94 protein-coding genes and 12 pseudogenes (1 of these 106 only partly in view) are annotated in these 114,606 nt (G+C 72.0%); 42 read left to right on the top strand and 64 right to left on the bottom strand.

Annotation, left to right across the window (positions count from 1 at the left end; translation table 11 throughout):
* On the top strand, positions 1 to 1,076 hold the 3' portion of the coding sequence (locus KWI83_RS06495; RefSeq protein ID WP_218513321.1) for an acyl-CoA dehydrogenase family protein. Its footprint begins 139 nt before the window's first position; only the last 1,076 of its 1,215 coding nucleotides appear in the window; the start codon falls outside the window, past its left edge; it ends in the stop codon at positions 1,074 to 1,076.
* 6 nt (positions 1,077 to 1,082) lie between these two features.
* Here KWI83_RS06495 and KWI83_RS06490 read toward each other — a convergent pair whose 3' ends face one another.
* The 3 genes from KWI83_RS06490 to KWI83_RS06480 are packed head-to-tail and all read right to left on the bottom strand — an operon-like array spanning position 1,083 to position 4,131.
* Positions 1,083 to 1,676, bottom strand: coding sequence for a TetR/AcrR family transcriptional regulator (locus tag KWI83_RS06490; protein WP_218513320.1), 594 nt, complete (start codon positions 1,674 to 1,676; stop codon positions 1,083 to 1,085).
* Positions 1,677 to 1,702: 26 nt separating this feature from the next.
* On the bottom strand, positions 1,703 to 3,370 hold the full coding sequence (locus KWI83_RS06485) for a class I adenylate-forming enzyme family protein (protein ID WP_218513319.1): 1,668 nt from the start codon (positions 3,368 to 3,370) through the stop codon (positions 1,703 to 1,705).
* Positions 3,367 to 4,131, bottom strand: coding sequence for an SDR family oxidoreductase (locus KWI83_RS06480; protein ID WP_218513318.1), 765 nt, complete (start codon positions 4,129 to 4,131; stop codon positions 3,367 to 3,369). The genes KWI83_RS06485 and KWI83_RS06480 overlap by 4 nt, the downstream gene beginning before the upstream one ends.
* Before the next feature lie 204 nt (positions 4,132 to 4,335).
* Here KWI83_RS06480 and KWI83_RS06475 point away from each other — a divergent pair, with 204 nt between their 5' ends.
* Positions 4,336 to 5,568, top strand: coding sequence for an exo-beta-N-acetylmuramidase NamZ domain-containing protein (locus KWI83_RS06475; protein ID WP_218513317.1), 1,233 nt, complete (start codon positions 4,336 to 4,338; stop codon positions 5,566 to 5,568).
* Positions 5,569 to 5,625: 57 nt separating this feature from the next.
* Here KWI83_RS06475 and KWI83_RS06470 read toward each other — a convergent pair whose 3' ends face one another.
* On the bottom strand, positions 5,626 to 8,424 hold the full coding sequence (locus KWI83_RS06470; protein WP_218513316.1) for a penicillin acylase family protein: 2,799 nt from the start codon (positions 8,422 to 8,424) through the stop codon (positions 5,626 to 5,628).
* A 210-nt stretch (positions 8,425 to 8,634) separates the two neighbouring features.
* Here KWI83_RS06470 and KWI83_RS06465 point away from each other — a divergent pair, with 210 nt between their 5' ends.
* The gene (locus KWI83_RS06465) at positions 8,635 to 9,237 is read left to right on the top strand and encodes a hypothetical protein (RefSeq protein ID WP_218513315.1); all 603 of its coding nucleotides are present in this window, start codon (positions 8,635 to 8,637) and stop codon (positions 9,235 to 9,237) included.
* A 295-nt stretch (positions 9,238 to 9,532) separates the two neighbouring features.
* Here the strand turns inward: KWI83_RS06465 and soxR are convergent, their stop codons facing one another.
* Entirely contained in the window at positions 9,533 to 10,000 is a 468-nt protein-coding gene (gene soxR, locus KWI83_RS06460) for a redox-sensitive transcriptional activator SoxR (RefSeq protein WP_218513314.1), read from the bottom strand.
* Positions 10,001 to 10,119: 119 nt separating this feature from the next.
* Here soxR and KWI83_RS06455 point away from each other — a divergent pair, with 119 nt between their 5' ends.
* The gene (locus KWI83_RS06455) at positions 10,120 to 10,581 is read left to right on the top strand and encodes a MaoC family dehydratase (RefSeq protein ID WP_218513313.1); all 462 of its coding nucleotides are present in this window, start codon (positions 10,120 to 10,122) and stop codon (positions 10,579 to 10,581) included.
* Between the two features lie 37 nt (positions 10,582 to 10,618).
* On the opposite strand, the gene KWI83_RS06450 is transcribed toward KWI83_RS06455, so the two are convergent.
* The 3 genes from KWI83_RS06450 to KWI83_RS06440 all read right to left on the bottom strand — a co-directional run bounded on the left by KWI83_RS06450 (position 10,619) and on the right by KWI83_RS06440 (position 12,829).
* Complete coding sequence (locus KWI83_RS06450; protein ID WP_218513312.1) at positions 10,619 to 11,263, bottom strand: TetR/AcrR family transcriptional regulator; 645 nt, start codon at positions 11,261 to 11,263, stop codon at positions 10,619 to 10,621.
* 73 nt (positions 11,264 to 11,336) lie between these two features.
* On the bottom strand, positions 11,337 to 11,624 hold the full coding sequence (locus tag KWI83_RS06445; protein ID WP_218513311.1) for a YiaA/YiaB family inner membrane protein: 288 nt from the start codon (positions 11,622 to 11,624) through the stop codon (positions 11,337 to 11,339).
* Between the two features lie 53 nt (positions 11,625 to 11,677).
* A complete protein-coding gene (locus KWI83_RS06440) occupies positions 11,678 to 12,829 on the bottom strand; it encodes an acyl-CoA dehydrogenase family protein (protein ID WP_218513310.1) in 1,152 nt (383 codons plus the stop codon).
* A gap of 89 nt (positions 12,830 to 12,918) precedes the next feature.
* On the opposite strand from KWI83_RS06440, the gene KWI83_RS06435 reads away from it, so the two are divergent.
* From KWI83_RS06435 to KWI83_RS06425, 3 genes are all read left to right on the top strand, one after another.
* Entirely contained in the window at positions 12,919 to 13,560 is a 642-nt protein-coding gene (locus KWI83_RS06435) for a TetR/AcrR family transcriptional regulator (RefSeq protein WP_218513309.1), read from the top strand.
* A 47-nt stretch (positions 13,561 to 13,607) separates the two neighbouring features.
* The gene (locus tag KWI83_RS06430) at positions 13,608 to 14,318 is read left to right on the top strand and encodes a helix-turn-helix transcriptional regulator (RefSeq protein ID WP_218513308.1); all 711 of its coding nucleotides are present in this window, start codon (positions 13,608 to 13,610) and stop codon (positions 14,316 to 14,318) included.
* 177 nt (positions 14,319 to 14,495) lie between these two features.
* Entirely contained in the window at positions 14,496 to 15,437 is a 942-nt protein-coding gene (locus tag KWI83_RS06425; RefSeq protein WP_374106278.1) for a DMT family transporter, read from the top strand.
* On the opposite strand, the gene KWI83_RS06420 is transcribed toward KWI83_RS06425, so the two are convergent.
* The 10 genes and pseudogenes from KWI83_RS06420 to KWI83_RS06375 all read right to left on the bottom strand — a co-directional run bounded on the left by KWI83_RS06420 (position 15,429) and on the right by KWI83_RS06375 (position 26,566).
* Complete coding sequence (locus KWI83_RS06420; protein WP_218513307.1) at positions 15,429 to 16,748, bottom strand: MFS transporter; 1,320 nt, start codon at positions 16,746 to 16,748, stop codon at positions 15,429 to 15,431. The two genes, KWI83_RS06425 and KWI83_RS06420, sit on opposite strands and share 9 nt — an antisense overlap.
* A gap of 203 nt (positions 16,749 to 16,951) precedes the next feature.
* The gene (locus KWI83_RS06415) at positions 16,952 to 18,037 is read right to left on the bottom strand and encodes a Zn-dependent alcohol dehydrogenase (RefSeq protein WP_218513306.1); all 1,086 of its coding nucleotides are present in this window, start codon (positions 18,035 to 18,037) and stop codon (positions 16,952 to 16,954) included.
* A 14-nt stretch (positions 18,038 to 18,051) separates the two neighbouring features.
* The gene (locus tag KWI83_RS06410) at positions 18,052 to 19,440 is read right to left on the bottom strand and encodes an aldehyde dehydrogenase family protein (protein ID WP_218513305.1); all 1,389 of its coding nucleotides are present in this window, start codon (positions 19,438 to 19,440) and stop codon (positions 18,052 to 18,054) included.
* Positions 19,441 to 19,550: 110 nt separating this feature from the next.
* On the bottom strand, positions 19,551 to 20,009 hold the full coding sequence (locus tag KWI83_RS06405) for a DUF3574 domain-containing protein (protein WP_218513304.1): 459 nt from the start codon (positions 20,007 to 20,009) through the stop codon (positions 19,551 to 19,553).
* Positions 20,010 to 20,370: 361 nt separating this feature from the next.
* Positions 20,371 to 20,621 (bottom strand): annotated as a pseudogene (locus KWI83_RS06400) (carboxymuconolactone decarboxylase family protein); the annotation flags it as partial.
* Positions 20,620 to 21,316, bottom strand: a pseudogene (locus KWI83_RS06395) (MFS transporter); the annotation flags it as partial. The pseudogenes KWI83_RS06395 and KWI83_RS06400, both read right to left, overlap by 2 nt.
* 37 nt (positions 21,317 to 21,353) lie before the next feature.
* On the bottom strand, positions 21,354 to 22,754 hold the full coding sequence (locus KWI83_RS06390; protein WP_218513303.1) for a CitMHS family transporter: 1,401 nt from the start codon (positions 22,752 to 22,754) through the stop codon (positions 21,354 to 21,356).
* A gap of 121 nt (positions 22,755 to 22,875) precedes the next feature.
* On the bottom strand, positions 22,876 to 25,140 hold the full coding sequence (locus KWI83_RS06385) for a molybdopterin oxidoreductase family protein (protein WP_218513302.1): 2,265 nt from the start codon (positions 25,138 to 25,140) through the stop codon (positions 22,876 to 22,878).
* Positions 25,141 to 25,356: 216 nt separating this feature from the next.
* Positions 25,357 to 25,974, bottom strand: a complete 618-nt coding sequence (locus KWI83_RS06380; protein WP_218513301.1) for a TetR/AcrR family transcriptional regulator — start codon at positions 25,972 to 25,974, stop codon at positions 25,357 to 25,359.
* Positions 25,971 to 26,566: pseudogene (locus KWI83_RS06375) on the bottom strand (hypothetical protein). The gene KWI83_RS06380 and the pseudogene KWI83_RS06375 overlap by 4 nt, the downstream one beginning before the upstream one ends.
* A 176-nt stretch (positions 26,567 to 26,742) precedes the next feature.
* Between KWI83_RS06375 and hmgA the strand changes: the two are divergent.
* The 3 genes from hmgA to KWI83_RS06360 are packed head-to-tail and all read left to right on the top strand — an operon-like array spanning position 26,743 to position 30,098.
* Positions 26,743 to 28,116, top strand: coding sequence for a homogentisate 1,2-dioxygenase (hmgA, locus tag KWI83_RS06370; RefSeq protein ID WP_218513300.1), 1,374 nt, complete (start codon positions 26,743 to 26,745; stop codon positions 28,114 to 28,116).
* Positions 28,117 to 28,176: 60 nt separating this feature from the next.
* A complete protein-coding gene (locus KWI83_RS06365; RefSeq protein ID WP_218513299.1) occupies positions 28,177 to 28,926 on the top strand; it encodes a GntR family transcriptional regulator in 750 nt (249 codons plus the stop codon).
* A 26-nt stretch (positions 28,927 to 28,952) separates the two neighbouring features.
* A complete protein-coding gene (locus KWI83_RS06360; RefSeq protein WP_218513298.1) occupies positions 28,953 to 30,098 on the top strand; it encodes a type ISP restriction/modification enzyme in 1,146 nt (381 codons plus the stop codon).
* Here KWI83_RS06360 and KWI83_RS38180 read toward each other — a convergent pair.
* Positions 30,091 to 30,309 (bottom strand): annotated as a pseudogene (locus tag KWI83_RS38180) (TetR/AcrR family transcriptional regulator); the annotation flags it as partial. The gene KWI83_RS06360 and the pseudogene KWI83_RS38180 overlap by 8 nt on opposite strands.
* 2 nt (positions 30,310 to 30,311) lie before the next feature.
* On the opposite strand from KWI83_RS38180, the pseudogene KWI83_RS38175 reads away from it, so the two are divergent.
* A pseudogene (locus tag KWI83_RS38175) lies at positions 30,312 to 30,395 on the top strand (ABC transporter permease); the annotation flags it as partial.
* 182 nt (positions 30,396 to 30,577) lie between these two features.
* Positions 30,578 to 31,774, top strand: a complete 1,197-nt coding sequence (locus tag KWI83_RS06355; protein WP_256361891.1) for a CaiB/BaiF CoA-transferase family protein — start codon at positions 30,578 to 30,580, stop codon at positions 31,772 to 31,774.
* A gap of 42 nt (positions 31,775 to 31,816) precedes the next feature.
* Here KWI83_RS06355 and KWI83_RS06350 read toward each other — a convergent pair whose 3' ends face one another.
* The 3 genes from KWI83_RS06350 to KWI83_RS06340 all read right to left on the bottom strand — a co-directional run bounded on the left by KWI83_RS06350 (position 31,817) and on the right by KWI83_RS06340 (position 33,605).
* Positions 31,817 to 32,086, bottom strand: coding sequence for a hypothetical protein (locus KWI83_RS06350; RefSeq protein ID WP_218513296.1), 270 nt, complete (start codon positions 32,084 to 32,086; stop codon positions 31,817 to 31,819).
* A gap of 126 nt (positions 32,087 to 32,212) precedes the next feature.
* The gene (locus KWI83_RS06345) at positions 32,213 to 33,019 is read right to left on the bottom strand and encodes an anti-sigma factor domain-containing protein (RefSeq protein ID WP_218513295.1); all 807 of its coding nucleotides are present in this window, start codon (positions 33,017 to 33,019) and stop codon (positions 32,213 to 32,215) included.
* Between the two features lie 43 nt (positions 33,020 to 33,062).
* Positions 33,063 to 33,605: a sigma-70 family RNA polymerase sigma factor gene (locus KWI83_RS06340; protein WP_218513294.1), complete on the bottom strand. Its 543-nt coding sequence runs from the start codon at positions 33,603 to 33,605 to the stop codon at positions 33,063 to 33,065.
* 318 nt (positions 33,606 to 33,923) lie between these two features.
* Between KWI83_RS06340 and KWI83_RS06335 the strand changes: the two genes are divergently transcribed.
* The 4 genes from KWI83_RS06335 to KWI83_RS06320 all read left to right on the top strand — a co-directional run bounded on the left by KWI83_RS06335 (position 33,924) and on the right by KWI83_RS06320 (position 40,839).
* Positions 33,924 to 35,447, top strand: coding sequence for a DUF4331 domain-containing protein (locus KWI83_RS06335; protein WP_218513293.1), 1,524 nt, complete (start codon positions 33,924 to 33,926; stop codon positions 35,445 to 35,447).
* Between the two features lie 100 nt (positions 35,448 to 35,547).
* Positions 35,548 to 37,302, top strand: a complete 1,755-nt coding sequence (locus KWI83_RS06330; protein WP_218513292.1) for a tetratricopeptide repeat protein — start codon at positions 35,548 to 35,550, stop codon at positions 37,300 to 37,302.
* Positions 37,299 to 39,188, top strand: a complete 1,890-nt coding sequence (locus KWI83_RS06325) for a nickel transporter (RefSeq protein ID WP_308121994.1) — start codon at positions 37,299 to 37,301, stop codon at positions 39,186 to 39,188. Before KWI83_RS06330 ends, KWI83_RS06325 begins: the two co-directional genes overlap by 4 nt.
* Before the next feature lie 58 nt (positions 39,189 to 39,246).
* Positions 39,247 to 40,839 (top strand): serine/threonine-protein kinase, encoded by a 1,593-nt coding sequence (locus KWI83_RS06320; RefSeq protein ID WP_374106277.1) that lies wholly within the window; start codon positions 39,247 to 39,249, stop codon positions 40,837 to 40,839.
* A gap of 3 nt (positions 40,840 to 40,842) precedes the next feature.
* On the opposite strand, the gene KWI83_RS06315 is transcribed toward KWI83_RS06320, so the two are convergent.
* Complete coding sequence (locus KWI83_RS06315; protein WP_218513290.1) at positions 40,843 to 41,643, bottom strand: SGNH/GDSL hydrolase family protein; 801 nt, start codon at positions 41,641 to 41,643, stop codon at positions 40,843 to 40,845.
* A 175-nt stretch (positions 41,644 to 41,818) separates the two neighbouring features.
* Between KWI83_RS06315 and KWI83_RS06310 the strand changes: the two genes are divergently transcribed.
* The 6 genes from KWI83_RS06310 (at position 41,819) to KWI83_RS06285 (ending at position 49,899) form a co-directional block, all read left to right on the top strand.
* Positions 41,819 to 42,253, top strand: a complete 435-nt coding sequence (locus KWI83_RS06310; protein ID WP_256361889.1) for a hypothetical protein — start codon at positions 41,819 to 41,821, stop codon at positions 42,251 to 42,253.
* A gap of 1 nt (position 42,254) precedes the next feature.
* On the top strand, positions 42,255 to 43,352 hold the full coding sequence (locus tag KWI83_RS06305) for a GNAT family N-acetyltransferase (protein WP_218513289.1): 1,098 nt from the start codon (positions 42,255 to 42,257) through the stop codon (positions 43,350 to 43,352).
* A gap of 333 nt (positions 43,353 to 43,685) precedes the next feature.
* Positions 43,686 to 44,522, top strand: coding sequence for a glycosyltransferase family 2 protein (locus KWI83_RS06300; RefSeq protein WP_256361888.1), 837 nt, complete (start codon positions 43,686 to 43,688; stop codon positions 44,520 to 44,522).
* On the top strand, positions 44,519 to 45,532 hold the full coding sequence (locus KWI83_RS06295) for a glycosyltransferase family 2 protein (protein WP_218513288.1): 1,014 nt from the start codon (positions 44,519 to 44,521) through the stop codon (positions 45,530 to 45,532). Before KWI83_RS06300 ends, KWI83_RS06295 begins: the two co-directional genes overlap by 4 nt.
* The gene (locus tag KWI83_RS06290; RefSeq protein ID WP_308121993.1) at positions 45,525 to 46,325 is read left to right on the top strand and encodes a polysaccharide deacetylase family protein; all 801 of its coding nucleotides are present in this window, start codon (positions 45,525 to 45,527) and stop codon (positions 46,323 to 46,325) included. Before KWI83_RS06295 ends, KWI83_RS06290 begins: the two co-directional genes overlap by 8 nt.
* Positions 46,318 to 49,899: a lipopolysaccharide biosynthesis protein gene (locus KWI83_RS06285; RefSeq protein ID WP_218513287.1), complete on the top strand. Its 3,582-nt coding sequence runs from the start codon at positions 46,318 to 46,320 to the stop codon at positions 49,897 to 49,899. The genes KWI83_RS06290 and KWI83_RS06285 overlap by 8 nt, the downstream gene beginning before the upstream one ends.
* A gap of 43 nt (positions 49,900 to 49,942) precedes the next feature.
* On the opposite strand, the gene KWI83_RS06280 is transcribed toward KWI83_RS06285, so the two are convergent.
* The gene (locus KWI83_RS06280; protein WP_218513286.1) at positions 49,943 to 51,355 is read right to left on the bottom strand and encodes a xylan 1,4-beta-xylosidase; all 1,413 of its coding nucleotides are present in this window, start codon (positions 51,353 to 51,355) and stop codon (positions 49,943 to 49,945) included.
* 166 nt (positions 51,356 to 51,521) lie between these two features.
* Between KWI83_RS06280 and KWI83_RS06275 the strand changes: the two genes are divergently transcribed.
* Entirely contained in the window at positions 51,522 to 52,616 is a 1,095-nt protein-coding gene (locus KWI83_RS06275) for a DUF5925 domain-containing protein (RefSeq protein ID WP_218513285.1), read from the top strand.
* Positions 52,617 to 52,653: 37 nt separating this feature from the next.
* The gene (locus KWI83_RS06270; protein WP_218513284.1) at positions 52,654 to 53,427 is read left to right on the top strand and encodes a DUF72 domain-containing protein; all 774 of its coding nucleotides are present in this window, start codon (positions 52,654 to 52,656) and stop codon (positions 53,425 to 53,427) included.
* Between the two features lie 100 nt (positions 53,428 to 53,527).
* On the opposite strand, the gene KWI83_RS06265 is transcribed toward KWI83_RS06270, so the two are convergent.
* A complete protein-coding gene (locus KWI83_RS06265; RefSeq protein ID WP_218513283.1) occupies positions 53,528 to 53,902 on the bottom strand; it encodes a GntR family transcriptional regulator in 375 nt (124 codons plus the stop codon).
* A gap of 71 nt (positions 53,903 to 53,973) precedes the next feature.
* Between KWI83_RS06265 and KWI83_RS06260 the strand changes: the two genes are divergently transcribed.
* Both KWI83_RS06260 and KWI83_RS06255 read left to right on the top strand, forming a co-directional pair.
* On the top strand, positions 53,974 to 54,903 hold the full coding sequence (locus KWI83_RS06260; protein WP_218513282.1) for a GNAT family N-acetyltransferase: 930 nt from the start codon (positions 53,974 to 53,976) through the stop codon (positions 54,901 to 54,903).
* Positions 54,884 to 55,387, top strand: a complete 504-nt coding sequence (locus KWI83_RS06255; protein WP_218513281.1) for a DUF402 domain-containing protein — start codon at positions 54,884 to 54,886, stop codon at positions 55,385 to 55,387. Before KWI83_RS06260 ends, KWI83_RS06255 begins: the two co-directional genes overlap by 20 nt.
* A 2-nt stretch (positions 55,388 to 55,389) precedes the next feature.
* Here KWI83_RS06255 and KWI83_RS06250 read toward each other — a convergent pair whose 3' ends face one another.
* A complete protein-coding gene (locus KWI83_RS06250) occupies positions 55,390 to 56,007 on the bottom strand; it encodes a bifunctional 2-polyprenyl-6-hydroxyphenol methylase/3-demethylubiquinol 3-O-methyltransferase UbiG (protein WP_218513280.1) in 618 nt (205 codons plus the stop codon).
* Between the two features lie 139 nt (positions 56,008 to 56,146).
* On the opposite strand from KWI83_RS06250, the gene KWI83_RS06245 reads away from it, so the two are divergent.
* Positions 56,147 to 56,284: a hypothetical protein gene (locus KWI83_RS06245; protein WP_218513279.1), complete on the top strand. Its 138-nt coding sequence runs from the start codon at positions 56,147 to 56,149 to the stop codon at positions 56,282 to 56,284.
* Positions 56,285 to 56,464: 180 nt separating this feature from the next.
* A complete protein-coding gene (locus KWI83_RS06240) occupies positions 56,465 to 57,475 on the top strand; it encodes a lytic polysaccharide monooxygenase (protein ID WP_218513278.1) in 1,011 nt (336 codons plus the stop codon).
* 55 nt (positions 57,476 to 57,530) lie between these two features.
* Here the strand turns inward: KWI83_RS06240 and KWI83_RS06235 are convergent, their stop codons facing one another.
* The gene (locus KWI83_RS06235; protein WP_218513277.1) at positions 57,531 to 58,397 is read right to left on the bottom strand and encodes a triacylglycerol lipase; all 867 of its coding nucleotides are present in this window, start codon (positions 58,395 to 58,397) and stop codon (positions 57,531 to 57,533) included.
* Between the two features lie 156 nt (positions 58,398 to 58,553).
* Positions 58,554 to 58,754: pseudogene (locus tag KWI83_RS06230) on the bottom strand (MarR family transcriptional regulator); the annotation flags it as partial.
* Positions 58,755 to 59,014: 260 nt separating this feature from the next.
* On the opposite strand from KWI83_RS06230, the gene KWI83_RS06225 reads away from it, so the two are divergent.
* Positions 59,015 to 59,335, top strand: a complete 321-nt coding sequence (locus tag KWI83_RS06225; protein ID WP_218513276.1) for a cupin domain-containing protein — start codon at positions 59,015 to 59,017, stop codon at positions 59,333 to 59,335.
* Between the two features lie 16 nt (positions 59,336 to 59,351).
* Here the strand turns inward: KWI83_RS06225 and KWI83_RS06220 are convergent, their stop codons facing one another.
* From KWI83_RS06220 to KWI83_RS06205, 4 genes and pseudogenes are all read right to left on the bottom strand, one after another.
* Positions 59,352 to 60,326, bottom strand: a complete 975-nt coding sequence (locus KWI83_RS06220; RefSeq protein ID WP_218513275.1) for a hypothetical protein — start codon at positions 60,324 to 60,326, stop codon at positions 59,352 to 59,354.
* Positions 60,323 to 63,859: a DNA polymerase III subunit alpha gene (locus KWI83_RS06215; RefSeq protein ID WP_218513274.1), complete on the bottom strand. Its 3,537-nt coding sequence runs from the start codon at positions 63,857 to 63,859 to the stop codon at positions 60,323 to 60,325. Before KWI83_RS06215 ends, KWI83_RS06220 begins: the two co-directional genes overlap by 4 nt.
* 347 nt (positions 63,860 to 64,206) lie before the next feature.
* Positions 64,207 to 65,109: a S1 family peptidase gene (locus KWI83_RS06210; RefSeq protein ID WP_218513273.1), complete on the bottom strand. Its 903-nt coding sequence runs from the start codon at positions 65,107 to 65,109 to the stop codon at positions 64,207 to 64,209.
* A gap of 416 nt (positions 65,110 to 65,525) precedes the next feature.
* Positions 65,526 to 65,840 (bottom strand): annotated as a pseudogene (locus tag KWI83_RS06205) (hypothetical protein); the annotation flags it as partial.
* Positions 65,841 to 66,179: 339 nt separating this feature from the next.
* On the opposite strand from KWI83_RS06205, the gene KWI83_RS06200 reads away from it, so the two are divergent.
* The gene (locus KWI83_RS06200; RefSeq protein WP_218513271.1) at positions 66,180 to 66,617 is read left to right on the top strand and encodes a cell division protein SepF; all 438 of its coding nucleotides are present in this window, start codon (positions 66,180 to 66,182) and stop codon (positions 66,615 to 66,617) included.
* Between the two features lie 38 nt (positions 66,618 to 66,655).
* On the opposite strand, the gene KWI83_RS06195 is transcribed toward KWI83_RS06200, so the two are convergent.
* Together KWI83_RS06195 and KWI83_RS06190 are read right to left on the bottom strand one after the other, a co-directional pair.
* Complete coding sequence (locus KWI83_RS06195) at positions 66,656 to 67,846, bottom strand: acyl-CoA dehydrogenase family protein (protein ID WP_218513270.1); 1,191 nt, start codon at positions 67,844 to 67,846, stop codon at positions 66,656 to 66,658.
* 99 nt (positions 67,847 to 67,945) lie between these two features.
* On the bottom strand, positions 67,946 to 69,595 hold the full coding sequence (locus tag KWI83_RS06190; RefSeq protein WP_218513269.1) for an MFS transporter: 1,650 nt from the start codon (positions 69,593 to 69,595) through the stop codon (positions 67,946 to 67,948).
* 272 nt (positions 69,596 to 69,867) lie between these two features.
* Between KWI83_RS06190 and KWI83_RS06185 the strand changes: the two genes are divergently transcribed.
* Both KWI83_RS06185 and KWI83_RS06180 read left to right on the top strand, forming a co-directional pair.
* Positions 69,868 to 71,007: a mannosyltransferase family protein gene (locus tag KWI83_RS06185; protein ID WP_218513268.1), complete on the top strand. Its 1,140-nt coding sequence runs from the start codon at positions 69,868 to 69,870 to the stop codon at positions 71,005 to 71,007.
* A gap of 239 nt (positions 71,008 to 71,246) precedes the next feature.
* Positions 71,247 to 72,281 (top strand): phosphatase PAP2 family protein, encoded by a 1,035-nt coding sequence (locus tag KWI83_RS06180; RefSeq protein WP_218513267.1) that lies wholly within the window; start codon positions 71,247 to 71,249, stop codon positions 72,279 to 72,281.
* A 70-nt stretch (positions 72,282 to 72,351) separates the two neighbouring features.
* On the opposite strand, the gene KWI83_RS06175 is transcribed toward KWI83_RS06180, so the two are convergent.
* A complete protein-coding gene (locus KWI83_RS06175) occupies positions 72,352 to 72,561 on the bottom strand; it encodes an I78 family peptidase inhibitor (protein ID WP_218513266.1) in 210 nt (69 codons plus the stop codon).
* A gap of 429 nt (positions 72,562 to 72,990) precedes the next feature.
* Between KWI83_RS06175 and ctaD the strand changes: the two genes are divergently transcribed.
* Positions 72,991 to 74,691 (top strand): cytochrome c oxidase subunit I, encoded by a 1,701-nt coding sequence (gene ctaD / locus KWI83_RS06170; protein WP_256361885.1) that lies wholly within the window; start codon positions 72,991 to 72,993, stop codon positions 74,689 to 74,691.
* Between the two features lie 49 nt (positions 74,692 to 74,740).
* Here ctaD and KWI83_RS06165 read toward each other — a convergent pair whose 3' ends face one another.
* A complete protein-coding gene (locus KWI83_RS06165; protein WP_218513265.1) occupies positions 74,741 to 76,915 on the bottom strand; it encodes an acyltransferase family protein in 2,175 nt (724 codons plus the stop codon).
* A gap of 219 nt (positions 76,916 to 77,134) precedes the next feature.
* A pseudogene (locus KWI83_RS38170) lies at positions 77,135 to 77,336 on the bottom strand (hypothetical protein); the annotation flags it as partial.
* Positions 77,337 to 77,339: 3 nt separating this feature from the next.
* Here KWI83_RS38170 and KWI83_RS38165 point away from each other — a divergent pair.
* Both KWI83_RS38165 and KWI83_RS06160 read left to right on the top strand, forming a co-directional pair.
* Positions 77,340 to 77,929 (top strand): annotated as a pseudogene (locus tag KWI83_RS38165) (ABC transporter permease); the annotation flags it as partial.
* Positions 77,851 to 78,615: pseudogene (locus tag KWI83_RS06160) on the top strand (ATP-binding cassette domain-containing protein); the annotation flags it as partial. The pseudogenes KWI83_RS38165 and KWI83_RS06160, both read left to right, overlap by 79 nt.
* Here the strand turns inward: KWI83_RS06160 and KWI83_RS06155 are convergent.
* Positions 78,506 to 78,991, bottom strand: coding sequence for a transglycosylase family protein (locus tag KWI83_RS06155; RefSeq protein ID WP_218513264.1), 486 nt, complete (start codon positions 78,989 to 78,991; stop codon positions 78,506 to 78,508). The pseudogene KWI83_RS06160 and the gene KWI83_RS06155 overlap by 110 nt on opposite strands.
* A 116-nt stretch (positions 78,992 to 79,107) precedes the next feature.
* Positions 79,108 to 79,773 (bottom strand): transglycosylase family protein, encoded by a 666-nt coding sequence (locus tag KWI83_RS06150; protein WP_218513263.1) that lies wholly within the window; start codon positions 79,771 to 79,773, stop codon positions 79,108 to 79,110.
* 535 nt (positions 79,774 to 80,308) lie between these two features.
* Here KWI83_RS06150 and KWI83_RS06145 point away from each other — a divergent pair.
* Both KWI83_RS06145 and KWI83_RS06140 read left to right on the top strand, forming a co-directional pair.
* Entirely contained in the window at positions 80,309 to 81,091 is a 783-nt protein-coding gene (locus KWI83_RS06145; protein ID WP_218513262.1) for a hypothetical protein, read from the top strand.
* Positions 81,092 to 81,250: 159 nt separating this feature from the next.
* The gene (locus tag KWI83_RS06140; RefSeq protein ID WP_218513261.1) at positions 81,251 to 81,625 is read left to right on the top strand and encodes a hypothetical protein; all 375 of its coding nucleotides are present in this window, start codon (positions 81,251 to 81,253) and stop codon (positions 81,623 to 81,625) included.
* Between the two features lie 32 nt (positions 81,626 to 81,657).
* Here KWI83_RS06140 and der read toward each other — a convergent pair whose 3' ends face one another.
* The 16 genes from der to KWI83_RS06060 all read right to left on the bottom strand — a co-directional run bounded on the left by der (position 81,658) and on the right by KWI83_RS06060 (position 98,805).
* Positions 81,658 to 83,142, bottom strand: coding sequence for a ribosome biogenesis GTPase Der (gene der, locus KWI83_RS06135; protein ID WP_218513260.1), 1,485 nt, complete (start codon positions 83,140 to 83,142; stop codon positions 81,658 to 81,660).
* Between the two features lie 19 nt (positions 83,143 to 83,161).
* Positions 83,162 to 83,806 carry a lysophospholipid acyltransferase family protein gene (locus KWI83_RS06130; RefSeq protein WP_218513584.1) on the bottom strand — a complete coding sequence of 215 codons (645 nt, stop codon included), beginning with the start codon at positions 83,804 to 83,806 and terminating at the stop codon, positions 83,162 to 83,164.
* Between the two features lie 56 nt (positions 83,807 to 83,862).
* A complete protein-coding gene (gene cmk, locus KWI83_RS06125; protein WP_218513259.1) occupies positions 83,863 to 84,543 on the bottom strand; it encodes a (d)CMP kinase in 681 nt (226 codons plus the stop codon).
* Between the two features lie 103 nt (positions 84,544 to 84,646).
* A complete protein-coding gene (locus tag KWI83_RS06120; protein ID WP_218513258.1) occupies positions 84,647 to 85,732 on the bottom strand; it encodes a prephenate dehydrogenase in 1,086 nt (361 codons plus the stop codon).
* On the bottom strand, positions 85,729 to 86,091 hold the full coding sequence (aroH, locus tag KWI83_RS06115) for a chorismate mutase (protein ID WP_218513257.1): 363 nt from the start codon (positions 86,089 to 86,091) through the stop codon (positions 85,729 to 85,731). The genes KWI83_RS06120 and aroH overlap by 4 nt, the downstream gene beginning before the upstream one ends.
* A 129-nt stretch (positions 86,092 to 86,220) precedes the next feature.
* Positions 86,221 to 87,243, bottom strand: coding sequence for an ADP-ribosylglycohydrolase family protein (locus KWI83_RS06110; RefSeq protein WP_218513256.1), 1,023 nt, complete (start codon positions 87,241 to 87,243; stop codon positions 86,221 to 86,223).
* A complete protein-coding gene (locus KWI83_RS06105; RefSeq protein WP_218513255.1) occupies positions 87,240 to 87,959 on the bottom strand; it encodes an NUDIX domain-containing protein in 720 nt (239 codons plus the stop codon). Before KWI83_RS06105 ends, KWI83_RS06110 begins: the two co-directional genes overlap by 4 nt.
* A gap of 78 nt (positions 87,960 to 88,037) precedes the next feature.
* Positions 88,038 to 89,108, bottom strand: coding sequence for a pseudouridine synthase (locus KWI83_RS06100; RefSeq protein WP_218513254.1), 1,071 nt, complete (start codon positions 89,106 to 89,108; stop codon positions 88,038 to 88,040).
* Positions 89,108 to 89,764, bottom strand: coding sequence for an SMC-Scp complex subunit ScpB (gene scpB / locus KWI83_RS06095; RefSeq protein ID WP_218513253.1), 657 nt, complete (start codon positions 89,762 to 89,764; stop codon positions 89,108 to 89,110). Before scpB ends, KWI83_RS06100 begins: the two co-directional genes overlap by 1 nt.
* On the bottom strand, positions 89,761 to 90,843 hold the full coding sequence (locus KWI83_RS06090) for a ScpA family protein (RefSeq protein WP_218513252.1): 1,083 nt from the start codon (positions 90,841 to 90,843) through the stop codon (positions 89,761 to 89,763). Before KWI83_RS06090 ends, scpB begins: the two co-directional genes overlap by 4 nt.
* An 18-nt stretch (positions 90,844 to 90,861) precedes the next feature.
* Entirely contained in the window at positions 90,862 to 91,431 is a 570-nt protein-coding gene (locus KWI83_RS06085; protein ID WP_218513251.1) for a hypothetical protein, read from the bottom strand.
* Positions 91,416 to 92,594 (bottom strand): ParA family protein, encoded by a 1,179-nt coding sequence (locus KWI83_RS06080; protein WP_218513250.1) that lies wholly within the window; start codon positions 92,592 to 92,594, stop codon positions 91,416 to 91,418. Before KWI83_RS06080 ends, KWI83_RS06085 begins: the two co-directional genes overlap by 16 nt.
* Before the next feature lie 345 nt (positions 92,595 to 92,939).
* Complete coding sequence (gene ald, locus KWI83_RS06075; RefSeq protein ID WP_171111956.1) at positions 92,940 to 94,064, bottom strand: alanine dehydrogenase; 1,125 nt, start codon at positions 94,062 to 94,064, stop codon at positions 92,940 to 92,942.
* Between the two features lie 131 nt (positions 94,065 to 94,195).
* Positions 94,196 to 96,259: a tetratricopeptide repeat protein gene (locus KWI83_RS06070; protein ID WP_218513249.1), complete on the bottom strand. Its 2,064-nt coding sequence runs from the start codon at positions 96,257 to 96,259 to the stop codon at positions 94,196 to 94,198.
* 174 nt (positions 96,260 to 96,433) lie between these two features.
* Positions 96,434 to 97,060: an NUDIX hydrolase gene (locus KWI83_RS06065; protein ID WP_218513248.1), complete on the bottom strand. Its 627-nt coding sequence runs from the start codon at positions 97,058 to 97,060 to the stop codon at positions 96,434 to 96,436.
* A gap of 95 nt (positions 97,061 to 97,155) precedes the next feature.
* Entirely contained in the window at positions 97,156 to 98,805 is a 1,650-nt protein-coding gene (locus tag KWI83_RS06060; RefSeq protein WP_218513247.1) for a CTP synthase, read from the bottom strand.
* A 502-nt stretch (positions 98,806 to 99,307) separates the two neighbouring features.
* Here KWI83_RS06060 and KWI83_RS06055 point away from each other — a divergent pair.
* The 3 genes from KWI83_RS06055 to KWI83_RS06045 all read left to right on the top strand — a co-directional run bounded on the left by KWI83_RS06055 (position 99,308) and on the right by KWI83_RS06045 (position 104,288).
* Complete coding sequence (locus tag KWI83_RS06055) at positions 99,308 to 101,110, top strand: glycoside hydrolase family 15 protein (RefSeq protein WP_218513246.1); 1,803 nt, start codon at positions 99,308 to 99,310, stop codon at positions 101,108 to 101,110.
* Positions 101,111 to 101,197: 87 nt separating this feature from the next.
* Entirely contained in the window at positions 101,198 to 102,574 is a 1,377-nt protein-coding gene (locus KWI83_RS06050) for an FAD-binding oxidoreductase (protein ID WP_218513245.1), read from the top strand.
* 67 nt (positions 102,575 to 102,641) lie between these two features.
* Positions 102,642 to 104,288 (top strand): PucR family transcriptional regulator, encoded by a 1,647-nt coding sequence (locus KWI83_RS06045; RefSeq protein ID WP_218513244.1) that lies wholly within the window; start codon positions 102,642 to 102,644, stop codon positions 104,286 to 104,288.
* 81 nt (positions 104,289 to 104,369) lie between these two features.
* Here KWI83_RS06045 and KWI83_RS06040 read toward each other — a convergent pair whose 3' ends face one another.
* The 6 genes and pseudogenes from KWI83_RS06040 to KWI83_RS06015 form a co-directional block, all read right to left on the bottom strand.
* The gene (locus tag KWI83_RS06040; RefSeq protein WP_218513243.1) at positions 104,370 to 105,506 is read right to left on the bottom strand and encodes a glycosyltransferase family 4 protein; all 1,137 of its coding nucleotides are present in this window, start codon (positions 105,504 to 105,506) and stop codon (positions 104,370 to 104,372) included.
* A gap of 196 nt (positions 105,507 to 105,702) precedes the next feature.
* Positions 105,703 to 106,469 (bottom strand): annotated as a pseudogene (locus KWI83_RS06035) (hypothetical protein).
* A 19-nt stretch (positions 106,470 to 106,488) separates the two neighbouring features.
* Positions 106,489 to 108,231, bottom strand: a complete 1,743-nt coding sequence (gene recN, locus KWI83_RS06030) for a DNA repair protein RecN (RefSeq protein ID WP_218513242.1) — start codon at positions 108,229 to 108,231, stop codon at positions 106,489 to 106,491.
* Between the two features lie 150 nt (positions 108,232 to 108,381).
* A complete protein-coding gene (locus KWI83_RS06025; protein WP_218513241.1) occupies positions 108,382 to 109,287 on the bottom strand; it encodes an NAD kinase in 906 nt (301 codons plus the stop codon).
* Positions 109,284 to 110,099, bottom strand: coding sequence for a TlyA family RNA methyltransferase (locus KWI83_RS06020; protein WP_218513240.1), 816 nt, complete (start codon positions 110,097 to 110,099; stop codon positions 109,284 to 109,286). The genes KWI83_RS06025 and KWI83_RS06020 overlap by 4 nt, the downstream gene beginning before the upstream one ends.
* Before the next feature lie 7 nt (positions 110,100 to 110,106).
* Entirely contained in the window at positions 110,107 to 110,412 is a 306-nt protein-coding gene (locus KWI83_RS06015; RefSeq protein ID WP_218513239.1) for a hypothetical protein, read from the bottom strand.
* A gap of 43 nt (positions 110,413 to 110,455) precedes the next feature.
* Between KWI83_RS06015 and KWI83_RS06010 the strand changes: the two genes are divergently transcribed.
* Positions 110,456 to 110,803: a sterol-binding protein gene (locus KWI83_RS06010; protein ID WP_218513238.1), complete on the top strand. Its 348-nt coding sequence runs from the start codon at positions 110,456 to 110,458 to the stop codon at positions 110,801 to 110,803.
* A 42-nt stretch (positions 110,804 to 110,845) separates the two neighbouring features.
* On the opposite strand, the gene KWI83_RS06005 is transcribed toward KWI83_RS06010, so the two are convergent.
* The gene (locus KWI83_RS06005) at positions 110,846 to 111,874 is read right to left on the bottom strand and encodes an HAD hydrolase-like protein (protein ID WP_218513237.1); all 1,029 of its coding nucleotides are present in this window, start codon (positions 111,872 to 111,874) and stop codon (positions 110,846 to 110,848) included.
* 82 nt (positions 111,875 to 111,956) lie between these two features.
* Here KWI83_RS06005 and KWI83_RS06000 point away from each other — a divergent pair, with 82 nt between their 5' ends.
* Positions 111,957 to 113,267 (top strand): DUF1015 domain-containing protein, encoded by a 1,311-nt coding sequence (locus tag KWI83_RS06000; RefSeq protein ID WP_218513236.1) that lies wholly within the window; start codon positions 111,957 to 111,959, stop codon positions 113,265 to 113,267.
* 83 nt (positions 113,268 to 113,350) lie between these two features.
* Here KWI83_RS06000 and KWI83_RS05995 read toward each other — a convergent pair whose 3' ends face one another.
* A complete protein-coding gene (locus tag KWI83_RS05995) occupies positions 113,351 to 114,106 on the bottom strand; it encodes a tetratricopeptide repeat protein (protein WP_218513583.1) in 756 nt (251 codons plus the stop codon).
* Positions 114,085 to 114,606 (bottom strand): annotated as a pseudogene (locus tag KWI83_RS05990) (hypothetical protein); the annotation flags it as partial. The pseudogene KWI83_RS05990 and the gene KWI83_RS05995, both read right to left, overlap by 22 nt.

The raw sequence follows: 114,606 nt of genomic DNA, 5'->3' as shown, positions 1-114,606 counted from the left end.
TCGTCGAGGAGCTGAAGGCCGAGGCGCGCAGGCAGGGCCTGTGGAACCTCTTCCTGCCCGACGCCGAGTACGGCGCGGGCCTCACCAACCTCCAGTACGCCCCGCTCGCCGAGATCACCGGCCGCTCCCCGCAGCTGGCGCCCACGGCGACGAACTGCGCCGCGCCGGACACCGGGAACATGGAGGTGCTCGCGCAGTTCGGCGACGAGGCGCAGAGGAAGCAGTGGCTGGAGCCGTTGCTGGCCGGTGAGATCCGGTCGGCGTTCGCGATGACCGAGCCGGAGGTGGCCTCCTCGGACGCCACGAACATCACCACGTACGTGGAGCGGGACGGCGACGAGTACGTCATCACCGGCCGCAAGTGGTACATCTCGGGGGCGATGAACCCGGACTGCAAGATCTTCATCGTGATGGGCAAGACCGACCCGGACGGGCCGGACATCCGCCGCCAGCAGTCCATGGTCCTGGTCCCCCGCGACACCCCGGGCGTGACGGTCGAACGGGCGATGCAGGTCTTCGGCTACGAGGACCACTACCACGGCGGCCACGCCGAGGTGATCTTCGACCACGCGCGCGTGCCGGTGTCCAACCTGATCGGCGAGGAGGGCGGCGGCTTCGCCATCGCCCAGGCCCGGCTCGGCCCCGGCCGGATCCACCACTGCATGCGGCTGATCGGCATGGCGGAGCGGGCGATCGAGCTGATGTGCAGGCGGGCGGTGTCCCGTACGGCCTTCGGCAAGGCGCTGGCCCAGCAGGGCGTGGTGCACAACTGGATCGCCGACGCGCGGGTGACGGTGGAGCAGCTGCGGCTGCTGGTGCTGAAGACGGCCTGGCTGATGGACACCGTCGGCAACAGGGGGGCCCACACGGAGATCCAGGCCATCAAGATCGCTACGCCGCGTGCGGTCGTCGGCATCCTCGACAAGGCGATCCAGCTGCACGGCGCGGGCGGGGTGAGCCAGGACTTCCCGCTGGCCGAGCTGTACGCGGGCGCGCGCACCCTGATGATCGCCGACGGCCCCGACGAGGTGCACCAGCGGTCGCTGGCGCGGCGGGAGCTGAAGAAGTACCTGTAAGAGTCCCTACGGCCGCAGGGCCCGCAGCAGCAGGTCGGCCAGGTGGTCGGCGACCTGCTGCGGGCTCAGCGGCCCGTCGGGGCGGTACCAGGTCGACAGGTGGTGGACGGAGCCGAAGTGGTAGTCCACCACCAGGTCGGCCGGGGTCGCCGTGGAGAACACGCCCTCGCGCTGGCCCTCCTCGATGAGGGCGCGGAAGCGCTCGTGGTAGCGGCGGCGCTCGGCACGCACCTGCTTGTTCTTCTCCGGGCTCAGATGGTGCATGGAACGGAAGAAGATCATCGCGTCGTCGAGGTTCTCGATGGTCGTCACCACGACGTCGGCGGCCGCGTCCCGCACCCGCTTCTCGATCGGCTCGTCGGCGTCCGCGAACGCGTCCAGGCGTTCCTGCTGGACGCGCAGCACGCGCGCGTACACCTCGTGCAGCAGGTCGTCCTTGGAGCCGAAGTAGTGGTACAGAGCTCCCTTGGTGACACCGGCGGCCTCGACGATCTCCTGCACCGAGGTGCGGTCGTAGCCCTGCTCGGCGAAGAGCCGGGTGGCGGCGGCCAGCAGCCGCTGCGGCACAGGCGTCCCGTCCGTGTCCGTCGTTCTGGGCACTGCCGCCACCTGCCTTCCGTGATGTCCTACTGACTTTCGTGAGAACGGGAACGCAACTCCCGACGGAGGATCTTCCCACTCGCCGTCTTCGGCAAGTCGGGCAGGATCTCCACCTGCCTCGGGTACTTGTAGGCGGCCAGTCTCTCCTTGCAGTACGCCGCGAGCTCCTCGGGGTCCGACGCGGCCCCCGGACGGAGGCTGATGTAGGCCTTGACGGTCTCTCCCCGGTACCCGTCGGGCACCCCGACGACCGCCGCCTCGCGCACCGCCGGATGGGTGTAGAGCACGTCCTCCACCTCGCGCGGCCAGACCTTGAAGCCGGACGCGTTGATCATGTCCTTCTTGCGGTCGACGACGTACAGCCAGCCGTCGGCGTCCATGAACCCGATGTCACCGGTGCGCAGCTCACCGCCGGGGAAGGTCTCGGCGGTGGCGTCGGGCCGCCGCCAGTAGCCGGGCACGACCTGCGGCCCGCGGACGACGATCTCGCCCTGCTCGCCGAAGGGCACCTCCGCGCCCTTGTCGTCGACGATCCGCACGACGGTGTCGGGCCCGGGCACGCCCACGGCCAGCGTGCCGGAGGCGGGGTCGACGGGCGCCTCACGGCCGGGCGGGACGAAGGCGCAGGGCGCGGTGCACTCGGTGAGCCCGTAGCCGTTGCGGATGTACGGCCCGAATCCGGCCCGGAACTTCTCCACCAGCGCGGGCGGCAGCGGCGCGCCGCCGGAGGAGATGATCCGGAACGAGGAGAAGTGGTCGCGGGTGACCGACGGGTGGGCGGCCAGCGCCATGAAGGCGGTCGACGGCCCGACCGCGTAGTGCGGCCGGTGCTCGGCGAACGCGTCCAGGACGACCCCCGCCTCGAAGCGGTACGCCAGCACCAGCGTGCCCGCGCTGTTCAGACACGCCCCGAACTGGCAGACCATGCCGGTGATGTGGAACAGCGGCGCCATCGCGAAGTACACCGGCGCCTCGGGCAGCCCCAGCCCGGTCCGCTGCCGCTCGGCGTTGTACATGATGTTGCCGTGGGTGTTGGTGGCCCCCTTGGGGGTGCCGCTGGTGCCGGACGTGTAGCTGATCAGCGCGATGTCGTCCGGGCCGGGCGCGCGGCCCTCCGGCGCCTTGTCACCCGCCCGCGCGACGGCGGTCAGGTCGTCGGCGTCCTGGGCCTGCGCCGACCGCTCGAAGGTCAGCACGCGCGCGTCCCCCCGGGTTTGGAAGTCCAACTCACACGCGGTGAGCACGATCCGCACCGGCGAGTCGGCCGCCGTCTCGCGCAGATACGACTCCCAGGCGCGGTCGGAGCAGATCAGCGCGGCCACCTCGCCGTCCCGCAGCACATGGCGGACCTCCCCCGACTTGTACATCGGGTTGACCGGCAGGACCACCGCGCCCGCCTTCCAGGCGCCCAGCACGGCGAGCACGAAGTGCGGCGAGTTCTGCAGCAGCACGGCGACCCGGTCACCCCGCGCCACGCCCCGCGCGGCGAGGTGCCCGGCGACGGAGTCGCTCAGCTCGTCGACCTCGCGATAGCTCAGCCGCCCGTCGAAGTAGGCGAGGAACGTCCGCTCCGGTGCCTCGGCGGTGACCCGGCGCAGGGCGTGCACCAGGGAGGCGTCGGGACTGACGGGGGCCCGCTGGGCCTCGTCGAGCAGCGCCAGCCAGGGCTTGGCCGCGTATCGGGAGCCGGTCACTGGGCCGCCTCCCACTTCTGCTGGAGGTGGTTCATGTTGGTCAGCCAGCGGTCCGGATCGGCGGCCCTGGCCTGGTAGTACCCGGCGACCTCGGGGTGCGGCAGGATCAGGAACCGGTCCTCCTCGATCCCCTTGAACAGCGCGTCCGCCACGTCCTCGGGCTCGACCGCCGTCGGCACCAGCACCAGGTCGCCCGCGCTGCCGGTGGCGGCGAGCATGTCGGTGCGCACGCCCTGGGGGCAGATGGCGTGCACCTTCACACCCCGGTGGCGGTACGTCAGGGACAGCCACTCGGCGAAGGCGTAGGCGCCGTGCTTGGTGACGCTGTAGGGCGCGGCACCGATCATGGTGAGCAGTCCGGCGGCCGACACGGTGGACACGAAGCGCCCGCTGCCGCGCTCCAGCCACTCGGGGAGCAGCGCCTGGGCGGCACGCACGTGTGCCATCACATTGACGTCCCAGGCCAGCGCCCAGACCTCCTCGGCGGCCGCCTCGGAACCGCCGGAGCCGACTCCGGCGTTGGCGCAGTAGACGTCCACCACCCCGCCGAGCGCGTCCTTGGCCTCGGCGACGATCGCGGAGGCGTCGCCGGGGACGGCGATGCCGCCGATCTCGTCGGCGACGGCCTTGGCCTTGTCCGCGTCCAGGTCGTTGACCACGACCCGGCCGCCCGCGGCGGCGAACCGGCGGGCCAGCGCGGCCCCGATCCCGCCCCCTGCCCCGGTGACGACCACTCCGGCACCCTGCACGGCTCCCACCATCGGCCTCCTTCGACACGAAACGGCTCTGCCCCGAGCGGCCAGACTAACCGGTCGGTATGTAGCAAGGGAAGGGTGGGCAAACGCCCTCAGGGGCGCGGGGCTGTATCGATGTGCGGCTCCGCCGCGTGGGCGCGACCGGCCCCCACCGGCCCGCAGCCTGCAACACTCCTGCGGGAGCGCTCCTCACACACCGGAGGTCACCGCATGAAGCTGCCCAGACGCACCCTCCTCGCGGGCACCGCAGCCCTCACGGCAACCGCGACTCCCGCCGCCGCGGTCCCCCCACACCGCTCCCTCCGCACGGGCTTCGAACGCCTCACCGCCGAAGGCTACGCCCTCCTGGACGGCGACCGCGTAGGAATCGTCACCAACCCCACCGGCGTCACCAGGGACGTACGCCACATCGTCGACGTGATGCACGCCGACGACCGCGTGAACCTCACCGCCGTCTTCGGCCCCGAGCACGGCTTCCGCGGCACCGCGCAGGCGGGCGGCTCCGAAGGCCGCTACGACGACCCGGCGACCGGCCTGCCGGTCTACGACACGTACGGCAAGAGCGGTCAGCCGCTGGCCGACGTCTTCACGGCGTCCGGCGTGGACACGATCGTCTTCGACATCCAGGACGTGGGCGCGCGCTTCTACACGTACATCTGGACCCTGTACGACTGCATGGAGGCGGCCCGGCTCGCGGGCAAGCGCGTCGTCGTGCTGGACCGGCCGAACCCGGTGACCGGCAGATCGGCCGAAGGGCCCGTGCTGCACAAGGAGTTCGCCACGTTCGTCGGCCGGCAGCCGATCTCGCAGGCGCACGGCATGACGGTCGCGGAGCTGGCGCTGCTGTTCAACGAGGAGTTCCTGACCTCGCCGGTGCGCCTGGACACCGTCCGCATGACCGGGTGGCGGCGGTCGGACTTCTACGACGCCTCCGGGCTGCCGTGGGTGCCGCCGAGCCCCAACATGCCCACGCCGGACACCGCTGTGGTGTACCCGGGCACGTGTCTCTTCGAGGGCACCAACCTCTCCGAGGGCCGCGGCACCACCCGCCCCTTCGAACTGCTCGGCGCGGAGGGCGTCGACCGCCGGTGGGCGGCGGCCGCGGGCGAACTCGGCCTGCCGGGCGTGCGCTTCAGGGAGGCGTACTTCGCGCCCACCTTCTCCAAGTTCCAGGGGAAGACCATCGGCGGCGTACAGCTCCATGTGCACGACCGGGCGGCGTTCGACCCGGTCCGCACCGGGATCGGCCTCCTGATCACCGCCAAGCAGTCCTGGAGCGGCTTCGCCTGGCGCTCCGACAACTGGATCGACAAGCTCACCGGCTCCTCCCTCGTCCGCACGATGATCGACGCCGGGGCGTCCACCGACGACGTGGTGGCGGGCTGGCAGCAGGAGCTGGCGGCGTTCCGGAAGATGCGGAAGCGGTACCTCCAGTACCGCTGAGCCACGCCATGACCTGGCGGCGGGCCTGATCGGCAGGCCCGCCGCCGCATACACGGATCACCTGTGGGACGTGAACTCCACGACCTGCTGGTACGTCGGCCGGTTCTGCCAGCTGATCTTTCCGTGGCCGATCCCGCCCAGGGGGCGGTGGATGACCGAGTCGGCGCACCACTGGTCGCCCGCTGCGCACTGCTCGTCACCGGGGTAGACCTGGGCAGCCGTCCGCCCGGCGGCCTCCTTCAGGGTGCTGATCAGCGTGTCCCGGCAGGCGCTGAGGCTGCCGTCGCCGCAGTAGGTGCGGGCGAGCGGCCCCCGGACCTGTTCCCCGAGCACCGTACGGATGTCCTTGTCGACATAGCTCCACCACCCGTACTGGAAGGCGCTTCCGGCGTGCGCGCCGGTCGGGCCGTGGGCGGCGGACGGGGACTCGTCGACAGGCAGGTTGGCGGTGATCGCGGAGAAGAGGTCGCTGCCCAGGCCGGGTTCGAACTCGGCCTTCACCAGCAGCGGCCACCAGGCGTCCAGGATGCGGATCGCGTCGGCGTGGGCGTACTTCTTCGCACCCGCCGAGGTCTCCGTCCGCAGGGATCCCGCCGACACCCAGGCGGACAACGTGCTCACCGCCGCCGCGGCCGTCGTATCCGTCACCGGCGCGCTGTTGATCACCTTGAGCAGCTTCGGCAGGACGTCCTCCGCCCGCAGGTCGGCGAGCCCCGCCTCGGCCATGGCCTTCACCAGCGAGGCCCGTGTCACGCCACCGGCCCCGACGAGTTTCCGCACCCGGTCGTCGAGCAGATTGCCGCGGTGCACCGACCCGTTGCCCCAGGGCGCGGCCGTGTAGTCCTCGGCCTGCTTGTTGTTCCAGGAGATGTAGTAGTCCTGGTCGATGGAGTTCGGGTGCTGGGACGGCGCGGTGTAGGAGGCGGTGTTGGTGTCGGGGTTCCAGTTCCGCCACTCGTACGCCGGCCGCGCCCACACCGGGAACTCCGCGTCGACGCCGCTCGCGCGGACCGGGTTGTCGCCGCTGTTGTAGTACGCGGTGTGCTCGGAGTCGGCGTAGAACCAGTTGAAGGTGTAGTTGATGTGCTGCACCGCCCTCTGGAAGCTCTCGGGGCCGGTCACGTAGTCGGGGTCGTTCAGCATCTGGAAGCCGATGATCGAGTCGGCCTCGTGCAGGAAGGACGAGCGCAGGGTGGTGTAGGCGACCTTCTTGCCGTCGACGGTGGCGCGATGGGTGACGGGGCCGTACTTCGTCCGCCACACCCGCATCGTGTACGAACCGGCCGCCGTGCCGTCGGCCACGGTCGGCTTCCAGGCGTTCTTCTGCTCGACCTTCTCCATCGGCGTGCAGGTGCCGCGGTAGAGGTAGTGGTAGTCGTCCTGGCAGAGCTCGACGGCGTAGGTGTCGATGATGTCCTGGCCGGAGGTGGTCGCGCTCCAGGCGTAGTCCTGGCCGCGGCCCAGTTCGACGTAGAAGCTCAGGCCCGCGAAGGAGGCGCCGCGGGCACTGATGCCGGGGCCCTGGATCTCCTGGAGCATCAGCAGCTGCGGGGCGAAGTAGCCGGTCTGCGGGCCGAAGACGGCGATCGGGTGGCCGCTCTCGGTGTGTTCGCCGCTCACCACCAGGGCGTTGGACATCCCGCGCCGGGCGGAGGTGACGGCGTTCGCGGCGGCGTCCGCCGAGGCCTCGGCGGCACTTGAGCCGGCCGCGCTGCCCGTACGGTCGTGGACCAGTTGCTCCGGGGTCACCGATCCGGCGTCGGGCAGGGCCGCGCCCTGCGGGTCGGCGGGCTTCTGGCCGTACGGATAGCTGCCGTCGTGGAGGGTGAGGACGGCCTCGGGGTCGTTGCGCATCCGGAAGGACTCCCACACCCTGGTGCCCTCCGCCACGCCGTACTTGGACTGCGCGGCGAGCAGCGACAGGGCGTTGTTGACCTCGCCTCCGCCGCCCGCGCCGAACAGCGCGCCGACCACGGAGGCCAGGGCGACCAGGTCGGTGGGCTTGAACTTCTCGATGGTGCCGGCGTTGGTGATGGAGTCCTTGTGGCCGGTCAGGACGTACTCGCCGGGGAAGTAGCGGCCGTTGTCGGAGGCGGCGATGTAGGCGTTGATGCCGTCGACGTAGGCGTTGACGTCGGCCAGAGCCTGCCGCCCGCGCTCGCCGTGCGCGGCGACGGCATTGTCTATCTGCGCCTGGAGGTCGGCCTCGGTGTAGGGCGCGTGGCGCCAGAACTGCTGTTCCAGGCCCTGGTTGGCGGGCGCGCCGCCCGCGAAGGAGGTCAGCTGTCCGCGTCCGACGTGGCGGAAGACGTCCATCAGCCACAGCCGGTCCTCGGCGGCCGCATAGCCGGCGCCGAACTCGGTGCCGTATCGGGTGGTACCGGTGATGTGCGGTATGCCCGTCTTCTTGTCGCGGACGATCGTCACGTCGCTGCGGCCGGCCGGCCTGACGGAGGAGGCGACTTGATCGGCGGGCACCCCGAAGGACGCGTCGTTGAAGAAGGTGCTGATCGTGGCGTCGGTGAGGGTGGAGTAGCCGGTGGCCAGGTTCGCGTAGGGGCCGAGCTGGTCGCCGGCGTGCGCGGGTTGGGCGCCGAAGGCCTGGTGGAGCAGGATCTGGGCGAGGGTGGCGTTGCCGTTCTGGCCGGGCGGCAATATGTCCGAGCACTGATTGCCGCAGTGGTCGGTGACCGCCGCTGTTTCGGCGGCCGGGGCCTCGGGGGCCGCCGCCGCTGTGGAAAGCGGGGACAAAAGACTGGCAATCAGGACGCATACGGAAGCGGTCTTCAGGAACCCGAGGGATCTGTGGGGAGTTCTCAGTCTGTCGAGGGCGTTACGTGGGGTGCGCCGTGGCATGGCAGCTCCTCCCGACACGGGGTGGGCCGGACGTTACCGCCGGTTATCCCCGGCTTTGAAGATGAACATGCGTCATTTTCACGAGTGGCAGGGACCGGCAGGACGTCGGATGGAGCCGAATCGCTGGTCGATACGTCTATTCGGCGACGTCCGTAGGACGACGCCGAAGTGACCGAAGTACAGGTGCAGTTGTGACGGAGGTGCAAGGCGATGGCCGGTTTCCGGAGTCTGGCGAGACAGGTACGCGACCCCCGGTGCGATCTGGCGCTACGGCGCTATTCGCTGCGCAAGTGCCTTGAGCGGTTCGCTCCCTACGGGCACAGGGCGACGTGGGACCACCTGTGCACCCGGGCCGGGTTCGGCCCGGAGGACCGTTCTCCCGATCCGGCGCGGCTCGTGGCCGCGTTGGAGGAGCTGGAGGAGGCGCGGGCGGTGTGGCTGGCGTATGAGGTCGAGTTCGCCGAGCGCCGCAAGAAGGAGAAGCACGACGGGCTGCGCCGGCCGGGCACGGTGGACGACTGGCACCGGCTGACCTGGGGCGGGTTCGGGGTCGCCTGGTGCGACGACCCCCAGGTGCACCCGGACGAGCCGCTGGCGGAGGTGCTGCGGCGGCTGATCGCCGCGCTGGAGCGCGAGCCGGGATCGGCGTGCCCCGTGTGTGGCGGGGAGCGCCTGGTGTGGAAGTACGGCCTGGACCACGAGCCCTCGTCGGGTCCGGTCTGCACGGACTGCGGAATCCTCGTCCCGCGTCCCGTGCTCACACCCGAGGCCCTGGCGTACGCCAGGCGCGAACGGCTGCTGATGTCCGCCTAGTTCATGAGGGGGCGGTGCGAAGGGGATGCCGCACCGTTCCCGACCGGCACGAAGCCGGGCGCCCAGTGGACCGTAGCAACCGGTAAACCGGTCGCACCACCCCTTTCGCATACGGACAGTTGGAGGCGATGAAACCCAGCTGAGCGCGGAAGGGCGGGACCGAGTACGAGTGACCGCCGGGGCGGCGGTCCCCCCGGTGAGGCGCTTGATGCGCACCCCCGCGCTGCGGTCACCGCCTGCGGCCAGCGCCGGGTCGGGTGCGGCAGCGCGCGTCGCCGGGCAACCGCCCCTCGCCCTATCCGGCGTTCGGGCGTTCCACCAGCAGGCGCGAGCCCGCCAGGCGTTCCCCGAAGACGTCGTCGGGGTTGGACAGGACGCAGGTCTCCAGGGAGAGGCAGCCGCAGCCGATGCAGTCCGTGAGGTGGTCGCGCAGCCGGTTGAGCTGCCTGATCCGCTGGTCCAGCTCAGAGCGCCAGGCCTCGGACAGGCGGGCCCAGTCCTCCTGGGTGGGCGTGCGCTCCTCGGGCAGCTCGGCGAGCGCCTCGCGGATCGTGGCCAGCGGGATGCCGACCCGCTGGGCGGCCCGGATGAAGGCGACGCGGCGCAGCGTGTCCCGGGTGTAGCGGCGCTGGTTGCCCGCGGTGCGGCGGCTGCTGATCAGGCCCTTGGCCTCGTAGAAGTGCAGGGCGGAGACGGCGGTGCCGCTGCGCGCCGCGAGCTGGCCGACCGTGAGTTCGTGGATCTTCTCGGGAATCTGGGGCACCTCTCGAAGCCTACCGAGTCCATGACGGGTCCGGTCCGTTGACAGGGGCCCACGCCACGACCATGCTAAGCAGTTGCTTAGACATGAGCATCTGACGTCGCTACGCGAGAGGCCGGGACATGGCAGAGCCGAGGATCTTCACGTCCGTCGACGAGCTCAGGGCGGCGGTGGGCGAGCAGCTGGGGTACACCGACTGGCTGGAGATCGACCAGAAGCGGATCGACCTGTTCGCCGAGGCCACCGGCGACCACCAGTGGATCCACGTCGACCCGGAGAAGGCCGCCACGGGCCCCTTCGGTACGACGATCGCGCACGGCTACCTCACGCTCTCCCTGCTGCCGCTCTTCGGACCACAGCTGATCGGCGTCGAGGGCGTGCAGATGGGCGTCAACTACGGCACCAACAAGGTCCGCTTCCCCGCCCCCGTCCCGGTCGGCTCCCGGCTGCGCGCCACCGCGAGGATCACCGGCGTCGAGGACGTGACCGGCGGCGTGCAGGTGACCGTCGCCTTCACCGTGGAGCGCGACGGCGGCGACAAGCCGGTGTGCGTGGCGGAGTCGGTGTCGCGGTACTACCTCTGAGCGGCCACTGACTCCGAGCGGCACACACCCTGAGCGGCTACTCCCGCCCCGCCGGGGCCTTCCGTACCCCCACCATCCGCAGCACGAGGTCGGCGTACAGCGCGCCGACCTCGTCAGGCGTCCAGGGCCCCTGGATGTTGAACCAGCGCGCCACGTCGATGCACAGCGACAGCACGGCGAGCGTCGTGCCCCGCACGTCGAGCACGTCGAACTCGCCCGCCGTGACACCGTCCTCGATGATGCCGCGCACCTCGTCGTCGCACTTCCGGCGCAGCGCGACGATCTCCGCGCGCGCCTCGGGGCCGAGCGAGTCCAGCTCGTACTGCACCACACGCGCGGTGGTACGCCCCCCGGCGTGCCAGCGGACGAAGGAGCTGACCGCGTCGGCGAGCCGCTCGGTCGCGGTGCCCTCGCGCCGGGACGCCGTGCGCAGGATGTCGAGGGCCCGCTCGTGGCCGATCCTGCTGATGCGGTGCAGCAGCTCTTCCTTGGTCTTGTAGTGGATGTAGAGCGCGGCCGGGCTCATCCCGGCGCGGCCCGCGATGTCACGGGTCGTGGTGGCGTGGTAGCCGCGCTCGGCGAAGGCCTCCACGGCGGCGACCAGCAGTCGCCGGGCCGCCTCAGGGGTGACCTCGGCCCACGGCTGCATCTCGCCGCCGACCGTCTCCTCCGCCGTGCTCATCACTCGCTCGCCCCTCTCGCCACCGGAGGCACCACCATACCGCCGAAGGTGAGCGGGCGCTTAGCGAGGCCGCTCAGAGCTTCTCGAAGGGATCGTGCTCGGCGAGCAGCTTCTCCAGCCTGGCCTGATCCACCCGGCTCACCAGCTGCCCCGCCTCCTGCCGGTCCCGGATGACCTTGGCGAGGGTGAAGGCGGACGTGACGAGGTAGAGGACGGCGATACCGAGGAAGGCGCGCACCCAGGGGTCGGCCTCCAGCTGGAAGATGCCGATGGCGGTGGCGGCCAGGGCGACGGCGAACGACGCGACGGCCTGGCCGTAGAAGGCGGCCGTGCTCTGCTGTTTGACCGGTGTGTCACTCATGGGCCCCAGCATGTGCGCGGGTGGCCCGCGCCACATCCGCTCTGCTACTCAGATCAGAACGCCGAAACCCCCGTCAGCGCCCGCCCGATGAGCAGCTTCTGGATCTGGCTCGTGCCCTCGTAGAGGGTCATCACGCGGGCGTCGCGCAGCAGTTTGCCCGCCGGGTACTCGTCGATGTAGCCGTAGCCGCCGAAGACCTGCAGCGCGTTGTTGGCCGCGCGCACGGCCGCCTCCGAGGCGAAGAGCTTGGCCTTGGAGGCCTCGGTGGCGAACGGCAGGCCGCGGTCGATCAGGTCGGCGACCCGCCAGGTCAGCAGCCGGGCCGCGTCGACGTCCACGGCGATGTCGCTGATCAGCTCCTGGACGAGCTGGTGGTGGGCGATGGACTTGCCGAACTGCTCGCGCTCGCCCGCGTGGCGGACCGCCGCGTCGAGCGCGGCCTGGGCGATGCCGACGCATCCGGCCGCGACCGACATCCGCCCCTTGGCGAGGGCGGACAGGGCGACGGAGAACCCCTTGCCCTCCGGTCCGAGCAATGCGGCGGCGGGCACCCGGACGTCCTGAAGGACCAGTTCGGCGGTGGCCTGGCCGCGCAGGCCGAGCTTGCCGTGGACTGTGCGGCGGGTCAGTCCGGGGGTGTCGGCCGGCACGAGGAAGGCGGAGACGCCCTTGTGGCCGGGCGCGTCGGTGGACCGGGCGAAGAGCAGGACGACGTCGGCCCAGGTGCCGTTGGTGATGAACATCTTGCTGCCGTTGATGACGTAGTCGCCGCCGTCGCGGACCGCGCGGGTGGTGAGGTTCCCGGCGTCGGAGCCGGTGCCCGGCTCGGTCAGGCCGAAGCAGCCGACGTACTCCCCGGAGGTCAGGCCCGGCAGCCAGCGCCGCTTCTGCTCCTCACCGCCCCAGGCGGCGACGGTCTTGGCGACCAGGCCGAGGGAGACGGAGACGATGCCGCGCACGGAGGAGTCACCGCGGCCGAGTTCCTCCGTGACCAGGCAGTAGGCGAGATGGTCGCCGCCGCTGCCGCCGTACTCCTCATCGATGGTCAGGCCGAGGAAGCCGACCTCGCCGAGCTTCTTGACGATCCCCCGGTCGACTTCCTCCGCGCGGTCCCAGGTGATGACGTTGGGGGCGATCTCACGGTCCACGAAGTCCCGGGCGAGCCGCCGTACGGCGGTCTGCTCCTCGCTGAGCTCCAGGTTCATGACACGTCACCCCACAGGAAGGCACACCTTGAAAGGCGTACATTTAAATTAGCAGTGCTAGTTTCCGGCTCAGCCCTACTATGTGCGCCATGGCCCGACCGCGCAAGCCCCTGCTCAGCACCGACCGGATCGTCGAGACGGCCCGGGCGCTGGTGGACACGGAGGGCCTCGCCGCCGTCTCCACCCGGCGGCTCGCGGCGGAGCTCGGTGTGAGCGGGCCCTCCCTCTACAACCACTTCAGCACCAAGGACGAGATCCTGGAGGCGGTCGCCGACTCGGTCAGCGCGCAGGTCGACCTGTCGATGTTCGAGGACGGGCGGGACTGGCGGACGGCCCTGCACGACTGGGCGGTCTCCTACCGGGCCGCCCTGCGCGACCACCCGAACATCGTCCCGGTCCTGGCCCGCGGCCCCGGTCGCCGCCCGGCCGCGCTGCGGCTCGCGGACGCGGTCTACGGCGCGATGGTCGACGCGGGCTGGCCACCGGCGCAGGCCACCTCCATCGGCGCGCTGATGCGGTACTTCATCATGGGCTCCGCGCTCGGCTCGTTCGCCGGGGGCTTCGTGACCGACGAGAGCGCGTACGACCCCGCCGACTATCCCCACCTCGGGCAGGCGCACCTCCTCGCCGAGCGGCAGGAGAAGATCGACGAGCGGGCCTTCGAGACGGGGCTCACGGCGCTGCTGGACGGGTTGGCGCGGCAGTACGCGCAGGTCGGGCGGGCCACCTAGCCATCCTTCGGCAGCCGCCGAAGTGTCCGTGCCGCATCCTGGGACGCATGGCCACCCCAGCCCCCGAGGCACCGCAGCTGGCCCGGCTCGCCGCCCTCATCGCCGACGAGACCCGGGCCGCCTGTCTGCTGGCGCTGCTCGACGGACGGGCGTGGACCGCCGGTGAGTTGGCGCGGCATGCCGGGGTCGCCGCGTCGACGCTCAGCGAGCATCTGAGCAAGCTCGTCGCGGGCGGGCTGCTCGCCGAGGAGCGGCAGGGGCGGCATCGGTACGTACGGCTGGCCGACGCGCGGGTCGCCCAGCTCGTGGAGGACCTCGCCGCGCAGGTCTCGCCCAGTGCCGTCGTACGGCCCCGGAACCTGCGGGAGTCCAGCGCGGGATCCGCCATGGCGCGGGGCCGCACCTGCTACGACCACCTGGCCGGGCGGCTCGGCATCGCGGTCACCGACGCGCTGACCGCACGCGGGCTGCTACGGCAGGACACCGGGTTCGCGCTGACGGACGCCGGGCTCGGGTGGTTCGACAGCGCCGGCATCCGCCTCGACCGTACCGGCCGCCGCCCGCTGGCCCGTGCCTGCCTCGACTGGACCGAACGCCGCCCTCATCTCGCGGGCGCCGCGGGCGCGGCGCTGTGCCGGCATGCGCTGGACGCGGGGTGGTGCGTACGGATCGGGTCGGAGCGGGCGGTGAAGGTGACTCCGTCGGGGGAGCGGGCGCTGCAGGAGCTGCTCGGTGTCGAAGCGGCGGTACTGCGCTGACCGGCTACTGGGCTGGGGGCTTCTCCGATGTGCCGAGTGCGGGAGCATCGTGGCTGGTCGTGCCCACGCGGCGGAGCCGCACATCGATACAGCCCCGCGCCCCTTGAGGGGCGCTGCCGACGACCCCGTCCGACATCCGCGAGCCTCCCCCATCCACCACCTCCTAGCCTCTGGAGCATGATGAACGCCTCCCCTGCCCGCCGTACGGAACTGCTCGCCGCCGGAGCCGCCACCGTCACCGTCGTCCTGTGGGCCTCCGCCTTCGTCTCCATCCGCAGCGCGGGGGCGGAGTACTCGCCGGGCGCGCTCGCGCTGGGGCGGCTGCTCGTCGGCTCCCTGGTGCTGGGGGTCATCTGCCTCATACGGCGGGAGGGCTTGCCCCCTCGGCCGGCCTGGCCCGGGATCGCGGTATCGGGCCTGCTGTGGTTCGGCTTCTACAGCGTCGTGCTGAACTGGGGCGAGCAGCAGGTGGACGCCGGTACGGCAGCGCTCGTCGTGAACATCGGGCCCATCCTCATCGCACTGCTGAGCGCCCGGCTGCTCGGTGATCCGATGCCGCCGCGGCTGCTGGCCGGGATGGCGGTGTCGTTCGCCGGTGCGGTGACCGTGGGACTGTCGATGTCGGGCAGGGGTGGTTCCTCGGCGCTCGGAGTGGTGCTGTGCCTGCTCGCGGCCGTCGGGTACGCGGGCGGTGTCGTGGCGCAGAAGCCGGCGCTCGGCCATGCGAGCGCGCTTCAGGTGACGACGTACGGGTGTCTGGTCGGCGCGGCCCTCTGTCTGCCCTTCACCAGGCAGCTGATCAGCGAGGCGGCCCACGCCCCCATCTCCGCCACGCTCAACGTGGTCTACCTGGGCGTCTTTTCGCTGGCGCTCGCCTTTACGACGTGGGCGTACGCCCTGTCCCGTACGACCGCCAGCCGCATGGGCGCGACGACGTACGCCGTCCCCGCCCTGGTCGTGCTGATGTCGTGGCTGGCGCTCGACGAGGTGCCGGGGCTGCTCACGCTGGCGGGCGGGGCGCTGTGTCTGGTGGGGGTCGCCGTGTCGCGGTCCCGGAAGCGGTCTGCTCGGGTCGTGGCGGCCGCGCCACAACCCGAGCAGACCCGGGAATCAGCGTGAACGCGCCCTGCCCGCCAGGACCTTGATGGACAGCAGCGCGATCACGGCGAGGCCGATGATGTAGCCGGACACCGCCATCGACGTGCCGGTCGCCTCCAGGAGCAGCACCATGATGAACGGGGCCAGTCCGCCGCCGAACACGGCCGCGATCTGGTAGCCGAGCGAGGCGCCCGTGTAGCGCATCTCGGGCGTGAACAGCTCGGCGAACAGGGCGGCCTGGGGGCCGTACATGATGCTGAGGAAGCAGCTGGCGACGAAGGTGCCGACCGCCAGCCACAGCAGCGAACCGGTGTCGATCAGCAGGAACAGCGGTACGGCCCACAGCGTGATGCCCACCGCGCCGAGCGCGTAGATCCTGATCCGGCCGACACGGTCGGAGAGCGCGGCGGAGACGGGGATCAGGACGAGCTGGGTGAGGCTGACGCAGAGGGAGACGGTGAGGACCGCGCCGCGGTTCATGCCGAGTTCGCGGGTGGTGTAGTCGAGGACGCCGGTGATGAGGATGTAGAACGTCGCGGTGTTCACGGCGAACGAGCCGCCGGCGAGCAGGACCGTGCCGAGGTGGTGGCGCAGGATCGTGCGCAGCGGGCTGCTCTGCTCCGACTTCTCCTGCTCGGCCAGCGCCTTCTCCGCCTCCCGGAACTCGGGGGTCTCCTCGACGCGGGTGTGGATGTACCAGGCGAGCCCGAGCACGAGGACGCCGACCAGGAAGGGCACCCGCCAGCCCCAGGCCGCGAACGCGGACTCCGAGGTGAGCGCGCCGGCCAGCAGGAAGACCGTGTTCGCGGTCACCACGCCGATGGGGACGCCGAGTTGGACGACGCTGCCGTAGACGCCGCGCTTGCCCTCGGGGGCGTACTCGGTGGCCAGCAGCATCGCGCCGCCCCACTGGGCGCCGACGGCGACGCCCTGCGCGACACGGAAGGCGACGAGCAGGATCGGCGCGGCGACGCCGATCGTCTCGTACGTGGGGAGGAGACCGATGCCGGTGGTGGCGACGCCCATGAGCGTGAGCGCGAGGACCAGCATCGGCTTGCGGCCGCGCTTGTCGCCGAGGTGACCGGCGACGATGCCGCCGAGAGGGCGGGCGAGGAAGCCGACGGCGAAGGTGGCGAAGGCGGCGAGTACGCCGGCGGTGGGGCTGCCGGCGGGGAAGTACAGGTCGCCGAGGATCAGGGCGGCGGCGATGCCGAAGACGAAGTAGTCGTACCACTCGACGGCCGACGCGAGGGCGGCGGCGGTGGCGACCCGGCGGCGGTGCGGGGCGGCCGGGGTGGTGGTGAGCGGCTGGGCGGAAGGTGCCGTGTCCATGCGTGCACACTCCGGTGGGTGCGGGGACGGGACGGGGGGGCGGCTGGGATTTCCGGGAACGTACTGACCGGACGGTATGGACGTCAACGGGTCGTGCGGCAGGACTTTTGCCTGTACATGGCACGGAGAGCCGTTCGCGGCGTGCCGAAGCCCCGGCCGTCCGAAGAGGGCCGGGGCGCGCGCCGACGGGTGCGGGGTGGGGGCTAGAAGACCACCAGTGCCCGTCCCCCCTTGCCCGCCAGCATGTTCTCGAACGCCGCCGGGATGCCGTCCAGGGCGATCCGTTCCGTCACCAGCGCCGAGAGGTCGAGGCGGCCCGCGCGGATGTGGTCGGCCAGGACCGGCAGGTCCTGCTCGGGGTGGGAGTTGCCGTAGACGCAGCCCGAGAGGGTGCGGCCCCAGTGGAAGATCTCCAGGGCGTTGAAGGTGACCTGCTGGTCCTTGCCGCCGATGCCGACCACCGTCGTACGGCCGCCGCGGCGGGTGGAGTCCCAGGCCGTGCGGATGGTGACCGCCCGGCCCACGCACTCCACCGCCACGTCGACGCCCTGCTTGCCGGTCAGGGCGCGGATCTCGCGGGCGGTGGCGTCGGAGGCGACGACGTAGTCGGTGGCGCCGGCCGCGCGGGCCAGTTCCTCCTTCTCCGGGGAGACGTCCACCGCGATGATCCGCGACGCGCCCGCGATGCGCGCCGACTGGAGCGCCGCGAGGCCCACGCCGCCGACGCCGAACACCGCGACCGTCTCGCCCGGCCGCACCTTCGCCGAGTGGTGGACGGCGCCGTAGCCCGTGAGGACCGCGCAGCCCAGGAGCGCCGCGTCGGTCAGGGGCACGTCCGGCGGGGCGGGCAGCGCGCAGGAGGTCGGCACGACCGTCTCCTCGGCGAACGCCGCCACGTTCAGCCCGGGGTGCAGCTCGGCGCCGTCGGACGTGCGGTGGGCGTGGACGCCGGCGGAGCCGTTCAGGGCGTTGGCGCACAGCCACACCTCGCCGCGGGCGCAGGCGGGGCAGTCGCCGCAGGACGGGGCCCAGTTGAGGACGACGCCGTCGCCGGGCGCGAGGTGCGTGACCCCTTCGCCGACGGCGACGACCGTGCCCGCGCCCTCGTGGCCGAGGACGGCCGGGACCGGGACGCGCATGGTGCCGTTGGACAGGGAGAGGTCGGAGTGGCACACCCCGGCCGCGGCGAGGCGGACCCGGACCTGGCCGGGGCCGGGCTCGGGAAGGTCGATCTCCGTGACCTCCAGCGGGGCACCGACAGCCGGAAGGACGGCGGCACGCACAGCCATGGCAGTGAACTCCCTTAGAACTGGAGGGACTTGGTCTGGAGGTACTCGGCCAGGCCGTGCACGCCGAGTTCCCGGCCCACGCCCGACTGCTTGTACCCGCCGAAGGGCGCGAGCGGGTTGAAGCGGCCGCCGTTGATGTCGACCTGGCCGGTCTCCATCCGGCGCGCGAAGGCCACCGCCTCGGCCTCGTCGCCCGCCCAGACCGCGCCGGCGAGCCCGTACGCGGTGCCGTTTGCGATCCGCAGGGCGTCGTCCTCGTCCTCGTACCGCAGGATCGACAGGACCGGCCCGAAGATCTCCTCCTGGGCGATGGTCATCTCCGGCGTGACGTCCGCGAAGACGGTGGGGCTGACGAAGTAGCCACGCTCACGCGGGGATTCCACGCCGCCCGCGACCAGCCGGGCGCCCTCGGCCACGCCCTTCTCGACGTAGCCGCGCACCCGGTCCCGCTGCCGGGCGTTCACGAGGGGCCCGATGCGGTCGCCGTACTTGGCGGCCGCGGCGACGGCCAGCTCGACGGCGGCGGTGTACTGCGCGGAGTGCACCAGCATCCGGGTCCACGCGCTGCACGTCTGCCCGGAGTTGGCCATCACGTTGGCGACGCCGACGCCCACCGCCCTGGCCAGGTCGGCGCTGGGCAGGATGACGTTGGCGGACTTGCCGCCCAGTTCCAGGGCGACCTTCTTCACCGCGGCTCCGGCGGTGGCGGCGATCTGCCCGCCGACCGCCGTGGAGCCGGTGAAGGACACCATGTCGACCCCGGGATGCTCGGCGAGCGCCTGCCCGGCCACCGGGCCGAGGCCGGTGACCAGGTTGAAGACACCGGCCGGGAAGCCCGCCTCGTGCACGGCCTCCGCGAAGGCCTGCGCGGTCAGCGGGGTGTCCTCGGCGGGCTTCAGGACGACCGTGCAGCCCGCGGCGAGGGCCGGGGCGGCCTTGGCGACGATCTGGTGCAGGGGGTAGTTCCACGGCGTGATCGCGCCGACCACGCCGACCGGCTCCTGGTAGACGGTCGAGTTGCCGATCTTCTCCTCGAACGCGTACGTCGCGGCCAGCTCGGCGTACGAGCCCGCGACCACGATCGGCGCGCCCATGTGCACCGCCTGCGAGAAGGGCAACGGCGAACCCAGCTCGGCGGTGATCGTCCCGGCGATCTCGTCCTTGCGGGCGGCCAGCACGTCCCGCAGGGCGGCCAGGCGCGCGGCCCGCTCGGCGGGCGGTGTCGCGGACCAGGCCGGAAGGGCGGCGCGGGCGGCCCGCACGGCCCGGTCCACGTCCTCGGCGGTGCCCGCGGGAACCCGGCCGATGACCTCCTCGTCGGCCGGGTTCACGACCTCGATCCCGTCCTGGCCTGCGGCGGGGCGCCAGGCACCGTCGATGTACATCCCGTCCCGGGCCTTCATGGCCCACCTCCCGAACTGCGGCGTCGTCCATACGTCGGCACCCAAACTAGCGGCGATAGTTTTTGCGCGCCAGGGTCCGCCGAGAGGGTACGGCAACGCCGCCGACCGGCTCAGAAGTCGACCCGCACTTGATCGTCCACGCGCCCGACCGACTCCTGTCCGAAGGCCTTCTCGTAGTCCCGGCGGATCTCCTCGATCTTCCGGTCCCTGGCCGCCGCCTCGCCCACCGGATAGAGCAGGATCAGCTCGTACGACCGCTCCTTCTCGATCGTGCCGCTCGCGTCCCGCCACTGCCCGCGCCCGCTCTGCACGGTCAGCCCGTCCGGGAAGTCCGGCGTCACCTCCTTGTCGACGAAGGCCATGAACTGCCGGTCCGTGACCGCCGGTCCGCCATCGGGCCGCGCGGTGCCGAAGAGAAGCCGGGTCTCGGCGTACGGCTCGCCGCGCACTGGCGTGGGAGCGGCGGTGGTCTCCGCCCCGAGGGTGGCGTACGCGGTGGGCGCCCCGACGGCGAGCAGAGCGGTGGCGGTCGCCAAGGCGACGCGGGTGCGGGTGAGTCGAAGAGTCATGCCCCATCCCTTACCGGGCCCGGGGCCAGGGGATGCGGCGGCCGCGCCGAAGGACCGGAATCCGTCGGCCGTACGGGAGCGCAGGGGGCGCATTCGGGGTGGGCGGAGGCGTGCGGTGGGGCCGGGCGGTCGCTCCGGCCTGCGAACGGGGCGGCACGAAGGGCCGCGCCCCGCCCGGGGTCGCCCATCACAGAGCGCAGCTCCCGGCCGCAAGCCCAACCGCCACGAGGCGCCGCCTCACCCTGCGAGCCGGAACCCTGCGAAACGCCGCTGCCGGTCCGGACAGACCTGTTTCTCCGGGCACCGCTTCTTCCTGGACGTTAGGAATGCGCGGCCTCCGGGGGATGACGCCCCGCCCGGCTTACCAGGTCTTGCCGGCCTGCTCCCGGACCATGCGGTTGATCCGGTTGAAGAAGTTGGTCATCGCGATCTCCAGGATGATCGCGCCCAGCTGCTCCTCGCTGAAGTGGTCGGCGGCGGCGTCCCAGATCCCGTCGGTCACGCCCGGTGCGCCGTCCTGGAGCCGGGTGCGGCCTCGGTCAGGGCGAGGGCAGCCCGCTCCTCATCGGTGCAGAAGGGCGTCTCGCGCCACGCGACCACGTTGTGCAGCCGCGGTGAGGACATCCGTCGCGGACAGCACGGAGAGGCTGACGAGGATGCCGCCGGGCACTCCCCGGGCTCGCAGGATGCCCCACACGGGGACGCGGTCGCCTTGCGGCGTCGCGGACTTGGGCGTCGTACGGCGATCCTCTATGCGCCACAGCGACGTGAACGCGACCGCGGCGCCCCCGCCCGCGACGAGCAGGGCGAGTGCGCTGCCGCCCGCCATGTCGTGGCCGCCGATCAGCGCACCGGCCGCGATCGGGCCGACCAGCTGGCCGAGCGAGGCGCCGATGGTGAAGTGGCCGAAGTTGCGGTCCTGTTCGTGCGGGGCGGACTGGCGGGCGACCAGGGACTGGGCGCCGATGACGAAGCTGAGGTGGCCGAGGCCCATCACGCCGCTCCAGATCGCCATCGCCTACAGGGAGTCGACGAGGCCGCTGAGCGCGCAGCCGCCGGATATGAGGACGACATCGGCGGGCAGCAGGGTGCGCAGCGGCCGTGGCCGGTACGGCGGCCCAGGGGGACGGCGGCGAACAGCGGGAGCAGGGCGTACACCCCCGCGATCACACCGACCGCCCGTTCGTCCGCGCCCAGCGCGGGGCCCGGTAGGAGACGGCGGGCCGGGCCATCGACACCGCCCCCTGCGCGAAGCTGAAGGCGATGACGAGGCGGAGCAGCCAGCCGCGGTTCCCACCCGGCCCCATGGTCGTGTACCCCCTGAAGGAATCGTCGCCGGATACGTCAGATGATGCCGAACAGGATTCCGGCGCCGAGAATCACCAGGCAGGTCATGGCCGCGTACTTCACCACGAACCGCGTGTGGTCGCCGAACTCGACCTTCGCCATACCGACCAGCACGTACACGGCCGGGACCAGCGGGCTGGACATGTGCAGCGGCTGGCCGACCAGCGAGGCGCGGGCCATCTCCAGCGGTGTGACGCCGTGCGCCGCGCCGGCCTCGGCGAGGACCGGCAGGATGCCGAAGTAGAAGCCGTCGTTGGACATGAAGTAGGTGAGCGGGAGGCTCAGTACGCCGGTGACCAGGGCCATGTGCGGGCCCATGCTGCCGGGGATGATGTCGACCAGCCACTTGGCCATGCTGTCGACCATGCCGGTGCCCTGCAGGACGCCGGTGAAGACGGCGGCGGCGAAGACCATGCCGGAGACGTTGAGGACGTTGTCGGCGTGCGCGGCGAGGCGGGCCTTCTGGTCCGGGATGTTGGGGAAGTTGACGGTGAGCGCGAGGGCGGCGCCGAGCAGGAACAGCACCGGGATCGGCAGCAGTTCCATGATCATGGCGGTGAGCAGGCCGACCGTGAGCAGCGCGTTGAACCAGTACAGCTTGGGGCGCAGGGTGGGCCGGTCGGGGTCGAGGCCTTGGAAGTCGTCGTCGTCCTCAGGGGCGTCGGCGCCGGTGCCGGTGCCCGCACCGCCGGTGGTCGCGGCGCCCTTGCCGGTGCCGGAGCCGCTCGCGACCAGGACCGTCTCCTTCTCCTTCTCCTCCACCAGCACCTCGTCCAGCGTCAGCACGCCGAGCCGCTTGCGCTCGCGCAGACCGAGGACGTACGAGAGGACGATCACGAAGAGCAGACCGACGGCCAGGGCCGGGATCATCGGCACGAAGACGTCGCCGGCGTCCAGCTTCAGGGCGGTGGCGGCGCGGGCGGTCGGGCCGCCCCACGGCAGGGTGTTCATCACGCCGTTCGCCATGGCCGCGACGCCGGTCAGGATGACCAGGCTCATCTTCAGGCGCTTGTACAGCGGGTACATCGCCGAGACCGTGATCATGAAGGTGGTCGAGCCGTCGCCGTCCAGCGAGACGATCCCGGCGAGCAGGGCCGTACCGACGACGATCCGCATCGGGTCGGCCTTGCAGAACTTCAGGATGCCCCGGACGATCGGATCGAACAGACCGACGTCGATCATCACACCGAAGTAGACGATCGCGAACATGAGCATCGCCGCGGTGGGGGCGAGGCTGGAGACTCCGTCGATGACGTAGTCGCCGAGGTGCGCGCCCTTGCCGACGAAGACACAGAACAGTGCGGGGATGAGCACGAGCGCCGCTATCGGCGACATCTTCTTCATCATGATCAGGACCAGGAAGGTCGTGATCATGGCGAAGCCGAGGATGGTCAGCATGTGTGGATACCTAACGTTCGCCCTTGAACTCCCACCTGGGCCGGCGGTGCGACGACGTTAGGTCCCGTCAAGCGGCGTTAACAAGACGTTGACGTGCGAGCAATAAGCGCAAAACTGCTGGTCACAGCTTTGCTGAGGTCAGCGCGGTGAGCTTTTCGGTCACGGCGGAGATCTCCACGGGAACGCCGTTGAGGACCGCGTTGCCGGAGAGCGGGTCGAGCAGGCTGCCGTCGAGGAGCTGGTTGACGTTGACGCCGGGGTCGGTGGCCGCGTGCCTGAGGCGGGTGCCGGGGCGGTCGTGGCCCCAGCCGTGCGGCAGGCTGACGACGCCGGGCCGCACACCGTCGGTGACCTCGGCCGGGGCCGTCACCTCTCCCCCGGCGCCCTTCACGCGTACCGGCGCCCCGTCGCGTACGCCGAGCCGTTCGGCGTCGTCGGGGTGGATGTGCAGGGTGCAGCGGTTGGTGCCGCCGGTCAGGGCGGGCACGTTGTGCATCCAGCTGTTGTTCGATCGCAGATGGCGGCGGCCGACGAGCACGAGGCCGTCGGCGCGCTCGCTCATGGCCTGCCTCAGTCGCGGCAGATCGTCGGCGATCGGGCGGGGCAGCAACTCGACCTTCCCGCTCACCGTCTTCAGCGGCTGCGGCAGCCGCGGCCGCAGCGGGCCGAGGTCGACGCCGTGCGGATGCGCGAGGAGCTTCTCCAGGTTCAGCCCGTCCGGTCGTACGCCGAAACCGTCGCCGTACGGGCCGAGGCGCAGCATCATGTCGAGCCGCCGCTCGGGGCCGTTGTCGCCGGTCAGCCGGTCGGCGAGGTCCCTCGGGTCCCGGCCGTGCACGGGTGAGTGGGCCTCCTTGACCGCCTTGCCGAGGGTCTGGTCGATGACCATCGCGTCGACGGCGGCCGGGTCGGCGCCGTGCATGCCGGAGACGGCCAGGATCAGCCGGGCGAGGATCTCGGTCTCGGCCATCCGGCCCGGCTCCAGCGGGACGGCGGGGCGGGTGTAGCGGACCTGGTTGCGCACGGCGAGGGTGTTGAAGGCGAAGTCGTGGTGGGCGCTCTGGGACGGCGGGGGCGGCGGCAGGACGACGTGGGCGTGGCGGGAGGTCTCGTTGAGGTAGGGGTCGACGCTGACCATGAAGTCGAGCGAGTCGAGGGCCTTGTCGAGCCGGTCGCCGTCGGGTGCGGACAGCACCGGGTTGGCGGCGATGGCGATCAGTGCCCGGATCGGCTCGCCCTCCTCGGTGGCGGTGTCGATCTCCTCGGCGAGCGCGGAGAGCGGCACCTCGCCCTTCGCCTCCGGGTGTTTGCTCACCCGGGAGCGCCAGCGCCCGAGCGCGAAGCCGCGGCCGGGTCCGGCGGGGCGGGGCGTCTTGTCGGTGGCGGCCTGGGGGAAGAGGGCGCCGCCGGGCCGGTCGAGGTTGCCGGTGAGGATGTTGAGGACGTCGACGAGCCAGCTGGCGAGTGTGCCGTGCGGGACCGTGCAGCTGCCGATGCGGCCGTAGACGGCGGCGGTGGGGGCGGCGGCCAGTTCCCCTGCGAGGGCGCGTGTCACGGCGGGGTCGACGTCACAGGCGTCGGCTACGGCTTCGGGAGTGAAGTCCCGTAGCGCTTCCCGGAGTTCGGTCACCCCCTCGACGTGTGGCGTGAGGTCGCCGAGCGCGACCAGGTCCTCCTCGAAGAGGACGTGCGCCATCGCCGCCAGCAGCAGGGCGTCCGTGCCGGGCCGGATGGCGATGTGGCGGTCGGCGAGTTTCGCGGTGCGGGTGCGGCGCGGGTCGATCACGGTGAGCGTGCCGCCGCGGGCCTTGAGGGCCTTCAGCTTGCCGGGGAAGTCGGGGGCGGTGCACAGACTGCCGTTGGACTCCAGCGGGTTGGCGCCGATGAGCAGCAGATGGTCCGTGTGATCGAGGTCGGGCACCGGAATGGCGTTGGCATCGCCGTACAGCAGCCCGCTGGAGACGTGCTTGGGCATCTGGTCGACCGTGGACGCGGTGAACACGCTGCGGGTGCCGAGGGCGCCGAGCAGGACGGGCGGATACAGCGCGCCGGCCATGGTGTGCACGTTGGGGTTGCCGAGGACGACGCCGACGGAGTGGGCCCCGTACCGCTCGACGACCGGCCGTATCCCGGCCGCCACGGCGTCGAACGCCTCCTCCCAACTGGCCTCCCGCAACTCCCCGTCCTCGCGCACGAGCGGTCCGCGCAGCCGGTCGGGGTCGCCGTCGACGGCCCCGAAGGAGGCGCCCTTGGGGCAGATGAATCCCCGACTGAACACGTCGTCACGGTCACCGCGGGCCCCCGTGACCCGGGTCCCCTCGATGGTGAGCGTCAGCCCGCAGGTGGCCTCGCACAGGGGGCAGATTCGCAGGGCGGTGCGGGACACGGGTCCTCCTGGGGTCTGGCGACGGCGATGACGCGCGGACGGGTCGAGCATACCGACCGGTATGCATGGAGGGGAGTCCCTTGCAGGAATGCGCCCCTCCCTTGGGAGCCACACACCCCGGGCCAGGCCCCTTGAACACCAGCACACACGGCCCCGCGAACACCCGCACGCACCACAGTCAGCGAGGCCCCAGAAGGAGCATGCCGAGCGGAGGGGTCAGTCCAGCACCCGTCCCAGATACGCCCGCAACATCTCCCGCATCTCCGCGATGATCTCCGCGTCCCCCTCCGGGTCCACCCGGAACGCCAGCTGCACCAGCGCGTCCGCGGTCTCCACGGCGATCAGGAAGGTGCGGCGCAGTTCGGTGTCGGGTTCGCGGGTGAGGTAGTCCGCGAGGAGGTCGGTGAGCCGGTCGGCGACCCGGTGGTTGGGTTCGGCCTGGTGGCTGCCGACGGGGATCTGGTTGCCGAAGTCGACGAGGGAGAAGCCGGGCGCGGTGCGCTTCATGGCGAGGTACTCGTCCAGCACGGCGTCCATGGCGGCCCGCCAGTCGCCGCGCCGCGCGCCCTGCAGACGCTCGGTGACGCGCTCGGCGTAGCGCTCCAGGTTGCGCTGGGCGAGCGCGTCGGCCATCTGCCGCTTGTTGCCGAAGAAGCGGTACACCGAGCCGATGGGCACACCGGCGCGCTCGGCCACCGCGCGGGTGCTCAGGGCGTCGTAGCCGACCTCGTCGAGGAGGTCGGCGCAGGCATCGAGGATGCGGGTCAGGCGTTCGGCACTGCGCCGCTGGACGGGCGCGCGGCGGAGCATGGAGGGATGGGGCACGGGCTTCATGATGCCTTTCCGCCGGGATCGGGTGAACCTCCACCCCCAGTACGCACCTCCGTGCCCGGTGCACTCATCGTGGCCGTCGGCACGCTCGGCTCGCTCCCCGACGCGGTGATGTCGGCCGTGGACTCGACGGGCTCGCCGTCGACCGCCCAGACGGTGCCGTCGTCGGCGTACAGCCGCACGGTGAGCTGGTGGGTGCCGCGCTTGACCAGTCCGGCGTCCAGGTGGTGCTGGGGGTGCGCAGTTCGGCGATGGGTCGGCCGTCCAGGAAGAGCCGGGCGACGCCCCGGCCGGGCGACGCCTTCGGTGCCGTACCGGCCGGTGAGAGGTGGAAGTCGCGCAGGGTCAGCCGTACGCCCCACCCCGTGCCGGAGGCGTCGGGCTGCACCTCGATTGCGACCTCGGGCGCGTCCTCGCCGCCCACCTCGCGGTAGGGCCGCCCGGCCTCGTCGGTGGCGTCGAGCAACCGGCCCACCGCCGGCGGCGACTCCCCGTTCCTCCGCTCTCCCGCATCACCGGTGCCGCAGCCCGCGGCACCGGCCAGCACCAGGACACAGACCGCGAGCGCGGCACGAGATCGACTCGTCCACGACATGCCCAGGAGCGTAGAACACGGGTACGACACCTCGAATCCCCCTGGAGTCTGGTTCTCGTCCGCCCTCCGTCGTCCGCCGAGAGGAGGCCGGGACGAGGCCGAGCATTCCCCTTGCGCCGAGGCAACCGCAATCCTACGGTGAACCATAGGAATCAACGTGCAAGGGAGCAGCGATCATGAGCGATGGGGGTACCTCCCGCGCGAGCGTGTTCGAGCGTGGGGGAGCGCGGAAGACCGCCGAAGGGCTGGCCCATCTCTCCGGATTCGGCAACGAGCACAGCTCGGAGGCCGTCCCGGGCGCACTGCCCGAGGGCCGCAACTCACCCCAACGCGCACCTCTCGGCCTGTACGCGGAGCAGCTCAGCGGTACGGCCTTCACCGAGCCCCGCGCCCACAACCGCCGTTCCTGGCTCTACCGCATCCGCCCCTCGGCCGCCCACCCCGCGTTCACCCGCACCGACAACGGCGGCCTGCGCACGGCCCCCTTCACCGAGACCGTGCCCGACCCGAACCGCCTGCGCTGGAACCCGCTGCCCGAGCCGCCGCCCGGCACCGACTTCCTGGCCGGCCTGTGGACCCTGGGCGGCAACGGCGACGCCACCCAGCGCACCGGCATGGCCGTGCACCTCTACCACGCGAACGCCGACATGGACCGCGTCTTCAGCGACGCGGACGGCGAGCTGCTGATCGTGCCGGAGCGGGGCGGGCTGCTGCTGCGCACGGAGTTCGGGCTGCTGGCGGTGGAACCCGGCCATGTCGCGCTCGTCCCGCGCGGGGTCCGCTTCCGCGTCGAGCTGCTCGACACCGCGTCCGACGGCAGGCAGAGCACGACCGCCCGAGGTTACGTCTGCGAGAACTACGGCGCCCCCTTCCGCCTCCCCGACCTCGGCCCGATCGGCGCCAACGGCCTCGCCAACCCCCGGGACTTCCGGGCGCCGGTCGCCGCGTACGAGGACGTGGAGGGCCCGGTGGAGGTGGTCAACAAGTTCTGCGGCAACCTCTGGACGGCGACGTACGACCACTCACCGCTCGACGTCGTCGCCTGGCACGGCAACCATGTGCCGTACGCCTACGATCTGCGTCGTTTCAATGTGCTCGGCACCATCTCGTACGACCACCCGGACCCGTCGATCTTCACGGTCCTCACCTCCCCGTCCGACACTCCCGGCCTCGCGGGCGTCGACTTCGTGGTGTTCGCGCCGCGCTGGCTGGTGGGCGAGGACACGTTCCGGCCGCCGTACTTCCACCGGAACGTGATGAGCGAGTACATGGGCCTGATCGAGGGCGCGTATGACGCCAAGGCCGAAGGGTTCGTGCCGGGCGGCGGCTCGCTGCACAACATGATGTCGGCGCACGGCCCGGACCGGGAGACGTTCGACCGGGCGAGCGCCGCCGAGCTGCGGCCGCAGAAGGTGGACGACGGGCTGGCGTTCATGTTCGAGACGCGCTGGCCGGTGACCCTGACACCGCAGGCGGCGCGGGCGGAGCATCTGCAACAGCGCTACGACGACGTGTGGCAGGGCCTTCAGCGGCACTTCCGCGCGTTGTGACGGTCGCTCGCCACAGGGCGCCCCTTGCACTGACCGTTTCCTGCCGGTACGGATGGCCCCGTGACCTCCTTCGCCCCGGACTCGATCGTCCTGAACCGCAAGCTGCCGCTCTGGTACCAGGTGTCGCAGTCGCTGCGCGCCTCGATACTCGGCCGCTCGCCCCGGGAGCCGCTGCGGCTGCCGACCGAGGAACAGCTGGCGGGGCACTACGGGGTGAGCGTGCTGACCATGCGGCAGGCGCTGAAGGAGCTGGAGGACGAGGGACTCATCACGCGGCACCGCAGGCGCGGCACGTTCATCGAGCCCAGCGCGAGGAGGGGTGCCCCGGTGCGGCTGCTGGGCTCGGTGGACGCGATCGTGGCCCAGCAGTCCGGCATGACCACCGAACTGCTGGACCACGGACACGCGCCCGTGCCCGCGGAACTCGCCGAGTACTTCCCGGACCTCGGCGAGGTGGCGACGTACCACCGGCTGCGCAGCGACGAGAAGACGGGCGAGCCGACCAACCACGCCCACAACTACGTCCGTCCCGAACTGGCCGGGCGAATCGACCTGGACGATCTGATCCGCTGGCCGATGACCAAGGTGCTGCGGGATGTCGTCGGGGCGGACATCAGCCGCATCACGGACACGGTGGAGGCGCGGCTCGCGGACCCGGAGACGGCGCGGCTGCTCAACGTGCCGCTGCTGAGCCCGATCCTGCACTACACGGGCGTGACCTACGACATGGCCGGGCGGGTGCTGGACGTGGCCGTCATCCACTACCGGGGCGACCGCTTCTCCTTCACGGTGACGCTGGACGCCACTTGAGGCACATGCCGGAACCCCGTCGTACGATGCCCGGCGTGACGCACGACGACGCTCCGCTGCTCGCGGACCTCATGCCGTGGTCCGTCGCACCGCCGCGAATCGGCCGGGGGTGGCCGACGGCCCCCGACCCGTCCTCCCTCAAGGCCCGCTGGGACGCCTTGATGAAGGCGGAGGGCGCGGACCGGGAGGCCCTGTTCGAGCCCACGCGGTCGCGCACCCTGCACTCGGCGGTCGGGCAGCTGCCGGGCCGGTCCACCGGCACGGAGAAGCTGCTGCGCGCGCAGGGCCCCTGCCCGGAACCGGTCCGCGTGCTGCTGTCCCCCTTCGACGAGCAGTGGCTGATTCCGGACCACCGTCTCATCGACGCGGCGCGACCGGAGTTGTGGCGGGTGGCCGACGAACGGCAGGTGTTCGTGGTGGAGACCCCGGAGGGCGGCGGGCCCCATCTGCTGGCCACCTCCCTGCTCCCGCTGCTCCGCCCCGGCCGGGTCCGCCCCCTGTACCGCCGCCCCGGCGGCGCCGAACCGAACCTGACACCAGGCCTGCTGGACCACTTGGCCACCCGCCTCGGGCAGGACCTCGCCCCGGTCGACGTCCTCGCCTGGATCCTGACCGCGGTCCGGGCGGACCTCACCGTTCCGCTCACCACGGACCCCGGCCTCTGGTCGCACGGCGTCGACACGGGCCGCCGCATGCTCTGGCTGCTGCGCCGCGACGGCGACCGCCCCAAACTGCCCGGCGGCCGCCGCCCCTACGTCCGCGCCCCGCTCCCCGCACGCCCCCACACGCTCCACTACGACCGCGACGAGGAGACCCTGCATCTCGACGAGGGCCGTATCTCCCCCGTCCCGTCCCAGGCCTGGGACTTCGAGGCGGGCGGGATCCGCGTCCTGGAGCAGTGGTTCGCGGCGCGCACGACCGAGGACGAGCCCGGCACGCTCCTCGCGATCCGCCCGGCGACCTGGCCCCAGACGTGGACGTCGGAACTGCTGGAGCTGATCACGGTCCTCACGCTCCTGGCCGACCTCCCGCCGGTCCAGGCGGAGTCCACCCTCACCGCGACCGACCTGCGCACCGCCGGCGTCCTGCCGGTCCCCGCCTCCGCCCGCCGCCCCGCGTCGGTCCTGGACACCCACGAGGAGGGCCCGGAGGGGCAGTTGGCGCTCCTCTAGGCGCCCCCTGGAACCCGTCCAGCACCCGCAGCAACACCCGCTCGAACACCGCCTCCAGATCCACCGGCCCGGGATCCTCCGCGAGGGCGGCCGCCAGCCGCGGATACTCGCCCGTCGCGATCCGGCCGCCCAGATAGGCGGCCCGCACCGCGTTCTCCTGCTCCGGCGACCAGGGCAGCGAGCGGGTGCGCTCGGCGGTGGCGAGCTCGTTTCGCCGGGTCGCTGGCGTGGTGCGCCGTGCTGCTGGCGGTGTGCGTCCCGCTCGCCGTGCGCCGCTACGCGCACGGCGAGCGCTGAACCAACCCGCCTTGACGGCCTTCCGCCGCTCCGGCTGTGCGGGCTGGTGCCGATGGGGGCGAGGGCGGCACCCCGGGCAGCGCGTCGTACTCGCCGCACGCGGGCGCCTTGGCGGGGCTGTCCTGGGCGAGGCTGGTGGGCGTGCATGACAAAGCTGTGACGCGCGGGCCATGATCCCTGGCATGGAACAGCAGCCCCTGCCCCTGGCGGGCATCACCGTCGTCGCCGTCGAGCAGGCCGTCGCCGCCCCCTTCGCCACCCGGCAGCTCGCCGACCTCGGGGCGCGGGTGATCAAGGTCGAGCGGGTGGACGGCGGCGACTTCGCGCGCGGTTACGACACCGCCGCCCGCGGCCTCGCCTCGCACTTCGTGTGGTGCAACGGCGGCAAGGAGTCCATCGCGCTGGACCTGAAGGACCCGCGCGGGCTGGACGTCGTACGGCGGCTGGTGGCGGACGCGGACGTGTTCGTGCAGAACCTCGCGCAGGGGGCGGCGGCGCGGCTCGGGCTCGACGCGGCCACGCTGTGCGCCGCGCACCCGCGGCTGATCGCCGTGGACATCTCCGGATACGGGTCCTCGGGACCGTACGCGGACAAGCGGGCGTACGACATGCTCGTGCAGTGCGAGGCCGGGCTGGTGTCGGTGACGGGGACGCCGGAGCAGCCGGTGAAGGCGGGGATCCCGGCGGCGGACATCGCGGCCGCCATGTACGCCTTCTCGGGCGTGCTGGCGGCACTGGTGCGGCGCGGCACCACCGGGCGCGGCGGGCCGGTGGAGGTGTCGATGCTGGAGGCGCTCGCGGAGTGGATGGGGCATCCGCTGCACCATGTGATGCACGACGGCACTCCCCCGGCGCGCACGGGCCTCGCGCACGCCGTCATCGCGCCCTACGACGCCTACGCCACGGCGGACGGCGGGCGGGTGCTGCTGTCGGTGCAGAACGACCGGGAGTGGCGGCGGCTCGCCGAACGGGTCATGGGGCGGCCGGAGTTGGGGACCGATCCGGCGTTCGCGACGAACGCGGCGCGGGTGGCGAACCGGGAGCGGACGGACGCGGAGGTGGCGCGGGCGCTGGGGACGCTGGGCGCCGACGAGGCGCTGGCCCGGCTGGAGGGTGCGGGGATCGCGTGCGCCCGGCTGCGGGACGTCCGGGAGGTGGCGGAGCATCCACAGTTGGCGGCCCGGGAGCGGTGGCGGGAGGTGGGCTCGCCGGTGGGGCCGCTGAGGGCGCTGCTGCCGCCGATCACCTGGCCGGGTGGGGAGCCGGCGCGGAGCGGAGACGTACCCGCGCTCGGGCAGCACACCGAAGCGTTGCTGCGTGCCGTGGGGATGACGGACGACGAGATCGCAGCGCTGCGCCGGGACGGTGTGGCTGCCTGAGCGCGGGCCCTCGAAGGGTCGCGTCAGGGACGCCTGTGCGGGTCAGTGCCCGCCGAACAGCGAACGGCGCAGTCGGCGCAGCGGTGCGAAGAGCGAGACCCTGCTCACCCGCGTGCCCCGGTCGCTGCGCTCGTGCGCGGTGTCACGTGCGGTTATCTCGCGCATCAGCGAGGTCGCCTCGGCCGCCTCCCGCTGCGGGACGGCAGGGCCCGCCAGCACCGAGAGATGGCGGTCGAGGCGCGAGCTGGTCGCGCTGCTCCCGCAGGTGATCGCAGGGACCCTTGCCCTGCTGCGCACTGTTATCTGTTCCATGTCACTCCCCACCCGTACGAGTCCACCCGGCCCGGGCAGGGTAACCCTATCTCCCCCTTGGGGCACGCGTGTATCGCGGTCACAGGATTCACCTTCCCTGTAAGGCCGTTGACCACGCCTCGTCGATCACCCTCCGAATCCGACCGATTCCAGGGCGAGTTGGACAACCGGCTGGGTGGTCGGCTGAGGTGACCCCCCGTCGGGCTCGACGGTCACTGCGAGTGACGTCGCCGCCCTGTCCAGGCCGTTCGCCACGAAGGGCGTGTCGTCGTCGAGGAGGCCCAGGGAGCGCGGTTGTGCCTGGGGGCGCATGAGCCAGAGTTGGTGCACACGGTCGCTCGGCAGCTCGTCGTATCCGTTCAGCGTGACGACCGCACGCCCCTCCGAAGCGGAGGCGATCACTCCGATCGTCCGCCCCTCGGCATCCCGTCCGGTGGCCGCGCGGGCGTCCGGGGCGGCGAGGACGTGGGCGATCTCACGCGCCCGGTTCCGCTCGGCGGCCAGTTGCTCCCGGGTCTGGTTGGCCTGGACGGCGAAGAGGGAGGCGACGACGAGGGCCGCGGCGGCGGTCGCGGTGGCGAACGGGACGAACAGGGGGCGCGGCCGGGGGGTACGGGTGCGCGCCGGGGGTGGCTGCGTGCCCCACACATGCGCGGGCAGCCGGTGCTCCCGCACGCGTGCGGGCTCCTGCGGGGTCGTGCGTACGGCGGCCAGCACCCGGTCGCGCAGGGCGGCCGGCGCGGGGGCGGCCGTGGACCAGGCGAGGCGCACGGCGTCCTCGGCGAGCGCCCGTACCTCCTGCGCGCAGCGCTCGCAGCGCGCCAGATGCTTCTCGAAGCGGGCGCGTTCGTCGCCCTCCAGGGCGTCGAGCGCGTAGGGCGCGGCGAGGCTGTGCAGGTCGGCGCTGCCGCGCAGCCGGTCGAGCAGGCTCATGCCGTACCCCCTCGGCCCTCGGTGTGCGGGCGGTCCAGGAAGCTCACGCGACTCCTCCGAGGCACTCGCGCAGCCGGGTCAGTCCGTCGCGCATCCGGGTCTTGACCGTGCCGAGCGGCAGCGAGAGCCGTTCGGCCACTTCACGGTAGGTGTAGCCGTCGTAGTAGGCGAGGGTGACGGACTCCCGCTGGAGGGCGGTGAGCCGGTTCAGGCACCGGCGCACCCACTCGCGTTCGAGTCCGGCCTCCACCTCCTCGGCGACCTGGTCGAAGGCGGGCGTCCCGGCGCGCAGAGCCTCGCGCTGCTCCCGCTCACCGGCCGCGCGGGCGCTGCGCACCCGGTCGACGGCGCGGCGGTGGGCGAGGGTGAGGATCCAGGACAGGGCGCTGCCGCGGCCGGGGTCGAAGCGGGCGGCGGACCGCCACAGTTCGAGCAGCACCTCCTGGGCCACCTCCTCGGACTGCGCCGGATCCCGCACCACGCGCTTGACGAGCCCGAACACCGGTCCGGACACCAGTGCGTAGAGCTCCTCGAACGCCATCTGGTCCCCGCCCGCGACGCGGATCAGCAGTCTGTCCGCCTCCACGCGCTCCCCCTCTCCCCGGCCGCACCCGGGCCGTCCCGTCACACCAGACATTCGCAACGAACGCACCTCCGGATGGGGGTACGGATGAGCGTGCCGAAAACGCGGGTCGGGGACCGGGAAATTCACGGCCGAAGGCCGGGGACACCACGGGGTCACCGTCCGGCAGGCCGCAGCCCGCAGGCCCAGAAACGCCGCGAGGCACACCCCACACCCGGGCCAACACCCGCCCGCCGTACAAGTTTTCCGCCTCGACCAATCCGGTCCGCGCACCGCTCCGAATCCCCGGTGTCAGGCAAGTTGGCACTGAGGACGGACGGCATGACAGCTATCTCCAAGCGCGGCGCGGGACTCAGGAGCGTCGCCACCCTCGTCTGTGGTGCGCTGGCCGCCGGAGGGCTCGCGGCCGCCGGCGTGACCGCGCTGCAACCCGGGGCGGCCGCCGCCTCCAGTCACCGGGAGGCCCCGCTGATCTCGGGCACCCCGCAGTACGACAACACCGACGTGTACGCGTTCGTCAGCCCGGACAAGCCGGACACGACGACGATCATCGCCAACTGGATCCCGTTCGAGGAGCCGGCCGGCGGACCGAACTTCTTCACGTTCGCCGAGGACGCCCAGTACGACCTCCACATCGACAACAACGGCGACGCGCAGGGCGAACTGTTGTTCCGCTACACGTTCAAGACGCACATCAAGAACAAGAAGACGTTCCTCTACAACACCGGCCCCGTCGAGAGCCTGGACGACCCGGACCTCAACGTCACGCAGACCTACGACATCGATCTGCTGCGGCTGAAGAACCAGCACCTGGTGTCCCGTACGAAGATCGCGGACGATGTGCCGGTCGCGCCCTCGAACGTGGGCAAGGCGTCCATGCCGGACTACGCCAAGCTGCGCGAGCAGGCGATCCACGAACTGGCGGGCGGCGCCACGACGTTCGCCGGGCAGGCCGACGACCCGTTCTTCCTGGACCTGCGCGTCTTCGACCTCCTGTACGGCGGGAACCTCTCCGAGGTCGGCAACGACACGCTCAAGGGCTACAACGTCAACTCCATCGCCCTGCAGGTGCCCAACCACCTGATCCAGGAGTCCGCCGACCAGCCGATCGTCGGCATCTGGTCGACGACCCAGCGCAAGAACGCCCAGGGCCACTTCCGCCAGGTCTCGCGGCTCGGCAACCCGCTGGTCAACGAGGTCGTCAACCCGATCGAGGACAAGGACACCTTCAACGCGTCCGGGCCGTGGGACGACGCCCAGTTCCTGGACAACGTCACCAACCCCGAGCTGCCGAAGCTCATCGAGGCGATCTACAAGATCCCGGCGCCCAAGGAGCCCCGCAACGACCTGGTGGACGTCTTCCTGAATGGCGTTCAGGGCCTCAACCAGCCGCCGCACGTGACCCCGTCCGAGATGCTGCGCCTGAACACGTCCATCAAACCGGCCGCCGAACCGAAGCGGCTCGGCGTCCTGGACGGCGACAACGCGGGCTTCCCCAACGGCCGCCGTCTCACCGACGACGTGATCGACGCCTCCCTCCAGGTCGTCGAGGGTGAACTGCTCGGCGCCAAGAACGACCTGGGCGACGCGGTGGACCAGAACGACAAGGAGTTCGAGAAGGCCTTCCCGTACCTCGCCCTGCCGACGGAGGGCTCGCGCGGCCCGCTGGCCAAGGGCACCTCGGGCGGCAACGACGTCCGCAGCCAGATCGGCGACGCCCTCCAGCCCGCGGGCTCGGACGACACGACCCTGATCGCCGCCTCCGCGGGCGCGGGTGCGGGCGGAATCCTGCTGATCGGCGTCGCCCTGATGTGGTGGCGCCGCATGCGGGGCCGCGCGTACTGACGCCCCCACCGACCGGCGCGGCCCGCCCCTCCCCCATCCCCCCGGCGCGGGCCGCGCCTCCTGACGAACATCCCCATCCGCTGGTGCACCAAGGAGAGGCATGGTCCCGCGTACGAACGACGACGACCCGGAGCGCGAGAACGGCCGGAGGCCGGACGGCGGGGTGGTGAAGGGCGAGAACGGCCCGGGCATGGAGGGCGGGAGCAGTCCGGGTACGGCCGACGCCACGGTGGAGGGCGGGAGCAGTCCGGGTACGGCCGACGCCACGGTGGAGAGCGAGAACGGCGCGGGTACGGCCGACGCCACGGTGGAGAGCGAGAACGGCGCGGGTACGGCCGACGCCACGGTGGAGAGCGAGAACGGCGCGGGTACGGCCGACGCCACGGTGGAGAGCGGAAGCCGCCCCGCCACAGCCGACGCCACGGTGGAGAGCGAGAACGGCGCGGGTGCGACCGACGCCACTGCCTCCGAGGCGACGGGCCCCGACCAGCGTGTCGCCGCGCTGCGGCGGGTCTCCGCGGCCGGGCGGCGCTGGCGCCGGGCCCAACTCGCGGGGTGTGTCGTGCTGTTGGCCGTGGCGCTCACCGGAGGGTCGATCGCGCTCGGGAACACGCGGGACGACGGCGGTCGTGCCGTGGCGGAGGCGGGTGGCGGCATGTCGCCCGCCGCGCTGCTCGGCGGCGGCGACCTCGACGCGAGCGTCACCGGACTGCAGGCCCATCTCCGCGCCCAGCCACGGGACTTCGGTGCCTGGGCCACCCTGGGCCTCGCTTACGTCGAACAGGCCAGGGTCGACGGCGACCCCTCCCGCTACCCGCAGGCCGAGAAGGCGCTGGACCGCTCGCTCGATCTCAGGCCCGGCAACGACCAGGCCCTGGCCGGCCGGGCCGCCCTCGCCGCCGCCCGCCACGACTTCACCGGCGCCCTGAAGTTCGCCGACCAGGCCCTGCAGCGGAACCCCTACAACGAACGCGCCCTGTGCAGCCGTATCGACACCCTGCTCGAACTCGGCCGATACGACGAAGCAGCGCAGGCCGCCGACACCGCCGACTCCCGGCGGCCGGGCATCCCCGTCTTCACGCGGTACGCGTACGTGCGTGAGCTGCGCGGTGACGTCCGCACCGCCCGCCGGGTCCTGGAGCAGGCCCTCGACGCCGCCGCCACGCCCGCCGACACGGCGTACGTCGCCACCGCGCTCGGCCACCTCGCGTGGAACCAGGGCGACCACGAGACCGCGCTGCTGCACTACGCCCGCGCCCTCGCCGCCGACGACGGCTACCTCCCCGCGCTGGAGGGACGCGCCCGCGCGCAGGCGGCCAGCGGTGACCGTGCCGAGGCCGTGCGCGGCATGGAGGCGGTCGTCGCCCGCGCCCCGCTGCCGGGCCCGCTGGTGGCGCTCGGGGAGCTGTACGAGGAGGGCGGTGACCAGACCCGGGCCCGCGAGCAGTACGCCCTCGTCGACGCCTGGACCGCCCTCGCGCGCGCGGGGGGTGTCAACGTCGACCTCGACACCGCCCTCGCCGCCGCCGACCACGGCGACGCGAAGCTCGCGCTGCGCGCCGCCCGCGCCGAGTGGGACCGCCGGAAGACCGTGCACACCGCGGACGCCCTCGCCTGGGCCCTGCATGTGAACGGCCGCGACGAGGAGGCCCTGCCGTACGCCCGCCGGGCCACCGCCACCGGCTACCGCAACGCCGCGTTCCTGTACCACCGCGGCGTGATCGAGCTCGCCACGGGCCGCACGAAGGAGGCCCGCGCCTCCCTGACCGCGGCTGTGCAGCTGAACCCCGGCTTCTCCCCGCTCGGCGCCCGCGAGGCCCGTGCGGCAGTGAAGTCCCTGGAGGCGGACCGGTGAAGCTCCCCCGTCTCCTCGCCGTCCTGGCCGCCACCGGCGTCCTCGTCCTCGTCCCCGTCGGCACCGCGTCCGCGCACCCGCTCGGCAACTTCACGGTCAACCACTACGACGGGTTGGTCACCGCCCCCGGCGAACTCCGCGTCGACCACGTCGAGGACCTCGCCGAGATCCCGGCGACCCAGGCCGGACCCGATGTCGAACGGCTCGGGCTGAGCGGCTGGGCCGAGCAGCGGTGCGCGGCCGCCGCCCGGGACAGCGAGGTCACCGTCGACGGACGTACGGTCCCCCTCCGTGTCGCCGGCAGCCACGCGCGCGTGCGGCCCGGTCAGGCGGGGCTCGACACCCTGCGGGTGGAGTGCCGACTGACCGCTCCCCTTCCCGAGGGCGACTCGGTGACCGTCGGGTTCCGCAGCGCGGGCGCCGACTCCGGCCCCGGCTGGCGGGAGATCACCGCGCGCGGGGACCGTACGACGCTCACCGCGTCGGACGTGCCGGAGGAGTCGGCGTCGCGTGAACTGACCGCCTATCCGGAGGAGTTGCTGTCGTCCCCGGCCGACACCACCACCGCGGCCCTGCGGGTGCGTCCCGGCGGCCCCGCGCTGGCCGGGGAGCGGGGCGACGCGCCCGCCGCGTCCGTCCTGCCGCGCGGCGCCGACCGCTTCACCCGCGCCCTGGACTCCCTGGTCGCCCGGCACGACCTCACCGTCGGCTTCGCCGCCCTCGCCCTGCTCGTCGCCATCGGCCTGGGCGCGATGCACGCCCTCGCACCCGGCCACGGCAAGACGTTGATGGCGGCCACCGCGGCGGCGCACGGCGGCCAGGCCCGCATGAAGGACGTCCTGCCCCTGGCCGCCTCCGTCACGGTCACCCACACCCTCGGTGTCGTCGCCCTCGGCCTCCTGGTCACGGCGGGGTCCGCGGCGGCCCCCTCGGTGGTCGCCTGGCTGGGCATCGCGAGCGGCGTGCTGGTGACGGTGGCGGGGGCGGGACTGGTCCGGCGGGCGGTCCGCGGTCGGGGACGCGTCCAGGCACACGTACACGCGCGCGACCATGACCACCACCAAGGCCACGGCCATGAGCACGCGCATGCGCACGACCATCGCGATCACGACCACCCGCACGCACACCCACACGGCGACCACGACCACCCGCACGCACACCCACACGCACACGGCGACCACGACCACCCGCACCCGCACCGGCACCCGCACGCACACCCGCACCCGCACCCGCACGCACACGCACACGGACACGGACACGGCGACCACGCTCACGCGCACAACCACGGCGACCACCCTCACGCGCACAACCACGGCGACCACCCTCACGCGCACAACCACGGCGACCACCCTCACGCGCACAACCACGGCGACCACCCTGACGCGCACGACCACGGCGACCACCCTGACGCGCACGACCACGGCGACCACCCTGACGCACACGACCACGGGGGTCACACCCCTCCGCACCCGCACTCCCATCAGCACACCCACGCCCACACCCACACCCACGGCGGCCGCACCCACACCCACCCCATCGCCCCCACCCTCCGCGGCACGATCCTCATGGGCTTCGCCGGTGGCATGGTGCCCAGCCCCTCCGCGGTCGTCGTCCTGGTGGGCGCCGCCGCCCTCGGGCACGCCTGGTTCGGGCTGCTGCTCGTCGTCGCGTACGGCGTCGGCCTGGCGCTCACCCTCACCGCCGCCGGTTTCGCCGTCGTGAAGTTCGGCGTCGGCGTGAGCCGTGCCCTGGTCCGGCGGCCGCGCTGGACCGCCAATCCGCTGGCCGCGCTGGTCCGCCGTACCGCGCCGGTGGGTTCCGCGTTCGTCGTCGTGGCCCTGGGTGCCGGATTGGTGCTCAGGGGGGCGGCATCGGCATTCGGGTGAGCTACTTTTGGGGAGAAATCAGACGACACATCACTCGCGGCTGCGAATGGGGGCGCCCGTGTCCGTGCATCCGGGCAGTGAACGCGTGATCGCCGGCCGTTACCGCCTGCTGTCCCCGCTCGGCGAGGGCGGGATGGGCACGGTGTGGCGCGCCCGCGACGAGGTGCTCCACCGCGAGGTCGCCGTCAAGGAGGTGCGCGCCCCGGCCGGGCTGCCCACCGCCGACGTCGAGCGGATGTACGCCCGCCTGGAGCGCGAGGCCTGGGCGGCGGCGCGGGTCGCGAACCGCAATGTCGTGACGGTGTACGACGTGGCCACGGACGAGGGCCGACCCTGGATCGTGATGGAGTTGGTCCGCGGTATCTCCCTCGCGGAGCTGCTGGACGCCGAGGGGCCGCTGGCGCCGCAGCGCGCGGCGCACATCGGCGCGGAGGTGCTGTCCGCGCTGCGCGCCGCGCACGAGGCCGGGGTGCTGCACCGGGACGTGAAACCGGCCAACGTCCTGCTGTCGAACGACGGCCGGGTCGTCCTCACCGACTTCGGCATCGCGATGGTCGAGGGCAGTTCGGCGCTGACGATGACCGGCGAGGTCGTCGGCTCGCCCGAGTTCCTCGCGCCGGAGCGGGCGCTCGGCCGGACGCCGGGCCCGGAGTCCGACCTGTGGTCGCTGGGCGTGCTGTTGTACGCGGCGGTCGAGGGGCACTCCCCCTTCCGGCACGACACCCCGTTGAGCACCCTGCGCGCGATCGTCGACGACGAGCTGCCGCCGCCGCGCCGGGCCGGTCCGCTCACCCCCGTCATCGAGGGTCTGCTGCGCAAGGACCCGGCCGAGCGCCTGTCACCCGAACGGGCCGAGCAGGACCTGCGGTTGATCGGCGCCGGGGGCACCCCCCGCGCGGACACGGCGCCGACGACGCCGTACACCCCGTACCCGTACTCCCCCACGGTCGCCGACCGGCAACCGCCGTCCCCCACCCCACCGCAACCCGTCCCGGCCGCGACCACCACGACCACCGAACCCCGCCACGACCGCCGCACCGTCACCGTCCTGGTCGCGGGCGTCGCGGCGCTGGCGCTGGCCATCGGCGGGCTGACGTACGCGCTCCTCAACAACAACGACGGCGGCAACGGCGGCAGTACGGCGCAGACCACCGACCCGCCCGCCACAGGGACAACGGAGACGACCCCGGAAGAGGAGACCACCGACCCCGGCGGCGGGCCCGGGGCCACCACCCCGACCCCGAGCGAGACCCCCACGTCCACTCCGCCGCCCCAGACGGTGACCGTCAGCCTCTCCGGCGAGCGCACCGACTACTCCGGTCCCTGCCCGCCGCCGGGCGACCAGGCCCCCACGTTCACGGCGACGTTCACGGTGGGCCGGCTCCCGGCGCAGGTCGACTACCGGTGGGTGACCAGGGACGGCGAGGTCGAGAGCTGGAAGACGCTGTCGTTCCCGGAGGGCGGGGAGCGGACCAGGCAGGACCGGGTGATCGTGACGACGTACGAGGAGAGCGGGACGCTGGAGAACGAACTCAGGGTCGAGGTCCGCGACCCGGTGCACACCACGTCCAACGCGGTGCCGTTCTCGGTGACCTGTGTGACGGAGACCCCGACGGGCGGGGCCTCCCCTTCACTGTCGCCCACTCCCTGAGGGTCAGGCGGCGTTGAGCACCGGCAGATAGCCGCCGGACTGTCCGTTCGCGGTGGGGTGGTACGACTCGCCGATGTTGAACCAGTTGACGCTGTGCAGCCAGGAGGCGCCGGAGCAGATCTCGTGGCCGGTGAAGGTGGTGCGGACGTCACCGAAGGTGAAGCCGTGGTTCCGGGCGCGCTTCTCGATGGCGGTGTTCAGGTGGTCGGAGGCGTCGTTGATGGCCTTGCGCTTGGTCTCGGACAGGCCGAGGCAGGCCTGGCCGAGCTTGTAGAAGCGGGGGTAGCCGAGGACGACGACGTGTGCCGAGGGGGCCTTGCTGCGGATCGCCGCGTACACGTTGTCGAGCTTGCCGGGGAGCGTGCTGTCGACGTACGCCCGCGCGGTGTTGATGCGGGAGACGCAGGCGCTGTCGGACTGCAGTACGCACGTCGTCATGACGTCCGCGAAGCCGGCGTCGTTGCCGCCGACGGTGATCGAGACCAGGCCGGTGCTCGCGTTGAGGGGCGCCAGCTGACTGGCGACAACTTCATCCGTTCGGGCGCCCGAGCAGGCCGTGAAGTTGAAGGACGAGGGTGAGTTGGCGGCGGCCCAGAGGTAGGGGTACGCGCGCGTGCTGCGCTTGCAGTCGCCGCTGGAGCTGAGGTAGCTGCCCGCGCCGACACCGGAGGAGTAGGAGTCGCCGAGCGCCACATAGCCGGTGGCGGCGGCTTCCGACGCCTGCGCCGCGGCGGCTCCGGTGAGGGAGGCCGTGGCGGCGAGGAGGAGGGAGCCGAGGTATACGGCAAGTCGGGAACGTCTCATGGAACCTCCCTTTAGCAGGATCTCTGCCTCAACCGTCGTACCAACTACGCGTGTTGAATGGAAGTGTCCATGCCAAAACTTTTGACAGGCGTTCAAATTCCGCGTCTTGACGGCTCCCCGGGGGCTGAGCGACATTGAAGCCCGGCATCCGGCGCTTCGGGGGGCAAAGTCGCCAATGCAGACCATCCGTGCGAACACAGATGCATCAGACGCACCAGACGGCGCCGAGCGGACGCGGCCCGGTTCGGGGAGGGACCTGAGGCTGGCGCTCGCGGGCGCCGCGACCGCCGTCGGGGGGATCGGCGCGCTGCTCGCGCTCATCGAGTCCGACTCGCCGCTGCGCGGTCCGTTCACGCTGTTCTTCCTGCTGGCGGCACCGGCCGTGGCCATCGCCGCCGCACTCGACGGGCTGGATCCGCTCGGCCGCGCCATCGTGGCGCTGGCGGGCGCGATCGTGGTCGACATGCTGGTGGCCCAGGGCCTGCTGGCCCTGCACCTGTGGTCGGTACGCGGCGGCATCGCGGCCGTGACCGTCCTCAGCGCCCTCACTCTCCTGCTGGTTCTGGTACGGCGCTCCGGTGGCCGTACGGCGAGAAGAGGGGGTTTGTGACGTGGACATCCGTGTGTACCGCCCCGGCGAGCTGACCGGCGCCGACCGGGCGGCCTGGACGCAGATGCAGGCCAAGTCCCATCTGCACGGTTCGCCGGAGCTGGCGAACCCGTTCCTGTCGCCGGAGTTCGCGCTGGCCGTGGGCCGGTGCCGACGCGGCGTCCGGATCGCGGTGGTCCGCGAGGACGGCCAGCCCGCCGCGTTCTTCCCGTTCCAGAGATCCGCCGCCGGTGTCGGCCGGGCCGTCGGGCTCGGCGTCTCCGACGCGCAGGGCGTTGTGCACCGCCCCGGATTCACCTGGGACGCCCGTGAGCTGCTGCGGGCCTGCGGGCTCGCGGTATGGGAGTTCGACCACCTGGTGGAAGCCCAGCGGCCGTTCGAGGCGCACGCCTCCGGCACCTACCCGTCCCCGGTCATCGACGTCGACCAGGGATTCGACACGTATCTGGCCCGGCTGCGCGACCGGTCACCGAAGTTCACCAAGTCCACTCTCGCCAAGGACCGCAGACTCGGCCGCGACGTGGGCGAGGTCGTGTACGTCCACGACGAGCGGGACCCCGCCGCCCTGCGCACGCTGATGGACTGGAAGTCCGCGCAGTACCGCAGGACCGGGCGCAGCGACCGCTTCGCGCACGAGTGGATCACCCGGCTGGTGGAGCGGCTGTTCCACACCCGCTCCGAGCCGTTCGCCGGGATCCTGTCGGTGCTGTACGCGGGCGGCCGGCCGATCGCCGCGCACTTCGGGCTGCGCACCGAACGCGTGCTGGCCTGCTGGTTCCCCGCGTACGACCCGGCGTTCTCGAAGTACTCACCGGGGCTGGTGCTGCATCTGCGGATGGCCGAGTCGGCCGCCGCCGACGGAATCGCCCATCTGGATCTCGGGCGGGGCCAGAAGGAATACAAGGACTCCCTGAAGACGCGGGAAATGCAGGTGTCCGAAGGGTGGGTGACCCGTCGTCACCCGGTCGCTTTCGGGCATCGCGCCCGGCGTGCGCCGGTGCGTGCTCTGCGCAATGTGGTGGTGTCGCGGCCGGAGCTGTTCGAGCCTGCGGACAAACTGCTGAAGCAAATGGGAAAGATTCGGTCAGGTCGCAGGTAACGGCTAATCCAACTAAAAGGTAAGGCTATGCTCAGGTCTTGCCATAAGGGGTGATGCGTCAATACCGTCGTACATCTCATCCGCATCGGACCGTCACCACAGCGGACCAGGGGAGGGCTCAGGGCCGCGGTGATGTGCCGGAGCGGGGCGCGCGGTGGGGGGTGCCGTGCTCGGTGACGCGTGATGCCTCATGCGTGATCGAGCCGTTCCGCGCAACCGGCTGCCTTTTTCGGGGCCGGTGAGCTTTGCCAGTGACAAACCCCCCTTTCGAACCGGACAAAAAGCCGGGCCGCCCGGGGGTGGGCGGTCCACCGGACGAGAGGGACCAGACTCATGAGCTCCGTTCTGGGCTCGACGACCACCGACTCGACGACCACCGACCAGATTCCGACGACGGCCGGCGCCTACCGGCCGATCTCCACGCACCTGGCCATTACGCCGCCGGTGAGCGTGGTGATTCCCGCCATGAACGAGGCGGAGAATCTCCCGTACGTCTTCAAGACCCTTCCGGACTGGATCCACGAAGTGGTGTTGGTGGACGGCAATTCCACCGACGACACCGTCGCGGTCGCCCGTGGGCTGTGGCCGGACGTGAAGGTCGTCGAACAGCGCGGAAAGGGCAAGGGGGACGCGCTGATCACCGGGTTCGAGGCGTGCACCGGCGACATCATCGTGATGGTCGACGCGGACGGCTCGGCCGACGGCAACGAGATCGTGTCGTACGTCTCCGCCCTGGTCTCCGGGGCGGACTTCGCCAAAGGGTCCCGGTTCGCCAACGGCGGCGGCACCGACGACATGACCTTCATCCGCAAGATGGGCAACCGCGCGCTGTGCGCGGTCGTCAACCGCAAGTTCGGCGCCCGCTACACCGACCTGTGCTACGGCTACAACGCCTTCTGGCGGCACTGCCTGGACAAGATCGACCTGGACTGCACCGGCTTCGAGGTCGAGACCCTGATGAACATCCGGGTGGTCAAGGCCGGGCTGAAGGTGCAGGAGATACCCAGCCACGAGTACCTCCGCATCCACGGCACCAGCAACCTGAGCGCCGTGCGCGACGGCCTGCGGGTGCTGAGGGTGATCCTGCGGGAGCGCTCCAACCGGCGTGCGCTGCGCCGCCGCACCCACCCCTCGCCGATGCTCGACACGGCCCGGGGAGAGGTGTCTTGAGCGGTCCCGACATCTCCGTCGTGATCTGCGTCTACACCGAGGACCGCTGGGAGGACATCCTCGCGGCGGTCGCCTCGGTGCGGGCGCAGTCCCGGCAGGCCCTGGAGACGCTCCTGGTCGTGGACCACAACCAGGCCCTCCTGCACCGCCTGACCCGGGAGTTCAAGGAAACCAGCGGTGTGCGGGTGCTCGCCAACGCGGGTCCTCGCGGCCTGTCCGCGGGCCGCAACACCGGCATCGCCGCCGCCCACGGTGACGTGATCGCCTTCCTCGACGACGACGCCGTCGCCGAACGGGACTGGCTCAGGCACTTCGCCTCGGCGTACGCCGACCCGCGGGTGATGGCGGTCGGCGGCCGTACGGTGCCCATCTGGGCGTCGGGGCGCCGGCCGGTGTGGTTCCCGGAGGAGTTCGACTGGGTGGTCGGCTGCACCTATCGGGGCCTGCCGCCCGGCCTGGTCCGGGTGCGCAACGTCCTGGGCGGCAACGCCTCCTTCCGCCGCAGCGCGTTCGACGCGGCGGGCGGCTTCGCCACCGGCATCGGACGGGACGGCGACAAGCGCCCGCTGGGCTGCGAGGAGACGGAGCTGTGCATCCGCCTCACCCGCGCCCTGCCCGAGGCGATCCTGCTGATCGACGACCGCGCGGTGATCCACCACCGGGTGCCGTCGGGCCGCGAGCGGTTCGGCTACTTCCGTACGCGCGCGTACGCCGAGGGCCTGTCGAAGGCGCTGGTGGCCCGGAGCGTGGGCGCGGCCAAGGGCCTGGAGTCGGAACGCCGGTACACCACCCGAGTCCTGCCGGGCGGGGTGGCGCGCGGCCTGCGCGACGCGCTGCTGGCCCGGCCGGGCGGGGCGGGCAGGGCGGGGGCGATCGTCGCGGGGGTGTGCGCGGCGGCCGGTGGGTACGTCGTGGGCAGCGTGCGGGCGCGCAGGAGCGGTACGACGTTCTCCGTGGCGCCGGTCGGGGGGGCGGCGGACCTGATCGTGGGGGGCGGCAGACGTGACTGACACGCGCGTGCCGATCCTGATGTACCACGCGGTCGCGACCGACCCGAACGACACCACCCGCGCCCTGTCGGTCACGCCCGAGGCCTTCGTCCGGCAGATGGAGGTCATCGGCGACCTGGGCCTCACCCCCCTCACCACGGCCGACCTCGCGGGCCGCTGGCGCTCCGGGCGTCTGCTGCCGCCGCGCCCGGTCCTGGTCACCTTCGACGACGGCTACGAGGGCGTGCACCGGCACGCCCTGCCCGTGCTCAGGAAGCACGGCTTCCCGGCCACGCTGTTCGTCTCCACCGGCTGGATCAGGGGCGTCCACGCCACCGGAGGCGCCCTGGACCGCATGCTCGACTGGGTCCAGGTGCGCGAACTGGCCGAGTCCGGCGTCGAGATAGGCGGCCACAGCCACAGCCATCCGCAGCTCGACCAGCTCGACGACGACGCCCTGCGCTTCGAGCTGACCCGCTGCCGGGACATCGTCGCGGACGAACTGGGCGCGCTGCCGGTGTCGTTCGCCTACCCCTACGGCTACTCCAGCCGCCGGGTCCGCCAGGAGGTCCGTACGACGGGGTACGCCCAGGCCCTCGCCGTCGGCAACGAACTCGCCCGGCGAAGACAGGGGCCGTACGCCCTGCGCCGTGTCACCGTGCGCCGCAGCACCGGGATCGAGGAGTTCGAGCGGCTCGTCGAGGGCCGCGCGATCACCCGAGCCTTCACCAGGGACCGCGCCCTCACCAAGGGGTACGCGCTGGTCCGCCGAGCACGTCAGGTCTGCCGGAAGGCCACCCGTACCCGTGTCTGACACGACGACCACAGCACAGGCCGAACCGACCGACGAACAGGCCCCGGAGCAGCCCCGGCGCCGACGCGGGCTGCCCGGGGTCGGCCGGTCGCCGGGCGGCGGTCAGCTGCTGCGCAACGCGTACGCGCTGATGCTGAACACCGGAATCTCCGCGGTACTCGGCCTGGGCTACTGGCTGCTCGCCGCCCGCTACTACTCCGAGGCGGCGGTCGGCCAGGGCTCCGCCGCGATCGCCGCGATGAAGCTCCTCGCGGGGCTCACCGCGGTGACGCTCACCGGTGCCCTCGCCCGGTTCATCCCGGTCGCGGGCCGTGCCACCGGGCGCCTCGTCTTCCGTACCTACGCGGGCAGTTCGCTCGTGGTGGCGCTGGCGGCGGGCGTGTTCCTGCTGACGCTGGACGTGTGGGGACCGTCGTACCGCTTCCTGCACTCGTCGCCGGCCGCCGCCGGTTTCGTGGTGGCCGTCGTCGCCTGGAACCTGCTCACGCTCCAGGACGGTGTGCTCACCGGGCTGCGCAGCGCGCTGTGGGTGCCGGTCGGGAACACCGTGTTCTCGGCGGTGAAGCTGGGGCTGCTGATCGCGTTCGCGGTGGCGATCCCCATGGCCGGGGTCTTCGTGTCCTGGGTCGCGGCGATCGCCACGTCCGTGCTGCCGCTGGGCTGGCTGGTGTTCCGGCGGCTGGTGCCCCGGCATGTGGCGGCGACCGAGGAGCACGCGCGGCCCCCGACACTGAGGGAGGTCGGGCGGTTCCTGGCGGGCGACTACACCGGGTCGCTGTTCTCGCTCGCCGTGGTCTATCTCGTCCCGGTGATCGTGGCCGCGCAGGTCAGCGCCGAGGACAACGCGTACTTCTACATCACCGCCACCATCGGCGGCACGGTCAACCTGCTCGCCATCAACATGGGCGCCTCACTGACCGTCGAGGGCTCGCACGATCCGGGCCGACTCGCCGCCAACACCCGGGCCGCGCTGAGGCGGATGGCCCGGATCATGGTGCCGGTGGCCGCCGTGCTGTTCTTCGGCGCGCCCTGGATCCTCGGTGTGTTCGGCGCCGGGTACGCGGACGCGGCCACGCCGCTGCTGCGCTGGTTCGCGGTCGGCGCGGTGCTGCGGGTCGTGATGGAGACCTACTTCGCGGTGCTGCGCGCGCAGAGCCGTACCGCCGGACTGGCCTGGCTGCAGGGCCTGTTGTGCGCGCTGGTGCTCGGCCTGACGCTGGTGCTGCTCCCGAGGATGGGCCTGACCGGCGCGGGCGTCGCCGAGATCGTCAGCCTCGCGGTGATCGTGGCGATCGCCGCGCCCAGGCTGTACCGCACCGTCCGGGGCGCCTCGTCCGCCGACGTCCCGGCGGGCGCGGCACCGGACGGTGACCTCGCCGACCTGGGGGCACGCGACAGCGACACCCTGGTGCTGGGCATCCCGGCCGACCTCGACCATCAGGAACGGCGGCCGGACGTCCGGCCGGGGCCGGGGACGCCGCCCACGGGGGTGCCGTCGGAGCCTGCCGGGGCAGCGGAAACGAAGGTTCCCCATGCGGCGGCACCTTGGCGGCAGCGCCTGATGCCCACCCGCCTCGGTGTGGTCCTCGGCTGTCTCCTGGTCGCCGCGCTCCTGCTCTACTGGGTGCCGGCGTCCCGCCTCGGCGAGGCCGACCTGGACCGCATGGGCGGGCTGGGCCTGATCTCCGTCCTGCCCATCCCCACCCTGGCCGGGGCCGCGCTGCTGGTCGTGGTGTTCGCCTCGCTGCTCTGGCCGAGCCGTGAGCACCGGACGTTGCTGCTGGTCACCCTGCTGGCGACGGTCGTATCACTGCACGCGCTGCCCACCGTGATCGAGACCGAGCCACGGTTCGCCACGGCCTGGCAGCACCTCGGCTTCCTCGACCACATCGACCGCACCGGCACGGCCGTACCGGACCTGGACGCGCGCTGGAGCTGGCCCGGCTTCTTCGCCGTGGCCGCCTTCGTCGCCCAGGCCTGCGGGGTCACCGACCTCACCGAGGTGATCCGCTGGTGGCCGCTGACTGTCCAACTGCTGTATCTCGCCCCGCTGTTCCTGCTCACGCGGGCGCTCCGGGCGAGCTGGCGCGCCAAATGGACCGGCGTCTGGATCTTCGTGCTGAGCGGCTGGGTCGGCCAGGACTACTTCTCCCCGCAGGGCTTCACCTACCTGCTGTACCTCGTCCTCGTCGCGATCGTGCTGGTCTGGTTCCGCGCGCCGCGCGTGATCTGGACGAGGCTCCGCCCCGGTGAGGCGGAAGTCGAGCCGACGAACCGGCGGCAGCGGGTGGTGCTGCTGCTCGTGGTGATCGGCCTGTTCGCGGCGACCGTCCCGGCCCACCAGCTGACCCCGTTCGTGATGCTGGGCGTGCTCACGGTCCTCGTCCTGGTCGGCAGGTCCGAACTGCGGGGCCTGCCGGTGCTGTTCGGGGTGATGGTCGCGGCCTGGATCGGCTTCATGGCCGAGCCGTACTGGTCCGGCCACTTCGACGAGCTGTTCGGCGGGATCGGCGGCGTCGGCGGCAATGTGTCGTCGTCGGTGTCCGGGCGGATCGAGGGCGGCAGTTCCACCCACCAGCTCGTGCTGTACGCGCGCGTGGCGTTGGCGGGCGGGGTGCTGGCGTTCGCCTGCTGGGGCTGGTGGCGGCGGCGCGCGCACAAGTACCGCGAGCGGTCGCTGCTGGTCCTGACCTTCGTGCCGTTCCTGGGCTTCGGCATGCAGTCGTACGGCGGCGAGATGGCGCTGCGCGTCTTCCTGTTCGCGCTGCCCGGCGCCGCCCTGCTGGCGGGGCTCGCGCTCTTCCCGCGCACCGGCGTCACCGCCGAGGAACGGGACAAGGACCGGGTGAGCCTCGCCCCGCTGGCCGCGCTGATGGCGGGGCTGGTGCTGATGGGCGGGTTCCTGGTGGCGCGGTGGGGCAACGAGCCGTTCGAACGGGTGCGGCCCGGCGAGGTCGCCGCCATGGAGTTCGTGTACGCGCACGACGATCCCAGCGTGCGGCTGCTGTGGCTCAGCGACGACCCGCTGCAGACCGTGACGCCCGCGATGCCGTGGGGCGCCCGGGACATGGAGAAGGTGGAGTATCTGCCGACGCAGGCGCCGTCCGACCCGGTGCTGGTGGCGGGGCTGGTCAAGGCGTTGCAGGACGCCGGGCCGAACTCGTATCTGATGATCAACCGTGCTCAGGTCACCTACCTGCGCATGGATGTGGGCTACCCGGCGACCTGGGAGCCCCGGCTGATCCAGAACCTGGACCGGCGGCCCGAGCTGCGCAGGGTGTTCGTCAACGCCGACGTGACGATCTACGCCCTGGCCACGCGGCCCCCCGGCCCCGTCCCCGAGGCCGATCCCGGCCCGCCGGGACCGCTGGTGACCTGGACGCCCTGGTCGGTGGTCGGCGCCCTCGCGGCCGTCGCGCTGATCGTGCTGCTGTCGGCACGGGAAGTGCTCCGGGTGGGGATGCGGCCGAGCGTGCGGCAACTGCGGTGGCTGCAGAGCAGCTTCTGGTTCTCGCTGCCGCTGCTGGCGGTGCTGCTCGCGGCGCTGGTGCAGCGGTTCCTGACCCTGAAGTAGGACCCTGAAGGAGGGCCTTGAAGGAAGGCCTTGAAGGAGCGCCTTACCGCTTGAGCCACTTCACGTCGTACGCCCCCAGGTCCAACCGCTTGCCGTCGACGTTCGCGCTGACCGTCCGGTCGCGGGTGTTGACGACCAGGAGCGTCCGGTCGGTGGCGAGGACGCGTACGTCCGCCGGGGCGGCGACGGTCCGGTACGTCGTCCCCGGCGGGAACTCGGCGTGGAAGCGGGCCACCAGGTCGTACATGGGCAGCTTCGCGCCCCCGCCCTCGCTGTCGGTCGGCGTCCAGAGGCAGCCGGGGCAGTCGGGGCCGGTCTCCTCCTGCGGGTTCCAGTAGAAGCCGGAGGAGGCGCCGCCCCCGACCATGGCGATCATGGCGGCGGCCTGGACGGCGCGGCGGTGCGGCTCGGACCAGCCGTGCCGGTCGTCGTTGCCGTCGGCGGGCTCGACGTAGTACTCGGCCCACCACAGCGGCAGATCCTCGCCGGTCTGCCGCCGCACCCACTCGCCGACGGCCGTGAACTTGTCGGTGGCGGCGAACTCGTCCGGCAGCAGCTCGTCGTCCTTGGTGTAGCTGGAGCCGTCCACGACGACGAAGTCGGCGCCCGCCTTGTGCTCGTTCCAGTAGGAGAAGGCGTCGAGAACCCGCTGGTCCAGGGCGCCCCAGGGGCCCTTGAGCGAGGTGGAGGCGATGTCCGTCCGACGCGGGTCGACGCTGTCCATCACCAGATAGGGCCCGCCGACCATGATGTCCTGGTTCACCTTCTTCAGCGCCTGGTGGACGAGGTTGTACAGCTTCGTGTAGCCCTCGTGGTCCCAGCGCTGTTCGGCGTCGTTCCAGAACCCCTTGAACTCGTTCCAGACGATGAAGTGGCGTACGTCGGGATAGCGCTTGGCGACGGTCGCGGCGAGGGCGGCGAAGTCGGCGTAGTGCTCGGGCCGCGGGGCGGTCTCCAGGGCGGCCTGGCTCCAGTCGGTGTTCTCGGCGCCTGCCTCGCCGCCCTTCATCCAGTCCGGGGCGCAGCACAGGGTGATGACCGGGGTGCCGCCGGAGGCGCGGACGAAGTCGACGCGGCGGTCGAGGGCGGCGAAGTCGTAACGGCCCTTCACCGGCTCGGGGTTGTCGGCGCCCCAGCCCATGATGTGCTGGTTCTGCGGCAGCGCCGACTGCCTGAGGCTCGCCCTGACCCGCCCGACGGCCGCGGCGGGGCCCTCGTCGGCGCTGAACTGGGTGTGGGTGAACCCCCAGCCGACGTCCGGTCGCGGCTCCCCGGGCGGGACTGCGGGCGTGCCGTGCACCTTGTCGCCGTCCGGCGAGGTACCGGCGGTGCTCGTGCCGTCGCCGGGAAGTGTGCTGACCAGGGTCACCACCAGGGCCACGAGGGCCGCCGCCACCCCGAGCAGCGCGGTGAGCCGCCACCGCCGTGCCCCCGTACTCCACCCATGACGTCCCATCGAGGCAACAGTAATGGGGGGACGGGCGTTGGGGCAGATGTCGTACATGTACGGCCCGGAAGGAGGATGTAAGGGGGCACAGCGGGAGCAGAGGTGTGCAGCCGACACTCCGCGCGCACCTCGGAAACCGGGTGCACGCGGCGCCCGTGTGCCCGATCATGGCGGCATGTCTGCGAACCCACACGACGCTCTGCCGATCCGGCTCCACGTCGACGACAGCGACTCGCCGTCCGACGTCGTGGACGCGCTGTTCCTCGGCCGCTTCGCGACGGGCGAGCAGCCGTACTCGCACGCGGCGAACATCGACCGCGTCCGCTCCGGGGCGACGCTGCTGCCGCCCGAGGCCCGGGTGCTGCGGGTGGCCCGCGACGACGACCGCAGCGCCACGCTCGCGGAGGGCGACGGCTGGACGCTGCTGGTCTCCCGCTGGAACCGGGGCGCGGACGTCACGGTGACCGCGACCAGCGCCGACCTGGCGAAGAAGGTCCTCGACCAGGCGACGGACGGCGCGGCGGACGAGCCCGAGCCGCAGCCGGAGAACGTGACGATGGGCTTCTGGTACGTCTCCCCCAGGCGCGGCCCGCACCGTACGACGCGGCAGATCTCGGCGGGTACGTGGGACGAGGTGCGGGCCAACTACACAGCGCCGGTCGCGGACGCGATGGACCGCCTGATGAAGACGACCCCGGAGGACATCGCGGGCCGCCTGCTCCTGCTGCACGGCCCGCCGGGCACGGGCAAGACGTCGGCGCTGCGCTCGCTGGCCCGCTCCTGGCGGGACTGGTGCCAGGTGGACTGCGTCCTGGACCCGGAGCGGCTGTTCAGTGACGTCGGCTATCTCATGGACATCGCGATCGGCGAGGACGACACGACCGGCAAGGGCCGCTGGCGGCTGCTGTTGCTGGAGGACTGCGACGAGCTGATCCGCGGCGAGGCCAAGCACACGGCGGGGCAGGCGCTGTCACGGTTGCTGAACCTGACGGACGGGCTGCTGGGCCAGGGGCGCAACGTGCTGGTCGGCGTCACGACCAACGAGGACCTCGAACGCCTCCACCCCGCCGTCGTCCGCCCGGGCCGCTGCCTGGCCCGCATCGAGGTGGGGCCGCTGACCCGGCGGGAGGCGGTCAACTGGCTGGGCGCCGAGGAGGGCGTCGGGCGGGACGGGGCGACGCTGGCGGAGCTGTACGCACTGCGCCGGGGCACGTCTCCGACGGCACTGCCGGAGCCGCGGGGCGGGTCGGAGGCGGGGCTGTACCTGTAGGGGGCCCTGTGGTTTCGGCCGGTGCTTTCATGGACGTATGACCCTGTTCGTCGGCACGTCGGGGTGGCAGTACAAGGACTGGCGGGGGCTGCTGTACACGGACGGCTGCCCCACCCGGCTGTGGCTGGAGCAGTACGCCGAGCGGTTCGCCACGGTCGAGATCAACAACGCGTTCTACCGGCTGCCGACGCGGGACACCTTCGAGGCGTGGCGGGAGCGGGTGCCGTCGGACTTCGTGGTGGCGGTCAAGGCCAGCCGGTACCTGACGCACATCAAGCGCCTGAAGGACCCCGAGGAACCGGTGCACCGCCTGATGACCCACGCGTCGGGCCTCGCCGACCGTCTCGGCCCGGTGCTCCTCCAGCTCCCGCCGACGCTGCGCGCGGATCCCGGGCTGCTGGACGCCTGCCTCGCCTGTTTCCCCGTCGGCACGAGGATCGCGGTGGAACCACGCCACGACTCCTGGTGGACGCCGGAGGTGGAGCAGGTCCTGCGCTCGCGGGGAGCGGCCCTGTGCTGGGCCGACGTGCTGGCCCGCCCGGTGACGCCGCTGTGGCGCACGACCGACTGGGGTTACGTCCGCTTCCACCAGGGCCGCGCCCGGCCGTGGCCGCACTACGGCCGCCAGTCGCTGCAGACGTGGGTCCACCGCATCACGGCTGTCTTCCCCCGCGACCACGACGTGTACGTGTACTTCAACAACGACCCGGGTGGGGCGGCGGTGGGGGACGCGGTGACGTTCGCGGACCTGGCGAGGCGAACGGGGCAGAGGGTCACGCGGACGCCGAGGGAGCTTGCCGCCCGGCGCTGAGGCCGACGTCGCGGTTCCTCTCCGCCGCAACGGCGCTCCGCCACGACGGCGCGTCTGGGGAAGGTGCCGAACCCCCGCCGGCCCTGGCGCCGACAAACCCCTACCTCCCATACGCCGCCCGCAGGGCGTCCCGCACGGCATCCAGCGCCACCTCCTCACCGAGCCCGAGCCTGCGCGCCCTCTCGGCGTAAGCCTGCGCCGCCTGCGCCGCCTCCCGCTGCGCCGCCGGCCCGGCCGCGGCGACGAACGTCCCGTGGCGTCCCCGCGTCTCGATCACGCCGTCCGTCTCCAGCGCGCGGTACGCCTTCGCCACCGTGTTCGCGGCCAGCCCCAGCGACTCGGCCAGCCCCCGAACCGTCGGCAGCCGATACCCCACCGGCAGCGCCCCCGACCGCGCCTGCGCGGAAATCTGCGCCCGCACCTGCTCGAACGGCGGCGCCGCCACACCCTCATCGATGTCGATCTTCAAGGTCACGCGCCCGATTCTCCCGTACCGGCCGCAAAATGAGAGGCATCCCGGCGCCTGCCCGCGTAACGTCCGACCCCATGACCGTGATCGTGCGTGACGTGCGCCCCGAGGCCGGAGCCGACGTCGAGGCCTTCGCCCGGGTACGGCACCTCGCCCTGCCCTACATGGTGTCCACCCCGGACTCCGTCGCCCACGCCCTCGCCCACGCCCACCCCGACGCCCACTACCGCCCCCTCGTGGCCGAGCTGGACGGCGAGATCATCGGCACGGCCCAGGTCGGCGTCGCCCACGACAGCCCGGAACCGGGCCAGGGCTACCTCAACGTCTATGTGCACCCGCAGCACACCCGCCACGGCGCCGGATCCCTGCTGGTCCGGATCGCCGAGGAGCACCTGGCCGCGCAGGGGGCGACGAAACTCTTCACCTGGGTCCTGGACGAGCCCGCCAACCGCGCCTTCGCCGAACACCACGGCTACCGCCCCAGCCGCTCCTCACACTTCCTCCGCCTGGACCTCGCGAACAGCACCCTGCCGCCTCTGCAGACCCCACCCCCCGGCGTCGAACTGCGCACGGCCGCCGACTACGCGGACGACCCGCGCCCGATGTTCCTCCTGGACGCGGAGACGACAGCGGACGAACCGGGCGACATCGCGGCCGAGTTCACGGACTACGAGACCTGGTTCGCGGAAACCTGGACGCACCCGCACCTCGACCTCGAACTGACCTCCGTGGTGCTCGTCGACGACCGGCCCGCCGCCTTCAGCGCGGCGTACACGGACGGCGCCACCCGGTACGCCTCCGCCATGACGGGCACCGCCCGCGCCTACCGCGGCCGGGGCCTGGCCAAGCTCGCCAAGAACGCCTCCCTGCGCCGCGCCCGCGCCGCCGGGTACACGGAGGCGTTCACGGGCAACGACGCGGGCAATGGCCCGATGCTCGCGATCAACAAGTGGTTCGGGTACGAGATCTGCGCGACGGAGGTGCGCTATGCCCGCCGACTCGGCTGAGCCGCCCACCATGGTGGACGTCGTCCTGGTCAAGGCCGGCCGGACGAAGATCCGTTACCCGGCCGAGCTGCTCCGGGACGACGGCACCCGGATCGTGGTCCGCGCCCCCTTCGCGGGCACCGCCGTGCGCGACTTCGGCTTCGTGCGCTTCGAGCCCGGGGACATCTTCACCGAGTACTACTGGCGGGACCGCTGGTACGCGGTGATGGAGGTCCGCGACCCGTCCGGCGTCCTCAAGGGCTGGTACTGCGACATCGCCCGCCCGGCGACCTTCTCCGGCACCGAGCTGGTCGTCGAGGACCTCGACCTGGACCTGTGGCGCTCCGCCGACGGCACGGACGTACGCCGCCTGGACGAGGACGAGTTCGCGGAGAGCGGCCTCTCCGAAACGGACCCGGAGGCGGCCAGCGCGGCACTGGCGGCTCTGGACGAACTGGAGACCTTGGCCCGCGGCGACGGCTTCGAAGCCCTGCTCGGCAGCTGACGTCACCCCTGGGCGACGACCGCGTACCGCTCGTCGTCCACGACTCTCCCCCACAGCGCCGGGTCCTGCGACAACCGCTCCACCCGCACCGCCCCGGCGACGGGCGCGAGCAGCTCCCGCACGCGCTCCGCCGCCATCCCCACCGGCGCGACCGTCCCCCACACGCCCTCGACCAGCACCAGCCGCCCTCCCGGCCGCAGCAGCGCCCACCAGTGACGCAACGCCCGGCCGGGATCCGGCAGCGCCCACAGCACGTGCCGTACGAGGACGACGTCGAACCGCCGCTCCCCCACCGGCGGTGCCGCCGCGTCACCGACCAGGAACACGGCGTCACGCCCGGCGGGCTTCGCGCGGGCCAGCTCCACCATGGCCGGGGACAGGTCGACGCCGGTGACGCGGTGTCCCTGCTCGGCCGCGAGGAGCGACAGGCTGCCCGTGCCGCAGCCGAGGTCGAGGACGTCGCAGGCGGTGCCGGGCAGCCAGGAGCGCAGCCGCCGCGCCCAGGCGTCCCGGACCTCGGGATCACGCAGCCCGTGATCCGGCTCGTCGTCGAAAGTGGCGGCGAGTGCGTCCCAGTCCAGGTCGTTCGCCGAGGTCATCGTGGCTTCGTCAGCTGTCATGCCCCTCAGGGTGACACCCGCCACTGACAGTCGAATCGTGACGGCCGCCACAGACATACCGGCAGCGATGAGGAACTCTCGCCGAAATGGTCTACCTCCGTGAGAACACGGAACCCGGTAGGCACTGAAGGAGGCAGCCATGCGCCGAGTCACAGTGCACAAGCCCCCGCGGAAGACGGAAGCCCGCCGACTCCGCGAGGAGACCGACGAGCCCACCTACGAACGCCGGCCCGAGGTGCGCAAGGACATCGCCCGCACCTGGTGGCCGGCTCACTGATCCGGTTCACGCGAAAGGCACCTACCTCAGCGCAGTCTGAGCGCTCCCTTAAAGGGACCATAAGGATCTCCCTCGACCGCCTTCAGCAGGCGATTTCGCGGTTTCTTGGGGCTAGCTTCGAACGCCCCCACGGGATCACCCCCGGGATCCACCCAAGTGACCGCTACGAGGAGTTCCCCCATGCCCGCACGCCGCAAGGCCGCCGCCGTCGCCGCCGTCGGCATCGCCCCGCTCGCCCTGACCGCGCTGTCCACCGCGCCCGCGTCCGCGCACGGCTCGATGGGCGACCCGGTCAGCCGGGTCGCCCAGTGCTACGCGGAGGGCCCGGAGAGCCCCGGGTCGGACGCGTGCGAGGCGGCGGTCGCGGCGGGCGGCACCCAGGCGCTGTACGACTGGAACGGCGTCCGCATCGGCAACGCGGCCGGGCAGCACCGGACGCTCATCCCGGACGGCAAGCTGTGCAGCGCGAACAACGAGGCGTTCAAGGGCCTCGACCTGGCCCGCGCCGACTGGCCCGCGACGTCCGTGAGCAGTGGGTCGTACACCTTCAAGTACCGCGTGACCGCCCCGCACAGGGGCACCTTCACGGTCTATCTCACCAAGCCCGGTTACGACCCGGCCCAGCCGCTCGGCTGGGGCGACCTGGACCTGGCGAACCCGGTGGCGACGGCCACCGACCCGGCCGCGTCGGGCGGTTTCTACACCTTCTCCGGCACCCTGCCGGAGCGCTCCGGCAAGCACGTCCTGTACGCGATCTGGCAGCGTTCGGACAGCCCGGAGGCCTTCTACTCCTGCTCGGACGTCACCTTCGGCGGCAGCGACAGCGGCGGAAGCGGCAATGCCGGTGACGGCGGCAACGACGGCTCCGCGGCACCCGTTTCCGCCCCCACCGCCCCCACCGCCTCCGCCCCCACCGACGAGCAGATCGAGGCGGCCGCCGAGCACTCCACCATCGAGAACCACGGCCACGGCGACAACGACCCCGGCACGTCCGCCGCCCCGGACGCCCCCACCGCCAACCAGCCGAAGGCCGCGGCCGCCGGGACCTCCGAGAACCTCGCCGAGACCGGCGGCGACAGCAGCACCACGTACCTCGCCGTCGGCGGCGCGGCCGCGCTCGCGCTCGGCTCGGCGGCCCTGTTCGCGTCGGTGCGCCGACGCGCGGCGAGCGGCGGCCGGCACGGCCGCTGAACCCAGGGCTCCGGGGCCTGACCGGCGGCTCAGGCCGGTCAGGCCCCGGCGACGCTCAACTGAACACCGACGCACAGGTCGTCGGCTTGGCCCGCGCCGGATCGAGGGCGTTCGCGACCTCGTGGAAGGCGATCCGGTCGAACAGCCCGATCGCCAGATGCTCGGAGAAGTCGACCGGACACAGATCCTGGAGCAGCACGTTGCGTACGTCCGGTCCCTCCAGGTACTGACTCCGATACGGCGTGACCACCTGGTCGTACTTGGTGGCGATGACCGTGTAGCGCACGCCGGGCACGGTGTCGCCGCCCGCGTTGAGCTTGGTGAGGAAGGCCGATCCGGCGATCTGGTCGGCGAGGGCCGGGGTGGCGGTGGAGAGCAGGTCCTCGGCGCCCGGGAAGTACGGCAGCAGGTGGGTGAGGCCGGACAGGGTCGTGCCGTGGTTGTCGGGGGCGATCCCGACGAGGGCGTTCACCTCCGCCGCCCCGCCGAGGAACCTGAGGTAGTAGCGGGGCATCATGCCGCCCTGCGAGTGCCCGACGAGGTCGGCCTCGGCGGCGCCGGTCGCGGCGAGCACCTTGTCGACGAACGCGTCCAGTTGCTCGGCCGACTTCTCGATGGGACCGAGGCCGTGGAAGAACGGGACGCCGGGCAGTTGGCCGTAGTCGAGGGAGAAGACGCAGTAGCCGCGCTTCATCAGATACGGGGCGAGTCCCAGCCAGTTGTCGACGGAGTTGCCGAACGTCCCGTGGACCAGGACGACGGGGCGGGGATGCGCGGCGGAAGGCTTGCAGGAGTAGTCGTTCCAGCCACTGCTGGGAGCGGCGGTGGCCGCCTGGGCGGTGGTGGCGGCGGGGAGGGTGGCGATCGCGGCGGTCAGCAGCAGCGCGATCACGGGTCTGAGCACTCGTTTCCAGGGCAGCATCGGGTGATCTCCTTGCGGCTCAAGGGAAATGCGATGGCCTTGCGCCCTGTGATCCGGATCACGAGGATGCTGTTCACTCGTCAAGTTACGGACGAGTAGTTCAATGGGGAAGTTACGCGTCAGTAAAAACTTCCAGTGATAACCAACCAGGAGCGGTCACCAGGAGGGCCGGACGGGCCCCTCGGGCGCGATGCGCAGCAACTGCCGCCCCAGCGCCCGCACTTCCCCCTCACCGAGCAGCTCACCCCACGCCCGCACCGCCTCCGCGGCCCGCGCACACTCCCACCCCCGCCCGGTCAACACGACAAGCCGCGCCCGCGCGTCGCCCGGATGCGGCCGCCGCTCGACATACCCCTGAGGGGTCTGTCGACGAGCTGACTGGCGGCGACCGCACTGCGTGGCTCGACCGGTTGAGGCAGGGCCGGGCGAGGCAGGGCCGGGCGAGGTCATCGGTCCCGCTCACATCACCCCGCCGCAACGGCGCTGTACCGCGAAGGACGAGTTCGGCGGTGCCCGACAACCTCAGCCGCGCGAGTCGCCACCGGCAGTGGGCCGGATACGCCTGGCAGTTGGTGTTGACGTGCAGGTAAGTACCGGTCCTCCCCCAGCCGCGGTGATTGCCTCACGTCCACTCGGCGCAACCCCAAGCGGAGCGGCTCCGCGCATGGCGCGGCGAGATCCCTGCGGGAACCAAAGCCCCCGCCCACACCGTGACCCGCGAGGAGATCCTCCACCTGCTCGTCGGCGACCTGCTGGTCACGCTCGACGACGAGTCCACCCGGATCACCGCAGGCGACACGGTGATCATCAACCCGGGTGCCCTCTTCGCCGTCGAGAACCCGACCGATCAGCCCGCCGTCACCTGGGTCACCACCTCCATCGGCCTGGAGGCGGAGCTGATGGACGGCACCCGCATCGCACCCCCATGGGCCAACTGAACAACGCTTGAAGGGCCTACGCCGCCAACGACCCCGGAATCACCGCCCGCGGCCCGAACTTCGCCCGCGCGCGGTCCGCGACCTCCTCGATCCGGCGGACCTTCTCGTCCACGGGGTCGAAGGTCAGCTGGTGGGAGGCCTGCTCGGCGGGCGTGAGCCCCTCCGCGCGCAGGGCGATCGCGCGGACCCGGGCACGCTGGAGGCCGAGCGCCTCGTACATCCCGTACGCCGCACGCGTCAGCGCCGGCGAGTGCGCGGTCGGTTCCTTCAGGGTGCGGCTGCGGGTGGTCGAGGAGCGGTCGGCGTAGCGGACGGTGAGGGTCAGGGTGCCGCAGACCTTCTCCACGGCGCGCAGCCGGGTGCCCAGTTCCTCGGCGGCCGAGAGCAGCGCGCGGCGGTGCCGCTCGGGGTCCAGTTCGTCGCGCGGGAAGGGTCGTTCGGCCGCTAGCGAACGCGACACGGCGTTGGGGACCACCCGCCCGCGGTCGACGCCGTTCGCCTTCTCGTGCAGCTCGCGGCCCGCCTTCGCGCCGATCAGCCGCTGGAGCGTGGACAGCGGCGCGGCGGCGACCCGGCCGAGGGTGTCGAGGCCGTACTCGCACAGCGTGCGGGCGGTCGTGGCCCCGACGCCGGGCAGCACGGCGACGGGCTTGTCGGCGAGGAACTCCGCGATGGCGTCCGGCTCCTCGGGCACCACACAGGTCACCCCGGGTTCGGCGTACCGCAGCGCCACACGGGCCAGCATCGGGCCGGGCCCGGCGCCGATCGCGCAGTCGACCCCGTGGTGGGCGAGCGCCCGCACCCGGATCACCGACGCCAGCTCCACGGCGCTGCGCCCGAAGTACCGCTCGGCGCCCCGCAGATCGGCCAGCGCCCCGTCCGGCGGCAACGCCTCGACGACCGGCGTGAAGTCCTCCAGCAACCCCAGCAGCCGGGGCAGGGCCGCCTCGTGCGTCGGCGGCAGCTGGAAACGTACGCAGAGGATGGTCATCCCGCACTCCCCGGACTCTGGTGCCACAACTTCCTTGCCTTCGAAGGCCCTTGTGCGGCCTCTTCGCCCGCCGGGCGCAGATCGGCCCATGGATGCATCTCGTATCCGGTGGGCATACGGATCCGCCGCCCGTGCGTCGGATCGCCCCCGGAACCACCCGAGCCGTCCGCACCCTCCGGCACCGGCTCCGGCCCCTCCGGCACAGTCTCCGGCCGCCCCGGCACCGACTCCGGCCGCCCCCGCTCCGCTCGCTCCGCCCCCGGCGCCCGCTCCGCCAGCCGCGCCGCCACCACGTCGAGCCCGCCCTCCGCACGCAGCTCGACCAGCTCGGCGAGGTTCCAGGCGGCGGACCCCACCACGCTGAGGCTGCGCGGCCCGCGCCGCTGCACCACCCCGCGCACCAGCAGCAGCCAGGAGTGGAAGACGGTGTGCGCGCAGGCGTCGTGCGAGTCGTCGAAGAAGGCGAGGTCGACCAGGCCCGTACCGTCGTCCAGCGTGGTGAAGATGACCCGCTTGCCGGACCGGATCGGCGGCGTCTGGGTGGCCGCCTTGGCACCGGCGACCAGCACCGTCTCGCCGTGCCGGGCATCGCGCAGCCGTCGCGCCGGCACCACGCCCAGCTCGTCGAGGAACCTGCGGTGATCGTCCATCAGATTGCGCGAGGCGTCCATGGACAGCACGCCCAGCTCGGCGCTGAGCCGCTCCGCCGGGGACAGGTCGGGCAGTCCGGCCGGGGCGGTCTTCCGCCCTCCGGACAGCGGGAGTTGGCCCCCGCCGCCACTGCGCGCACCCCGGTGCAGCTCGGTCAGGTGCAGTTGCAGATCGCGGCGGTTGGCGCCGAAGGAGTCCAGGGCACCGACCTGGGCCAGCCGCTGCGCCAGCGGGCGACTGGGCCGCGCCCGCTCCCAGAAGTCCACCAGCGAGGCGTACGGCTGCCCGTCCGCGATCCGCGCCGCCTCGGCCTCGCTGATCCCGTGCACGTCGGAGAGAGCCAACCGGAGTCCCCACACCCCCGATTCAGACACCAGTTCGATCCTGTGTGCGACCCCCGACTTGTTCACGTCCAACGGCAGGATCGGCACCCCCCGCCGCCGCGCGTCCGCCAGCAGCAACCGCTTCGGATACATCCCGGGGTCGTGCGTGAGCAACCCGGCATAGAAGGCGGCGGGGTGATGCGCCTTCAGCCACGCCGACTGGTACGTCGGTACGGCGAAGGCGACCGCGTGCGCCTTGCAGAAGCCGTACGAACCGAACGCCTCGACGATCTCCCAGGTCCGCTGAATCGTTTCCGCGTCGTATCCGCGCGCCGCCGCGTGCTGCGCGAACCACACCTTGATCCGCCCCTGCGACTCCGGATCGGACAGCCCGCGCCGCACCCGGTCCGCCTCGTCGCGCCCGCAGCCGGTCATGATGTCGACGATGTGGATGATCTGCTCGTGGAAGACGACGACCCCGTACGTCTCCCTCAGCGGCCCCTCCAGGTCGGGGTGCGGATAGCGGATCGGGGCCCGCCCGTGCCGGGCCGCGATGAACGGCCGCACCATGTCGGCGGCGACCGGCCCGGGCCGGAAGAGCGAGATGTCGACGACCAGATCGTGGAAGGTGGCCGGCTGCAGCCGCCCGACCAGGTCCCGCTGCCCCGGCGACTCGATCTGGAAGCAGCCCAGCGTCTCGGTGGAGCGGATGAGGTGGTACGTCGCCGGATCGCCGTCCCGCAGCGCGTCCAGGTCGATCCGCTCCCCCGTCGCCCGCTCCACCTCGGCGACCGCGTGCGCCATCGCCGACTGCATCCGCACCCCGAGCACGTCCAGCTTGAGCAGCCCGAGGTCCTCGACGTCGTCCTTGTCGAACTGCGACATGGGAAACCCCTCGCCACTGGTCGGCATGACCGGCGTACGGGAGAGGAGGGAGGCGTCGGACAGGAGCACCCCGCACGGGTGCATGGCGACGCCGCGTGGGAGGGCGTCCAGGGCCTCGACCAGCTCCCACAGCTTCCCGTAGCGCTCCCTCTCTCCCGCCAGCTGCCTGAGCTCGGGCAGCTCGTCGAGGGCGGCGCGGGCGTCGCGCGCGCGGATGTGCGGGAAGGACTTGGCGATGCGGTCGATGTCGGCGGGGTCCAGGGACAGGGCGGCCCCCGCGTCACGGATGGCGTGCCGGACGCGGTACGTCTCCGGCATCGCGACCGTCGCGACCCGCTCGGCGCCGAACCGGTCGATGATCGCGCGGTAGACCTCCAGGCGGCGCGCGGACTCCACGTCGATGTCGATGTCGGGCAGGACCATGCGGCGCTTGGACAGGAAGCGCTCCATCAGCAGCCCGTGCTCGACCGGGTCGGCGTGCGCGATGCCGAGCAGGTGGTTGACGAGGGAGCCCGCGCCGGAGCCGCGGGCGGCGACCCGGATGCCCATCCTCTTCACGTCGTCGACGACCTCGGCGACGGTCAGGAAGTAGGTGGCGAAGCCGTGGTGGGCGATGATGTCCAGCTCGTCGTGCATCCGCTCCCAGTACGCGCGCCGCCCGGCGTAGCCGTGCAGTACCATCCCCGCCGCCGCCCGGGAGGCGAGCACGCGCTGTGCGCTGCGCCGGCCCGCGCCGACGAGGTGCGGCTCGGGGAAGTGCACGGTGCCGATGCCGAGGTCGTCCTCGGGGTCGACCAGGCACTCGGCGGCGGTCGCCTGCGTCTGCTCCAGCAGCCGGTGCGCGGTGCCGCGCCGGAAGCCGGCGGCCTCGACGACCCGCTCCGCCGCCCCGAGCATGGCGCCCGCGTTCTTCAGCCAGGCCTCGCCGGAGTCCAGCTCCTTGGTCGGGTCGATCGGCACCAGGCGGCGGGCGGCGTCCAGCACGTCGGCGACCGGGCCCATGCCGGGGTCGGCGTACCGGACGGCGTTGCTGAGCACGGGCCGGACCCGCTGCTCGGCGGCGAAGCCGACGGTACGGGCGGCCAGGCGCAGGGAGCCGGGGCCGGTGCCCTTGCGGCCGTGCCAGACGGCCTCCAGGCGCAGGGCGTCGCCGTAGCTCTCCCGCCAGGGGGCGAGGAGCTTCGCGGCGCGGTCCGGGCGGCCCGCGGCGAGGGCGCGGCCGACGTCGGAGTCGGGGCCGAGCAGGACGGTGAGGCCGTCGGCGTGGTTGGCGGACCAGGGCAGCAGGGGCGTGCCCTCGCCCTCATGCGCCGCCGTGACGATTCTGCACAGGTCGGCCCAGCCTGCCGCGCCGTCCCGGGCGAGGAAGGTCACGCGCGGTGTCGACTCGTCGATGAAGGCACCGCCGCGCACGGGGGTGCGCCGTCGCCGGTCCTGCCGTACGCGGTCGGGCTCGGGCTCCGCCACCGCCAGCTCCGCCCCGAACAGCGGACGGACGCCCGCCTTCGCGCAGGCCTTGGCGAAGCGGACGGTACCGGCGAGCGTGTCCCGGTCGGTGAGCGCGAGGGCGTCCATGCCCCGCTCGGAGGCGCGCTCGGCCAGCCGCTCCGGGTGCGAGGCGCCGTAGCGCAGCGAGAACCCGGAGACGGTGTGCAGATGCGTGAAACCCGGCACACGCACCTCCCGCACTCGCAAGCCCGAACAGGCTCTCGAACATCAGTTCCCAACTCTCCCACCCCCACCATAGACCAATTTCCGAACGTCTGTACGACATCCACTCCGGCACGCCCCACCTGCACAAACACGCCCCACCTGCACAAACACGCCCCAGCAGCAGGTGAGCGGCGGGACTGCACGCCGGTGAAGGGGCGGGCTCCGCACAAGGACGAGCCCCCGCATGCCAGGTGCACGCGAGGGCTCATCCGGTTGCCGACTGCACCCACGCCCTCAAGGGGCGCGGGCGACTGCGCGATCAGCCACGGACAACCCGCGGCCGCCCACAGCCTCTGTCAGCACGGCGCTCAGTACACGCTCACGCCATACGCGCTCAGCGCCTCGGTGACGGGCTGGAAGAACGTCGTGCCACCGAAGGTGCAGTTGCCGCTGCCGCCGGAGGTGAGACCGTACGCGACGCCGTTGCTGCCGTACAACGGGCCGCCGGAGTCGCCGGGCTCGGCGCAGACGTTGGTCTGGATCATGCCGTGGACGACGTCCCCGCCGCCGTAGTTCACGGTGGCGTTGAGGGCGGTGACACGGCCGGTGTGGGTGCCGGTGGTGGAGCCGTCACGAATGACACTGGTGCCCACGCTCGGGGTGGCCGCACGGGTGATGTCCACGCCGCCCGCGGTGCCGGGCTTGGAGATGGACGTGTTGGTGTACCGGACGATCCCGTAGTCGTTGCCCGGGAAGCTCGAACCGGCGGTGGGGCCGAGGACCGTGGTACGGCCCGAGTTCGCGTACCAGGTGCCCGCGCCGTCGGTGCAGTGACCGGCGGTCAGGAAGTACGACGTTCCGCTGCTGTTGCGGACGTTGAAGCCGAGGGAGCAGCGCCAGCTACTCGCATAGATGGCGTCGCCGCCCTGGATCAGCTTGGTGAACTTGCCGGGGGTGCGCTTGATCGTCAGGGCGTCGGCGTTGGCACCGGCCGCCTTCTTGATCTTCGCGATCTCGGCCGCGGAGACCGTGCTGTCGACGGTGAGCAGCACACGGTTGGTCTTACTGTCGACGGCCCAGGCGGTGCCGGGGACGTCGGCCTTGAGCACCGAGCTGCCGACGCTCTTCAGCTCGTTGGCGCTGAACGTGGTGACATCGGACGCGTTCGCGCTGGGGACCGCGAACGCGGCTGCGGCCACGAGGCCGGTGGAAACGGCGATCAGCCGGGTCCGTCTCGTACCGCTGCGGGGGGTAGTGCGCTTGATCCTCACTTGTTCGTTCCTCCACATGGGAAGTCGGGGGCCCGCGTGGGGTCGGGGCCCGTGAGGCGCAGTCAGTGGCATCGTTGTCCGGATTCCGAACCCGCCGTGCCCCTGACAAGCGCTGAGGGGGAGTATTCGGCCGCACGACGGGCGGGCGCAAGGGCGCCTTTCGGCCGTCAACTTTTGAACCAACTATGCGGAATGGACGCCGTATCCCGCCCCACACCCCGTCAGAACAGGTCGCGCTCGCGCGTCTTGCCCGGCAGCGGTAACTACCGTTTCCGCTGCCGTCGTCCACGAACGCCGCCCCCAGCGACCCGTCCTCCTGCACCGACACCTCAGGCGTCGACTCCCACTCCTTCGCACACCGGGACGACCAGCACGCGCCCGCACCGCCGGTCGCCCGGGATGCGGGGATGTCCGGAAGTCGTCCCTCCGGATGCTCCCCACCGGTCGGCGATCCGGCGCGCGGCGAGCGCCACGGGCCTGCGGGCCAGCAGCCCGCCCCCGTCGGCCCCATGGCCGCGCACCTTCGCCGAGGCGAGCACGAGCGAGACGGCGGCCGCCAGTCGCGCCCCTCGCCCCGGGCGACGGACACGGACGCGGACGCGGTCCGCATCCCGCGCAACGGGCGCGGCCGGGGCCGTACGCCGCCACCCGTCCCGCTCGATGCGCCCGGTGCGCCCGGCCTGAGCCTCCGTCAGAACAGAGACCAGCAGCCCGTCGTAATCGGTCACCATCCGCGGCCTGAGATTCCGAACGCGTTGATCCCCCGCGATACGTGCGATGTTGAGTGGACAGCTTCGTCGTATCGCCCGATTTTCACATCGGGTCGACCGTCGCGGTTCACCCGTACGCCCCGCCGCTCACCCGTACGCCAGGAAGAATCATATTTCACTCACAGTCAGCAGCCGTGTAGGGCAACACCCTTGGGGTATCCGGGCTCTCGACGTATCCGCCGTGCACCAGTACCGTCACAAACCCCCCGCGCGGCGTCTATCCACTTGGCGCGCCGTCCGCATCATGGATGACCATAGGGATGCGGAAAGCAGAGAAGACCGCTGTGAGAGGAGGCGTCCATGGGATCGGTGCGCAAGGCGAGTGCGTGGCTCGGCCTCGTCGACGACAACGATGACGAGCGTTATTACGACGACGAGTACTCCGAGGGGACCGAGTCCGGCGACGCCTGGGTCACGGACCCGCGGGTGAAGGTGGCCACGGACAAGGCCGAGCAGAAGGAGCGCCGGATCGCCACGGTGAGCCCGGACAGCTTCCGGGACGCCCGTGCGATCGGCGAGCTGTTCCGGGACGGTGTCCCGGTCATCATGAACCTGACGGCCATGGAGCCCGCCGACGCCAAGCGCGTGGTGGACTTCGCGGCCGGCCTGATCTTCGGGCTGCGCGGTTCGATCGACCGCGTGTCCAACCGGGTGTTCCTGCTGACCCCCTCCGACACGGAGATCATCAGCGGCGAGCCCGCCGCCCACCGGGCGGACGGTTTCTTCAACCAGAGCTGAGGCAGGGCCGCTCACCGGAAGCCGCCCCCGCACGCGGGCTACCGGAACGCATCGAGTCCGGTGAGCGCCTTGCCCAGCACGAGCTGGTGCATCTCGACGGTGCCCTCATAGGTGAGCACCGACTCCAGATTGGTCGCGTGCCGCATCACCGGGTACTCCAGTGAGATCCCGTTGGCACCGAGGATCGTCCGGGCCGTACGGCAGATGTCGATGGCCTCTCGTACGTTGTTGAGCTTGCCGAAGCTGACCTGCTCCGGCCGCAGCCGCCCGGCGTCCATCCGCCGCCCGAGGTGATGGGCGAGCAGAATCCCCTTGTGCAGTTCGACCGCCATGTCGGCGAGCTTGGCCTGGGTGAGCTGGAATCCCCCGATGGGCCGCCCGAACTGCTCCCGCGTCTTCGCGTAGTCGACGGCGGCCTCGAAACAGGTCCGGGCCGCCCCCATGGACCCCCACACGATCCCGTACCGCGCGTGCGACAGACAGCTGAGCGGTCCGCGCAGCCCGGTCACCTCCGGCAGTACGGCATCGGCGGGCAACCGCACGTCGTCGAGCACCAGCTCACTGGTGACACTCGCCCGCAGTGACCACTTGTGCTTGATCTCGGGCGCCGAGAACCCGGGGACGTCGGTGGGCACGACGAACCCACGGATCCCCTCCTCGGTCCGCGCCCACACCACGGCCACCCCGGCGACGGACCCGTTGGTGATCCACATCTTGCGCCCATTGAGCACCCAGTCACCGCCGTCCCGCTCGGCGTACGTCCGCAGGGAGGCCGGGTCGGACCCGTGGTCGGGCTCGGTCAGCCCGAAGCACCCGATGACGTCCCCGGCGGCCATGGCAGGCAGCCACCGCTGCCTCTGCTCCTCGGAGCCGAACCGGTGGATGGCGTACATGGCCAGCGACCCCTGCACGGACACCAGCGACCGGATCCCGGAGTCGGCGGCCTCCAGCTCCAGACAGGCGAGCCCGTACTGCACGGCACTGGCCCCCGCGCACCCGTACCCGCTGAGCGACATCCCGAGCGCCCCGATGCCCCCGAGTTCCTTGGCCAGCTCCCGGATCCCGGGCAGCTCCCCCGCCTCGTACCACTCGGCGACGAACGGCAGCACGCGGTCCGCCGCCCAGCTGCGCACGGTGTCCCGGACGGCCAGGTCCTCGGGCTCCAGCAGGTCGTCGATCCCCAGCGGATCCGATGGATCGAAGGGAGGCAACTTCGGGGACACGGGCATCCTCCGGTCAGCTCAAACTAGCAGCGCTAGTCATGGACTGGGGGTGACGTTACGACGCGGGGAGTCGCGGAGCAACCACCCGCAAGCCGCCGACGGCGATCAACCCCGGCGGGCGACGTCCACCTCCGAACGGAGTTGCACGGGTGCTGCGTGGGCGGGAGACCCGACGCCGGCACGAGGCGACGGCACCTCGACAGCCACGTCGGCATCACACTGCATCACCCGAGGCAACCGCAGAGCCATAACGGCCCCCAGCAGCAGCAACCCCGCACTCACCAGCAACGTCACATGCAGCCCCTGCACAAAACAGTCCCGAGCCGCCCGCCGCAGAGCAACCCCCGCCGCCCCCCCGAGTTCCCCGGCAACGTCATAGGCCTCCCCCAGCGAATGCCCTGCAGCCGCCGAAGCCGAAGCCGGAACCCCCGGCACCGAAGACAACCCGGGCGCATACGCCGCGTTCATCACCGTCCCCAGCAGCGCGATGCCGATGCCCGCCCCCAGCTGGTACGACGTCTCCCCGATCGCCGCGGCGCCCCCCGCCTGCTCCGGTGGCGCCTCGCTCAGCATCGACTCGTACGCCCCGAACAGCGTCGTCTCCAGCCCGTACCCCAGCAGCACGAACCCGGCGAGCATCAACGCGGCGTTGTCCTCCCGCCCCATCCCCGTGAGCAGCACGACCGCCAGCGCGGTCAGACAGAACCCCGCACAGACCATCCGCCGCGGCCCGAACCGCCGCAGCATCCGCGCCCCGAACAGCCCCGCCGCCATCGCCGCCACGGTCAGCGGCAGCAGCCTGAGCCCCGTCTCCAACGGCGACAGCCCGAGCACCAGCTGCAGATACTGCGCCGCGATCAGCTCCAGCCCCACCAGGGCGAGCATCGCCAGCACGATGCACCCGACCGACGTACTGAACGCCGGCCGCGCGAACATCCGCAGGTCCACCAGGGGATGCTTGCGCCGCCGCTGTCGCCGTACGAACAGCGCGAGCAGCGCCGCACCCGCCAGGAGCGGCACCACGGTGAGCACGCTGTCGGCCGGCTCCCCGCCGCCCAGCCGTTTGACCCCGAGCACCGCCCCGAACAGCCCGGCCGCCGCCATCAGCGCACCGACCACATCCCAGGGCCCGTCCCCGCTGCCCGTCGACTCGGGCAGCACAAGCCGCCCCACCGGCAGGCTGACCAGCATCAAGGGGATGTTGACGAGGAACACCGACCCCCACCAGAAGTGCTCCAGCAGGAAGCCGCCGAGCAGCGGCCCGACCGCCGCGCCGACCGCGGCCACCGCGCTCCAGACGCCGATCGCCAGCGCCCGCTCACGCCGGTCCGGGAAGACCTGCCGCAGGATCGACAGCGTCGCGGGCATGATCATCGCGCCGCCGACACCGAGCAGCGCCCGCGCCAGGATCAGCACCTGCGGGTCCTGGGCGACGGCCGCCATGGCGGAGGCGACGCCGAACAGGGCGTATCCCAGCAGCAGGATCCGTCTGCGGCCCACCCGGTCACCGAGGGTGCCGAAGAGGATCAGCAGCGAGGCGCAGACGAGCGGGTAGGTGTCGACGATCCAGAGCAGTTCTATCGCGCTGGGCTTGAGGTCCTCGGTGACGGCGGGCACCGCCACGTGCAGCACGGTCGCGTCGACCGCGACCAGCAGCAGGCTGGTGCAGAGGACGACGAGAACGACCCAGCGGTTGGCACCGGCCCCGGCCGCCCGACGGCGCAGCCCGACGGCAGCCGTGGTCGTCCCGGACATGTACGTACCTCCCAGATGTTCCCTCGCGCTCGGCGGGCTCGCGGGAGCGGGGACCTCCCGCGACTCGGCCGGAGAGGAGCGGTGGTCTCCGGCCCGCGCAACGAATGGCGAGTGACACGTCAGCGTACGCGAGTCGGCGCCGGGGTCACGTGGCGGGCCTCTCATACGAATGGCGGAACAGTGTGGCGTGCGCCACTCCCCTCCTCTTCCGCCCGCCTTCCACCACGTCGGGACCGGCGGACCGGTTCCGCACGCCGTCGATAATCGAGCCCGTGACCGATCTTGAAACACGCGTGGCACCCCCGGGACTCCGGGGGGCGGCCCCGGCCCTGCTCGGGTACGCGGCCGTCCGCGCCCTCGGCCTGCTCGTGCTGGCCGTGTGGAGCACCGCGCGCGACAAGAGCGCGTACACCCTGCTGACCGCGCGCTGGGACTCCCTCTGGTACACCAGGGTCGCCGAGCTGGGCTACGGCTACGAGGTGCGCCTGCCGAACGGCGACGTGCACTCCAACCTCGCCTTCTTCCCGCTGCTGCCCTGGCTGGAGCGGCTGCTGCACGCGGTGACCCCGCTGTCGTACGCCGACGCGGGCTTCGTCGTCAGCCTCCTCGCCTCGCTCGCCGCGGCCTGGGGGATCTTCGCGGTCGCCGACCATGTGTACGGCCGCCGGGCGGGCGTCTGCGCGGTGCTCCTGTGGGCCGTGCTCCCGGTGGGGATCGTGCAGTCGATGGCGTACAGCGAGTCGCTGTTCACCGCACTGGCCGCCTGGTCGCTGTACGCCGTCCTCACCGGCCGCTGGCTCACCGCGGGCACGCTGGCGCTGCTGGCGGGTCTGACCCGGCCCGTGGGGCTGGCGGTGGTCGCGGCGGTGTGGGCGGCGGGGATCGCGTCCTTCCCGCCCCACCACGGCGCACCGGCCCGGCGGCGCGCCGTCGGCATGGTCCTCGCGCCCCTCGGCGCCGCCGGGTACGTCCTGTGGGTCGGCCACCACACCGGCCGGGGCCCGCTCGGCTATCTCGACGTCCAGGCGGGCTGGCGCAACGGCTTCGACGGCGGGTACGCCTTCGCCCGCTTCGTCGCCGAAAAGTTCACGTCGTTTCCGTCGGCCCTGGCGGGCCTGGGGCTGGTCGCCGGGGTGGCACTGGTGATCTGGCTGTACGTCGTCTGCGTACAGCAGCGTCAGCCACTCCCGCTCCTGGTGTACGCGGGGGTCGTCACCGCCCTCGCGCTGTGCGCGTCGAGCTACTTCGGCTCGAAACCGCGCCTGCTGCTCCCGGCGTTCCCGCTGCTGCTGCCCCTCGCGGTCGCCCTCGCCCGGCTGCGCACGACCGGGTTCGCACTGGTCGTCGGCGGTGGCGCGGTGGCGTCGGCGGTGTACGGGGCGGTCTGGCTGAACGGCTCCGGTCCGCCGTGATCCGCTGCGGACGCCCTGTAAGCGTGCGGAGAATTCCACCCGGTGATCGGGTGAACGATTCCTCAAGCGGGCTAAAACACTGACTTGGATTGATCAAAGGAATTGAAGGGAAGGGCGCCTTCCTATTGCCGGATTCCTTGGATATAAACCCGTTCCTGAGAGCAATCCCACATCACATCGTCATTACAACCCTGGTGATTCGGCGGGGTGCTCAGCTCACTCGCTGTAACGTCGTTTGCGTGCGTACCGAACCAAAGCTGACCCGGCTCGACCGGATCTTCGCCCGACTGGACCGTGAACCCGAACGGCCGGTCCTTGAGGTGCCGCGAATGACGCGGCACCGGGTGGTGCTCTTCGGCGCGACGCTCGCCTTCTACCTCACGATCGTCCTGGCCGTGGTGACCACCTCGTGGCTGGTCCGGTTCGACTGGCAGGCGATGCTCTTCCGGCCGTACCAGCAGTGGCCCGAGATCCACGCCTTCCTGGACTACTGGGTGGTCCTGGGTCAGCGCGGCCCGACCGCCGTGATGGTCGCCGCCTGGCTCGGCTGGCGCTGCTGGCGGCAGCACACCCTGCGGCCGCTGCTGGCCTTCGGTGCGGCGCTGCTGCTGCTGAACGTGAGCGTGGGCGCCGTGAAGTACGGCCTGGGCCGCTCGGGTCCGCACTACGCGACCGAAGTCGGCTCCAACGAGATGTGGCACTGGTTCCAACCCGGCAGTGACATATTTCCTTCGGGACACACCGCGAACGCCGTGGTGACCTGGGGCATCCTCGCCTACCTGGCCACCTCGCCGCGGGCCCGGCGCTGGCTGTCGGCGCTGTCGGCCGTGCTGTCGCTGAGCGTCGGCCTGACCACGGTGTATCTCGGTACGCACTGGCTGAGCGATGTTCTGCTGGGCTGGGCCGCGGGGCTGCTGATCCTGCTGGGACTGCCGTGGCTGGAGCCGCCGATCGCCCGTGCCGAGGCCTGGCTGCTGGACCTGCGCGACCGTTTGCTCGCGGGCGCGAGCCGTACGGCGTCGCAGGCCACGCCGGTACCGGTGCCGGTCGCGGTCACCCCGCTGGCGGCCGCCGAGGAGGAGGCGCCGCCACGCGAGACCGTCCCCCAGTCGGCGGCTCGCGCCCCGCGTGCGCCGGCCTACCTCGCGCCGGGCCCGCACACGACCCGCTCGGAGCGCACGCCGGTCACCCCGGCCGGCAGCCGCCGTCCGCCGCACCCCGATCGCGCCACGCGCGGCTCGACCCCGGCGGCCCGCCCGCTGACGGGCGGCTGACCAGCACGGACGCACGGCGAAGGCCCCGGTCCCCACTCCAGGGACCGGGGCCTTCGCCATGTGTCCTCGGTCAGCCCTTCCAGGCCCGTACCACCGTGCCGTCCTTGACCTCCAAGTTCAGCCTGCCCACCCGGTACTCCATCGTGATGATCGCCCCCGGCGGCAGCGAACGCACCGTCGTCCAGCCGTGTCCACGCGCGCGTTCCTCGGCGTCGGTCTGCGGGAGGCCGACGTAGGTCTCGGGATCGTCATCGGGTTCAGATGTCGAAAACGGTGCCATGCCGCCACGCTAGGCGCTGCGCGGCGGGCGGGGAAGTGGAAGCCGTACACGGGCGGTCACCGATCCCCCTCCGGTCACGCTTGTGTCACAGGATCACGACACGCGTTTCAGCGGAACTCCGTCACACGGATGGGCGGTCCCGTACGCCTTACGCATGTATTCGAACGCAATTCCCGCGCCTCGGCGCGGCGGTCCGAATAGCCCACCGGAAAGGGCGCGGAGGACTCCTCCCGGACGCCTTTTCTTTCCCCTTCCCGACGGGCCCGCGAGACGCCGGAACCGCACAGGAAATACACGTCTCCAGCACAGGATCCCCCTGCGCCCCCTGTCGCGGCCGCGGCCGCACGAGCATCATGGCGGGGGCTCGCGGGCACCCGTGGCGCGGGCCCGGCGGGCCCGGGACGCGAGGAGCGAAGGGGCGAGCGCGGCATGGGGACGCAGACCGTACCGGCGACAGCACGACCCGCACCCGCCCGGCGGCGGGGCCGGGTGATCGTCGACTGGCTGACCACCACCGACCACAAGAAGATCGGCCACCTCTACCTGATCACGTCGTTCGCGTTCTTCCTGATCGGTGGGGCGATGGCGCTGGTGATGCGCGCCGAGCTGGCCCGGCCGGGACTGCAGATCGTGAGCAACAACGAGTTCAACCAGCTGTTCACGATGCATGGCACGATCATGCTGCTGCTGTTCGCGACGCCGAGCTTCGCGGGCTTCGCCAACGAGCTGATGCCGTTGCAGATCGGCGCCCCGGACGTGGCGTTCCCGCGGCTGAACATGCTCTCGTACTGGCTGTTCCTGTTCGGCGGGCTGATCGTGCTCGGCTCGCTGGTCGTGCAGGACGGACCGGCCGGTTTCGGCTGGTTCGCCTACGCACCGCTCAACAGCCTGGAACACTCACCGGGCATCGGCCCCGACCTGTGGATCATGGGGCTGGCGCTGTCCGGGTTCGGCACCATCCTCGGCGCGGTCAACTTCATCACCACGATCATCGGGATGCGCGCCCCCGGCATGACCATGTTCCGGATGCCGATCTTCACCTGGAACACGCTGTTCACGTCGATCCTGATCCTGCTGGCGTTCCCGGTGCTGGCGGCGGCGCTGCTGGTGCTGGAGGCGGACCGGCGGTTCGGCAGCCAGGTCTTCGACGCGGCGAACGGCGGGGCGCTGCTGTGGCAGCACCTGTTCTGGTTCTTCGGCCATCCCGAGGTCTACATCATCGCGCTGCCGTTCTTCGGGATCGTCACGGAGATCATCCCCGTCTTCAGCCGGAAGCCGATCTTCGGCTACACCGCGCTGGTCGGCGCCACCATGGCGATCACCGGGCTGTCGATCGTGGTGTGGGCGCACCACATGTTCGCGACCGGGGCGGTGCTGCTGCCGTTCTTCTCCTTCATGAGCTTCCTGATCGCCGTGCCGACCGGCGTGAAGTTCTTCAACTGGACCGGGACCATGCTGAAGGGCTCCCTGTCCTTCGAGACGCCGATGCTGTGGTCGGTGGGCTTCCTGGTGACGTTCCTGTTCGGCGGCCTCACGGGGGTGATCCTGGCGTCGCCGCCGATGGACTTCCACGTCACGGACACGTACTTCGTCGTCGCCCACTTCCACTACGTGGTGTTCGGCACCGTCGTCTTCGCGATCTTCGCGGGATTCTTCTTCTGGTGGCCCAAGTTCACCGGCAGGATGCTCGACGAGCGGCTCGGGAAGACCCAGTTCTGGACGCTGTTCGTCGGCTTCCACACCACGTTCCTGGTGCAGCACTGGCTGGGCGCGGAGGGCATGCCCCGCCGCTACTCCGACTACCTGGCCGCGGACGGCTTCACCGTCCTCAACATGGTCTCGACGATCGGCGCGTTCCTGCTGGGGCTGTCGACGCTGCCGTTCCTCTACAACGTCTGGAAGACCGCCCAGTACGGCCGGAAGGTCGACGTCGACGACCCCTGGGGCTACGGCCGCTCCCTGGAGTGGGCGACCTCCTGCCCGCCGCCCCGCCACAACTTCACGACGCTGCCGAGGATCCGCTCGGACTCCCCGGCGTTCGACCTGCACCACCCGGAGTACGCCGAGCGCCACGTCGTTCAGGAGCCGGACGTTCCGGAGCCCGGCTCTGGCGGTCCCGGGCGGCCGTGATCGGGCGGCCGCCTCCTCGATGCCCTCGATGCCCGCACGGGCCCGAGCATCACGTACCGGGACGCCTGCTCAGGTCCGCGCCGAAGAGCCGCAGCAGTTCGTCCTCCAGCACCGGGGTGAGCGCCTCGACGAAGCCGTCCGCCAGGTGCCCGTAGTCCCGGTAGACCATGGTGTTCCCCACCACGACCGGGCAGTTGCCGGACGGGGCGCACACCCAGTCGTAGGGGTCGATGGTCGGCACGTTCTCGGCGGCCGCCGCCGCCCGGATCGCCTCGGTGACCTCGGGCTGGGGGTCGGCACCGGAACGGTGGCGGGCGCAGGAGCTCAGGCTGTCGGGGTGCGCCACCGCGCAGTCCACCGCGTTGTTCTTCGGCCAGGGGGTGTCCAGCAGGGTGAGCACCCGGGTGCGGCCCTGCTGGAGCGTCCGGTACGTCTCGGCCTGGCCCTTCCCCCATGCCTGGGCCATGTCGCCGCCCCCGTACAGCTTCGCCGAGTTGGAGCTCGACGTGATGACGAGTTCGGGCTCCAGCTTCCGGATCCTGTCGAGGGTCGCCGCCCGCCAGTCGTCACAGGTCGAGTACGGGCCGCCGTTGTACTCGATGGTGATCTGGGAGACCTTGCACGCGTTCTTCGTGAACGAGTAGAGCCGCCAGTGGTGCTTGCGGGCGATCGCGTCGAGTGCCGGGAACCACTGCGCGACGTGCGAGTCGCCGAAGAGGACCACCGTGCGGTCGGCGGTGGTGTCGCCGTACAGACAGGGCTGCGTCTGCACCTCGTCGGTCATGGTGAGGGCACAGTCGTCGGTGTAGACCTCGGACCTCTTGTACGCCGTTTCCCGCAGGCTCGGGTCGAGATTGGACGGGAGCTTCTCCACCCGCTGCTGAAGCAGCTCGACCAGTGCGGCACGGGGGTCGGACGCGGCCGCGATCGTCTCCTTGGTGCTCTGCCGCGCCACACCGGAGTCCAGGACCGGCGGGAACTGTGCGGCGAACACCGCGGCCGCGGCCGCGACGGCCGACAGGCCCAGCCCCACCGAGAGCCCCCGGCCGGCACGGGCTTTGAACGCCCGGTGGAAGCGCATCGGGTTCTCGACCAGGTGAAGGGTCAGCCAGGCGAGAACGATGCCGCCCAGCGCGGCGATCAGCCGCAGCGGCCCGTCGTGGGCGCCGAATCCGGCGGCGGCCGGAACGATGAGGATGAGCGGCCAGTGCCAGAGGTACCAGGCGTAGGAGATCCCGCCGATCCAGACGGCGGGGCGCAGCGAGAGGACCGCACCCGCGCCGTAGCGGCCGGCCGCCGCGCCTCCGGCGAGGACGGCGGCGGCGCCGAGGACCGGGACCAGGGCGTTGTGGCCGGGGAAGCGGGTGCTCTCGTCGAAGGCCACCGCCGCGTAGGCGATGGCGGCCAGGCCGGCCCAGCTCAGGGCCGCCGCGGCCGGGCGCGGGATGGTGTGGAGGCGGTGCGCCGCCAGGGCCAGCAGGGCGCCCACCGCCAGCTCCCAGACGCGTCCCGGCGACCCGAAGTAGGCCCAGGAGGGGGAGGATTCGGTGAGGTGGAGGTTCAGGGCGAAGGAGGCGGTGGCCAGGGCGAGCAGCGGAATCGCCAGGAGGGCCCGGCGCCGGAAGAGCTTCAGGGCGACGATCAGGACGATGGGCCAGATCAGATAGAACTGCTCCTCGACCGCCAGTGACCAGAAGTGCTGGAACGGCGAGGGCGGCACGTCCGTGTTGAAGTAGTCGGTCCCGGCCTCGGCCAGCCGGAAGTTGACGACGTACCAGGCGGAGGCGATGGCGTCCTTGGCGTAGTCCGCGAAACGCAGCGGACCCAGGAAGAGCCAGGAGCCCGCCAGCGTCACCAGGACGACGAGGGTCGAGGCGGGCAGCAGGCGCAGCGCCCGGCGGGCGTAGAAGCGGCCCAGCGAGATCCGGCCCTCGCGGCTCCATTCGCGGAGCATCAGCGAGGTGATCAGGAACCCGGAGATCACGAAGAAGACGTCCACGCCGATGTATCCACCGGCCACGTGGGACACCCCCGAGTGGGAGAGCACCACGAGTGAGACGGCCACCGCGCGCAGGCCCTGGATGTCCCGCCTCAGCCCCGCACCGCCCGCCGGAGCGGACCGTCTCCCGGATCGTTCCCCCGCAGCGCCGTCCCGCGCTGTCGGAACGGACGGGGTGTCATCGGACGTGGGTCGCGAGGGGTACGCGAGGCGGCGGACGGGCACCGTGCAGATCTCCTTGCTCGTCGGAGCCGGACGGTCGAACTCATCCTCGACCCGGCCCGCGAGCGATCACACTGTCATTACATCGCCATAACGAGCAAGTGGATCAGGTTTGAATGGGACGTGACGCTGGTGACACTGGTCACCCGGACACCTGGTGGGGCGCGTAGGCCAGGTAGGGCACGTCGAAGCAGTTCGTGGTCATCTCTCCCTGCGTCACCCGCCCTCCAGCTGCCACTGCGCGTGCGTGGGCAGCCCCTTGGTGGCGTTCCGGAACTCCCGCACGGCGTTGTGGCCCGTGTCTTCGTAGTTGCGGCTGGTCCCGGTGGCTCACCTGCTCGCTGACGACCTGGTACCCCTCGGCCTTCAACCCTCGCTCCACGAGCCGCGCGTAGGCGGCGGAGGCGGCCTGGTGGTACGAGAGGGCGAGCCGTTGCTGCGGGTGGTCGGCGCCAACCTGTTCGTGGTGGCGCTTCTGGTGGCCGCACTGGTGCTGCCCGGAGTCGGCACCCCGGACGCGCTGCCGCGCACGGCCACCGCGCGCGTGCCGACGCCGCCGGGTGCCTGGATCGTCGCCGTGGTGCTGTCGCTGCTGCCTCTGGGCTTCGCGGGCCCCGATCGGCACACACGTCGGTGCAGGTGCCGACGCTGGGCGTGGTGCTGCTGTCCCTGGTCGTCGTCACCGGGCGCGGCGGCCAGGTCTCGCTGGGGCAGGCGGCGTACGCGGGCCTGGACGCCCTGTTCACGGCCCTGCTCGCGGCCGGCCGCTTCCCCGGCCTGCCCCGGCTGCCGGAACTGGGCGCGCCGGCGGTCGCCGTCCTGCTGGTCGCCCCGCTCGGCCTGCTGACCGGCCGCCCCGCGATCGGCCGCCAGGGCCTGGCCCTAGCGCTGGCGACGTTCGCGGTGGGCGTCGGGGTGAGCCGCTTCGTCCTCGACCAGCCGTACGCCACGCCGGGCCTCTCCCTGGGCCGCCCCGCGCGCTTCGACGGCGACCGCGCCTACTACCTCCTGGAACTCCCGGCATCACCCTCGCCGCCCCTCCCCCGGCCCGACCGTCCTGCTCGGCCGCAACGGCTCCGGCCGTACGACGGCCCTGCGCGCGCTCGCCGGGACGGTGCCGCTGTCGGGCGGCGCCGTGGTGTGGGACGGCGCCGACGTGACCCGTGTGCCCGCCCACGAGCGCGCCCGCCGCGGACTGTGCCTCGTCCCGGAACGGCAGGCCGTGTTCGGCTCGCTCACCGTGCGGCAGAACCTCGAACTCGCCGCCCCTTCCCACGACACCGCCCTCGCCGCCCACCCCCAGCTGGAGCCCCTGCTCCCGCGCCGCGCCGACACCCTCTCCGGCGGCGAGCAGCGGATGCCGGCCCTCTCCCGGGCGCTGCTGGCACGCGCGCGCGTGGTGCTCGTCGATTGAACCCGCCCAGGGCACGTCCCCGGCGATCGCGACCCGGACGTACGAACTGCTGGCGGCACTGGACGCGTGCGTGGTCCTCGCCGAACAACGGATGCCGCCCGCCCTGCGCGACCACCCGGCAGTGGTGCACGAACTGCGCCGTGGCGCCGTCGTCTTCGGCGGCGAGGCGGGCGAGCTGCTCAGGCGGAAAGCGGCGGGCCGAACTCCACGGGGGCGCTCTGCGCGCGGGCCGTGCCCTCCGGGACGACCAGCGTCATGCGCCGCTTGCCGGTGTACGAGCGGCCCTTGAGGCCGTGCCGTTTCGCACAGACCGGCCAGGCCTGCCACCCCTGCACGGCGACCACCTCCCGCGCCACCGCGATCTGCTGTTCGCGGGTGGCGAGGTCGGCGCGCGGGGCGTACTTCAGTCCGCCGAAGGCCTTCCAGGTGGGCTGCGAGAACTGCAGGCCCCCGTAGTAGCCGTTCCCGGTGTTGAGGTTCCAGCGCCCGCCGCTCTCGCACTGGGCGACACACCCCCAGGGCCACTGGTCGCCGGAGCACGAGGAGGGCACATGCCGGGCGGACGGTCCGGGCTCCGGCGGCGGGGGCGCCGCGTGGGCGGCGACGGGGGCGAGGACGGTGAGCACGACGGCGGCGAGGGCGAGTGTGAGGGGCTTGTGGTGCATCGGCTCACGCTAGGCAGCGTGCCGCGCGGGCCGGTCGAGCCGCGCGGCGTACGGCCGAGGGCCCCACCCGGTCGGCGGACCGGGCGGAGCCCCGTGCTGCGTTCCTGAGGAGCGGCTCAGAGGACGAGGCGCTGCCCGGGCACGATCACGTCGGGATCACCGCCGATGACGTCCTTGTTGGCGGCGTAGAGCCGCTGCCAGGTGGTGCCGTTGCGGGCCGCGATGCCGCTCAGGGTGTCGCCCCGGCGGACGGTGTAGTCACCGCGTGACACGTCCCGGTCGGTGTGCCCCGACTCGCGCACCGGTGCCTGCGCGGACTGCGACGACCGGGACTGGGCCGACGGCGACGGGGACGACTGCGTCGGGGCCGAGTCACCGGCGGACGCCTGGGGTGCGGCCGGCGCGCTGCCGTACGCCCCGGCCCGCGCGGAACAGGTGGGCCAGGCGCCCCAGCCCTGGGCGCGCTGGACCTTGGTGGCGACGGCGATCTGCTGCTCCCTGGAGGCCTGGTCGGCGGTCGGGGCGTAGGCCGTGCCGCCGAACGCGCGCCAGGTGCCGGCGGAGAACTGGAGTCCGCCGTAGTAGCCGTTGCCGGTGTTGATGTGCCAGTTGCCGCCGCTCTCGCACTGGGCGATGCGGTCCCACACTCCGCCGTCCGCCGCCGCGGCGTTGCCGCTCGCGGCCAGCAGCCCGAGCGGAGCGAGCAGAGCCGCCCCGGCGAGAACCGCCGTCGTACGCGCCTTGTGGACGTTGTTGCGGGTGGTATCGGCACAATCGGACATGTAGTTCCCTCTCCACGGAACCCGGGGTCCCCGGACGAGGCGCGCTCTCCGCGCGGGGGCGCGGTCGGCGTGCTCCGTCCCGTCCGCCGAGGGGCGTGCTGTGGTGCTGGCTGGTGCGGCGGCGGACGTACCCGAGCGGTGCTCGTTGCACACGGCCGAGGAATGTACGGAGCATGACGAGCCGGGATCAACCAACTGCCCGTCCTTCCAGGCCAGTTCGCGGTTACCTGGAGTAGCGGAGATTTTCGGCCACCCCATTCATTCGCCGATTTCGGGATTTGTCGACCACTCACCCCGTCATCATGTGACCCACCTCACCGGATCAAGTCCCTTGCGCCCACGGCGACTTGACGGAGAGTCTCCGATTCCGATCCGGCCGTGACCGTGTGCGGTGGATGGTTCGATTCCGTTCGCCCTGCAGCGTGACTACCGCCACAGCTCGGCCGTTGTCTCCTTCATGAGCCGGGGACCCACCCCGGATCACAGGCCGGGCGCCCCCCGGCCTCGCCACGCACCGCATCCCGAGGGAGCCACCGTGCCGCGCATGCTCGACGTCAGCGACGAGGTACGCGCCGAGATCGGCGACGAAGAAGCCGACCGGCTGCTCGCCGGAGACAACGCCCCGGGCAGTTACGACTGCACGTCCTGCCGCACCCCGGGCGACTCCGAGCGCGAGCGCACCAGCACCGTGCTGTTCATCGGCGACGAGACCGCCGTACTCGCCTTCGCCCACGCCGGCTGCCTGCCCTCGCAGGTCGTCCAGGTCACCGAGGAACAGCTCCGGGGCGCCGTGAAGTCCATCAGCGGCGACACCGTCGACCTGGAGCCCGAGAAGGTCGTGCCCGAGCAGGCCGTGCTCGGGGTGACCAGCGGGCTCGTCCTGATCGCCGGGGAGTTGCACCCGGCCCTGGTCGTCGAGCCCACCGGGCCCATCGTGCGCCCCGGCTCCCCCGCCGCCGGGGACGACTTCCTGCCGCTGCTGATCGAGCAGGGCTTCATGCCGGTGACCGAGCTGAACTCCGTACCGCCGGTGCTGCACGGCTGGTCCGTGCTGCTGGCCATGGGGCAGCTGCACGCGGTGCTCCAGCCGGGGCTGAACGGCGGGCAGCCGGTGGCCTGGTGGCAGGCGCACCAGCCGTTGCAGGTGACCGACGGGTGGCGGGCGGCCGCGAACAAGCACCAGCAGGTGCTGATGTTCGCGGCGCCGGTGGGGTCCATCGGGCGCCAGCCCCGGGAGGACCTGCTGCGGGACGCGCTGGACAAGGCCGCCGCCAATGGCAAGTTGGTGGCGAGTGTGCTGCCGCTCGCGGGGACGTGACCGGCGGTGTCACCGGGGTGGTGAGGAGCGTTGGCGTGTGCGGGTAGTCCCTGGCTGAGCGCGCCCCGCGGCGCAGCCGCATAGCGGCACAGCGCCGCGCCCCTCAAGGGAGCACCTGCCCGACCGCATCTCTTCACCGTCGGGGTCGTTTGGACATACGTGCACGCATATGACGTTCCCCGCCGCGAGTCCCTGCAGCCGATTCCGTCCGCTCGCTCGGGTCAGGATCATTCCGGCGGGCCATCGGCCACGCCGATCTACGACGCGCTCTACGCCGAGTACGTCAAGTCCTTCCGTGCGCTGCCGGGCGACCGGCGCGGCGAGGAGAACCTGGGGTTCGTCGCCTTCGGGTACCTCTCGCAGGGCTCGGGCTCGCACAGCAGCTCGTACAGCGCCTACAGCGCGGGCGCGCAGAGCGTCCGGCACAGCAGTGGGCAGCCGACGTGGCAGCGGGTCGGGACGATCGGGCAGCAGCACTCCAGCGGGACGCACCACGTCCCCGCGCTGCCACCCGGCCCCCGCCGGGGCATCTGAGGAGGGCGGCCCCCGCCGGGGCCGCCCTTCGGTCACTTCTTCTTCGCGCCGCGCTTCTCGCGCACCCGCACCGAGATATGGATCGGCGTCCCCTCGAAGCCGAACTCCTCGCGCAGCCGACGCTCGATGAAGCGCCGGTAGCCCGCCTCGATGAAGCCGGAGGCGAAGAGCACGAACCGCGGGGGCTTCGTCCCGGCCTGGGTGCCGAACAGGATGCGCGGCTGCTTGCCGCCGCGGACCGGGTGCGGATGGGCGGAGACCAGCTCGCCGAGGAAGGCGTTCAGCCGACCCGTCGGAACGCGCGTCTCCCAGCCCGCCAGGGCCGTCTCGATCGCCGGGACCAGCTTCTCCATGTGCCGCCCGGTGCGCGCCGAGACGTTCACGCGGGGCGCCCAGGAGACCTGGCCCAGCTCTGTCTCGATCTCCCGCTCCAGGTAGTGGCGGCGCTCCTCGTCGAGGGTGTCCCACTTGTTGTACGCGATGACGAGCGCGCGGCCCGCCTCCACGGCCATGGTGACGATGCGCTGGTCCTGCACCGAGATGGACTCGGCGGCGTCGATGAGGACGACGGCCACCTCGGCCTTCTCGACGGCGGCGGCGGTGCGCAGCGAGGCGTAGTAGTCGGCGCCCTGCTGGAGGTGGACGCGCTTGCGGATGCCCGCCGTGTCGACGAACTTCCAGGTCTTGCCGCCGAGTTCGATCAGCTCGTCCACCGGGTCACGGGTGGTGCCCGCGAGTTCGTCGACGACGACGCGCTCCTCGCCCGCCACCTTGTTCAGCAGCGAGGACTTGCCGACGTTCGGGCGGCCGATCAGAGCGACGCGGCGCGGGCCGCCGACGCCGGTCCCGCCGAAGGTCTGGCGCGGCGCCTGAGGCAGCACCTCCAGGACGGCGTCCAGCATGTCGCCGGTGCCGCGGCCGTGCAGCGCGGACACGGGGTACGGCTCGCCGAGGCCGAGGGACCACAGGTAGGCCGCGTCGGCCTCGCCGCTCGGGCCGTCCACCTTGTTGGCGCACAGCACGACGGGCTTGCCGGCCTTGCGCAGCAGTCGTACCACCGCCTCGTCGGTGTCGGTGGCGCCCACCTTGGCGTCGACCACGAAGACGACCGCGTCGGCCGCCTCGATGGCGAACTCGGCCTGCGCGGCCACGGAGGCGTCGATGCCGAAGACGTCCTGCTCCCAGCCGCCGGTGTCGACGACCTTGAAGCGGCGGCCCGCCCACTCGGCCTCGTAGGTGACACGGTCGCGGGTGACGCCCGGCTTGTCCTCGACGACGGCCTCGCGGCGGCCGATGATGCGGTTCACCAGAGTCGACTTGCCGACATTGGGGCGGCCGACGACGGCGAGCACGGGCAGCGGTCCGTGCCCGGCCGCCTCGATGGCCCCCTCGACCTCCTCCAGGTCGAAGCCCTCTTCGGCGGCGAGCTCCATGAACTCCGCGTACTCGGCGTCGCCGAGCGCCCCGTGATCGTGCTCGAACGCGTCCGAGCCGTCGGGCTGGATCTGGTCGTTCATGAAGTCCGTACCTCGTCGTTCATCGTGGTGATCGGTGGAGTACCCCGGTTCGGGGTGATCCACTACTCAGTGTCGCCCAGCGCCCGGTGAGGCGCCTGGCGTTTTCCAGGTGCTCGGTGAGCTGCTTCTGGATGCGCTCGGTCGCCTCGTCCAGCGCCGTGCGCGTACGCCGCCCGCTGCCGTCGCCCGCCTCGAACGGTTCGCCGAAGACGACGTCGATACGGTGCCGCAGCGGAGGCAGCCCCTTTATCAACCGTCCCCGCCGCTCGGAACTTCCCAGCACGGCGACCGGGACGATCGGCGCGCCGCTGCGCACGGCGAAGTAGGCGAGCCCGGCGCGCAGCGCGGCGAAGTCGCCCTCGCCCCGGGTGCCCTCGGGGAATATCCCCAGCACACCGCCGGCCGACAGCACCTGAAGCGCCCGCGTGACCGCCGTACGGTCGGTGCTCTGCCGGTCCACCTTCACCTGGCCGATCCTGGTCAGGAAGGGGTCAAGCGGGCCGACGAACGCCTCCTTCTTGATCAGGAAGTGCACCGGCCGCGGCGCGACGCCCATCACCATCGGGCCGTCGACGTTGTGCGAGTGGTTGACGGCGAGGATGGCCGGGCCGGTCGCCGGGACCTTCCAGGCACCCAGCACCCGGGGCCGCCACAGCGCGTGCATCAGCGGGAGGCCGATGCGCCGGCCGGCCTCCGCGCCCCGCTGGGACGGTGCCTCGGTCACTTCGCCGCCCGCTTCTCCTCGACGAGGGTGACGACGCACTCGATGACCTGCGGCAGCGTGAGGTCGGTGGTGTCCACCTCGACCGCGTCGTCCGCCTTGGCGAGCGGCGAGGCCTTCCGGCCGGCGTCGGCGGCGTCCCGCTTGATCAGGGCCTCGCGGGTGGCGTTGATGTCCGCGCCCTTCAGCTCACCATTGCGGCGGGCGGCGCGGGCCTCCGGGGAGGCGGTGAGGAAGATCTTCAGGTCGGCGTCCGGCAGGACCGTCGTACCGATGTCGCGGCCCTCGACGACGATGCCGTTCTCCGCGGCGGCCGCGATCGAGCGCTGCAGCTCGGTGATCCGGGCCCGCACCTCGGGCACCGCGCTGACCGCGCTGACCTTGGAGGTGACCTCCTGGGTGCGGATCGGACCGGCGACGTCCACACCGTCGACCGTGATCGTCGGGCCCGCCGGGTCGGTGCCGGAGACGATGTCCGGCTTGCCGGCCACGGCGGCGATCTCCGACGGGTCGTCGACGTCGACGCCGTGGGTCACCATCCACCAGGTGATCGCCCGGTACTGGGCACCGGTGTCCAAGTAGCTCAGACCGAGCTGCGCCGCAACCGCCTTCGACGTGCTCGACTTGCCCGTGCCGGAGGGGCCGTCGATGGCGACAATCACTGCCGGGGCGCTTTCCACTGTGGGGACCTTCCTGGGCCGGGTGGTGGTGGGGGCGTGACGTGCCCCGCACCAGGTTACTGGGTGCGGGTCACTCGTCCGGCCGCACGCACGTCTCCTCCCGCTACTGACGGATCGCCCATCCTCGCTCCCGCAGGGCCGCCGTCAGTACGGGCGCCGCCTTCGGCTCCACCATCAGCTGCACGAGACCGGCCTGCTGCCCGGTCGCGTGCTCGATGCGCACGTCCTCGATGTTGACCCCGGCCTGCCCCGCGTCCGCGAAGATGCGGGCCAGCTGGCCGGGCTGGTCGTCGATGAGCACCGCGACGACCTCGTACACGCGCGGCGCGGACCCGTGCTTGCCGGGAACGCGGACCTGCCCGGCGTTGCCCCGCCGCAGCACGTCCTCGATGCCTGCGGTCCCCTCCCGGCGCTTGGCCTCGTCGGAGGACTGCAGGGCGCGCAGGGCCTGGACGGTCTCGTCGAGGTCGGCGGCGACGTCGCTGAGCAGGTCGGCGACCGGGCCGGGGTTCGCGGAGAGGATGTCGATCCACATCCGCGGGTCGGAGGCGGCGATCCGGGTCACGTCCCGGATGCCCTGCCCGCACAGCCGTACGGCGGCCTCCTGCGCGTGCTCCAGGCGGGCGGCGACCATGCTGGAGACCAGGTGGGGCATGTGCGAGACCAGCGCCACGGCCCGGTCGTGGGCGTCGGCGTCCATGACGACCGGCACGGCACGGCAGTGCGAGACCAGCTCCAGGGCGAGGTTCAGCACCTCGGTGTCGGTGTCCCGGGTGGGGGTGAGCACCCAGGGGCGGCCCTCGAAGAGGTCGCCGGTCGCGGCCAGCGGGCCGGACTTCTCCCGGCCGGACATGGGGTGCGTGCCGAGGTACCAGGTCAGGTCCAGCCCGAGCGCCTCCAGCTCGCGGCGCGGGCCGCCCTTGACGCTGGCCACGTCGACGTAGCCGCGCGCGACCCCGCGCCGCATGGCGTCGGCGAGCACCGCGGCGACGTGCGCGGGCGGGGCGGCGACGATCGCGAGGTCGACGGGCCCCTCGGGCGCCTCGTCCGTCCCGGCGCCGAGCGCGGCCGCCGTACGGGCCTGCTCGGGGTCGTGGTCGGCGAGGTGGACGACGACGCCGCGCTGGGCGAGGGCCAGGGCGATGGAGGTGCCGATGAGCCCGGTGCCGATGACGAGTGCGGTTCTCACTGGGCGATGTCCTTGCGCAGAGCGGCGGCGGCGCCGAGGTAGACGTGCGCGATGTCGGCGCGCGGCTTGTCGGACTCGATGTGGGCGAGGACCCGGACCACGCGGGGCATGGCGCCCTCGATGTCCAGTTCCTGGGCGCAGATCAGCGGTACGTCGGTGATGCCGAGCTTGCGGGCGGCGGCGGCCGGGAAGTCGCTGTGCAGGTCCGGCGTGGCTGTGAACCAGATGCTGATCAGGTCGTCGGTGGTCAGCCCGTTCCGCTCCAGGATGGCGGTGAGCAGGGCCCCGACCTGCTCGTCCATGTGGCCGGCCTCGTCCCGCTGAAGTTGGACGGCGCCCCGGACCGCTCGTACCGCCACGGCGATGCTCCTTGCTGCTTGCTGTGCGAATCGCTGCCTGCTCTGCGAATCGGCTCTACGTCCGTCAAGCCTAGTCAGCCCGCTACGCACAGGTGCGGGTCGCTCGCCCCCTGAGACGGAGCAGACACCTCAGAGGTCCCAGAGCGCACCCAGCGTCACCAGTTCGCCCTGGTACTCGATCCGGTCCGCCCACTCCGTCGGCCAGGCCTCGGCGCCGAGGTACGCGCCCGCGAAGGCCCCGGCGAGGCAGGCGATGGAGTCGGAGTCGCCGGAGGTGCAGGCGGCCCGGCGCAGGGCGGTCAGCGGCTCGTCCACGAACTGCAGGAAGCACAGCAGCCCGGTGGCCAGCGCCTCCTCGGCGATCCAGCCCTCCCCCGTGGCGAGACAGGGGTCGGTCTCCGGCGAGATCGTCCGTACGGCGTCGCGCAGCCGGTCGAGCACCTCCAGGCACTCGTCCCAGCCGCGCGCTATGAACTGCTCCGGCGTGGCGTCCTCGGCCCGCGTCCACAGATCGCCCAGCCAGCGCTCGTGGTAGCGGTTGCGGTTGTCGTAGGCGTACGACCGCAGCAGCCCGACCAGTCCGGTCGGCTCGGCGCCCTGCGCGAGCAGTCGTACGGCGTGCGCGGTGAGGTCGGACGCGGCGAGGGCCGTCGGGTGCCCGTGCGTGAGGGCGGCCTGCAACTGGGCGGCGCCCGCGCGCTGTTCGTCGCTCAGCCCGGGGACCAGACCGATCGGCGCGACACGCATGTTGGCGCCGCAGCCCTTGGAGTGGATCTGGCTGGCGTCCTGCCAGGGCCGGTCCGGCCGCTCCAGCAGGACACAGGCCCTGATGCAGGTGTTGCCGGGGGCACGGTTGTTCTCCGGGGAGCGGTTCCAGGCGATGAACTCCCGCCGCACGGGCTCGGCCAGCTCGGCGGGCCCGAGCACCCCCCGGTCCATCGCCGTGCGCAGCCCGCGCCCCAGCGCCAGCGTCATCTGCGTGTCGTCGGTGACGATCGCGGGCGTGGGCAGCTGCATCCCCCGCCAGGGCCCGAACTTGGCGAGGATCGACGGGACGTTGTTGAACTCGGTCGGGAAGCCGAGCGCGTCCCCGAGGGCGAGGCCGAGCAGGGAACCGGTGGCGGCGCGCTTGCGGACGGTGGTCGTGGTCATGCGGGGCGTCCTTCCCGGGACGGTCGGAGGAGGGGCGGGTGCAGGGCGGCGGCGCCGCCCGCGCGGTAGAGGGCGGCGGGTTTGCCGCGGCCACCGGTCAGGCGCGCGGCGCCGGGGACCGGTTCGACGAAGCCGGGGGTGGCGAGCACCTTGCGCCGGAAGTTGGGCCGGTCGAGCGGGGTGCCCCACACGGTCTCGTAGACCTGCTGGAGCTCGCCGAGCGTGAACTCGGGCGGGCAGAAGGCGGTGGCGAGGCCGGTGTACTCCAGCCTGGCGCCGACCCGTTCGTGCGCGTCGGCCAGGATCCGGTCGTGGTCGAAGGCCAGCGGCCGGGCCCTGTCGTACGGCACCCAGCGGGCCTGCGCCGCGTCGCCGCCGCCGTGCGGCTCGGGCGGGTGGGGCAGCAGCGCGGTGAAGGCGACGGACACGACCCGCATGCGGGGGTCGCGGTCCGGCTCGCTGTAGGTCCGCAGCTGCTCCAGGTGCAGCCCGGAGACATCGGACAGGCCGGTCTCCTCGGCGAGTTCACGCCGGGCCGCCGTCTCGGCGGACTCCTCCGGCAGCACGAAGCCGCCGGGCAGCGCCCAGCGACCGGCGTACGGCTCCTGCCCGCGCTCGACGAGCAGCACGTGCAGCGCGCCGGCGCGGAGGGTGAGGACGGCGAGGTCGACGGTGACGGCGAAGGGTTCGTACGCGTACTTGTCGTAGCCCCGCATGCACCACCACCCCCTTAATAGTCGTACTGACTATAAAGGGGGTGGTCGTCACCCACAAGGGGCCGATGCGAGGGCCGACTAGAGGTCCACTTCCTTCATCAGCATCCCGACCTCGGTGTTGGACAGCCGCCGCAGCCAGCCGGACTTCTGGTCGCCCAGCGTGATCGGGCCGAAGGCCGTGCGCACCAGCTTGTCGACCGGGAAGCCCGCCTCCGCCAGCATTCGCCGCACGATGTGCTTGCGGCCCTCGTGCAGGGTGACCTCGACGAGGTAGTTCTTGCCGGTCTGCTCGACGACCCGGAAGTGGTCCGCGCGCGCGTACCCGTCCTCCAGCTGGATGCCGTCCTTCAGCCGCTTGCCCAGGTCGCGCGGGATCGGGCCGACGATGTGCGCGAGGTAGGTCTTCTTCACGCCGTACTTGGGGTGGGTCAGCCGGTGCGCCAGCTCGCCGTGGTTGGTGAGCAGGATGACGCCCTCGGTCTCGGTGTCGAGCCGCCCGACGTGGAAGAGCCGCGTCTCACGGTTGGTGACGTAGTCGCCGAGGCACTGACGGCCCTCGGGGTCCTCCATCGTCGAGACGACACCGGCGGGCTTGTTCAGCGAGAAGAACTGGTAGGACTGGGTCGCGACCGTCAGGCCGTCGACCTTGACCTCGTCCTTCTCCGGGTCGACGCGCTTGCCCTGCTCGGTGACGATCTCGCCGTTGACCTCCACACGGGCCTGGTCGATCAGCTCCTCGCAGGCGCGCCGGGAACCGTAGCCCGCGCGCGCGAGCACCTTCTGCAGCCGCTCGCCCTCCTGCTCGGCACCGGGGAAGGTCTTCGGCAGCTTGACGTCCTTCTTGCCCGCGTACCGCTCCCGGTTGCGCTCCTCGACCCGCGCCTCGTACTCGCGGGACCGCGCCGGTGCCGTACGCCCGCCCTGCTGAGGCTTCCGGGGCGCGCCCTTGGCGCCGCCGCGGGCCGCGCCGCCGCGTCCCGCCTTCGGGCCGTCCTTGGTCGCCCCGGGGCCCACGTCGTAGCGGCGCTCCTCGGGGCGGGGCTTGCGGGGGCGGCCCTGCCCCTGCTTCTGGTCCCGGTTGTTACCGGCGCCGCGGTGGTTGCCACGCCCGCCGGTCCCGCCACTCTTGCCACTGCCGCTGCTTCGCATCAAAGTTCCGTCGTCTTGTCGTCTGCGTCCTCGGAATCCGGAGCGTCCGGATCGAACGACGGCACTCCTTCCTGCGTCTCGGCCTCGATCGCCGCCGCCTCCGGGAGGAAGGGCGCGAGCTCCGGGAGCTCGTCCAGGCCGCGCAGGCCCATCCGCTCCAGGAAGTAGTTCGTCGTCGTGTACAGGATCGCACCTGTTTCGGGTTCCGTGCCCGCCTCCTGGACCAGACCGCGCTGCAGGAGGGTGCGCATGACGCCGTCGCAGTTCACTCCGCGTACGGCGGAGACGCGGCTACGGCTGACCGGCTGGCGGTACGCCACCACCGCGAGCGTCTCCAGTGCCGCCTGGGTGAGCCGGGCGGTCTGGCCCTCCAGGGCGAGCCGCTCGACGGCCGGGGCGTACTCGGGGCGGGTGTAGAAGCGCCAGCCGCCCGCGACGTGCCGCAGTTCGAAGCCGCGCCCCTGCGCGGTGTAGTCGTCGGCCAGCTCCCGCAGCGCCTTGGTGATCTGCCGTTTCGGCCGCTCCAGTATCTTCGCGAGGTGCTCCACGGTCGCGGGCTCGTCCACGACCATCAGGACGGCCTCCAGGGCGGGCTTCAGCTCCAGATCGGCGACGGCACGCAGCCCGTCCGGCAGCTCGGTGGTCTCCTCGCTCACTCCTTCTCCTCCTGCTCCTGCTCCTGGGACGGGGACGGGGACGGGGACTGCTCGGGCTGCTCCGGCGGCCGGTCGAACTCGTCGGTCACCATCGGGGCGGCGTCCCCCTCACCGCCGGTCCAGCGCACGAGCAACTCCCCGAGGGCGGTCTCCTGCTCCAGCGCGACGGCCTTCTCGCGGTACAGCTCCAGCAGCGCCAGGAACCTCGCGACGACGGTGAGGGTGTCGTCGGTGTCCGCCACGAGCGTGCGGAAGCTGGCCTCGCCGAGTTCCTTCAGCCGCGCGACGACGATCCCGGCCTGTTCCTGCACACTCACCAGCGGCGCGTGAATGTGGTCGACGTACACCTGCGGCTTGGGCTTCGGCTGCATCGCCCTGACCGCCAGCTTCGCGAACCCCTCCGGGCCGATGCTGATGACGACCTCGGGGAGCAGCTCGGCGTGCTGCGGTTCGAGGCCGACGGTACGGGGGTGGCGGCGGGCCTCGTCGTCGAGGCGGCTGTTGAAGATCTCGGCGACCTGTTTGTACGCGCGGTACTGCAGGAGCCGCGCGAACAACAGGTCACGGGCCTCCAGCAAGGCCAGGTCGGCCTCGTCCTCCACCTCGGCGGCGGGCAGCAGCCGCGCCGCCTTCAGGTCGAGCAGGGTGGCGGCGACGACCAGGAACTCGGTCGTCTCGTCCAGGTCCCAGTCCGGCCCCATGGCACGGATGTGCGCCATGAACTCGTCGGTCACCTTGGACAGGGCGACTTCGGTGACGTCGAGCTTGTGCTTGGAGATCAGCTGGAGCAGCAGGTCGAAGGGGCCCTCGAAGTTCGCGAGCCGCACCTTGAAGCCGCCGCTGTCGCCCTCCGCGGGAGCCGCGGGAGCCGCGGGTTCCGGCTCGGGTTCCGGTGGGGCGACGACCTCGGGGACCTCAGGTCCCTCGGGTTCCGGCTCCACGGGAGCGACCGGCGGGGGCGGAGCCTGCACAGGAACCGGCGCCTCGACAGGCACCGCCGGAGCCCCTGGCCCCCTCCCCAGCGCACGCCGACGACCGGCCGAGCCGGAGGAGGGGACTGGGGAGCAGTTCGAGGTCATAGCCCCCGCAGGCTACCGCTACCGCCCACGAAGCCGCCGTACGAGGATGCTGGCGTCCCCCCGGGTCTCCAGGTCGGCCAGCACCACGGCGACCGCCTCGCGCACGATCCGCCCCCGGTCGACGGCCAGCCCGTGCTCGCCCCGGAGCACAAGACGCGCGTGCTCCAGATCCATGAGTTCCTCGGCGGACACGTACACCGTGATCTTCTCGTCGTGCCGCTCACGCCCACTGGGCCGCCGCGTGGCCGCCCGTCCGCGCTTGCGCGGCGTCGCGGTGGCAGAACCTTCCTGCGCCGCCGTCTGCCCCTGGCGCCGCGAGGAGCGCTCCGCGCCCCGGCTGCGCGACTCGGCGTCGGCGGGCTCCGCGTCGGCCGCGACATGCTCCGCGCCGTCGCCGTCCCCGCCCTGCGCGGGCACGGACTGCGGCGCGTCCTCCGTGGCGGCGGCCGCGGCGTCGCCCTCCCCCGCGGGAGGCGGCACCCGGGCCTCGCCGTTGGCGCCCCGCCGGGGAGTGGATGCCTGGAGCGCCATTCCCCCTGTCGTGCGGAACAGTTCGTCGGCCCCCGGCAGACTCACTCGGCGTGACACCGGGCGAGCACCTCCCTGGCGAGCTGGCGGTAGGCGGCGGCACCGACGGAGTTGGAGGCGTACGTGGTGATCGGCTCACCGGCGACCGTGGTCTCCGGGAAGCGGACCGTGCGCCCGATGACCGTGTGGTAGACGTGGTCGTCGAACGCCTCCACGACCCGCGCGAGCACCTCACGGCTGTGCACCGTGCGCGAGTCGTACATCGTGGCGAGGATCCCGTCGAGCTCCAGCTCCGGGTTGAGCCGCTCCTGGACCTTCTCGATGGTCTCGGTCAGCAGCGCCACACCGCGCAGGGCGAAGAACTCGCACTCCAGCGGCACGATCACCTTGTGCGCGGCCGTCAGGGCGTTCACGGTGAGCAGGCCGAGCGAGGGCTGACAGTCGATCACGATGTAGTCGTAGTCCGGCAGCAGCGGCTTCAGCGCGCGCTGCAGCGACGACTCGCGGGCCACCTCGGAGACCAGCTGGACCTCGGCCGCCGACAGGTCGATGTTGCTGGGCAGCAGGTCCATGTTGGGGACCGCGGTCTTCAGCAGCACCTCGTCGGCCGCCAGGCCCCGCTCCATGAGCAGGTTGTAGACGGTGAGGTCCAGCTCCATGGGGTTGACGCCGAGACCGACCGACAGCGCGCCCTGCGGGTCGAAGTCCACGAGCAGCACCCGGCGTCCGTACTCCGCGAGCGCGGCACCCAGGTTGATGGTGGACGTCGTCTTGCCGACGCCGCCCTTCTGGTTGCACATCGCGATGATCGTCGCGGGCCCGTGATCGGTCAGCGGGCCCGGGATCGGGAAGTACGGCAGCGGGCGCCCGGTCGGGCCGATGCGCTCACGGCGCTGGCGGGCCGCGTCGGGCGCGAGCGTGGCCGCGTACTCCGGGTCGGGCTCGTACTCGGCGTCCGGGTCGTAGAAGTGCCCGTCGGGCATTTCCTCGTAGTCGGCGAAGTGGTTGTGGGGCGCGCCACTTCCGTCGCCGGCCATGGCGTTCACGTGATGGCCATCCATGCTCTGGTGTGCTGGCTGAGTCACCCCTGACATGTGGTGACTCTGGTGGGCTGCGAAGGTGCGCACCGCGACGGAGCCGACAGCCTCGAACCCCGCGGGAGCCTGGCCCCGCGCAGGGCTTCCTGGTTGACCACCCCCGGGAGAAAATGTCGACTCATTCACAAGTCGTCTTACCTCCTTGGTGACCAGGAAACTTCTAGACAGGTCAGCGTGGCACCATGCCGACGGTTGGCGACTCTATGGCGTGTCGGGCGTCCGCAGCAACACAATCCGCCGGACCCGGCAGGATGTGTCGGCAATGAAACATCCCTCTGTCAAGGGCGTACGGCCGTCGCACGGCAGGTTTCACCGGTGTGCGAATCGGTTCAAGGGTTACGTTCGAGGCGAGTTGACCGAGAGTCGCAAAGTGACCATACACACATCCGGCCGGACCTTGTCGGGCAAGGTCCGGCCGGATGCTGGCGGTTGACGACCTGTGTTGACGTATCGCCTTTACGAAAAGGTGACTTAGCCGAGGAGCGACTCCAGCTCCACGTGGTCCAGCCCGTGCGCCTCGGCGACCTGGCGGTAAACCACCTTGCCGTCATGCGTGTTGAGACCCTTGGCCAGCGCCGGGTCGCGGCGCAGCGCCTCGACCCAGCCGCGGTTGGCCAGCTCCACGATGTAGGGGAGCGTGGCGTTGGTGAGGGCGTTCGTGGAGGTGTTCGGCACCGCGCCCGGCATGTTGGCGACGCAGTAGAAGACCGACTCGTGGACCCGGAAGGTCGGCTCGGCGTGCGTGGTGGGACGGGAGTCCTCGAAGCAGCCGCCCTGGTCGATCGCGATGTCGACAAGGACACTTCCCGGCTTCATCCGGGAGACCAGCTCGTTGGTGACGAGCTTCGGGGCCTTGGCGCCGGGGATGAGCACCGCGCCGATGACGAGGTCGGCGTCGAGGACGGCCTTCTCCAGCTCGAAGGAGTTGGACATGATCGCCTTGACCTTCGTACCGAAGATCCGGTCGGCCTCGCGCAGCTTGTTGATGTCGCGGTCCAGCAAGGTCACGTCGAAGCCCATGCCGACGGCGATCTGGGTGGCGTTCCAGCCGGAGACGCCACCGCCGATGACGACGGCCTTGGCCGGGGTCACGCCCGGCACGCCGCCCGGCAGCACACCGCGGCCGCCGGCCGCGCGCATCAGGTGGTAGGCGCCGACCTGCGGGGCGAGACGGCCCGCGACCTCGGACATCGGGGCGAGCAGCGGCAGCGCGCGGCTGGGCAGCTCGACGGTCTCGTAGGCGATGGCGGTGGTGCCGGACTCCAGCAGGGCGTCCGTGCACTCCTTGGAGGCGGCCAGGTGCAGATAGGTGAAGAGCGTCTGGTCCTTGCGCAGGCGGTGGTACTCCTCGGCGATGGGCTCCTTGACCTTCAGCAGCAGGTCGGCGGAGGCCCACACCTCGTCGGCCGTCTCCAGGATCTGCGCGCCGGCGGCCACGTACTCGGCGTCCGTGATCGAGGAGCCGAGACCGGCGCCGCGCTCGATGACGACCTGGTGGCCGTTGCGCACCAGCTCATGCACGCCGGCGGGGGTGATGGCCACCCGGAACTCGTTGTTCTTGACCTCGCGGGGGATGCCGACCTTCACGTCGATCACGGTCCTTGGCTCAGAGGGGGTGTATTGCGTGACATACCGGGATGCGCAGGGCATACCGGGAGACACCGCAGGAGAATGTGCGGCAGAGCCAGTCTAATGAAGGCGTTCCCGGTGTCTAGCCTTTCATTGCATCAATCTTCAGTGGATGTACTGCGGATTTCGCAGGCGTTAGCGTCTTGTTCCGTGTCTGGATCTGGCGTTTCGGCCTCCTGGATCTCCTCACCCAGCATGCGCTCGGCGGCGCTGCGGTGCAGCAGGGCGGGCGTGGGATCACCGAGATGCTCCAACGTGTCGGCCAGCCGCAGATGCAGCGCGGCCTGCAGGCGTACGTCCTGCGCGCGCCGCGCCCACTCGACGGCTTCCTGGCAGGTACGCAGCGACTCCGCGGGCCGTCCCGCGTACTCCTGGACCCGCGCCAGCTCGCTCAACGCCCGGGCGTGGGCGGCCACGTCGCCCAGCTTGCGGTACCCGGCGATGGCGGCCCGCCAGTTGCGCTGCGCCTCGCCGTAGTGGCCCGCGTAGGTGTGCGCGGTCGCGATCCGGCCGTACAGCCGGGCGGCCTCCTCGCGCTCCCCGCGGGCCAGGCGCTCGGCCAGGGCCCGGCCGAACCAGTCGGCGGCGCGGTCGTGATCCCCGAGCTCCTGGTGCGCGCCCCCTACGGATTCCATCGCGCGACCGGTCGCATACGGGTCGTTCGCCCGGCGTCCGGCGTCCAGCGCGGCCCGGTAGCGGGCCAGGGCGTCGGCCGTCCGGCCGGTACTGGCGTCCAGATCGCCCAGATTCAGCAGCGCCGCCGCCTGCTCCCGGGGCAGATCCCGGCGCTCGGCCACGTCGAGGACGAGCTGGTGGATGCCGTACAGGTCGGGGGCGGCGGCCTGCATCCCGAAGTGGGCCACCATCGCCCGCACCAGCTGGGACATCAGCCGCCGGGCGAGGGTGTCGAGCTCCCCGTCGGCGACCGCGAGCCGGGCCGAGGCGAGCAGGGCCGGGCGGCGCAGGCGCAGCCAGTCGGCGGCCGCCCGGGGCGTGGGAAAGCGCAGGGCGCGCGGGGTGCCGGCCAGCTTCTCGCGGGCCTGCGGGTTGTCGGTCTCGGTGATCGCCCGGCAGGACTGCAGCAGCCGTACCGTCCGCTCCAGCATCCGGGCGCGGGCCAGCTGCAGCTCGGCGGGTCGGTCCTCGGCCTCGGTGACGGCGCGCAGCAGCGGGTGCAGACAGCCGGGCACCTCGTACTCCGGCAGTGTCGGGCCGGTCCTGCGCAGCAGGCCGAGGGCGACGAAGTCGTCCAGGGTGTGCCGGGCGCCGTTGATCGAACAGCCGGCGAGCGCGGAGGCGGTGTGCGGGTCGATGCAGCCCGCGGGGGCGAGGGAGAGCAGGCGCAGGATCCGGGCGGCGGAGCCGGGCAGCGCGGCGTAGGCCAGCCGGAAGACCCGGCTGAGCGGTGTCCCGTCGTCGCCCTGGGAGTGCAGCTGCTTGGTGAGGTCGGCGACGGCCGCCTGGGGGCGGGCGGCGAGCCAGCCGCCCGCCAGCATCAGCGCGGCGGGCTGGGCCTGGCAGGCCTCGACGAGTCCCTCGGCCGCCCGCGGGTCGACGGTGATCCGGACGGAACCGGTGTGCCGGGACAGCAGCTCGACGGCGGACTTGGTGTCGAGGCCGCCGAGGGTGCACGGGCGGACGTCCGAGATGCCGGTCAGCGGGCCCTGGGCGACGGCGACGACCAGGCACTCCGCGGTGTCCGGCAGCAGGGCGTCGACCTGCTCGGCGTCGGCGGCGTCGTCCAGCAGGAGCAGGACCCGGCGGCCGGTCAGGGCCTCGCGGAGCGCCGCCGTGAGGTCGTCCTCGGCGGCGCCGGGCGGGGTCGGCAGGCCCAGGGCGGTGAGCAGGTCCCCCGCGGTGCGGGCCATGGGCACGGGGGTGCCGTCGGGTTCGCTGAGCCGGGCGCGCAGCACCCCGTCGGGGTAGCGGTCGGCGACCTGTCGTACCAGTTCCTCGGCGAGGGCCGTACGCCCGGAGCCCGGTCGGCCCGCGATCAGCAGCACGCGCGCGCGTGGGGCCTTGCGGCCGGAGAGGGTGTCCAGTCCCGCACGCTCGATGTCGGCGCGCAGCTCCTTCAACTCCCGTGTGCGGCCCAGGAACCGGCTCTGCGCAGCTGGGCCCGCCACCTGCACGCCGTCCGGCTCCACCGCCTGATCCGCCACGGGCCACACTCCCGTCCAACCGCACGCGCAACAGCCCGCCGGGACTCCGGGTTCGGGCGTTTCAAGAGCCTAGTTCACGCTCTGCGACGAACCGGGCGGAGCACGGCGGGCACGTCCCCCGATCGGATCAGGCGATCGTCACACCGCAGCACGTGGGGTGTGGCATACGGCGGCTCAGACCTCGAAGGGCCGCGCCGGCCACGGCGCCTGAGCCGGGCGCAGCGCGTCGAGCCCGTCCCCCTGCTGGGCGGCGACCAGCGAAAGGACGCCCACGACCAGACAGTTGTTGTGCAGCTCACCGGCCAGGACCCCGCGTACCAGCTCCTCGACGGGGACCCGCGCGAGCTCCAGGTCGATCTCCTCGTGCTCGGCCTCGAAGCGCTCGCCGTCGGCCTCGGACAGCTCGCGGGCGAGGAAGACGCGCACGGCCTCGTCGCAGCCGCCGGGCGTGGTGTAGACGTCGGCCAGCACCCGCCAGTCCTCGGCCTTGACGTGCGCCTCCTCGTACAGCTCGCGCTGCGCGGCGTGCAGCGGGTTCTCGCCGGGCACGTCGAGCAGGCCGGCGGGGATCTCCCACAGCTTCTGGCGCACCGGGTGCCGGTACTGGCGCAGCACCAGCACCCGGCCGGCGTCGTCGAGGGCGAGGACCGCCACCGAGCCGGGGTGGACCTGGTAGTCGCGGCGCACGACCGTGCCGTCGGGCATGACCACGTCGTCCGTGCGGACCGAGGTCTTGTTGCCCACGAAGGGGGTGTCCGTCGCCCGGATCTCCCACTCCTCGCGGATGTCCTTGATCGTCATGCCTGTCCTTCCGGGGGGTACCACCAGACGTGCACACAACAGCCGGGGTGCTCACCTTTGAATCCATGCACCCCGGCCACCGTACAACCGGTGTGTTACTTCGAGTTCTTCCGCTCGACCGCGGCCTTCACCAGCCCGGCGAACAGCGGGTGCGGACGCGTCGGCCGGGAGCGCAGTTCCGGGTGCGCCTGGGTGGCGACCAGGTACGGGTGGACGTCGCGCGGGTACTCCACGTACTCGACGAGCTTGCCGTCCGGGGAGGTGCCCGAGAAGACGATGCCGGCCTTCTTCTCCAGCTCCGAGCGGTAGGCGTTGTTCACCTCGTAGCGGTGCCGGTGCCGCTCCTCGACGTACTCCTTGCCGTCGTACACCTCGCGCACGATGGAGCCCTCGGCCAGCTTGGCCGGGTACATGCCCAGGCGCATCGTTCCGCCCATGTCGCCCTCGCCCGCGACGATGTCGAGCTGCTCGGCCATGGTGGAGATGACCGGGTGGGAGGTGGCCGGGTCGAACTCGGTGGAGTTGGCGTCGGCGATCCCGGCCAGGTTGCGCGCGGCCTCGATCACGATGCACTGCAGGCCGAGGCAGAGGCCGAGCAGCGGGATCCTGTTCTCGCGGGCGTACTGGATGGCGCCGACCTTGCCGGAGACGCCGCGGTCGCCGAAGCCGCCCGGGACGCAGATGGCGTCCACGTCGGACAGCTGCGCCTCGGCGTCGGCCGGGGTCCGGCAGTCGTCGGAGGTGACCCACTTGATCTTCACGCGGGTCTTGTTGGCGAAGCCGCCCGCGCGCAGCGCCTCGGTGACCGAGAGGTAGGCGTCCGGCAGGTCGATGTACTTGCCGACGAGAGCGAGGGTGATCTCGTGCTGTGGGTTGTGGACACGGTCGAGCAGGTCGTCCCAGGTCGTCCAGTCCACGTCCCGGAACGGCAGGTCGAGGCGGCGGACGGCGTAGGCGTCCAGGCCCTCGGAGTGCACGACCTTGGGGATGTCGTAGATGGACGGCGCGTCGGGGCAGGCCACGACGGCGGCCTCGTCGACGTCGCACATCAGCGAGATCTTGCGCTTGATGGCGGTCGGCACCTCGCGGTCGCAGCGCAGCACGATGGCGTCCGGCTGGATACCGATGTTGCGCAGGGCGGCGACCGAGTGCTGGGTCGGCTTCGTCTTCAGCTCTCCCGAGGGGCCGATGTACGGCAGCAGCGAGATGTGCACCACGAAGACGTTGTCCCGGCCGACCTCGTGCCGGACCTGGCGGACGGTCTCCAGGAACGGCAGCGACTCGATGTCGCCGACCGTGCCGCCGACCTCGGTGATGACGACGTCCACGTCGTCGGTGGCCATGCGGCGGATGCGGTGCTTGATCTCGTTGGTGATGTGCGGGATGACCTGCACGGTGTCGCCCAGGTACTCGCCGCGCCGCTCCTTGGCGATCACCGTCGAGTAGACCTGGCCGGTGGTGACGTTGGCGGTGCCGTCCAGATCGCGGTCGAGGAAACGCTCGTAGTGGCCGATGTCCAGGTCGGTCTCGGCGCCGTCGTTGGTGACGAACACCTCACCGTGCTGGAAGGGGTTCATCGTGCCCGGGTCGACGTTGATGTACGGGTCGAGCTTCTGCATCACGACGCGCAGACCCCGGGCCTTGAGCAGCATGCCGAGGCTGGAGGCGGTCAGGCCCTTGCCGAGAGAGGAGGCGACACCCCCGGTGACGAAGATGTGCTTGGTCGTCGAAGATTTGGGCGGCATGGCCAAGAGGAGGCTCCCGTGGTCTCGGTCTGGGGGTGCGGGGCGGCTGCCGTGCCGGGCTTCGCCGGGGGTGCCGTCGCTGCGGTCGGGGGTTTCGTGCCCACCGGTCCACGGGCTACCAGGGTATCAGCGCGACGGCCCGATGGCGCCCGCCCACGCTCCGCGCACGGCCCGCCACGTATGCGTACCGCTCACCTGTTTCTCACCCGGTGCTCACTCGTTCGGCGCAGGCGCGTTGCCGGGAGCGGCACGCAGATCATCTACGTGCGTCGTATCCTGCTCGGACACTCGCTGCCGAGCCAGCCGGCCAACACGGCACCACCCCCGCCCGTAAGCACCGGAACAACAAGAGCTCGTCAGATCGTTGAGCGACGACGGTCGTTTTGCCTCCGGGCAGGGCGACGGTTTTACTTCACAGCTCAACGACGCATTACAACGACCCCTTGACCGCACTAGCGAAAGCCCCCTATGGGGCTACGTGGCCGTTCGACTGGAGTTGCACGTGGCCGGGCGCATCGAAGACTACGCACTCATCGGAGACATGCAGACCGCTGCCCTGGTCTGCCGGGACGGCACAGTCGACTGGCTGTGCCTGCCCCGCTTCGACTCGCATGCCATCTTCGCCGGTCTGCTGGGCACCGAGGAGCACGGATTCTGGCGGATCGGCCCCGCGCACGCGGCCGACGCCGAGCCGCCGACCGCCGCCCGCCGGGGCTACCGCGGCGACTCGCTGATCCTGGAATCCGAGTGGGACACCCCGCGCGGCACGGTCCGCGTGATCGACTTCATGCCGCCGCGTGACGGGGCCCCGCAGCTGATCCGGATCGTGGAGGGGGTCTCGGGCCGGGTGCCGATGCGGTCGGCGCTGCGGATGCGTTTCTCGTACGGCCGGATCGTCCCGTGGGTGCACAAGCACGAGGGGCGGACGGTGGCCGTCGCCGGTCCGGACTCTGTGTGGTTCGACACATCCACCGACACCTACGGCAAGGCGCTGACCACGTACGCGGACTTCACGGTCGCGCCCGGCGACCGGATCGCGTTCACCATCTCCTGGCAGCCCTCGCACAAGCAGCCCCCGCCGCTGCCGGAGCCGGAGCAGTCGCTGGAGGCGACGGAGGACTTCTGGCGCGAGTGGGTCGAGCACTGCACGTACCACGGCCCGTACCGCGAGGCGGTGATCCGCTCCCTGATCACGCTGAAGGCGCTGACGTACGCGCCCACGGGCGGCATCGTCGCCGCGCCCACGACCTCGCTCCCCGAGGAGATCGGGGGCGTGCGCAACTGGGACTACCGCTACACCTGGCTGCGCGACGCCGCGATCACGCTGTCCTCGCTGCTGCGCACCGGCTACCGCGAGGAGGCCCGCGCCTGGCGCGAGTGGCTGCTGCGCGCGGTCGCCGGTGACCCGGAGAACCTGCAGATCATGTACGGCATCGCGGGCGAGCGCGAGCTGGGCGAGGCGGAGCTGGACTGGCTGCCCGGCTACGAGAACTCGGCCCCGGTCCGGGTCGGCAACGGCGCCGCGCACCAGCTCCAGCTCGACGTGTACGGCGAGGTCACCGAGGCCCTGCACCTGGCCCACATGACCGGCCTGGCCCGCAGCGACTACGCCTCGCTGCTCCAGCTCAAGCTGATCCGCTACCTGGAGGACCACTGGCAGGAGCCGGACGAGGGCATCTGGGAGGTGCGCGGCCCGCGCCGCCACTTCGTGCACTCCAAGGTCATGGCCTGGGTCGCCGTCGACCGCACGATCAAGCTGCTGGAGTCCGGCGACGCGGACGGCCCGCTGGAGCGCTGGAAGGAGCTGCGCGACGACATCCACCGGGACGTGTGCGAGAAGGGCTACGACAAGGAGCGCAACACCTTCACGCAGTCGTACGGCTCGAAGGAGCTGGACGCCTCGCTGCTGCTGATCCCGCAGATGGGCTTCCTGCCGCCGGACGACAAGCGGGTCATCGGCACCATCGAGGCCATCCAGCGCGAGCTGTCCACGCCGGACGGCTTCATCCTGCGCTACCCGACCTCCGGCGAGGACGCCGGCGTGGACGGTCTCCCCGGCGACGAGGGCGCCTTCCTCGCCTGCTCGTTCTGGATGGCCGACGACCTGGCCATGATCGGCCGCGTCGACGAGGCCCGCCGGCTGTTCGAGAAGCTGCTGTCACTGCGCAACGACCTCGGCCTCCTCGCCGAGGAATGGGACCCGCGCCTGCAACGCCAGGTGGGCAACTTCCCGCAGGCCTTCAGCCACGTTCCGCTGATCGACACGGCCCTGCGGCTGACGGCGTCGGGGGCGTACGGCGGCTGAGCGGGCCGTGAGGGCTGGGCCCGCCCGAGTCACCGGCATTGGCCCTAGGCTGGAACCGCACCTGCCCTTCCCGGGAAGGGGGCGGCCATGTCCTCCAAGGCGCACACAGCTCTCGTCGAGCTTCGCGAGGATCTCGACGGCGACGTGTTCGCCCCGTGGGATCCGGGCTACGACGCCGCCCGGGCCGTATTCAACGCCATGATCGACCGGCGGCCCGCCGTGATCGCGCAGTGCGCGCACGAGGCCGACGTCGTCCGGGCGGTGCGGTTCGGCCGGGAGCTGGACCTCAACATCGCGGTGCGGGGTGGCGGGCACAGCGTCGCGGGCATGGGGACGAACGACGCCGGTCTGGTCGTCGATCTGCGCCGGATGCACGGCGTGACCGTCGACCCCGCGGCCGAGGCGGTCCGCGTCGAGGGCGGCGCCACGATGCGCCATCTGGACCGCGCGACCCAGCCGTACGGCCTCGCGACCACCGGCGCCCGGGCCTCCACCACCGGCGTCGTCGGCTCCGTGCTGGGCGGCGGCAGCGGCTGGCTGGAGCGCTCCTGCGGTCTCGCCGTCGACAACCTGCTCGGCGTCGAACTGGTCACCGCGAGCGGCGACCGCATCCACGCGAGCGCCGACGAGAACCCGGAGCTGTTCTGGGCCCTGCACGGCGGCGGCGGCAACTTCGGCGTCGTCACCGCCCTCACCCTGAAGCTCTACGAGGTGCCCGAGTTCGCCCTCGCCCTCGTGCTGTACCTCCCGGAGCACGCCCGCGAGGCGATCCGCACCTACCGGGAGGTCATCGGCTGCGGACCACTGGAGGCGAGCGGCGCCGTCGTCTGCCGGACCGGCCCTCCCGCCGGCTTCGTACCGCCGCCGCTGGTCGGCAGGCTGCTGTGCTGTGTGCTGCTGACGTACGCGGGGTCCGAGGAGGACCTGCGCAAGCTGGCCGAACCCCTGCTGGCGCTGCCGCACGAGGGGGAGGTCGTCTCCGCGGTCCCGTACGCCGACGTCCAGTGCCTGCTCGACGCCCCGCCCGGCCTGCGCAACCACTGGTCGGCGGAGTGTCTGTCCGGCGCGCCGGACGACTTCCTGGACGTCTTCTGCACCCTCGCGGACTCCCTCCCCGTGCCGACGGCCACCCGGCACACGCTGTTTCCCCTGGGCGGCGCGGTCGCCGACGCCCCCGACGACCACCCGGTGCCCTATCGGGACGCGGCCTGGGCCGTGCACCCCTTCGGCAGCTGGGCGGACCCGGCGGACGACGAGCGGTGCATGGGCTGGGTGAGGGACGTCCGCGCCGCCGTCCGGCCGTGGAGCACCGGCGCGGTCCACCTCAACTTCGTCGGAGACGAGGGCCGGGACCGGGTACGGGCCGGTCTGGGCCCGCACAACATGTGGCGGCTGGGTGTGGTGAAGCGGCGGTACGACCCGGACAACGTCTTCCGCTTCAACCACAACATCAAGCCGCTGTAGCCCGGATCATCAGGCCGCTGCAGCCGGGAGATGCCGCCGGAACGTCCGCGCAGGTAGCGTCCGCTGCATGGACAGCCGATTCGACAGCACGGGCGCCGGGATCACCGTTCAACGGGCACTGGAGCTGCCCGGCCTGCGCAGCGGGCTCCCCGAGGTGCTCGCGGGCGCGGAGCGGCTGCAGCGGACCGTGCGCTGGGTACACGCGGGCGAGGTGCCGAACATCGCCTCCCTGCTGAAGGGCGGCGAACTGCTGCTGACCACGGGATACGGCCTCGGCACCCGCCCCGCGGACCAGCGCGCGTTCGTCCGCACCCTGGCCGAGCGCGGCATCGCGGCCCTGGTCGTCGAGCTCGGCCCCCGCTTCACCCGGCTGCCCGCCGCCCTGGTCGAGACGGCCCGCACGGCCGGTCTGCCGCTGGTCCAACTGCACCGCGAGGTGCCGTTCGTGACGGTCACCGAGGAGATCCACACCGAGATCGTCAACGGGCACTACGCGCTGCTGCAGCGCGCGGAGGAGGTGCACCGCCGCTGCACGGAGGCCCTGCTGGGTGGCGGCGGCATCCCGCAGGTCCTCGGCATCCTGGCCGACTTCAGCGGCAACCCGGTCTTCCTGGAGACCACCGACGGCCAGCTGCTGTACGCCGCCGGGGCCGGGCCCGAAGGGGCGGAACCGCTCCAGGTGTGGGAGGGGCTGCGCGGCCAGCACAAGGACGCCCCGCCGGCCGGGTCGGTGCTGGTGGACGTGCCGGGCGGCGGCCCGGGAACGGGCTCGGTGCGGGCGAGGCTGGTGCTGCTGCCGGTGCGCGCGCCGCTCGCGCCGGTGCACCGGATCGCCGCCGAGCGGACCGCGGGCATCCTGGCCGTGGTGCTGATGCAGGCCCGCCAGGAGGAGGAGCTGGCCGCGCGCGGGCGCGGCGACTTCCTGACCGACCTCGCCGAGGGCCGGATCACCGCCGAGGACGCCCCGGCGCAGGCGCGTGTGCTGGGCTTCAAGCCGGGCGGCGGCCCGCTGCTGCCGGTGGTCATGCGGCTCGGTGACGCGCTCTCTCCCGGCGGTGGCTGGGCGGTGCTGGCGCGTGCGGTGTCGGAGGAACTGGCCTCGGTGGGCGTGCCGGTCCTGCTCGGCGTACGACCGGTGGAGGGCCGGGTCCTGGTGCTGCTCGGCCTGCGCTCGGAGTCGGAGCGCTCGGCGGTCGCCGACCGGGTCACGGCGGCGCTGCGGGCCGGAGTGGAGCGGGCCGGGATGCAGCGTCCGGGGGCCCAGCCGCCGGTCGTGGTCGTCGGGGTGCCCGGCGGCTGGGCGGCGGCGTCGGCGGGGCTGCGGCACGCGGCGGAGACGGCGACCGCCGCGCAGGGGCTCACGGACCGGCCCTGGTACGACGCCCGGCGTCTGGACATCGACCTGTTGCTGTGGCGGTTGCGGGACCATCCCGACCTGGCGGCGTTCGTGGACCGGGCGATCGGGCCGGTCCGGGACCACGACAGCCGTGCCAAGCCGCCGCTGCTGCCCACCCTGGAGACCTACCTCGCGCACGCGGGACGCAAGGCGGAGACGGCCCGCGAGCTGCACCTCAACCGGCAGACGCTGTACAACCGCCTCGCCCGGATCGGCGAGTTGCTGGGCACCGACCTCGACGACCCGCAGACGGTCCTGGCGTTGAGCCTCGCCCTGCGCGCCCGTCGGCACGTCGGCCAGAGCAGCGGCGTCGGCTAGGGCCTGTCGTCGGGATCATGCCGACGTCGCGCGGACCCCCGGCACGCGCTCAAACGCTTGGCAGATGCCAAGAGCTGTCGGTCAGATCAGTGGCCGGGGCTGCGTCAACTCGTCGTACACGCTGAGCACTTGGGCGACCGTCTCGTCCTCGGTCGGCCAGGTCGCCGCCTGCCGCAGCCCCTTCTCCCGCAGCAGCTCCCGCCGCTCGGGATCGCCGAGCAGCCGGACGACGGCGGCGGCGAACGCCTCCGCGTCCTCGGGCGGGACGAGTTCGGCCGCGTCGCCGACGAGCTCCGGGACGCCGCCGACGGCGGTGGCGACCAGCGGCACGCGCGCGTGCAGGGCCTCCTGGGCGAGCACGGAGCGCGGCTCCCACCGGCTCGGCAGCAGCGCCAGATCGGCGGCGGCGAGCAGCTCGCCCACGTCGTCGCGGCGGCCGATGAGGCGTACCGGCAGCCCCTCCTCCTCGATCCGGCGCTGCAACACCGCGCGCAACGGTCCCTCGCCCGCGACGGCGACCAGCGGCACGGGATCGAGCCCACGCCACGCGCGGGCGGCGTCGAGCAGGACGTCGTAGCCGCGCTGCGGGTCGAGGGAGCCGACGGCCATCAGCAACGGGCGTCCGATGGCGCCGAGTTCGGCGCGGATCTTGGGGCGCGCCAGGTCGGGTTCGTCGGGCTCGGCGGATGTGCGGCGCCCGGGCAGGGCGACGGCGGCGAGCCGGGCGTCACGCGCGCCGGCCTTGCGGGCGCAGTCGACGAGGTCGGACGTGGTGCCGAGGACCACGGCGGCCGCCCGTACCACCCGGCGCTCCAGCACGCGCAGGAAGTGGGCGCGCGCCCCCTGCGCGTGGGCGCGGTTGTGCCAGGTGACGATCAGCGGTGTGTGCCGTCCGGCCAGGGCGAGCGCGGCCCGGAACGAGGCGTGCAGCCCGTGCGCGTGCACCAGGTCGGCGCCCGTGCAGGCGGCTCGCAGCGCCGCCACCGATCCCGGGTCGCTGCTGCGCGGCACGTGGACGTGCTCGGCGCCGGCCCCGCTGAAGTCGTAGGTGCGATCCGCCTCGACGGGGGCGCACACCGTGACCCGCACGCCCCTCGCGGCCAGCCCCGCGGCCAGCGAGCGCACATGCGCGCTGCTGCCGGCGTTGCCTCCGCCCAGCACCTGCACGGTGCGCAGCGGCGACTGGCCGTGCGGAGAGTGGCTGCTCACGGGGGTCACGTGGCCGGGGCTCCTGGGTTCGGCGTGGGACGGTCACGACGGTCACGGAGAAACGTACAGAAGGATGCGACGGAGGGGGTGTACCGCGCGACGTCCTCCGCGTACTCGCCCAAGGATGCCAGGATGTACGGCTGTTCCGGCAACGCGGGAGATCACACGCTCCCACACGCCGGGGCAACGCGCCGCCCCGTGTCACTCACCCGAGTGACCTCGCAAGCCCACTCACCCGGTCCCCGCACACCGCCGCGACCACGACGCCGACCGCGTGACCGACCAGCCCGGCCCGCCCGTCGGCCGCGGCGACAGCCGCCCCGAGGGCGGCACCCAGCGCATGCGCTCCCGTGTCCCCGATCATCACACGTTCCCCGAGATCGTCGGGCAGCACGGCCCCGGCCGCCCCCATCGCGACGGCGGCCAACTCCGCCGCCCCGGGCCTCTTCCGCAGCAGCCCGGGCGCCGCGAGCGCGACGACCGCCCCGGCGGCCCGCCCCGGCCGTACATCCACCAGGTTGACGACATGCGCGGCCCCGGCGATCACGATCCCCGCCAGCACCTTGTCGAGCGGCCGCTCCTTGAGCGCCGCGCCCGCGAGCAGCCCCGCCGCACCGATCCCGAACAGCTTGACGGCCCCGCTGGTGACCTCGCCGTCCCGCAGCGCGGCCAGATGGGCCCGGAAGCCACGCCGGTGATCCCCGGCCACGTCGTCGTACCGCCCCACACGCGCCGACGGCGACCAGGGCGGCTCCGGCGAGCGGGCTCACCCGTCCGACGCCGACGGCCGTGGCCAGGGCGGTGGCGGGACCGGCGTACAACTCCACGGCCCGTCCGGCGTGGTTCTTCCGCTCCCAGCGCTCACGGCCGCCGGGGGCGGTGGTGGCGCAGGGCGGTGAGGGCGGCGCGGGTCAGGGCGGCGGTGACCGCGAGGGAGGCGGTCCTCGGCGCGCGACCCAAACAAGTGATCATCGCGCAACCGTACGACCTGCTAGACGTCCGCCCGAGCGGTCTCCAGCAACTCCTCCGCATGCGCCCGCGCCGTCTGCGAGTCCTCCTGACCCGCCAGCATCCGGGACAGCTCCCGGATCCGGTCCTCGCCCTCCAGCACCTTCACACCGGACCGGGTCACCGACCCGTCGTTCGTCTTCTCGACCAGCAACTGCCGGTCGGCGAAGGCGGCCACCTGCGGCAGGTGCGTCACCACGACGACCTGCGCGGTCTTCGCCAGCCGGGCCAGCCGCCGCCCGATCTCCACCGCGGCCTTGCCCCCCACACCGGCGTCCACCTCGTCGAAGAGGTACGTCGGCACCGGATCCGTCCCCGCGAACACGACCTCCACGGCCAGCATCACGCGCGACAGCTCACCGCCGGACGCCCCCTTGGCGATGGGCCGGGGCGGCGCACCGGGGTGGGGCGCGAGCAGCAGCTCGACCTCGTCGGCACCCGACGGCCCGTACGCCACCGGACGGCCGCCGACCTCGACGCCGTCCGGGTCCTCGGTCTGCCGGATGGCGAACGACACGCGCGCGTGCGGCATGGCGAGCGAGGCCAGCTCGGCGGTCACGGCGGCCGCGAACCGCTCGGCCGCCTCCGTCCGCGCGTCCGTCAACGCCTGGGCCAGCCCGCCGAGTTCGGCGCGCAGCGCGTCCCGCTCGGCGGTCAGCTCCCCGATCCGCTCGTCGTCGCCGTCGAGTTCGGTGAGCCGTGCGGCGCCCTGCTCGGCCCAGGCGAGCACGGCGTTGATGTCCTCGCCGTACTTCCGGGTCAGCGCGGTGAGCGCGGCCCGCCGCTCCTCGACCGCCGCCAGCCGCAGCGGATCGGCGTCCAGATCGTCGGCGTACCCCGCCAACTCCCCCGCCACATCGCCCAGCAGGATCCCGATCTCCCCGATCCGGTCGGCGAGCGCCGCCAGCGCCGGGTCGTGCGACCGTACGGCCTCCAGCGCCCGATGCGCGCCTGCGACCAGCGTCGAGGCGTCGACGCCCTCGGGGTCCTCCGGATTGCCCGCGAGCGCCACGTGAGCGGCCGTGGCGGCGGACGCCAGCGCCTCGGCGTGCCCCAGCCGCTCTGCCTCCTCGGCCAGCTCCACGTCCTCCCCGGCCCGCGGCTCGACGGCGGCGATCTCGTCGAGCCCGTACCGCAGCATGTCGGCTTCCTGAGCCCGTTCACGCGCGCGCATGGTGATCTCTTCGAGCTCGGCGGAGACGGCCCGCAGCCGCCGGTAGGCCTCGGAGTACTTGGCCAGCGGCCCGGCGACCGCGTCACCGGCGTACCGGTCGAGCGCCTGCCGCTGCCGCGACAGCTTCAGCAGTCCCTGCTGGTCGGTCTGCCCGTGCACGGCCACCAGCTCGTCGGCGAGCTCGGCCAGCACCCCCACGGGCACGGACCGCCCCCCGAGATGCGCCCGGGACCGCCCCTCGGCGGAAACGGTACGGCTGATCAGCAGGGCCCCGTCGTCGAGCTCGGCCCCGGCCTCCTCGGCCCGTACGGCGACCGAGGCGTCCGCGGGCACGGTGATCCGCCCCTCCACGACCGCCTTGTCGGCCCCGATCCGCACGAGCGCCGGATCCGCCCGCCCACCCAGCAACAGCCCCAGGCTGGTGACCACCATGGTCTTGCCCGCACCCGTCTCACCGGTGACAGCGGTGAACCCCGGCGACAGCTCGACGACGGCATCGTCGATGACTCCGAGCGACCGTATCCGCATCTCCTCCAACACGGACACGACCATACGAGGTCCGGGAGCAGAAGTGCACGCGGGCCACCCATGTCACCCACGCGAGTGCACGCCGGGGAAGGGGCGCGGGGCTGTGTCGATATGCGGCTCCGCCGCGTGGGCGCAAGAAACCACACACCACCCGCACTCGACCACCGGCATCAGCTAATGCGGAGCCCCCCGCCACCCAGAAACAGGCAACGCAAACTTGGCCACCAGCCGATCCGTGAACGAAGCATGATGCAGCCGAGCCAGCCGTACCGGCACAGCCCCCCGCCGCACCTCGACCCGCGCCCTCGGCGGCAACTCCACGGTCCGCCGCCCGTCACACCACAGAACCCCCGGCGGGATGTGCGGCAGCACCTCCACCGCAAGCACCGAATCCGGCGACGTCACCAACGGCTTCGCGAACAACGCGTGCGCACTGATCGGCACCATCAACAGCGCCTCCACCTCGGGCCACACCACAGGCCCACCAGCGGAAAACGCATACGCCGTCGACCCGGTGGGCGTCGACAGCACGATCCCGTCACACCCGAACCCGGTCACCGGCCGCCCATCGATCTCGAGAACGACCTCAAGCAGCTTCTCGGCGCCCGCCTTCTGCACGGCCGCCTCGTTCAGCGCCCAGTCGGTGTGCACGATGTCCCCGTTGCTGAGCACGACGACGTCGACCGTCATCCGCTCCTCGACCTCGTACGCCCGCGTCACCACCCGGTCGACGACCTTGTCCAGGTCGTCCCGCTCGGCCTCGGCGAGGAAGCCCACCCGCCCGAGGTTGACGCCGAGCATCGGCACCCCGGACGCCCGCGCGAACTCCGCGCCCCGCAGCAGCGTCCCGTCACCGCCGAGCACGATCAGCAGCTCGCACCCGTCGAGGCACTGCGGAGTCGCCTCCTTGACCAGCTCCACCTCGTCCGGCAGCGGCAGATCACGCGCCTCCGCCTCCAGCACCCGCACGCCGATGCCGGACCGCAGCAGCCCCTTGACCACCAGCTCTGCGCTGCGCACGGCCGCGGGCCGTCCGGTGTGGGCGAGCAGAAAAACAGTACGAGTTCGGTTCGCTGTCAACGCGGCCCCTCCGCAACTGCACGGTCGACGTCGGCCGGGTCCAGTCGGGGAGCCCCGGCCCGCAGCCACAGAAAGTACTCGACATTCCCCGAGGGCCCGGGCAGCGGACTGGCCGTCACGCCCTTCACCCCGAGCCCCAGCTCCCAGGCCCGCTCGGCCACCGCGCACACGGCCTCGGCCCGCAGCTGCGGACTCCGTACCACTCCCCCGCTGCCCAGCCGTTCCTTGCCCACCTCGAACTGCGGCTTGACCATCATCACCAGGTCGGCGTCCGGCCGTACACACCGCACGAGGGCGGGCAGGACCAGCCCGAGCGGGATGAAGGACAGATCCCCCACCACAAGATCCACAGGTTCCCCATCGATCGCTTCAAGCGTCAACTCCCGTACGTTCGTACGGTCCTTGACGGTGACGCGTTCATCGCGCTGCAGAGTCCAGGCGAGTTGTCCGTATCCGACGTCCACGGCGACGACATGCGCGGCCCCCGCCCGCAACAGCACATCGGTGAAACCGCCGGTGGAGGCCCCGGCGTCCAGCGCCCGCCGCCCCTCGACGACCAGCCCCTGCGGTACGAAGACCTCCAGTGCGCCCGCGAGCTTGTGGCCGCCCCGGGACACGTACTCGGGATCGCTGTCGTCGGCCGCGACGACGATCGCCGCGGCGGTCTCCACCTGGGTGGCCGGTTTGGTCGCGACCGTCTTGCCGACGCTGACCCGCCCGGCGGCGATCAGCCGGCCGGCGTGCTCGCGCGAGCGCGCGAGCTTCCGGCGGACCAGCTCCGCGTCGAGACGGCGGCGTGCGACTCCTGCCACGTTCGGTTCAGCTCCTATGTCCGTACGACGGTGAGGGCGCCGGAGGTCCCGGGCGGGCGTCGAGCGCGGTGAGCGCGTCGCGCAGCCCCCGATGTACATCCTCGTACACCTCGACGTGTCCGTCGGTGGCCAGGTGGTCGGCGTCGGCCAGCCGCTCCAGCCGGTCGTCCACCTCGGCGTTGCCGGTGTGGGTGCGGGGCACGCCGAGCGGGGCGGGCGCGGCGGGGTCGTGCTCGGGTCCGCCCGCGGGACCGTCCTCCGCGGCCGTCGGTTCCTCGGGCGCCTGGGGCGCCTCGGGCGCTGAGTCGTTCATGCCCCGAACGCTACCGCGAAGCCCTGCGGTACCGTCGGTCGCGATGGCGACGATCGAGGAGTGCCGCGCGGCACTGGAGAAGCTCTCGGACAACATGCGGCACGCCGAGGGCGACGTCGGTGCGGCTGCCGCCATGGACCGGTCCGTGAGCTGCCACATCACCGACCTGGACATCACCTTCGTCGGCCGTATGCGGGACAGGCGGATCACGGTGCACGACACCGTCCAGGGCCCGCCGCCCGAGAAGGCCCAGATCAGGCTGGCCATGGCCGGAGACGACCTGGTGGCCCTGGTGGACGGCGAGCTGCACTTCGCCAAGGCCTGGGGCTCGGGCCGGGTGAAGCTGGAGGCGAGCCTGCTGGATCTGTTCCGCCTCAGGAAGCTTCTGTAGCGGCGACCTTCTTGATGTCACCCCGACCCGCACCCCACCCCGCTACAACGCCAGCCTCGCCAACGCCTTCCCCCCGTCCAGCTCACAAACCCCTTCCCCAGCAGCAGTCCAGGCCGCCGCACACAGCGCCCGCAATCCGTCCAGCGCCTCCCCCTCACCGTCCAGCTCCAGCCGCCCGTCCCCGGCCGTCGCCGTCCAGCCACCACACCGGAAGCCCGCCCCGGCCTCGACGACCTCCGGCTGCCCGGCGAGCATCCCCCGCAGATCCGCGTCGACATACGTCGGCCGGTGCTGCGGCGGCGCGGCGAGCAGCTGCGGCCCGTCGGTCACCCCGGTCAGCACGAGCAGCGAGTCGACGCCGCCGTTGAACGCGCCCTCGATGTCCGTGTCCAGCCGGTCCCCCACCACCAGCGGCCGCCGCGCGCCCGTCCGCAGGATCGTCTCCCGGTGCATCGGCGGCAACGGCTTGCCCGCCACCTGCGGCTCGGCACCGGTCGCGATCCGCACCACCGCCACCGCCGCCCCGTTGCCCGGCGCGATCCCGCGCGCGCTCGGAATCGTCAGGTCGGTGTTCGACGCGAACCACGGCACCCCGCGCGCGATGGCATAACACGCCTCGGCGAACCGCCCCCACGGCAACTCCGGCCCGCCGTACCCCTGTACGACGGCGGCCGGATCGTCATCCGCCGACTCCACCGGCACGAGCCCCCGCTCCCGCAGCGCCACCCGCAGCCCCGCGCCACCGACTACGAGCACCCGCGCCCCCGCGGGCACCTGCTCGGCGATCAGCCGCGCGACCGCCTGCGCCGAGGTGATGACGTCACCGGCCTCCGCCGGTATCCCCAGCTCCGTCAGGTGCGCGGCCACGGCGTCCGGCGTCCGCAGCGCGTTGTTCGTCACGTAGGCGAGATGCATCCCTCCGGCACGGGCGGCCACGAGCGAGTCGACGGCGTGCGCGATCGCCTCCCCACCCGCGTACACCACCCCGTCCAGGTCGAGCAGCGCCGTGTCGTACGCCTCGCTCAGCGCCCGCCCGCTGCCCTCGGGCCTGGTCCTGACCTGCTGGCTCATTCCCCACCGCTCCTCGGTCCACCTGCTTTCTCCCGATCATGCCCTACGCCACTGACACCCACGGCACACGTACGATGCCGGGATGAACACAGCAGGTCACCCGGAAGCAACGACGCGCCGAGACCTCGAACTCACCCCGTTCCGAGGCCTTGAACTCACCCCGTTCCGAGGCCTTCGCTACGACCCCGACCGGGTCGGCAGCCTCGCGGCCGTGACGTCCCCGCCGTACGACGTCGTCGTGCGCCCCGACGGCGTGCACCACTTGCAGTCGGCGGACCCGCACAACATCGTCCGGCTGATCCTCCCCGAGGCCGACACTCCCACCGCGCGCAACGCCCGGGCCGCCGACACCCTGCACCGCTGGCTCACCGAGGGCGTCCTGACCGCCGACCCCGAACCCGGCCTCTACGTCTACGAACAGTACGACGGCAACGGCATGCTCCAGCGCGGAATCATCGGCGCCCTGCGCGTCTCCGATCCGTCGGAGGGCGTGGTCCTGCCGCACGAGGACGTCATGCCGCACATCGTCGCCGACCGCGCCGACCTGATGCGCGCCACCTCCGCGAACCTCGAACCCCTCCTGCTGACCTACCGCGGCAACGGCCGGGCGGCCGACGAGGTCGTCGAACGGACCGCCGAGAAACCCCCGCTCCTCGCCACCACCACCGAGGACGGCTTCAGCCACCGCCTCTGGTCCGTCACCGACCCCGACGACGTGGCCCGCGTCCAGTCCGACCTCGCCCACCACCAGGCCCTCATCGCCGACGGCCACCACCGCTGGGCCACCTACCTCCGCCTGCGCGCCGAGCACCCCTCCCCCAGCCCCTGGGACTACGGCCTGGTCCTCCTGGTCGACACCGCCCGCTACCCCCTGCGTGTCCGCGCCATCCACCGCCTCCTGCACGGCCTGCCGGTGCCCGACGCCCTGTCCGCCCTGCACGGCCACTTCCGCGTACGCCGCGTGGACGCACCGCTCCCCGAAGCCCTCACGGCCCTCGCCGAGGCCGCGGCGTCAGGCAACGCCTTCCTGCTCGCCGGCGACGGCGAGTTCCACCTGGTCGACCGTCCCGACCCGGACCTGCTGACGCGCACGATCCCCGCCGACCGCCCCGAGGCATGGCGCACCCTCGACGCCACGGTCCTGCACGCCACCCTCCTCGACCACATCTGGCACGTCCCCGAGGACTCCCCCGCCCACATCGCCTACATCCACGACGCGGCGGCCACGGTCCGCAAGGCGGAACGCGGCGGCGGTACGGCGGTCCTGCTGCACCCGGTCCACGAGGACGTCGTACGAGACCTGGCCCGCCAGGGCGTCACCATGCCCCGCAAGTCGACGTCGTTCGGCCCCAAACCGGCGTCGGGCCTGGTGCTACGCGCCCTGAACATCTGACGCACAGGCGCCGCACACACGAGCCCATACGAAGGGGGCGGGACCCCCGAAACGGGGATCCCGCCCCCTCTCACACCCGCACGTCAGTCCCGGTCGCCGCCCTCGGCGGAGTCCGGGTCGCCCTTGACCTCGCCCTCGTCACCCTCGTCCTCCTGGCTCTCGTCGAGGGCGTCGACGAACTCCACGCCGTCCAGCTCGGCCAGCCGGTCCGAGGCATCCGTGCTGCCGTCCCGGTCCGCCTCCACGGCCTTCGCGAACCACTCCCGCGCCTCACGCTCCCGCCCGGCCGCGAGCAGCGCGTCGGCATACGCGTACCGCAGCCGCGCGGTCCACGGCTGCACGGAGCTGGAGGCCAGCTCCGGGCTCTGCAGCGTCACGATGGCCGCGTCGAGCTGCCCCATGTCACGCCGGGCACCGGCCGCGACGAGCCGCATCTCCACCTGCCCGGCCTTGTCGAGCTTGTGCACCTCGGGCGCCCCGGCCATGTCCAGCGCCTTCTCCGGCCGCCCGAGCCCACGCTCGCAGTCGGCCATGACAGGCCACAGTTCCACGGTGCCGGTCATCCGCCGCGCCGCACGGAACTCGGCCAGCGCCTCCGCGTACTTCTGGTTCGCATACGCCGCGAACCCGGCCGCCTCTCGTACGGCGGCAACGCGCGACGCCAGCCGCAGGGCGACCCTGGAGTAGCCGTAGGCCCCCTCGGGGTCCTCGTCGATCAGCCGCGCGACCATGACGAGGTTCTTGGCGACGTCCTCCGCGAGCGTCTTCGGCAGACTCTGCAGCTCCTGGCGTACGTCCTTGTCGATCTCGTCGCCGGTCACGTCCTCCGGGATCGGCAGCCGCTTGATGGGCTCACGGTCCCGCTCCCGCTCCTCACGGAACCGACCGCCACCGCGCCGGTCATCACGCCCGCGGAAGCCACCGGGCCGACCGCCACGGTCGTCCCGCCGGGGACCGCGTCCACGGTCGTCCCGCCCTCGGAACCCACCACGCTCACCCCGGTCTTCACGCCGACCGTATCCACCACGGTCCCCACGATCGTCCCGCCGGAAGCCACGTTCACGGTCGTCGCGCCGATCATCACGGCGATCATCACGGCGATCGTCACGTCGGCCGTATGCGCCCCGGTCGCTGTCGCGACGGTCGTCACGCCGGTCCTCACGCCTGTCGTCACGACGGAACCCGCCGCGGTCATCGCCGCGGCGATCGTCGCGGCGGAACCCGCCACGGTCGTCACCACGCCGCTCGTCACGACGGAAGCCGCCACGGTCATCGCCACGCCGGTCATCACGGCGCTCCCCGCGGTCATCGCGGCGGAACCCGCCGCGGTCGTCACCAC

This window comes from Streptomyces sp. TRM70350 (assembly GCF_019219825.1).
GTDB lineage: Bacteria > Actinomycetota > Actinomycetes > Streptomycetales > Streptomycetaceae > Streptomyces.
Note: the sequence above shows the minus strand (reverse complement) of the source record. Positions and strands in the feature narration are given on the sequence as shown.

What these genes read in the sequence shown, in the direction of transcription:
- KWI83_RS06480 (WP_218513318.1), bottom strand. Translation starts at nt 4,131, where the DNA reads ATGGTGGGAGCCGTGCAGGGTGCCGGAGTGGTCGTCACCGGGGCAGGG.
- KWI83_RS06475 (WP_218513317.1), top strand. Translation starts at nt 4,336, where the DNA reads ATGAAGCTGCCCAGACGCACCCTCCTCGCGGGCACCGCAGCCCTCACG.
- KWI83_RS06470 (WP_218513316.1), bottom strand. Translation starts at nt 8,424, where the DNA reads ATGCCACGGCGCACCCCACGTAACGCCCTCGACAGACTGAGAACTCCC.
- KWI83_RS06465 (WP_218513315.1), top strand. Translation starts at nt 8,635, where the DNA reads ATGGCCGGTTTCCGGAGTCTGGCGAGACAGGTACGCGACCCCCGGTGC.
- KWI83_RS06455 (WP_218513313.1), top strand. Translation starts at nt 10,120, where the DNA reads ATGGCAGAGCCGAGGATCTTCACGTCCGTCGACGAGCTCAGGGCGGCG.
- KWI83_RS06450 (WP_218513312.1), bottom strand. Translation starts at nt 11,263, where the DNA reads ATGAGCACGGCGGAGGAGACGGTCGGCGGCGAGATGCAGCCGTGGGCC.
- KWI83_RS06445 (WP_218513311.1), bottom strand. Translation starts at nt 11,624, where the DNA reads ATGAGTGACACACCGGTCAAACAGCAGAGCACGGCCGCCTTCTACGGC.
- KWI83_RS06440 (WP_218513310.1), bottom strand. Translation starts at nt 12,829, where the DNA reads ATGAACCTGGAGCTCAGCGAGGAGCAGACCGCCGTACGGCGGCTCGCC.
- KWI83_RS06435 (WP_218513309.1), top strand. Translation starts at nt 12,919, where the DNA reads ATGGCCCGACCGCGCAAGCCCCTGCTCAGCACCGACCGGATCGTCGAG.
- KWI83_RS06430 (WP_218513308.1), top strand. Translation starts at nt 13,608, where the DNA reads ATGGCCACCCCAGCCCCCGAGGCACCGCAGCTGGCCCGGCTCGCCGCC.
- KWI83_RS06425 (WP_374106278.1), top strand. Translation starts at nt 14,496, where the DNA reads ATGATGAACGCCTCCCCTGCCCGCCGTACGGAACTGCTCGCCGCCGGA.
- KWI83_RS06420 (WP_218513307.1), bottom strand. Translation starts at nt 16,748, where the DNA reads ATGGACACGGCACCTTCCGCCCAGCCGCTCACCACCACCCCGGCCGCC.
- KWI83_RS06415 (WP_218513306.1), bottom strand. Translation starts at nt 18,037, where the DNA reads ATGGCTGTGCGTGCCGCCGTCCTTCCGGCTGTCGGTGCCCCGCTGGAG.
- KWI83_RS06410 (WP_218513305.1), bottom strand. Translation starts at nt 19,440, where the DNA reads ATGAAGGCCCGGGACGGGATGTACATCGACGGTGCCTGGCGCCCCGCC.
- KWI83_RS06405 (WP_218513304.1), bottom strand. Translation starts at nt 20,009, where the DNA reads ATGACTCTTCGACTCACCCGCACCCGCGTCGCCTTGGCGACCGCCACC.
- KWI83_RS06390 (WP_218513303.1), bottom strand. Translation starts at nt 22,754, where the DNA reads ATGCTGACCATCCTCGGCTTCGCCATGATCACGACCTTCCTGGTCCTG.
- KWI83_RS06380 (WP_218513301.1), bottom strand. Translation starts at nt 25,974, where the DNA reads ATGAAGCCCGTGCCCCATCCCTCCATGCTCCGCCGCGCGCCCGTCCAG.
- hmgA (WP_218513300.1), top strand. Translation starts at nt 26,743, where the DNA reads ATGAGCGATGGGGGTACCTCCCGCGCGAGCGTGTTCGAGCGTGGGGGA.
- KWI83_RS06360 (WP_218513298.1), top strand. Translation starts at nt 28,953, where the DNA reads ATGCCCGGCGTGACGCACGACGACGCTCCGCTGCTCGCGGACCTCATG.
- KWI83_RS06355 (WP_256361891.1), top strand. Translation starts at nt 30,578, where the DNA reads ATGGAACAGCAGCCCCTGCCCCTGGCGGGCATCACCGTCGTCGCCGTC.
- KWI83_RS06350 (WP_218513296.1), bottom strand. Translation starts at nt 32,086, where the DNA reads ATGGAACAGATAACAGTGCGCAGCAGGGCAAGGGTCCCTGCGATCACC.
- KWI83_RS06345 (WP_218513295.1), bottom strand. Translation starts at nt 33,019, where the DNA reads ATGAGCCTGCTCGACCGGCTGCGCGGCAGCGCCGACCTGCACAGCCTC.
- KWI83_RS06335 (WP_218513293.1), top strand. Translation starts at nt 33,924, where the DNA reads ATGACAGCTATCTCCAAGCGCGGCGCGGGACTCAGGAGCGTCGCCACC.
- KWI83_RS06330 (WP_218513292.1), top strand. Translation starts at nt 35,548, where the DNA reads ATGGTCCCGCGTACGAACGACGACGACCCGGAGCGCGAGAACGGCCGG.
- KWI83_RS06315 (WP_218513290.1), bottom strand. Translation starts at nt 41,643, where the DNA reads ATGAGACGTTCCCGACTTGCCGTATACCTCGGCTCCCTCCTCCTCGCC.
- KWI83_RS06310 (WP_256361889.1), top strand. Translation starts at nt 41,819, where the DNA reads ATGCAGACCATCCGTGCGAACACAGATGCATCAGACGCACCAGACGGC.
- KWI83_RS06300 (WP_256361888.1), top strand. Translation starts at nt 43,686, where the DNA reads ATGAGCTCCGTTCTGGGCTCGACGACCACCGACTCGACGACCACCGAC.
- KWI83_RS06280 (WP_218513286.1), bottom strand. Translation starts at nt 51,355, where the DNA reads ATGGGACGTCATGGGTGGAGTACGGGGGCACGGCGGTGGCGGCTCACC.
- KWI83_RS06275 (WP_218513285.1), top strand. Translation starts at nt 51,522, where the DNA reads ATGTCTGCGAACCCACACGACGCTCTGCCGATCCGGCTCCACGTCGAC.
- KWI83_RS06270 (WP_218513284.1), top strand. Translation starts at nt 52,654, where the DNA reads ATGACCCTGTTCGTCGGCACGTCGGGGTGGCAGTACAAGGACTGGCGG.
- KWI83_RS06260 (WP_218513282.1), top strand. Translation starts at nt 53,974, where the DNA reads ATGACCGTGATCGTGCGTGACGTGCGCCCCGAGGCCGGAGCCGACGTC.
- KWI83_RS06255 (WP_218513281.1), top strand. Translation starts at nt 54,884, where the DNA reads ATGCCCGCCGACTCGGCTGAGCCGCCCACCATGGTGGACGTCGTCCTG.
- KWI83_RS06250 (WP_218513280.1), bottom strand. Translation starts at nt 56,007, where the DNA reads ATGACAGCTGACGAAGCCACGATGACCTCGGCGAACGACCTGGACTGG.
- KWI83_RS06245 (WP_218513279.1), top strand. Translation starts at nt 56,147, where the DNA reads ATGCGCCGAGTCACAGTGCACAAGCCCCCGCGGAAGACGGAAGCCCGC.
- KWI83_RS06240 (WP_218513278.1), top strand. Translation starts at nt 56,465, where the DNA reads ATGCCCGCACGCCGCAAGGCCGCCGCCGTCGCCGCCGTCGGCATCGCC.
- KWI83_RS06235 (WP_218513277.1), bottom strand. Translation starts at nt 58,397, where the DNA reads ATGCTGCCCTGGAAACGAGTGCTCAGACCCGTGATCGCGCTGCTGCTG.
- KWI83_RS06220 (WP_218513275.1), bottom strand. Translation starts at nt 60,326, where the DNA reads ATGACCATCCTCTGCGTACGTTTCCAGCTGCCGCCGACGCACGAGGCG.
- KWI83_RS06200 (WP_218513271.1), top strand. Translation starts at nt 66,180, where the DNA reads ATGGGATCGGTGCGCAAGGCGAGTGCGTGGCTCGGCCTCGTCGACGAC.
- KWI83_RS06195 (WP_218513270.1), bottom strand. Translation starts at nt 67,846, where the DNA reads ATGCCCGTGTCCCCGAAGTTGCCTCCCTTCGATCCATCGGATCCGCTG.
- KWI83_RS06190 (WP_218513269.1), bottom strand. Translation starts at nt 69,595, where the DNA reads ATGTCCGGGACGACCACGGCTGCCGTCGGGCTGCGCCGTCGGGCGGCC.
- KWI83_RS06175 (WP_218513266.1), bottom strand. Translation starts at nt 72,561, where the DNA reads ATGGCACCGTTTTCGACATCTGAACCCGATGACGATCCCGAGACCTAC.
- ctaD (WP_256361885.1), top strand. Translation starts at nt 72,991, where the DNA reads ATGGGGACGCAGACCGTACCGGCGACAGCACGACCCGCACCCGCCCGG.
- KWI83_RS06155 (WP_218513264.1), bottom strand. Translation starts at nt 78,991, where the DNA reads ATGCACCACAAGCCCCTCACACTCGCCCTCGCCGCCGTCGTGCTCACC.
- KWI83_RS06150 (WP_218513263.1), bottom strand. Translation starts at nt 79,773, where the DNA reads ATGTCCGATTGTGCCGATACCACCCGCAACAACGTCCACAAGGCGCGT.
- der (WP_218513260.1), bottom strand. Translation starts at nt 83,142, where the DNA reads ATGAACGACCAGATCCAGCCCGACGGCTCGGACGCGTTCGAGCACGAT.
- KWI83_RS06130 (WP_218513584.1), bottom strand. Translation starts at nt 83,806, where the DNA reads ATGCACGCGCTGTGGCGGCCCCGGGTGCTGGGTGCCTGGAAGGTCCCG.
- KWI83_RS06110 (WP_218513256.1), bottom strand. Translation starts at nt 87,243, where the DNA reads ATGACCACGACCACCGTCCGCAAGCGCGCCGCCACCGGTTCCCTGCTC.
- KWI83_RS06105 (WP_218513255.1), bottom strand. Translation starts at nt 87,959, where the DNA reads ATGCGGGGCTACGACAAGTACGCGTACGAACCCTTCGCCGTCACCGTC.
- KWI83_RS06100 (WP_218513254.1), bottom strand. Translation starts at nt 89,108, where the DNA reads ATGCGAAGCAGCGGCAGTGGCAAGAGTGGCGGGACCGGCGGGCGTGGC.
- KWI83_RS06090 (WP_218513252.1), bottom strand. Translation starts at nt 90,843, where the DNA reads ATGACCTCGAACTGCTCCCCAGTCCCCTCCTCCGGCTCGGCCGGTCGT.
- KWI83_RS06065 (WP_218513248.1), bottom strand. Translation starts at nt 97,060, where the DNA reads ATGACGATCAAGGACATCCGCGAGGAGTGGGAGATCCGGGCGACGGAC.
- KWI83_RS06060 (WP_218513247.1), bottom strand. Translation starts at nt 98,805, where the DNA reads ATGCCGCCCAAATCTTCGACGACCAAGCACATCTTCGTCACCGGGGGT.
- KWI83_RS06050 (WP_218513245.1), top strand. Translation starts at nt 101,198, where the DNA reads ATGTCCTCCAAGGCGCACACAGCTCTCGTCGAGCTTCGCGAGGATCTC.
- KWI83_RS06045 (WP_218513244.1), top strand. Translation starts at nt 102,642, where the DNA reads ATGGACAGCCGATTCGACAGCACGGGCGCCGGGATCACCGTTCAACGG.
- recN (WP_218513242.1), bottom strand. Translation starts at nt 108,231, where the DNA reads ATGGTCGTGTCCGTGTTGGAGGAGATGCGGATACGGTCGCTCGGAGTC.
- KWI83_RS06015 (WP_218513239.1), bottom strand. Translation starts at nt 110,412, where the DNA reads ATGAACGACTCAGCGCCCGAGGCGCCCCAGGCGCCCGAGGAACCGACG.
- KWI83_RS06010 (WP_218513238.1), top strand. Translation starts at nt 110,456, where the DNA reads ATGGCGACGATCGAGGAGTGCCGCGCGGCACTGGAGAAGCTCTCGGAC.
- KWI83_RS06005 (WP_218513237.1), bottom strand. Translation starts at nt 111,874, where the DNA reads ATGAGCCAGCAGGTCAGGACCAGGCCCGAGGGCAGCGGGCGGGCGCTG.
- KWI83_RS06000 (WP_218513236.1), top strand. Translation starts at nt 111,957, where the DNA reads ATGAACACAGCAGGTCACCCGGAAGCAACGACGCGCCGAGACCTCGAA.